The sequence below is a fragment of the Halorubrum luteum genome (assembly GCF_054652935.1).
This window is the reverse complement of sequence record NZ_BAAIGT010000002.1, coordinates 1756319-1871661: the sequence shown is the minus strand read 5'-3', so window position 1 is coordinate 1871661 and position 115343 is coordinate 1756319. Positions and strand designations below refer to the sequence as shown.

The following is a 115343-nucleotide window of genomic DNA, read 5'->3' as shown; positions in this document are numbered from 1 at the left end:
GGGCTCGAAAAACGTGAAGGCGGTCGTGGTGAAAGCCGGGACGCGGATGCCGAAGCCCGCCGACCCCGAAACGTTCCAGGAGGGGTATCAGCAGGCGATGGAGGTGATTCAGGAGTCCGACGTCACCGGACCGAACGAGGGAGGACTCTCGGTGTACGGGACGAACGTCCTGATGAACGCTGTCAACGAGATGGATGGCCTCCCGACGAAGAACGCGAAATACACCTCGACGACGGCGTACAGCGACACCGAGGGCGTCGACGTCGACGCCGAACGCGTCTCCGGCGAGAACGTCGAGGAGAACATCCTCGTCGACGACCCGACGTGTCACTCCTGTCCGGTCGCCTGCAAGAAGGAAGTGGAGGTGCAGGTGAACCACAAAGGCGAGGATATGAACGTCCGGATGGAGTCGTTCGAGTACGAGCCGGCGTTCGCGCTCGGGCCGAACTCGGCGAACGACGACCGCGACGAGCTCGCCGTCATGATGGATCGGTGCAACAAGATGGGGATCGACAGCATCGAGACGGGCAACATGATGGCGATGGCGATGGAGATGAGCGAGGACGGCAAGCTCGACGACGTCGAAACGGTCGACTGGGGCGACTCCGAGCGGATGATCGACCTCATCTTCGAGATCGGACGGCGGTCCAGCGATCTTGGCGACCTCCTCGCCGAGGGTGCCGACCACGTCGCCGAGGAGCTCGATGCCCACGATAACTCGCTGGCCGTCAAGGGGATGACGATCCCCGCGTACGACCCGCGATGCATGAAGGGAATGGGAATCGCGTACGCCACCTCGAACCGCGGCGCGTGCCACCTGCGCGGCTACACGCCGGCGGCGGAGATCCTCGGCATCCCCGAGAAGGTCGACCCGTACGAGTGGGAGGGGAAGGGTGAGCTTACCGCCACCTTCCAGGACCTCCACGCGATCTCCGACTCGTTCGACATCTGCAAGTTCAACGCGTTCGCGGAAGGGATCGAGGAGTACGTGCTCCAGTACAACGGGATGACCGGCCGCGACGTCACGGAAGACGAGCTGTTCGAGGCTGGCGAGCGGATCTACAACCTCGAGCGGTACTACAACAACCTCGCCGGGTTCGACGGGGAGGACGACACGCTCCCGAACCGGTTCCTCGACGGCCACCCGGACGCCATCCCGGGTCAGGGCGGCAGCGAGGGTGAGCTGTGTGAGCTCGATCCGATGAAAGCAGAGTACTACGACCACCGTGGCTGGGTCGACGGCGTCGTTCCGGACGAGAAGCTCGAAGCGCTCGGCATCGACATCGGTCCCGGCACGGGCGTCTCCACCGGCGACTCCGCGGCCCCCGCGGACGACTGACCGGCGACTCCGCGGCTCCCGCGGACGACTGACCGCCGGACGCGACACCGGATTTTTTACGTCATCCGCTCGCACACCTGCGGGTATGGCTCACGACCCGCTGTCGCCGTCCGAAGCCCTCCGAACCCGACTCGGTCTCGCGCTCGTCGGTCTGGCCGTGTTCGCGCTCGCCTACTCGATCGTCATCGCCGCCCAGATCCTCGTCGGACTTTCGTTTTTCGCGGTCCTCGCCGGGCTGTACGTGCTGTATCGGGTGATCGCGGTGCTTGATTCGTTCGCCGACGCGGCCCAGCGGCTGGCGGCACTCCGTGAGAAAGAGTCGGACGTCGGACGGAGAGCGAGACGCCGACGATGAACGGAACCACACCGACGAACGCGATCACGGTGGAGCCCACGAGGAACGACCACCTCGTTCGACCGGACCCCCCGTTACGGCACCGCCGGATATCATGAAGATTTATTCGATATGTAGTTCTAATCTCGACCATGGACATCGGCGTGTTAACCGTTCCGTTGGGAGACGAACCGATCGAGGACGCGTTCGCGTATCTCGACGAGATCGGCGTCGACGCGGTCGAGCTCGGCGTCGGCGGATGGCCCGGGGAGGACCATCTCGACCGCACCGACTACCTCGATGACGACCGCGCGCAAGGAGAGCTCGACGAGTTGCTCGCGGAACACGACCTCCGGGTGTCCGCGCTCGCGACGCACAACAACCCGTTACATCCGGACGACGACCGCGCAGATGAGGCCGACCGCGAACTCCGTGAAGCGATCGAGCTGGCCGACCAGCTCGGCGTCGGGACGGTGACGTGTTTCTCCGGGTTGCCCGCGGGGGCCCCGGGTGACGCGACCCCGAACTGGATCACGGCGCCGTGGCCCACCGAACACGCGGAGGCTCACGAGTACCAGTGGGAGGAGGTCGCGATCCCGTACTGGCGGGAGCTCGCGAGCCACGCCGACGCCCACGACGTCGACGTCGCCATCGAGATGCATCCGAACATGCTCGTGTACGAGCCGACCGGGATGCTCGCGCTTCGGGAGGCGACCAACGAGCGTATCGGTGCGAACTTCGACCCCTCCCATCTCTACTGGCAGGGGATCGACGTACCCGAAGCGATACGCTTTCTCGGCGACCACGACGCGATCCACCACGTCCACGCGAAGGATACGCGAGTGTACGAGTCGAACGCTCGTATAAAAGGAGTGCTCGACACGACGGGGTACACGGCGGAGCCCGACCGGTCGTGGCTGTTCCGGTCGATCGGCTACGGCCACGACGAGGCGCACTGGAAGGACATCGTCTCGACCCTGCGGATGGTCGGCTACGAGGGTGCGCTCTCGATCGAACACGAGGATTCGCTGACGTCCTCGCGCGAGGGACTTGAGAAGGCGGTCAACGTCCTGCAACACGCCGTCTTCGAGACCCGACCCGGCGACGCGTACTGGGCGGAGTGAACCAATGGCAGATGCGAGAGCCACGAGATCCACGATGACAGACGAACCACTGCGAATCGGCGTTCTGGGGTATCGATTCATGGGCAAGGCGCACGCGAACGCGCTGGCGCGATTACCGATGTTCTTCCCGGACGCGCCCGCGATCGAGCGACACACGCTCGTCGGGCGCGACGAGGAGGCGCTCGCCGAGGCGGCCGACCGATTCGGCTTCGCCCACACGGAGACCGACTGGGAGGCAGCGATCGACGCGGTGGACGTGTTCTACAATCTCGGACCGAACCACGTTCACGCGGAGCCGTCGATCGCGGCACTGGAGGCGGGAGTGCCCGTCTTCTGTGAGAAACCGCTCGCGCCGACGCTGGCGGAAGCGGGAGCAATGCGCGACGCCGCGGCCGCGGCTGACGTCCCGGCGGGCGTCGCGTTCAACTACCGGTTCATCCCAGCGATCCGCTACGCGCGGAACCTGATCGCGGACGGCGAGCTCGGCGAGATCCGGCAGGTTCGCGGGCGGTATCTACAGGACTGGCTCGTCGATCCCGACGCCCCGTGGGCGTGGCGGCTCGACGAGGAGCTGGCCGGTTCCGGCGTGCTCGGCGATCTCGGCGCGCACACGATCGACCTCGCGAGCTTCCTCGTCGGCGAGGCGGTCGGCGGCGTCGAGCGCGTCTCCGGCCACCTCCACACGTTCGTCGACGAGCGCCCCGTCTACGACGCGGACGGAGCCGTCGAGGAGTATCGCGACGTCACGGTCGACGATGCGTACACCGCACAGGTCGCCTACGAGTCCGGGGCCATGGGAAGCTTCGAGGCCTCCAGATTCGCGACGGGCCACAAGAACGACCACACGATCGAGGTACACGGCTCGAAGGGGAGCCTCCGGTTCTCGCTCGAACGGCTCAACGAACTGGAGCTGCTCGACGAGGACGCTCGCGGATACGAGACGATCCTCGTCACCGACGAGTCCGATCCGTACGTCGACCACTGGTGGCCGCCGGGCCACGTCATCGGCTGGGAGCACACGTTCGTCCACGAGAACTACGAGTTCTTACGGTCGTTGTCCACTGGAACCGTTCCGGACACCTTTCCGACCTTCGCGGACGGCTATTCCGTGCAACAAACGCTCGACGCGATCGAACGCGCCGACGAGCGCGGCGAATGGATCTCGGCAGGCGACGGTGAGTAGCCGGTCACTCGGCGGCGATGAACGCGAGACGGTCGGTACGGGGAGCGGCGGTCAGGCCGGCAGGCCTCCGCCGAGGTCGTCGGTTTCCCACCCTTCGACGGCGGCCTCGTCGGGGTCGTACTCGCCGAGCGTTTTCGACCGGTCGAAGCCCACCGGGTTCCAGACGACTTCGACCTCCTCGTTTCCGGTTGCGCCGTTGACCGCAACACGGTCTCCCGGCCGAACGAGTCCGTCACCCGGCCACGCTCCGAACTGCACGTTCTCGTTAGGATCGGTTCCGTGAACGTGCAGGTCCTCCGCGGGAATCGGCTCGCCACCCTGGTGAACGATGATGAGTTCGTCGTCGTCGACGTCGATGTCGAACTCGGCGTCCGGCGGTGCGACCGCGTCGATGAATCCGAACATCGCCGCGCCGACGACCGCCAACAGGAGAACGACGACGCCGGCCAGCAAGCCGGTCCCCGCCATCGGGGTGAACCCCCTGTCATCGTTTCGGAGCGAACGCATTCAGTTCACGGTCGGTGCGTGCACCTCTAAGACGTTGCGACCCAGATATCACACTCGATAACGGCCGTCCAAGCGGGAACGAATCGGAACCGCATTATCTCCCGACGACGAACGATACGCCGTGTCATCGAGCGTCGACGCGAGTCGGATGGGTCGAGAGCGAGGGCTCCGTGGCATCGCTCGCGCGTGGATCCACGTGCTCGTTCGCCCTCGGACGTTCTTCGCGAGCCGAGTGCGACGGGGTGATCAGGCGCCCGGGTTGACGTTCGCGGTCGCCGTCGCCGTCGTGTTCACGCTCGGGTGGCTCGCCACGGACCCCACGATCGTCCCGGGAATCGCCGAGTCAAAGGCGCTGTCCGCGGCGGTCGTCGTGGCGGTGGTGCTCGCGCTTGCGGCACCGGTCGGCCTCCATCTCACCGCCGCGGTCGCAACGCTCTCGCTGTTGGTCGCGAGCATCGAGGTAAGGGACGGAATACGGCTCCGCGAGCGGGGCGGCGTCAGCGAAACGGTGCAGATCGTCGCGTACGCGAGCGCACCGCTGGCGCTCGGCGGTCCCGCGATTCCGGAACTTCGATTCGTCTGTGGGGTGTACGCCGTGGTCCTCCTCCTCGTCGGCGTCCGGGTCGTCCATGGCACGTCGCCGGCCCGGACGGTGGTTGCCGGCGTCCCACCCGCGGTGGTCGGATACGGTGTCGGATATCGAGTGATCGAGGCGGGTCGCACGGCTTTCGGCGGGTGATATCGACCGACTCGGTCGGCAGCACCGGAAACGGCGCGAGCGGAGACTGCTCGGCCGCCTCCCCCCGACAACGGAGTGCGCCGGATCCGAGCCAGTCGCGGGCGGCTTTCGACAACAGTTTTAGGCGTGAACTACTCGGCATATACAAATGGATCAGCATATGAATCGTACCGTCTCCGTGACCGATCGCACCCGAGACGGCCGCGAAGCGGACGTCGCGTTCGAACACCGAACAACGCCACCAGTATCGACGACATGAACTGGGACAACCTCCACGAGGAAGACGTCGTATTCGACTTCCGCGGGAACTCCCCGCAGGAACTCGTTTCCGGTCGGTTCTACCACGGTACCGTCGACGGGTACGCCGAGTTCGGCGTGTTCGTCGACTTGGCGCCGGGCGTGACCGGACTGCTGCACCGTTCCGAACTCGACCGTCGCCTAGAAAGTCTGGAGTGGGAGCCGGGTGACGACGTGATCGTCCAGGTGAAAGGCGTTCGCGACAACGGAAACATCGATCTCGCGTGGTCGATCCGCAAAACGGAGCGGGAGTTCCGTGGCGTCTTCGCGCACGACGGCGAGAACGAATGGGCGCTGGACGAGGACGGGACGGACGAGGAGGCCAGCGCCGGCGACGGCGACGCCGACGCCGACGATGGGTCGGAGTCGGATGTCGATTCGGAACCCGGTGTCGACGCGGAGCCGGATGTCGATTCGGAACCCGATGTTGATGTGGGGTCCGAACTCGAAGCCGACGCGGTCGAAGCCGACGCGGTCGAAGCCGACGCGGTCGAAGCCGACGCGGTCGAAGCCGACGCCGGCGAGTCGGACGAGGAGGAGATCGACGAGCAGGATGCGGACGGGACGACGGGGGACGCGGAGCCGGTCAAGGACCGCGAGCGCGCCCCGATCGAGACGCTCACCGACCGCGTCGGCGACGCGGTCCGAGTCGAGGCAGAAGTCGTCAGCGTCCGGCAGACCGGCGGTCCGACGATCTTCGAGGTGCGAGACGAAACCGGCGTCGTCGACGCGGCAGCGTTCGTCGAGGCGGGGGTTCGGGCGTACCCGGATGTCGAGGTGGGCGACGTGGTTCGGCTCGACGGCGACGTCGAACGTCGCCGCGGGGAGATACAGCTCGAGACGGACGCCCTTGCCGTGCTCGCGGGCGACGAAGCCACTACGGTCCGCCATCGGCTCGCTGAGGCGCTCACGGCGAAGGCGCGGCCCGAGGGGCTCCAGCCGCTGGCGGGCGACGAGGCGGTCGCCGAACTCGGTGAGGGGCTGTTGGACGCCGCGGAAGCCGTTAGGCGCGCGGTGCTCGAGTCTCGCCCGATCGTCGTTCGCCATCCCGCCACCGCCGACGGGTACGTCGCTGGCGCGGCGGTCGAGCGCGCGACGCTCCCGCTGATCCGGGAGGAGCACGCGAAAAGCGACGCCGAGTATCACTACTTCACCCGGCGCCCCCTCGACGAGCCGATCTACGAGATGGACGCCGCAACGAACGACGTCACTCGCATGCTCCAAGACCGGGACCGTCACGACGAGAAGCTCCCACTGTTCCTGCTCGTCGGAACGGGCTCGACCGTCGAGTCGGAGGACGGCCTAGGGCTGTTGTCGGTGTACGGTGCGGAAGCGGTCGTCGTTGACGCTGCCGCCGCGGACCCGGAGATCCGCGATGCCGTCGACACGCTCGTCTCGCCGGAGCTCGCGGCCGTCGACGAGAACCTCTCGACGACCGCGCTCGTCGCCTCGTTGGCGTCGGCGATCAACGACGATGTCCGGTCGGAGCTCGAGCACCTCCCCGCCGTGAGCTACTGGGAGGACACACCGGATCGATACGTCGATCTCGCACACGACGCGGGCTACGACGTCGAGCGCGTCGCCGAACTCCGCGAAGCGATCGCACTCGAGGCGTACTACCAGTCGTACGAGGACAAACGCGAGCTCGTCGCGGACCTCCTGTTCGAGGACGGCGGCGACCTCGTCGCGCACGTCTCCGAGCAGTTCCGGGAGAAGCTCGAAACGGAGCTGGAGACCGCGATGGCGAACGTCGTCACCGAGGCGGCCGGTGGCGTCGAGTTCGCCGTCCTCGACACCGATAAGTACACCCACCGGTTCGACTTCCCGCCGACGTCGCTTTTGATCGACGACCTCCATCGTCGCCACGCGAACGGCGAGCCGTTCGCAACCGTCGGCATCGGTACCGACGAGCTGTACGTCCGTACGAGTGAGGCGGTGTCGATCCGAGACGTCGCGACACGCGCAGCCGAGACGGCACCCGCGGCCGACATCGACACCGCCGGCGTGCGCGAGGGGAAACTCGAGTTCCTCTCGGGCGAGCGGGAAGCGGTCGAGAACGCGGTGGTCGCCGCGGTCGCCGACGAGTTCCCGGTGTAGACCGGCCGTCAGGGAAACCGAAGCGTTTCGCACGCCCCCGAGACGGTCCACCTGAGTTTGTGTCGATCAGACACGTCGTCCAGCTACGATACTCGTTCGTCGATGCAGGTGGATGCGACGTGAACTGCGTTCTCGATGCTGATCTCGAACCCGTCCTCGAACGTCGAACCGAACAGGCTCTCCTCGGCTGAGCTATCGGAAACGAACGGAGTGGACTCCGCACCGACCCACCTAAGTGGCCGCCCTCTCTTCCCGTGATATGGACGACCGGACGCTGACTGACCTTCTACGGCGGTTCGGGCTGTCGGAAAAGGAGGTCGACACGTATCTCACGCTGCTCGAACACGGCGAGGCGAAGGCGAGCACCGTCGCCGACGCCGCCGGCGTCTCGAAGCGCTACGTCTACAGCGTGAGCGAGTCGCTAGCGAACCGCGGCTTCGTGGAGGTCAACGACCACGTCGTTCCGACGACGATCCGCGCGAACCCACCGGAGGAGGTGATAGGCCGCCTACGCGAAGACGTCGAATCGATCCGGCCCGGTCTCGAGGAGCGGTTCTCGCGAGTCGACGAGCGTGCCGAGCAGTTCGAGGTGATCAAGTCCCGCGTGACCGTGCTCAAGCGGGTCCGATCGCTTGTCGCCGACGCGGAGACGGGATTGATCCTCTCCGTGCCGGGGGAGCATCTCTCCGAGATTCGAGAAGCGCTGGCCGCCGCGGTCGACCGTGGCGTCTTCGTGCTGCTCATCGTCTCCGATACCGTCGAGGTCCCCGATGTCGATGGGGTCGCCAGCGTCACTCGCTCGTGGACAGAGGCGATGCCGACCCTCCTCACCGTCGACTCCGCGGCCGGCGTCGTCGCCCCGCCGGAGCTGCTCCAGCGCTCGAACACCGACCGACAGGCCATCGTCTTCGCGCAGGAACAGCTCGCGCCCGTCATCGTCGGCTCGTTTCTCGGTAACTACTGGCCTGCCGCCACCGAGGTGGCGACGGCCCCCCCGAACGACCTCCCGATAGAGACGGCCAATTTCCGTGATGCCGTCCTCCAGGCGACCCTCCACCTCCGCGACGAGGTTCCGCTCCGAGCGATCGTCGGCGGACGGTTCACCGACGACGATACCCCCATCGAGCTGGAAGGGACCGTCGTCGGCGTCAACCAGGGGATGGTCGAGCCCGCAAACAACGAGTTCCCCGTGCAACACTCGCTCGTCGTGGAGAGCGACGATCGAACCGTCACCGTCGGCGGTCCGGGCGCATTCGTCGAGGACGTCGAGGCCGACCTCGTCCGGCTGGAGCGCGCTTGACGTTGGGGCGACCGGCGATCGACCGCGACAAGGTCTCGGAAGTGAACGGTAACGTTCGATGTCGGTTGTAGATCGGCTTTATTCGATAATCCCGTCGTCGCCGTCGTCTGACCCCCCGCTACCGCCAGTCCCGGTGTCAGCCGCCGAAGCGGCGTCGACGTCGACACCCGCGATCATCGCGAGCGTGTGATCCTCCTCGGTAGTTCGCAGCTCCCGCGGATACACCCCGACGGTCACCACGAGGTCCTCGTCGGTCGCGGCCGCCTCAGTCACGTGCAGGTCGACGTCGACCTGAGCCCCGTCGAACGTCGCCTCCGCCTCGAACCGCGTGCGCGTGACGGTCTCGCCGAGCAGTTCGATCTCGGCTTCCGTGTCGCGTTCGATCCCGGACAGCCCTTCGTAGCCGTCCTGTACGAGATCGACGAGCTCCTCGGCGTCCATCTCCGCGACCGGATTGAACTCGCGGCCGAACGCGGACACCTGCGGGGTTGCGAACGCCACAAAGACGCCGGCCTGCTGCTCGCCGAGCGGCCCGATATCGAGCGTCTTCTCGTACTCGACGACGTGGTTCGTCGCGACGACGGTCTCCTCGATCGGACCGACGCCGACGGGTTCCTCGATGACGACCCGGTCGACATCGCTCAACTCGTATCCCGCATCCGACGCGACCGACTCACGCACCCCGTAGACCCGCGACTCGTACTCCGTGATGTCGCCGAGGCAGCCGGCGAGCCCGGCGACGCCGACCATCCCGGCTCCCGCGAGGATCTGCCGTCTCGTCGATTCGGGCCCGTCGTCGTCGGAACGTTCAGTCCGCACGTCGCGTCTCTCGGTCGCCAGTCGGTTCGTCGTGGGGCCGGTCATCGACGCCACGTTACCGAGCCTGCCTCAAGAGACCACCGATGAGCGCCGGTGCGTCACGAACCCGTCGAAGATCGGTCGCTCGGAGGCGATTTCGGAGCCAGCCGGGACAAGCTTCATGCTCACGTAGTCGTATGTACCGTGCATGCATCGGACTGACGGCCGCGGTCGGTCGGGGGCGCTCGAGACCGCGGCCCGCGATCGAGGACTGGGTAGTCCGGAGCCGGACTCCGGGGGTGCCGAGCCGGGCTCCGGCCACGGACCACAGGTGTCCCGCGTTCCGGAGTCACACGTACACGACACCTTCGACGTCGACGGGATCGACACGAAACGACGGGAGTCGCTGCTCGAGGCGCTTCTCGTCGACCGTGATGGAGTGAGCGCCGCCTCGGCAACCGCGCGGAACGGGATCGTCGGGATCCACCACGACCCGGACCGTTCCCGTGACGCGCTTCGCGACGAGCTCGAATCGTACGGGCTCGTGGTCGCGCAGGGCGACGAGGCGTTCGCGAGTCGGCGTGCCGCCCAGTTCGACGCGGCCCGCGTCGCGGTCGCCGTGCTGTTCGGGCTGATGGTCGTCGTGCCGTACGTCGGCGTGTTGTATCCGACTCGGATCGAGTGGCTCTTCTACGATCCGGTCACCGTGGCGTACCTCCAGTCGCTTCTCGACTCGCGGGTCGCGACCCACTTCTTCGTCAACCTCGCCGTGCTTTCGGGTGTCGCGTTCCTCGTCGCCTGCGGTCCGACGATCCGACGGGCCGTGGCGGCGGCGAAGACGGGACGGGCCACGAACGAAGCAGCGTTCGTCGCCGGCGTCGTCGGCGTGTACGCGTACAGCACGCTCGCCGCGTTCACCGGCTTCGGCGGGGCGGTCCACTACGACATCGTCGCGTACGCCGTCGTCGGAGCGACGCTGTGGACGCGGTACGACGTCGATGCGACGGTCACCGACGCAGATCCCGACGTCAGCACCGACTCAGACGTCGACCCGGTCGGCTCCGCAGTCGACGAGGGCGCACCCACGACGGACGATGACGGACCGGTCGCGATGACCGACGGCGGTCGATGACATCCTCCGCGCCGTGAACGGAGAGGGACTACGTCCCTCAAGCAGTCGGGCGAAGCCCGACGACGGCGCGGTTTCCTCCGTGGGAGTCCCAGTTGGTCCAAGATTCCCCGGAAGCAACATTCCCGTCACGGTGGACGGTACTCGGGTCTGTGCGCTGTTTTTTCGGACGGTGAGAGCGTGGTGACTCCGACCATTCATGGTCGTCCCACTCGAACCGCACGGGCCGTGCCATCGGCCTGACTGCTTGCTCTGTGTGCCGTTGACGAGACGCTCCGCGTCTCGTTCGGTCTGTCGAACCACACTGCGGGCACTCTTGACTGGTCCATGCTTCCGACCGAACTTCGACCGAGATACCGTATTCTTCGGCGGTACAGACCAGCCGTTCGGTGAATTGCTTGAACGCCCAGAAGTTGTGGGTCTTGGCGTTCGTCTCGACCGACCAGTGCGTGTCGAGTACGTCGGTCATGCCACCGATATACACCGTATCCACACCTTGGGCATACAGCCGTTCGAGCAGGTCACGACACAGTCATTGACTGGGCAATCCACGGACGCATCAAAGACTACGCAGAATCGAACGACCTGAACCTCTCGGAAGCCTATTAGAAACCGGTCTGGAAGCGTTGGAGACTCGAGGCCAGCAGTGACTTGACGGTTCCTTACCGGAGCTTACGCGATTTACTCTCGCCCTGTTCGCTCCTCGGTTCCGAGTAAGCGTCGGAACGCTCGTCACTCACGGGAAAGGCGGGATTCTCTCGCTGTATCAAGATAGCACGCGTCTACCGGCCTAGTGGCGGGAGCCTGCCGTCCCGCTGTTCCCGGTGGCGGGAGCCTGCCGCCCGCTGTTCCGACGCAGCCCTACGCGTCCAACACCTCGATCAGGTTCCCCTCCGGGTCGCGCACGAACAGGATCCGGGTGCCACTCGACGTCGTTCGGGGCGTGCTCAACGTTTCGACCTCGTCGTCGAGCCCGGCGTGGAAGGCGTCGACGTCGTCGACGGTAACTCCGAGATGCACCGCACCCGGCCGATTGAGCGCCGGATCGTCACGGGCGTCGGCTTCCGGCTCGTACTCGATCAGTTCGAGTCTGACGCCGTCGGCGTCGAGATGGGCGAACAAGCCGGATGCGTTCGGCACGTCGACGGCGTCAGCGAACGCCTCGCCCGAGACGGAGAACTCCGAGAGAACGCCGAAGCCGAACGCCTCAGTGTAAAAGTCGACGGCACGGTCCAGATCGGCGACGGTGATACCCACGTGATGGGCGCTGGGGTCGCTCATGCGTGGCGGTTCGGTCGCCTCCGCATAAGCTGTACCGACCTACACTCCCCAGCGACTTCCCCAACGCCGAAACTGCGGCCCGGGAGTGGAGCGACGACCGGGACCGAAACGTCCAACCGCCAGCCGGCCGACGCGTCAGTATGCACGTCGTGGTCAACGCCGCACAGAGCGTCGACGGGAAGCTCGCAACCTGTCGCCGCGAGCAGCTTCGGATCTCTGGCCCGGAAGATTTCGACCGGGTCGACCGCGTTCGCGCGGCCGCCGACGCGGTGCTGGTCGGCGTCGGAACAGTGATCGCCGACGACCCTCACCTCACGCTCGACGAGGAGGACCGTCGCGTGAATCGGCTGACTGCCGGTCGTTCCGGGAATCCGGCTCGGGTCGTGCTCGACTCGACGGGTCGAACGCCGACGGACGCGCGGATACTCGACGACGCGGCGACGACGTACCTGCTCGTCTCGGCGGCGACGACCGCGGATCGACGAGCGGAGCTCGAGGCTGCCGGGGCGGAGGTGATCGTCGCCGGCGACGACGCCGACATCGGCGCGGATCGCGTCGATCTCGAGGACGGATTCGCGACGCTTGCGGACCGTGGCATCGACCGACTGATGATTGAAGGCGGCGGCGAGGTGATCTTCTCATGTTTCGAGGCCCGACTCGTCGACGAGCTGCACGTGTACGTCGGCTCACTCGTGATCGGCGGCCGCGACGCCCCGACGCTCGCCGACGGGGACGGGTTCACCGATGAATTACCTCGGCTGAAGCTAACCGACACCGAACGGCTCGACGATGGGATCGTGCTCTCGTACGAGGCACTCGACGAGTAAAACTGAGGATCGGCGACGTGAGTTGTGTAACGGTTATCCGCCCGACGTATCCGTCATGTCGGTAGCCGCGGCGTGCGTCGGCGACCGCGGGGTGCGTCGCATCCCCTCTCCGAATCACGTGGACACGATCTCGATCGGGACGAGCAGGAAACAGAGCGCACCGACGGCGAACGTGGCGATCCCGACCGCGAGCCGCGGCCATCCCAACCGGTCCTCCTCGCCGGGATCGGCGGGCCCGTTGAATGCGATCACCATCGAGAACACGCCCCAAAACGCCCAAAGCCCGACGGACTCGTCCAGACCGAACCCCTGCCAGTAGTAGAGGTACGCGGCGATCCCGAAGAGGATCCCCGGCACGAGCGACGCGATCGTCTCCTGCCGGGGGCCGATCATGGCCCGAACCATGTGCCCGCCGTCGAGCTGTCCGACTGGGAGGAGGTTCAGGAGTGTGAAAAACATCCCCACCCACCCGCCGATAACGACCGGATGCGCGGAGAGTCCAGGGTCCGAGTACGTCGTTCGCTCGCCGAGAAGCTCGGCGATGATCGTTAACAGTGGTGGGTTGTTGAACCGAATCATCGTTCCCGATTGGTTTGCCACCTCCGCGGGAACCCGGATCGGATCGAGTGAGAGGCCGATGGCCGTAACGACGACCGTCGCGACGAGACCCGCGATCGGCCCGGCCGCACCGACGTCGAACAGCACCTTTCGCGAGGGCATCCGACCGCGCATTCGGATCACCGCACCGAGGGTACCGAACGGGAAGACGAACGGGATGACGTACGGAAGCGACACGTCGACGCCGTGGTACTTTGCCGCGGCGTAGTGACCGAGTTCGTGGATCATCAACACGCCGAGCACGGCGGCGGTGAACGGCCACGCCTGCAGCATCGTTAGGGGATTCGCCCGGATCTCGGCGAGCGGGACGTAGTACCATCCGTACGCGCCGACGAAAAGCGTCGTGAGCACGGTCGTGACGAACAGCGTGAGGTTCACCCATGGAATTCCCTCGCGGCCGTGATCGAACGGCGTTGCGACGACAACGTGGCGACCTTCGACCCGCTCGAGCTCGACATCGTAGCCGGCTTCCCGGAACGCGGGGACTATCTTTCGAAGGAGCGTCCGCTCCGGAACGTATGACTCGCCGACGTAGCGGACGCGACCGTCGTCGTCGCGAACGTCGTCGATCCGGAAGAACGTTTGAAGCGGCTTCGGACGGGGGACGTCCGGGCCGCCGACGGCCTCCCCGTCCTCGCGTTCTGACATCGTCAGCCGTTAGCTACGAGTAGCTATAAATCCCGCGTCGTGCGTCTCCCACGACCGTCGCGAGACGGAGGCTCACGTTGTTTTCAACGTTCCGGGACGGTCCACCGGCGACGGTCCACCGGTACCAGCTCACCGGCGACGGAAGCCCAGTCGCAGTGTGACGGGGATGACCGGGAGAAACGGGGACGCGCTCGTGAGCTTACGCGGGTTCGACGCGCCACGTGGTCGCACCCGTGTACGACCACTTCTCGACGGTGAGTTCGGAGGCGGAATCCCGGAGCTTCACCATCAGCGCACCGATCTCCTTCGGGGAGAGATCGACCTCTTCGGAGATGAACTTCCCTTTGAAGTACATCTCCCCGTCCTCGGCGCGGTCGAGCAAGTACCGTTTGAGCCGCTCTTCCTTGCTGAGGTCGTCGGTCGAAGTCGCGTCCGTGGAGGGAGTCGCAGTCGCGCTCATGATACACCCATTGGTTGTGACCGGAGGGTGTTATAAAGGGCACAACGTTCGGTAGCGTTCAGCGTTTTTTATCGTTAAACTCCCCCTAAAACGTGTCTGACGTACCTTTTAAAATAGTTTCAAAGCCGCTTAGAAATTTTATAGCGCTATTTGAGGGTGTAAGTCGGTCGCTCGCTTCGTCGTCACAACCGACAGGTAGTCGTCGGTTTTCGAGCACCTCTCGGTGATTGTCTCCGGATAGTGGTCGCCGATTTCGGTCAGCCGCGGCAGTGTGGTTGCCATGATCGGGACGCTGGAACCAGTCGGCATGCGGTCACGGATGGTCCACACCCGCGATCGCGACGCGGTTTTCGCCCGCGATCGCGACACCTCGAGACGGAAAGGGTGTCATAAAACTGTTTTCATCTGTCGGTGTAAACCGTTCTATGACACTCTCTGAGTCCGGGAAAACTTCCAGTTGCGTGGTCGCATTCGGGCATGGATTGTGATGGCGGCTGTGGAGCTGCCGGACAAACGAGAGTCAAGATCCGTGGAACACCGCTCGTCGGAGTGCTGCTCCAGTACGCCCGTTCGAGGGCGTTTTCACCCGTCTCGATACACGTCGATCTCGGTCGCCGACTCGTCGTGGAGGATCCGAAACCCGTCCGCCGTCTCGATCACGCCGCGGGTGCTCTCGGGTGTTTCGCGGTACGGACTATCGGTTGCCTCGCTTCTGGCGTACGAGCTCTGATACGGGGAGCGATACGGTGACGGCTCAACTGGCTCGTCGAAGCTCTCCGGAGGTAAAAACACCCGTTCGCCGGACTCGGATCGAACCACGACGGCGATGTCACGCGTGCCGCTCACGTCGATCACCGTTCGGTCGTCCGTGACGCGGGTGTCGATGTCGACTTCGGACATGCGTCCACCTGTGTGCGGCAGCCGCTTAGGTGTGCCGGCACGGGATGTCGAGCCGGCACGGGATGTCGAGCCGGCCGCCGGAGCCGCCTACATGGCTGAGGCGAGTCGGGTGAACCCTTTTGTGCGGTCGCGTCGAATCTCGGTCCGATGGACGTCAACGACCATGCCGAGGAGCTCGCCTCCGACCTCGGCGTCGACAAAGAGGAGGTCGCGGCAGACCTGCAGAACCTGTTGGAGTATAGCGTCCCGATCGACGAGGCGAAACAGAGCGTTCGACGGAAACACGGCGGCGGGAGCGGTGGCTCGTCACCGACGCCGGACAGCGTCGACGTCGACGAGATCACCACCGACCACGGCAACGTCACCGTGACTGTGCGCGTGCTCACGGCCGGCACGCGGACGATCCGGTATCAGGGTGACGACATCACGATCCGCGAGGGCGAGCTCGCGGACGAGACGGGGACGATATCGTACACCGCCTGGCAGGAGTTCGGGTTCGAGCCCGGCGACTCGCTCACGATCGGTAACGCCGGCGTCCGCGAGTGGGACGGCGAGCCGGAGCTCAACCTGAACGAGTCGACGACGGTCGCGATCGCCGACGAGACGGTCGCGGTCGACGAACGCATCGGCGGTGACCGACGGCTCGCTGACGTCAGGGCCGGCGACCGCGGCCGCAACGTCGAGGTTCGCGTGCTCGAGGCCGACGAGAAGACGATCTCCGGGCGCGACGGTGAGACGGAGATCCGCGAGGGCGTCGTCGCCGACGCGACCGCAAAACTCCCGTTCACCGACTGGCACCCCCGGCCGGAAGTCGAACCCGGTGTCGACCTCCGCATCGAGGACGTGTACGTCCGGGAGTTCCGCGGCGTCCCCTCGATCAACCTCACCGAGTTCACCGAGGTGACTCCGCTACCGGACCCCGTCTCGGTCGCGGAGGGCGCGCCGCGTCGCTCCGTCGCAGACGCGGTCGCGTCGGGCGGGATGTTCGACGTCGAGGTGGTCGGCAACGTCCTGGAAGTCCGGGACGGCTCCGGGCTCATCGAGCGCTGCCCGGAGTGTGGACGCGTCACACAGGGCGGCCAGTGTCGAAGCCACGGCGAGGTCGACACCGAAGACGACCTCCGGGTAAAAGCGATCCTCGACGACGGGACGGAGACGGTGACGGTTGTGCTCGACGACGAGTTGACCGCGGAGGTGTACGGTGGCGGGCTGGAGACGGCGCTCGCGGCCGCCAAGGAGGCGATGGACAAGGAGGTCGTCGCCGACACGATCGCGGAACGGATCGTCGGACACGCGTATCGCGTCCGGGGAAGCCTCTCCGTCGACGACTACGGCGCGAACCTCGACGCCGAAGCGTTCGAGCGCGCGAGCGACGACCCGGCTGCAGCCGCTCGCGAGGCACTCGCGGAGGTGGGCGAATGAGCGACGACGGACCCGGTGCTCGGGAGGTCGCCTACCGGCCGTTCGCCGCGGAGTTCGACGATGCGTCGCTGTCGTACTCGGAGAGCGACGAGGAGCGCGCCCCGAACTACGTCGTCACGCCGACCGGCGCGCGCGTCAACCGCCTGTTCGCCGTTGGCGTGCTCACGGAGGTCGAACGCATAAACGACGACACCCGCCGGGGCCGGATCGTCGACCCCTCCGGGGCGTTCGTCACGTACGCCGGACAGTACCAGCCGGAGGCACAGACGTTCCTCGAGCGCGCGACCACCCCGTCGTTCGTCGCGCTGACCGGGAAGGCCCGGACGTTCGAGCCGGAGGACTCCGACCGCGTGTTCACCTCCGTCCGTCCGGAGAGCATCAACGAGGTCGACGCCGACACCCGTGACCGGTGGATCGTCGCCGCCGCGGAGTCGACGCTCGATCGACTCGCGGTGTTCCGCCTGGCGCAGCGGTCGGAGCTGCGCGGCGAGGAGCTTCGACGGGCGCTGGACGCGGGCGGCGCGCCGGCGTCGCTTTCGGCCGGAGTTCCCCGTGCGATCGACCACTACGGCACCACGCCAGCGTACGTCGAGGCGGTCCGCCGGCTCGCCGTCGACGCGCTCGAACTGGTCGCCGGCGACCGGGACGAAGTTCGGCGACCCGAGATCGCGCCGGACGAGGGCGGCGACGCAACGGTCGGAGCGCTCCCCGAGACCGACGTGTCGATCGACGCGAGCACCGTCGGCAGCGAACCCGATGCGATCGAGGGTGACGGCGAGAGCGAGGAGAGCATCGAAAGCGGCGGCGACACGGACGTGGCGGCCGAACCCGACCCGGACGTGGCGGCCGAACCCGACCCGGACGTGGCGGCCGAACCCGACCCGGACGTGGCGGCCGAACCCGACCCGGACGTGGCGGCCGAACCCGACCCGGACGTGGCGGATGCGGTGGCGGGGTCCGGCGCGACACTCGGCGAGGATCCGTCCGTGTCGACCGACGACCACGACGGCGAACCCGGACGCATTGAGAGCGCGGATGAGGACGGGTTCGGTGCCATCGACGACGAGCTTGGCGAGTCAGAGGTGGGAGATTTCGACGATGGGGAGTCCGACGCGGAGCCTGCGGTCTCCGACGAGATGTACGAACTGGACGACGAGGAGCGCGAGGAGATCGAATCGGAGTACGGGACCGAGTTCGCGACCGGAACCGAGGTCGACGACGCAGGCGAGGCCGACATCGACGTTCCGGACCCGGACGAGCCGATCGCGGATGATGTCGACGAGCAAGCCGCCGAGGCCGACACGGACGCCACCGCCGACGTCGATCTCGAGGCCGTCGTCGTCGGGACGATGGACGACCTCGACGACGGTGACGGCGCGGATCGAGAGGCGGTGATCGACGACGTCGTCTCCACGTACGGCGTGACCGCGGACGACGTCGAGGACGCGATAGAGGACGCGCTGATGGGCGGGAAGTGCTACGAGCCGAGCGACGGCGTGTTGAAAGCGATCTGATGGCATGCGTCGAGCCGGTGGTCGGCGAGGCGGCGGCGGTCGCCGCAGTCGCTGGCGAGCGTGTGCTGCTCGTTGCGGACGTGCATGCCGGCATCGAGACCGGGCTTCGGTACGAGCGCGGCGTCGAGCTCGACTCTCGCGCGGCGGAGCGCCGGGATCGAGTCAGGTCGCTCCTCCGTCGTACCGACGCCGACCGACTCGTCGTGCTCGGCGACCTCGCACATCGGATCGCCGCGCCGACGGGCGACGAGCGAGCGGAGCTGTCGGCGTTCGTCGACACCGTCACCGAGCGCGTCCCGCTGACGCTCGTGGAGGGGAACCACGACGGCGGCGTTGCGGAGACGTTCACCGACGGGGTCCGCGAAATCGACGATATCGACGATATCAACGATATCGACGTGATCGGCCCGACGGGCGGGATGCTCGGCGAGGACACGGACGGCTCCCAGATCGGGGTGGTACACGGTCACACCTGGCCCGCACCGGAGCTTCTCACCGCCGACGTGGTGTGTATGGGCCACGAGCATCCGCAAGTGAGACTGGCGGACGCGGTCGGGGGAGCTCGAACCGAGCGCGCGTGGCTTCGTGGCGAGATCGATCCCGTGCGGTTTCTCGAGGAGAGCGACGATGAGGCTTCGGACGGAGCCGATGACCCGCCGGAGCTCGTCGTCTTTCCGGCGTTCAACGAGCGCTCCGGTGGAACGTGGATCAACGTCGACGGGCAGTCGTTTCTCGCGCCGTTCCTTCCCGAAGCGCTCCCCACAGGCGAGGCGTATCTGTTGGACGGCACGCGGCTCGGCGAGTACCGACAGGTCTGATACGCCGAACCGAACGCGAACCGTCGACCGAGTCGCCAGCGTGGCTCACTCGACCGGTTTGAATCGGAATCCGTCCCACTCCTGGCTGTCCGGCTCGCGGATCCCGGCGTCGGGATCGCGGAGTTCGTCGGCGTACACCGGCTCGACGCGGTCGCCGATCGCGACGTCGAACTGTTCACCGTTCCCCGAGTCGACCGTCGAGTCGCGTTCCGAGTCGCGCGTCGTCGTTTCGCTTCGCTCGGCCACCTGACCGAGCGCACGAACGGGTGGTCCGTCGTACTCGTCACCCATCTCGAACTCGACGACCGCGAGCGTGTTCGGCTGTCGGACGCCCGGAGGAGTCGCCGTCGATATCGTCCACGTGATCACCCGTGCCTCGTGCTCGCGGAGGTCGACGGTTCCGGTCCGTTCTGCCCCGTTCGGTCCGACCGGGTGAGGGGGATACGTGACGGTTCCGTCGGCGTACTCCGCGGCCTCGAACGTCGGCTCCTCGTCGGTGTGTGGCTCGCTCATTGTGGTCCCTCCAGAATCGTCGTGGTGACGCAGTTGCCGAATCCGCCGACGTTACACGCGAGACCGACCTCGGCGTCGACCTGTCGCGGCCCGGCGTCGCCGATCACCTGTTTGTAGATCTCGTACACCTGAGCGACCCCGCTCGCGCCGAGAGGGTGTCCCTTCGATTTGAGTCCGCCGGAGGTGTTTATCGGACGGTCACCGTCGCGGTCGGTGACTCCCTCCTCGACGGCTCGCCATCCTTCGCCCTTCTCGAAGAATCCGAGATCCTCGCTCTGGAGGAACTCGAGGATGGTGAACATGTCGTGAAGCTCCGCGACGTCGACATCGTCAGGGGCGACACCGGCCATCTCGTATGCGACGTCCGAGGAGTCGACGACGCCGCCCATCGTCGTGGGGTCCCCGCGCTCGTGGACGACGTGGGTGTCGGTCGCACCACCGATCCCGGAAACGACGGCGTACGACCCGTCGGGGGCGTACTCCTCGGCGACCGACGCCGGACAGAACACGAGTGCCGCGGAGCCGTCGGTGATCGGACAGAAGTCGTACAGTCGGAGCGGATCCGCCACGATCGGCGAGTCGAGCACGGTGTCCAACTCCACTTCCTTTCGGAACTGTGCGTGAGGGTTGTCGACGCCGTTTCGGTGGTTTTTCACCGCGACCTTACCGAGACTCTCCCGAGGAGCGTCGTACGTGTCGAGATACAGCCGCGCAGTCAGGCCCGCGAACGCGGGAAGCGTCACGCCGTGTTTGTACTCGACGGGATGTGTGAGCGACGCGATGACATCGGTCGCCTCGCCGGTCGTCCGGTGAGTCATCTTCTCGCCGCCGACGAGCATCGTGAGGTCGCTCGCGCCCGAGGCGACGGACTGCCACGCTGCGTACACGCCCGCACCGCCGGACGAGGACGTCTGGTCGATCCGAGCGGTGTACGCTGGCATCGCCGACAGGTCGTGTGCCAGGGCGTTCGGGACGCCGGTCTGACCCTCGAACTCGCCGCTGGCCATGTTCGAGACGTACAGGTGGTCGAGGTCGTCGCCGTCGATCCCGGCGTCCGAGAGCGCGGCCTCGCCGGCCTCCGCCAGCAGCTCTCGTACCCACGCGTCCCGCTCGCCGAACTGCGTCATCGACGCGCCGATGATCGCTACGCGTTCCATACGGCGTGGTCCGACCGGCGCACCTAAAACGTATCTTTCCGTGCGTGGCCGGGACGCGGCAGGCGACCCGTTCGCCGCCCGGCTAGATCCCCTGGCCCATCAGATGGCTCCGCAGGACATCGGGCGTTTTGAGCCCCGCGTCCGTGTTGATCAGGACGACCGTCTCGTCGCCGTCGAAGAAGCCGTCCTCGGCCAGCGCCCACGCACCGGCCGGCGCGGCTCCCCCCGCCGCACCCATCTCCAGCACCTCGTTCCGGGCGACGGTCACCGCACTCTCGAGAACGTCGTCGTCGGGGACGCTCACGGCGGCACCGTCGCTCTCGCGAACGGCCTCGACCGCCGGGCTCCCGCCGGCCGGGTCGGGGATCTCCAGTTCGCCGCAGATCGTGTCCGGCGTCGACCACGGCTCCGGCTCGTCGAGCCCGCGCTCGACCGCCGCGACGACCGGCGCACACCCCTCCGGTTGAGCGGCGACGAGACGTGGAACTCCGTCGATCACGCCGACCCGATCCAGTTCGAGGAACCCCTTGTGAACCCCGGCGAGTACCTCCCCGGATCCGGTCGGGACGACGACGACGTCCGGGGGCGCACCGAGATCCGAAACGAGCTCGAACGCGATCGTTTTGATCCCCTCATGTCGGTACGGCGTCGCGAACTCGTTCAGGTCGGTGTAGTCGGTCGCGAGCTGCTCGTCGACGGCGGCGGCCGCGTCCGGATACCGCCCGCCGACGACGCGCATCTCTCCGCCGTGGACGTTCGTCATCGCTTTGTTCGCGAACGCACACCGTGAGGGGACGAACGCGTACGATCGCAGATCGGCCCGTCCCGCGTATGCCGCCATCGACACGCCGGCGTTGCCGGGGCTGGCACAGACGAGCGGCTCGACATCCGTGTCGGTCGTCGCATCGGAGAGCTGCCCGGCGACCGCGGTGAGCGCGACCGAGAGCCCCCTGTCGAACACCGATCCCGTCGGGTTCCGTGCCTCGTCTTTGACGTACACCGCACCGACGTCGAGCTCCGCCGCGAGTCGTTCGGTTCGGACGAGCGGCGTCCCTCCCTCGCCTGCCGACAGCGCCGTGTCCGCCGGGAACGGAAGCAAGGCGTCGAATCGCCAGTGGCCGCGGCCCGGCGTTGGCGTCTCGGGCTGTGCGGGGCGGTCGAACAGATCCTCGGAGGTGACCGCGTCGTACTCGTACGTCGGATTCAGGTACCGTCCCTCGTCGGGGCAGTCGTCCGGGATCGCCGTCTCGTGAACGCGTCCCGACGAGCGGCTCTGCAGCCCGTGGAACGTCTCGGTCGTCTCCATACCGTCGCTTGCGGCGGCGGCGACTAATCGCTTCCCTCTCGGTGCCGACCCGCCGCCGCTTATAATGACCGCGCTCGAACGGGATGGCATGCACGGAGACGCGATCGTGGTCGGTGGTGGGTTGGCCGGACTCGTCGCGGCGACCCGTCTCGCCGAGTCGGACGTGGACGTGACGCTGTACGAACGCCGCCCCGACGTCGGCGGTCGCGTTCGGAGCCGTGAGACCGACGGATTCACGCTCGACCGCGGGTTTCAGGTGCTTTTCACCAGCTATCCGTCAGTCAGGGAGGAGCTCGACACCGCCGGACTGAACCTGCGCTCGTTCGCGCCCGGGGCGACGATCTGTCGACCGGGTTCACGGGCGGTGCTGTCGGACCCCCTTCGCGATCCGCGACGTGCGGTCGAGTCCGCGCTCAACCACGAGGTGCCGTTCTCCGACAAGCTCCGGACGCTCGCGCTCCGATACGACCTTTCGAAGCAGGCGGACGAGGAGTTCTTCGCCGGCCGGGACGCGTCGATCCGCGAGTATCTCGACGACTGGGGGTTCTCCGACGCGTACATCGGGAACTTCATCGAGCCGTTCTACGGCGGGATCACGCTCGACCGGACGCTGTCGGCGTCGAAACACGTCTTCGAGTACACGTTCCGTGCGATGAGTCGCGGCTCCATCGCCGTACCCGCCGACGGGATGGGCGCGATCCCGCGTCAGCTCGCCGACCGGGCACGAGCCGCCGGCGTCGCGATCCGGACGGGCGAGGACGTAGAAGCGATCGACATCGGAGCCCGCGACCCGGCCGACGGAGCCCGCGTCGAACTCGCCGACGGAGCGACCGCCGACGCCGATATTGTGGTCGTCGCCGCGACGCCGCCGGAGGCCCGTCGTCTCACCGGCGTCGAGTCGGTGCCCGACGAAGGGGTCCCGAACGTCACACAGTGGTACACCCTTCCGGAGGGGATCGCTTTCGAGACCGGCAAGCGGATCCTGCTCAACGCTGCCGGCGAATCACCGAACGCGGTCGTCCCGCTGTCCGAAGTTGCACCGGAGTACGCTCCCGACGACCGGGCGCTGCTCGCGGCGACGTTCCTCGGCGAGAGCGCACTCGAACGGGAGTCGGCGTCGCTCCGGGAGGACACCCGTACCGCGCTGTCCGCGTGGTTCCCGGAGCGCGGGTTCGAGGGATTGGAGATCGTCGACACCGACCGAATCCGGTTCGCGCAGTTCGCACAGCCGCCGGGCGTCCACGCCGGACTTCCGGAGCCCGACGACCCCGATGGACCGGTCGTCATTGCTGGGGAGTTCACCGAGTGGTCGTCGATACAGGGAGCGATGAAAAGCGGTCGACGAGCCGCGGAGGCCGGACTCGAACGGCTGTAGTTCGATGGAGCGCGCGTCCGTCGAACCGCCTTGCCGACGGATCCTGCTGACCGGTATCCGTCGGGCTGCACCGCAGCCGCGGAGCCGGCAGGCTTCGGATACGACCGGCCGACTACTCTTCCCGACGGAACGCCCCGTGACCGTGCTCGTCGACCGCCGCCAGCAGCTCGTCGCGCTGACGGCGGAGCTCCGGCGGTAGCTCAGCGTAGGCGTCCGCGAACAGGTCCGCGGGATCGGGTTCGACCGCCTCGGCGGCGTCGATCGCCTCCGCGACGACATCGTCGGCATGATCGTGGATCGACGCGACGTCTTCGTCGTCGATCCGTCCCGTCTCCCGCAGAAACGTCTCCATCCGATCGATCGGATCGAGCGCCCGCCACGGCTCTACCTCGTCCGGGTCCCGGTAGGCGCCCGGGTCGTCCGCGGTCGTGTGCGCCCCGTATCGGTACTCGACGAACTCGATGAGCGTGGGACGCCGCGAACCGTCCTCGTGAGTCGCCGAGCCTCGCTCCCCGTGAGTCGCCGAGCCTCGCTCCCCGTGAGTCGCCGGGCCTCGCTCCCCGTGAGTCGCCAGGCCTCGCTCCTCATGGGTGTCGCCGTGCCGCGCTCGCTCGACTGCCTCCGCCATCGCGGCGTACGTGGCGAGCGGATCCATGCCGTCGACGCGGACACCACGGAACCCGTAGGCGGCCGCCTTCGCCGCGAAGGTCTCGCTCGCGGTTTGTCGCTCCTCCGGGATCGATATGGCCCACCCGTTGTTGTGACAACAGAAGACGACGGGAGTGTCGAACACGCCAGCGAAGTTACACGCCTCGTGGAAATCCCCCTCGCTTGTCGCGCCGTCACCGAAATGACAGGCGACCACGCGGTTCTCGTCTCGGTAGTCGAACGCCCACGCCGCGCCGACGGCGTGTGGGAGATGGGCTGCGATGCCGATGTTCAACGGGAACACGTTGCCGTCGGCGATCGCCGCCGTTCCGGACTCGTGGCCCATCCAGTACGGGAGGTAGTCGGCGAGCAGATCGCGGACGACGGCCGCCCCGTGCTCGCGGTACTGGTAGCTTATCAGGTCCCGGTCGGCGAGCGCATACGTGGATCCGACCGCCGACGCTTCCTGACCCGCACAGGGCGCGTACGTCCCTATCCGTCCCTGGCGTTGTAAGCTGACGGCTCGCTCGTCGAACCGACGCGTGGTCACCATGTCGCGATAGATCGCGACGAGCGTCGAGTCGGGGAGGTCCGGTACCGTCGCCTCCGGAAGTGGCCGACCGTCGGGGCCGAGCACGCGACGGACGTCCTCGTCGGCAAGCGGATCGGTCCCGGCAGCACTGCCGACGCCGGATGCCGCTTCGTCGTCCTGGTCGGACATTACCGTCGACTGTGCACTACAGTACCAAGGAAGTAGCGGTCCCGGACGAGTCGTCGCGGGACGAACGCCGAGCAGGCACCGACCGATCAGGGGGTGATCACCGCGCGACCGTCGATCTCGCCGTGCTCCAGCTTCTCGGCGACGCGGTTCACCTCGTTGAGGTCGAACCGGCTCGTGTGTAAGTCGACATCGTCCTGTTCGACCAACGCGACGAGCTCCTGGAGCTCTGCGTAGCGTCCGACGATGTTTCCGACGAAGGAGAACTCGCCGTCCACGAGCGCCTGCGATGGCTCGTGGATGTGGCCGCCGTAGCCGATGATGTGGTGGTCGCCGCCCGCGGCGGTGATATCGGGCGCGTAGGCCGTCGTTTCGTCGGCACCGACGAAGTCCAGCACCTGCGTCGCGCCAGCTCCGTCGGTGATCCCGTCGAGTTCGGACCGGACATCCTCGTCGCTCGGGTTGATCACGTTGTCCGCTCCGTATCGTTCGGCAAGGTCAAGCGCCGACTCTTTTAGGTCGACCGCCGTTATCCGGGCCGCGCTCATCGCGTCCAGACACTGTAGTCCGATGTGGCCGAGACCTCCGACCCCGATGACGACTGCATGGTCGCCGGGGTTCAGGTCGGCGACCGCCTTCTTCGCCGCGTGATACGCGGTGATCCCGGCGTCGGCGTGCGGAGCGATGTCGATCGGCTCGACGCCGTCCGGTAGCGGGATCACCGAGCGCTCGCTCGTGTGCAGATACTCGGCGAAACCGCCATCGGTCGTAAGTCCGTTGAACGCGCTGTTCTCACAGTACATCGTCTCACCGAGCCGACACGGCCGACAGGTACCACACGTCTGGACCGGATGACAGATTACGGGATCCCCCTCGGAGACGAGATCCACTTCGGATCCGGTCTCGACGACCGTCCCGGCGTTCTCGTGACCGAGCGTCATCGGCAACGGCTGTGGAACGAACTCCTCCCACATCCCCTCGATGATGTGGTTATCAGTCTGACACCATCCCGCGCCCTCTACCTCGACGATGACGTCGTTCGATCCGTCGACCACAGGACGATCGACCTCGTCGATCGAGAGTCCGTCGGTCATGTCGTGGGTGTACTCGTGGAGTCTCGCGGCTTGCATACGATACCATAGCTCTCACAAAGTAATATAAATATTTGTTATGAATTTAATAAAATATGTTGCTAAGAAGTATTCCTTGGCATCGACAACCACGTTCACAGCATCTCACGAAACGCATCGAGCGGCGGAAATCGAAGCGTCTCCTGTGCGTCGGCATCGTACACGAGCGGCTCCAACCCGCCTGCATCCGTAATAAGCGGCGAGTCGAACGCCGCCGTTCCCATCTCATTGACGACGACGCCGGGCGCGAGCCTGTTGAACGCGGGTAGGAGAAGCACGTCTGCGTCCCGGTACGCTCCGGGCCCGACGAGAAAGCACGGATGGCGGTCACCTTCGATCTCGATCGTCGGGTGGACGTGACCGAACACGTACCGATCCGCGGTTCGTTCCGGCGGTTCGTGACCGTGACAGACGACGGTACGGACACCCTCGCTCCCGTGAGCGGCGTTCCCCTCCGAGACCATGTCATCGTCGAAAACTGCGTCATCGTCGAAAACTGCGTCATCCTCGCAGGACGTGTCACGCTGTCTGGATGGGTCACGATCGGTGGGATCGGAAACGACGTACTCGTCGTGAATCGGGCCGTCCCACGCGGTCGCCAACGCCGTGTCGTGGTTGCCGGCGACGAGCTCCAGGGACGCGCCGGCGTTGTGACACACGTTCGCGAGCTCGGTGAGCCCCGCACGGCTTCGCTCGGAAACCCGGTCGAACGTGTGGATCACGTCGCCAGCGAACACGACGGTCTCGGGCTGGAAGCGTGCGAGTAACCCGTGGAGGCGCTCGCGAATATCGTCGCGCTCGCCGAGCGGAAACGAAACGTTCGACGACTCCCCCCGTCCAAGATGGAGGTCGGCGACCACGAGGACGTCGTGGCGCTCGAGGAACACAGCACGATCACGTACGGTGAGATCGGACACGAACGGTAGTCCGGCCGCCGTCCGTATAACCTCGATGTCGGGGAGCGATCAGGACACGAGGGCCCGGTTCACGAACCGCACTCATCGACCGACGCCAGCGGCGGATTCGTGGCGCTCTCTCTCTCCGGTCGCACGGCTGCCCGTGGGCGCGTGGTTACTCCGGGCCGCGTGGTTGCTCGCAGTTGCGTACGCCTCGCGAACCCGACGGAACGCCGCCTCGTCGCCGCCCTGGTCCGGATGAACCTCCTTGACGCGCTCCCGGTACGCGCGCTTGACCGCGTCGGCATCGGCGTCCGTCGGAACCCCCAGCTCGTCGAAAGCGGCCTCGACGGGGTTCGACCGGCCGCTGGACCGACGCGAACCCGTCCGCCACTCCGGCTCGTCGACATCGAACGGAAGTCGACGACCCAGTCCGTGGCCGGGAAGCTCGTGTTCAAAGAGGACGGTAAACACACCCGACCCCTCCAGCCGAAAGTAGTCGTGAGCGTCGAACGTGATGGCGACATCCCGATCCGGAAGGTAGAAGGGGACGACGACGTCGCCGACGGCATGTTCCTCGTGGAATCGTTCGCCGATTACCGAGAGATACGCCCGGATCTCGCGGTGTCGGCGGGCATCGTTGCTACCGGTGGATCGATCCCGTTCCGTCTCGGTCGGCGGCGAGAGACGCGTCCCGACGTAGAACACGACCGCGACCGCGACGGACGCGACTCCGCCGATCGCGGAGCCGAGCAGCATCCACGGCGGAACGATGTCGATGAGATCGGCGACCACGAGCCAAGTACGGGACGAATCCGTATGAATCCCTCGTTGCCGGTCGATTCGCGGAGCAACCGGCCGCTCGATCGCGACTCAGAGTAGCTCTTTCGATTTGAGCCCGTCGATGATGTCGTCGGCGAGCTCCTCGGGCGTCTCGTACGGGAACTCCTGTTCGCTTCCGAGCTTGGACGCAAGCTCCATCGCGGTGAAGCTCACGTCGCCCGCTTCGAACTTCGTTCCCGGCCCGTCCGGCAGGGCGGGAACGAGGTCCATCTGGTTGTCGACCGGGTAGTCGGCACCGCCGAACGCGTCGAGGAACTGTTCTCGGAGCTCCGTTTCTATATCGCTCATGCACCCACGTGCCGGGACAGAGCGCAAAAGCGTTGCGGAACTGTGATAAACTATTTGTCCATTTTTTATTTATTATCAGAACCACGATCGGAGCATCGAAGCTTTGTTTCCGGCACCGTAACGTTAGCGCATGTCGTTCGAGTTCAACTTCGATCTACTTCGAGAACTGACGGAGGCTCGTGGCGTTCCCGGCTACGAGGACGAGGTCCGCGACGTCGTGTGTCGTGAGTTCGCTGACCGGGTCGACTGCGTTCGAACGGACGCGATGGGAAACGTCGTTGGCACGGTCGAGGGGAGCGGCGACTACTCGGTTGCGGTCGCCGCACACATGGACGAGATAGGGTTCATGGTGCGTCATATCTCCGAGGACGGGTTCGTGCAGGTGGACGCGTTGGGCGGCTTCGATCCGCGAGTGCTTCGTGCACAGCGCGTGACCGTCCACGGCGAGGAGGATATCACCGGCGTCATCGGTTCGGTTCCGCCACACACGCTGACCGACGAGCAGCGCGAGACGGACGAGACGGTGTCCGACGTGTACATCGACGTGGGTCGGAGCTCGGAGGCGGTCGAGGAGCTCGTGAGCGTCGGGGACCTCGTCACGCTGGACCAGACGACCACCCGGATGGGTGATCGAGTGACGGGCAAAGCGCTCGACGACCGCGTCTGTCTGTTCGCGATGCTCGCGGCGGCCGACCGCGTCTCCGATCCCGGCGTGACGATCCACTTCGCCGCGACGGTGCAAGAGGAAGTCGGGCTCCGAGGTGCACAGGCGCTCGGCGTCGACATCGACCCCGACCTCGCGATCGCTTTGGACGTCACCGTCGCCAACGACGTTCCGCAGATCGGCGAGGAGGCGGACGCCGTGACGAGACTCGGCGACGGAACGGCGATCAAGCTGAAGGACTCCTCGGTGATCACCAGCCCGAAGGTCCACGGTCGACTCACCGATGTCGCGGAGTCCGCAGGGATCGAACACCAACACGAGGTGTTGCCGGCGGGCGGCACCGACACGGCCGGCTTCCAGAACACACACGGCGCGAAGCCGGTCGGCGCGATCTCGATCCCGACCCGCTACCTCCACACGGTGACTGAGACCGCCGACGGCGACGACATCGCGGCGACGATCGAGCTGTTGACCGCGTTCTTGGAGTCGGAGACCGGCGACCACGACTACACGCTCTAGGCGATCGGGAGGCCACACGACCACACGATCGGAGCGGTCACGGAACAGCTAGCGAACAGGCGACGCGTGCCGGAAGGGGTCGGCTCCGGGAATCGGACTCAATCGATACGCTCGCTGGCCGCGTTATCCCTGTTAACGCATGGCTCATTCGTCCGTCGCCGGAACAGACCAAACCCGTTTTAAGCGTTGGTGTCGAACCGCGTAACAAGGTAGATATACATGGAGATGCCACGTCGTTTCAACACGTACTGTCCGCACTGTGACGGCCACTACGAGCACGAGGTCGAGAAAGTTCGATCCGGCCGACAGACCGGCCTGAAACGCGACGCTCGCCAGCGCCGTCGCGCGCTCGCGACGATCGGTAACGCCGGCGGGTACTCGAAGGTGCCCGGTGGGGACAAGCCGACGAAGAAGACCCACCTCAAGTACCGCTGTGGCGACTGCGGGAAAGCGCACATGCGCGAGGGATGGCGCGCCGGCCGTCTCACGTTCCAGGAGTAAGATGGCGGGAAGCTTCCACCTGCTGGCGTGTGACGAGTGCGGGAACGAACAGGTCGTCTTCGGCAAGGCCGCCTCCACGGTGTCGTGTGCGGTCTGTGGCGCGACGCTCGCGACCCCGACCGGCGGGGAGGCCGAGCTCCACGGCGAGATAGTCGAAACCGTTGAGGCACGGTAACCGCCTCACACCGCCGATGCAATACAGCGGTTGGCCCGAACCCGGCGAGCTCGTGGTCGGAGAGGTCGATGAGATCGCCGACTTCGGCGTGTTCGTCGACCTCGACCAGTACGAGGACAAACGCGGCCTCTGTCATATCAGCGAGGTCGCCTCCGGCTGGATCAAAAACGTCCGCGACCACGTTCGCGAGGGACAGACCGTCGTTGCGAAGGTGCTGGAGGTCGACAAATCCTCCGAACAAGTCGACCTGTCGATCAAGGACGTCAACGAACACCAGCGGAAGGAAACGATCCAGGCGTGGAAAAACGAGCGAAAGGCGGACAACTGGATGCTCATCGCCCTCGGCGAGGGCGTCGACGACGGACGGTACACCGAAGTCGCGAACGCGCTGTTGGTCGAGTTCGACTCGCTGTACGACGCGTTCGAGTCGGCCGCGATCCGCGGGACGGACGCGCTTGCGGACGTCGACGTCGACGACGACACGATCGAGGCGGTCGTGGACGCGGCACGTGAGAACGTCTCCGTCCCGTACGTCGACGTCACCGGCTACGTCGACCTCGAGTCGTACGCATCCGACGGCGTCGACGACGTGAAGGCAGCCCTGGAGGCCGCCGAAGGAAACGGCTCCGTGCCCGATGGCGTCGAGCTGGAGGTCGGCTACGTCGGATCACCCGAGTACCGGATCAAGGTCCGCGCACCCGACTACAAGACGGCCGAGGCACAGCTCGAAGCGGCCGCCTCTCGGGCCCGCGAGTCGATCGAGAGCGCAGGCGGCGTCGGCGAGTTCCATCGCGAACGTCGCGAGGACGACGAGTAGCGGACACTACCGGTTCGTTTCTACCATGAGATCCGACATCAGAGTGTGTGCCAACTGGCGGAAAGAACACGACCAGCCGGTGTACACCCTCGGGGACCGGTGTCCGGCGTGTAATGCGCCGACGGAAAACAGCGCACCGGCCCCGTTCGATCCCGAGGACCGGTACGGTGAGTACCGGCGGCGAGCGCGCTCGCGGGAGTACCGATCCGGCGAGACGACGCGGTGAACGAGACGCCGAAGAAAACGACGTAGCTGGGAGACCCATCTTCGCCGGCCGACACGGCGATACAGCGATATCCGACTGCGCTGGGGTGTCATAAAACTCTTCGTATGGTGGTTATCCGCGGCGACTCGCACCCATCACCGCAAGCATGTGTTCGGCGCTCGACGTCAGTACTCCTCGTACGCGAGATTCATCAGCCACTGGGAGAAGGCGTCCGACTGTGGGTCGATCTCCTCCTCGCCGATAAACGGCGACAACATGTCACCGGCCATCAGCAGCGCAAAATCGAGGTCTCGAGGTGCGGGCTCCAGATAGTAGGTGTTGTGTCCGTCGTACACCGCGTCCTCACGTTGGATGAGGCCGGCACTCTCGAGCGCTTCCGCAATGCGGCTCCCCTTCCGCGAGGAGACGTCGAGCTCCTTCCAGAAGTCGCTCTGGTGGATCCCCCCGGTCTCGCGGATCAGTTCGAGACCGGCGCGTTCGTCCTCCGACAGGTCGGCCTCGAGTTCGGACACGCTCATACCTCAACACCTGCCCGCGAGTCGCTTAAAACTGGCTTTCCGGGTCGTCGATCGACCCCGGAGGAGAGTCCGGCCCTCCCGCAAACTCGGCCGGCAGCCGAACCGACTCCACCGCCGTCTCACACGGCGGTCCGTCGGCGAAGCCGACCGACGGAGACGCACCCGACCGGATCCGGGTGAACGACCGCGTGCCGTAGCCGTCGCCGTGAAGACACGCTCCGTACTCGTGGTCGGCGAGGATGTCGCTCGCACGGTCGAGCCACCCGTTTGCCGTCTCTCCGGGACCGGGAACGAGTGTCGCAGCGATCCGCCGTGCGCTGTCGATCCGTTCGGACCCGCGATCCGTCCGCCCTGGAGGCACTGTGAACCGCTCACGGTCGTTGACCACGCCGCCGACGTTGCCGACCACGTGGACGCCGGATTCGAGCTGGGTGACGAGGAGTCCCCCGTCGTACGTCAGCAGGAACGCCGCGACGTCGTCCGCGATGAGGAGGTTGAACCCGTCGTAGCTTCGGTCGTCGAGATCCCGCTCGACGGCCCGCACCGCCGACTCCGCGGAGCCCGCGCGAAGACAGTCCCTGACGAGCAGGCCGCGGGATCGGTCGCCGTCCCTGTCGGCGTCGAGCCAGCGGTTGGTGAGTGCCACCGTTAGCCCGGTCTCGGCGAGCCCGATCCACGTGCCGCCGGCCTCGAGGTCACGCGGGGCGACCACCATCGGATCCTCGCCACGAACCGATGGGGGCTCGGACGGGCGGTCGACCGCCTCGTCACGATTGGCGGCGAGCGCCACCGGCGATCCCGTAAACACCTGCCACGCGAGCGTGAGCGTGCACACAGCTGATCGCTTGCAGGGAACGGGTAAAAAACGGCGGGAGCACGAAGACGAACGAATGACTGGATGGCGGCGAACCTCCGGGAAGCACCCGTGGAGAAATGCTTTACTCGGTATAGAATAAATCTTTTGTCCACTCGACCCCTCAGTACACGTATGAAGGCGATCGTGACCTACGAGGACGACGACGAGCCGGTCGTTATCGAGAAGCCACGTCCAGTCCCTGCGGACGGCGAGGCGCTGGTGCGGACGCTCCGCGTTGGCGTCGACGGAACGGACCACGAGGTGATAGCCGGCGGTCACGGCGAGACGCCCGACGGCGACGATCACATGGTGTTGGGTCACGAGGCCGTCGGCGTCGTCGCCGACGCCAACGATACGCCGTTCGAGGAGGGGGACGTCGTCGTGCCGACCGTTCGCCGCCCCCCGAACGGCGCGAACGAGTACTTCGCGCGCGGCGAGCCGGATATGGCGCCCGACGGCCGGTATCACGAGCGGGGGATAGTCGGCGCACACGGGTTTATGGCCGAATACTTCACGAGTCCGGCGGAGTTTCTGGTCGAGGTGCCACCGGAGATCGCCGAGTGGGGCTTTCTCGTCGAGCCGGCGTCGATCACCGAGAAGGCGATCGAGCACGCGTACGCGAGCCGGTCGGCGTTCCACTGGGGCCCCGAGTCCGCACTGGTTCTCGGAAACGGCTCGCTGGGACTGTTGACGCTCGCGATGCTGGACGACGGGTTCGACCGTAGATACTGTCTCGGCCGGCGCGAACGTCCCGACCCCACCATCGACCTCATCGAGTCGATCGGCGCGACGTACGTCGACTCCAACGAGACGGCCGTCGACGAGGTTCCGGACGCACACGAGCCGATGGATTTCGTGTACGAGGCGACCGGCTACGCGCCACACGCGTTCGAGACGATCGAGGCGCTCGCGCCGAACGGCGTCGGGGCGCTGCTCGGCGTGCCCGGCGACTGGTCGTTCGAGGTCGATGGGGGCCGACTCCACCGGGAGTTCGTTCTCCACAACAAGGCGCTGGTCGGCAGCGTCAACTCCGGATACGAGCATTTCGAGGCCGCCGTGGACTCGATCGCAGCGCTCGAGGAGTCGTTCCTTGAGGATCTCGTCACCGGAATCCACGGGCTCGACGAGTTCGAGGCCGCGTTCGCGGATGACGACACGACTATTAAAACGGCGGTCGAATTCGTCGCGTATGAAGAACGTTGACGACCTGATCGATAGCGCGGCGGAGCTGGCGGAGCGAGGGCTCTCGAAGGGCGAGATCGCGGACGAGCTGAACGTCTCGCGGGAGACGGCAAGCTGGCTCGTCGAGCGTGCGGGTACGGAGAACACGAGGGCGACGACCGCTGCGCCCGGGTCGACCGCCGACATCCACGTCGACTGGTCGGCGATCGGTCGGGATTCCGCACGGCTCACGTACACCGCGAAGGCGATGGCGGATCTGCTCGTCAAGCAGGGCGAGGAGGTGGATCTCACCGTCGGTATCGAGAAGGCGGGAGCACCGCTGGCAACCGCGGTCGCCAGCGAGCTCGACACCGACCTCGGCACGTACGCGCCGGCGAAACACCAGTGGGAGGAAGGCGACATCGCGGACCACGGGGGCGGGTTCTCACGGAACTTCGCGGCGATCCGCGACCGCGACTGCTACGTCGTCGACGACATCATCACGAGCGGTACGACGATGCGCGAGTCCATCGACGCGATCCGCGACCACGGTGGCACGCCCGTGGCATGCGTCGTGTTGGCCGACAAGAAGGGGTACGACGATATCGACGGCGTCCCCGTGCACTCGCTCGTCGACGTCGTCCGCGTCGACCGCGAGGAGTAGCTCGACCCGATGAGCAGACCGAGCCAGTGACCGCACGCGACGACTCCGGTCGGAGCGCGTCGACCGCCCCGCAACCCCTTTGAGTCACTATCCCCTACCGGGGTGCATGACGTTCAGTCCAGAAAGCGGAGCCGACTCCGAGGAGATCCAGGCGCGCGTCGACGAGACCATCGCCGACAACGACGTGGCGCTGTTCATGAAGGGGAACCGCCTCATGCCCCAGTGCGGCTACTCACAGCGGGCGGTCGAGCTCATCGGCAAACACGTCGAGGAGTTCGAGACGGTCGACGTGCTGCCAGCGCTACCGGAGTACCGCGAGGCGCTGGAAACCCACAGCGGCTGGGAGACGATCCCGCAGACGTACGCCGAAGGCGAGTTTATCGGCGGAAGCGACGTGCTGGCGGAGCTCGACGAACGAGACGAGCTGGCGGCCGAGCTCGGCGTCGAGTAAGCGACGGAAACTCGCCTCCGGAAGCCCGGCACTCTTATTCTTCGTGCGGTTCCTCGGCGGTGGGAAGCCGCTCGGTACACCAGTGACAGAAATCCAAATCGGGATCGATCTCCCGTCCACAGTGGGGACAGTCCGCGGGTTGGAGCGACTCCCCCGATGGTGACTCCCCCGATGCGGACTCGACCGAGTTCGGTCCCGTCGATGCCGGTCCGGCCGAGTCGTAGGCGGCCTGTTGCCGTTCGTACTTGCGGTTGTTCCGAACGGCGAGCACGTACGCGTCGATGACGCTGGCGACGACGACGATCAGTGCCGGCGCGATCTCGCCGAGCGGCGGCGTCGTTCCGGCGAACACCTGATCGATCGTCGAGTCGGGAACGAGAAACACCACGGTTGCCGTGATCGTGACGTACCACCCGAGCGCACGACCCCACCGGCGGAGATACGCGTGACCGAGCCCGGAGATCACGAGCGCGAGAAGCACGGCCAGCCACGGCCGGCGGCGACGAATCTCTCCCATACCCCGAAAAGCGGTGGCGCAATATTGAGCGTTGGGTCTTCGCGACCTCGGAGCGTTTATATTTATCACGGACTGATTCGACGTATGTTCGCGTTTCCTACCGGACAGCTCCTTTACGGCCTTCTCTTTGCGCTGATCGGGGTCGCGTTCTGGTCAGCCGGATTCGTCGTAGCCTACTTTCTTTTCAAGCGGTGGCGAGGCGAGGGGCCACGCTCTCGAGAGTGACGGAGACGACCGGCGCGTCCTGGAGCCCTCCAGTCCCTCCCGGAGCGTACCGCTCCGGCTGCTCGGGTCGGCGCCTCTCGCAGACGGATTCCGGATGGTTAATTCTTTAAGCACTCAACCCAACTGTCGATTGAATAATGGCGTCCGACTCGGTGAAACTGTACACGGCGATCTACGTTGCTCTAGTCGTTCTCGCATTCTCGAAGTTCATCTTCTTCGAGTTCGACCAGCTGTTCACCTATCAACAGGCGTTTGCCGGAACGATGGTGGCGGCGGCTATCAAATCCGTCCTCATCGTCGGCTACTATCAACATCTCCGGTGGGAGAACAGGTCGCTCACCTACCTCATGCTGCTCGCGTTGGGGCTCGCATTGCTGCTGATGGCGGCCGCGACCTACTCCATCACCTGAGGACCTCCCGACAGCTTCGGAGCATGAGCGCATTGGAGCTTGGCCGCGGTGTTTTTGTGACCGCGGGATGACGCGTTCGTATGGACGCCGCGCACTGGCCGCGACGCGGTGGGCGTCACGGACTAACAGAGCTACCACACTGGCCGGGAGCGGTCACAACGTGTCTTTGACGCCCAGCACCCGCTCCTCGCGTTCGCGTCCCGGATCCCACTCGCTGCCGTCTCGGTCGGAGTCTCGGTAGTCCGCAATCGACCGTTCCAGCGCCTCCCGCACCGGCGTCGACTCCCAGCCGAGCCCGGCGAGCTTGCAAGTGTCAAGGAGGTGCGGATACGCCCGATACAGCACGAACTCGTCCGGCGTCAGCTCTCCGGCCGCGAGCGCGTCCGCACATGCCGGGACGACCTCACAACTCGTTTCCGCGACCTCGGCGATCATCTCCACGGTCTCCGCGAGCGTAAGCGCCCGACGGTCGCCAACGTTGTACGCCTCCCCCGGCTCTCCACGCTCGGCGACGATCCGAAGCGCCCGCGCGACGTCCTCGACGTACGCGAGCTGCCACAGACTCCCGCCGTCACCCGGAACCACCACGCGGTCGTACGAGTGGACACGATCGATCCAGTAGTCGAGTCGCTCGGTGTAGTCGTGTGGACCGTACACCACCGTCGGCCTGACCGCCATCGCGTTCACACCGCGCCGTGCGGCGTCGAAGACGGCCCGATCCCCGGCAGCCTTCCGGTTCCCGTACGTCTCGTCGTCGTCGCTGTCGGCCTGTGTAGGCGTACACGATCGGAGCCGCGTCTCACCCTCCCGTTTCGGTATCTCCTCGTCGGCGTACGAGCTTCCGGAGGAGACGTACACGTACGCCTCGACGTCGGCGAACACCTCAGTCGCGGTCTCGACGTCTGACGGGTGATACGCGACGCAGTCGATCACGATATCCGGATCTATCGAGAGCTTCGCGGCCCGGAGGTCCGTTCGCTCCGTCCGGTCACCCTGCACGTGTGTGACGCGATCCGCGTCGAAGGGGTTCTCGTGATTGCCGCGGTTCATCATCGCGACGTCGCAGTCGTTCTCCAGCAGGTCCGAGACGAGGTGTCGACCGATGAAACGCGTGCCGCCGATCACGAGCGCGGTGTCGGGCATGGAGCCGCTTGACGCTCCGCGACCAAAGGACCCGCGAAAACGGCAGCCGAACCGTTAAAAGAGGTAGAACAGCGGGAACAGGAACACCCAGACGATGTCGACGAAGTGCCAGTAGAGACCGAAGTACTCGACCGGACGGCTATCCTCCATGTACGCCCCGCCGTAGGCGCGAACGAACAGGAAGATGGCGATAAGCAGTCCGATGATGACGTGGACCGCGTGCAGGCCGGTCGTCACGAAGTAGACGGACGCCTGCACGGCGGTGTACCCCTCGGGGACGACCGACAGGTAGACGCCGTCGACGTACAGCTTCTCCCACCACTCCCACGCCTTCACCGCAAGGAAGGTGAATCCGAGGAGGGTCGTCGCGCCGATCGATGCGAGCAGCCCCTTCCGGTTCTTCCGATGGGAGGCGACGAGCGCGAGGATCACCGTGAACGACGAGGTGAGCAGCACGAACGTGTTGATCAGTCCGGGCAGCGAGTCGGGGATCGGCGTCCACGTTCCCCAGCCGGCGTTCCAGCGGATGAACACGGCCGCGGAGATGAACGCGCCGAAGACGATCACGTCGGACGCGAGGAAGAACCACATCCCCAGTTTCACCTTCTCGACGCCGTTGAACGGCCATCGTTCGCCGAACTCGGCGGGAGGCGCGTAGAAGTCCTCCATTCCCCACTTCCAGCCCGACCAGATCAACGTGAGCGCGCCGATGACGGCGAGCATCGGGTACACCGGGTTGATGATCTCCATCGATGTCTGGGCGATCGAGTCGCCGAACTGGAACTCCGTGGAGTCGCTGAACCCTGAGAGCCCGAGCAGCATGATACCGGTTGCAGCCGACAGCAGGATCGGCCAGACGCTGGCGTGGCTCGCGTGTTTGTCCCAGTACGGGTAGTTGCGAATGTGGTCCGAGTGGCTGTCACCGCCGTCCGTGACGGCGTTGCCGTTCTCGTCGGCTTTGACGGCGGGACCTCCGTCCGGAACGTAATCCTTCACGAACTCCAGCTTACCGGAGGCGTACGACGGCCGATTCGGCCAGTTTTCCAGCGGCGGAGGCGAGGAGACCGCCCACTCCGCGGTGCGGGAGTAATCCCACGGGTTGTCGCCTGCCTCCGGTCCGGAAACGTACGACTTCGCGAGGTTATAGAACATGATGAAGAATGAGAGCCCCAAGACGAAGCCTCCGATCGTCCCTGCCTGATGTATCCCTTGGAACGCGGGGTTGTACTCGAACACCCTACGCGGGGTTTCCCACGCGAGGAACATCGAGAAGTACACCGCGTTGAAGCCGATGAAGAACACGACGAAATGCACCTTGCCGAGGAACTCGTCGTACATCTTCCCTGTCATTTTTGGGAACCAGTAGTATACGCCGCCGATCAATGCCGTTGCACCGCCGAACATCACGTAGTGGAAGTGAGCGACCACCCAGTAGGTGCCACGGAACTCGTAATCGAGGACGATGGCCCCGAGGAAGACGCCGGTGATACCGCCGAGGATGAACAACAACAGTGCACCAAACGCGAACAGGAACGGCGTCGTAAACTGGATCCGTCCCTTGATCAACGTGTAGATAAGCGCGAAGACGAGCAGGTCGAACGGTAACGAGATGCCGATGGTGGTCGCCATCATCAGCGTCTTGATCTCCAGGTTGATCGTCGTGAGGAACATATGGTGCATCCACACGAGGAACGACTGCACGGAGATCAGACAGATGGAGATGATCACCCACTTGCGGCCGACGAGTCGGCGACCGGAGAACGTCTGGAAAAGCTCAAGCATGACTCCGAGGGCTGGGAAGAAGACGATATACACCTCCGGATGACCGAAGAACCACCAGAGATGTCCCCACAGTAACGATCCACCCTCCGTTGCCGAGAAGTAAACGCTGCCGAGGACACGGTCTGACGCGAGGATCAGCATCGCGGCGAGCAGCGCCGCGAACGCGAACAACATCATCCAGACGGTCGCGAGGATCGACCAGGTGAACATCGGCATATCCATCAATCCCATCCCTTCGGCCCGCGAGTGATGTATTGACGTGAGGAAGTTCACCGTCGACGCGGTGACCCCGACGGTGAACATGGCTAATGCGAGAATAGCCCCGGTCGATCCGATACTCGGCGTGTACATCGGTACGTTCAACGGGGCGTACATCGTCCACCCTGCATCGAGTGTGCCACCTTGGAAGAAGCTGATTCCGAGGAGGACCCCGGAGAAGAGGTACATCCAGTACGACAGCGCGTTTAAACGCGGGAACGCGAGGTCATCGGCCCCGATCTGGAGCGGCACGAAGTAGTTTGCGAACGCAAAGGCGAACGGTGAGAGGAACCAGAACACCATGATCAGCCCGTGTGCGGTGACGGCCTCGTTGTACGCTAGCCCGGAGAGAATGTGGTTCGCCGGGTCCCACAGCTGTAGGCGGATCAGCAGCGCCATTACGCCGCCAAACAGGAGGAAGAACAACGACGTTATCAGGTACAGTATCCCGATATCCTTGTGGTTCGTCGTGATGAGCCACCGTTTCACGGAGGTGGTCGGTGGAAGCTCAGCCATCAGTCGTCACCCTCCTCGGTTCCGGTTTCGGATTCATCATTGTCAGGTTCAGCATCGTTCTGCGTGTTTTCGTACCACTCCTCCCACTCCTCTTGTGGGAGAACGGTGATCTGACCGTCCATCGCGGAGTGTCCCGAACCACACAGCTCGAAGCACTCGACGAGGAACGTCGCCTCCCCACCCTGGGCTTCAACCTCCTCCGAACTCACCGAGAACCACGTGTGAGCGGTCTCACCCGGGATGGAATCGGCTTTGAATCGCAACTCCGATGAGCCGAAGTTGTGCCAGACGTCGCGTGAGGTCACCGCCAGGTCGATCCGCTGATCGGCCGGGACGATCAGCTCGTTAGTCTCCGTATGCCCGTTCGGATACTCGTAATCCCACCCGAACTGATACCCCTCGACGACGATCTCGATGTCGCCTTCCCCTTCGGTTTCGGGCCCCTCCTCGACGTAGAGCAGAAGGCCATACGAGTACACGACGAGGCTAATGACGATGATCGCGCTCAGCCCGAAGGATAAAAAGAGCTTCTTCGATTTCGTGCCGCCCTGTCCCGTCGGAAGCTCTCCGACGACCGGCGCGTCGAAGTCGTCATCCGTGTTATCACCGTCGTCACGATACTTGTACACGTTCCACAGCGTGTACGCGACGACGACGACGCCGACGAGCGTCCCCAGCGCGAGAAAGACGAAGAAGATCTCGTCGAACACCTCGGCCTGCGCACGCCAGTCAGTCCCCTGTTGTAAAAGATGTGGATCTATCATGTCTGTCGCTCGGGTCTTGTATCTCACTTGGTCATAGTACACTTAGCTCTTTTGTAGCAGCGGCGGTTCTACAGCCGTGTCAATAAAAAAAGTCTGTATAGTAAAGACTAACAGCTATCCGACGCTGCGGCGTAGCCTAACGACGCTCGCGCAGGACGGATATACGAAGGGTATTTGTACGACCGAACAGACTCAACGATAAGAGCCGATCATGGTCTCGTTAACCCTTCTGAGTACGGCGCTGATGGGGGTGCTCGTCGTCGCCACGTTCGTTGCGGTCGCACGGATCGGCGGCCAACGGAGCCCGCCCGGCAGCGAGGAACCGACCGATAGATACGCCGAGCTCACCGAAACGCTGTCGGAGCTCGTCAGAACACCGGCCGTCTGGACGGTGGGGTTCGTCGTCATCGCCGTCGGCGTCGGCGCGGCGGCCGTACTCGCGGTTGGTGATTTCGGGCTTCCCGAAGGCACGTCCGGGCTGTTCTTGAACGTAGTGTACGCCGCCGTCGGACTGCTGTTGACCGGGTTCGTCTTCCTCGGCGTGTACTTCGCCACCCGGGGCCGTGGTCTGGGGAACGCTCACGGGATCGCGGCGGGATCGTTCGCTGCGGGACTCGTCTTCCTCGTGCTCGTCACTGCACAGCTTCTCATCGGTGTGATCGGATAACGGAAAACGAAAACGTCGTGATCGACGGCGGAAACCACGGAGATCGCGTTTGTACCCAACTGCTGCCGGACTCGGACTGGACGACATCGCACAGTCCGTACGGAGCCTCCCGGTGAAAGCGACCGCGGAGCCGAAAGAGACCGGCTGTCGAGGGCGGTGGAGTTATATCCTGCTGGGCTGTTACGTGTCTCCAGTGAGCGCCACAGTGGAGAAGCGGACGGATCCGCCGGGCGAGTCCGACCACGTCATGGCGGCGTGGGAGCTCAAAGAGCGGATCCGTCGATCGGACGGCGTGCTCCGACAGCGCCGCGGCTTCTTTACCGACGCCTATCGACGCTCCACGACTCACCTCCTCTTCGAGGACGACGATCTCGTCGGGTTCGCGTCGGTTCGACGCGACGGCTACATCCTCTTTCTCGCGGTCGATCCGGACTGCCGCGGCTGCGGCTACGCGGAACGACTGATCGCCGACGTTGCGGAAAACCACCGATCCGTCTCCTGTCACGCGCGGACGACCAACGAGCCAGCACTCGGCTTCTACGAGCACCTCGGATTCGAGGTGAAGCGCCGGATCGACGACTACTACGAGGACGGCGGGGATGCCTACTACCTCACGCTCGGCGAGGAGACGCTCCGCGAGCGACTCTCCGACTTCGTCCGACGGTAGTTCGGCTCACGCACGGCGTCGCGTGTCCCGCGTATCGAGTCGGTCGGTTCCGTCCGAGCTCGGGCCCGATGCGCTTCCCAGAGACGTGGGATCGACAGCCATTAGCGCCCGCCGCGAGGAGACGACGCCATGACCGATGCCACTCCGACTGCGGCGGAGCTCGCCGACCGCGTCCGCGCGGGCGACCTCCGTCTCCACGAGCTCGAGGAGCATGCCGACGCCGACACGGCCGCAACCGCGCGCCGTCGTCTCGTCGCGGCGGAGTCCGACGCCGACGTCGACGTGCTCGGCGAGTACGTGTTCGACGCGGCCGACGCGGAGCCGAACATCGAGAACATGGTCGGCGCAGTACAGATCCCGCTCGGCGTTGCCGGTCCGGTGACGATCGACGGCGGGGTGCTCTCGGGCTCGCGATATCTCCCGCTGGCGACGACGGAGGGAGCGCTCGTCGCGTCGATCAACCGGGGCTGTACCGTGCTCAACGACGCCGGAGGAGCGACCGCTCGCGTGACGAAGACGGGAATGACGCGCGCACCGGTGTTCCGCGTCGCCGACGTCGCCGAGGCCGAGGCACTCGTGGGGTGGGTCCGAGGGAACGAGGACGCGCTTCGGGAGGCCGCGGAGTCGACGACGAGTCACGGTGAACTGCTCGATGTGACGCCGTACGTCGTCGGGAACAACGTCTACCTCCGGTTCCGTTACGACACGAAGGACGCGATGGGGATGAACATGGCTACCATCGCGACCGGAGAGGCCTGCGACGTGATCGAGGCGGAGACGACCGCCTCGCTCGTCGCGCTGTCGGGGAATCTCTGTTCGGATAAGAAACCCGCCGCGATCAACGCAGTCGATGGCCGGGGGCGGTCCGTCGCGGCCGATGTCGAGATCCCCCGCGAGGTCGTCACGGATCGGCTCCACACGACGCCGGAGGCGATCGCCGAGATCAACACTCGAAAAAACCACGTCGGGGCCGCGAAGGCGGGGGCGCTCGGGTTCAACGCCCACGTCGCCAACGCGGTCGCGGCACTGTTCTTGGCGACCGGGCAGGACGAGGCGCAGGTGGTCGAGGGGGCAAACGCGATCACGACCGCCGAGACGACTCCCGACGGCGATCTGTACGTCTCGGTGTCGCTCGCCAGCCTGGAGGTCGGCACCGTCGGCGGCGGGACGAAACTACCGACGCAGACGGCCGGACTGGAGATATTGGAAGTCAGCGGCGGCGGCGATCCCGCCGGGTCCAACGCCGACGCGCTGGCGGAGGCGATCGCGGCCGCCGCGCTTGCGGGAGAGCTCTCACTGCTGGCGGCGCTCGGGTCGCGACACCTCTCGTCGGCGCACGCGGATCTCGGTCGGTAGCGATATCGATCGTCGTGGCCGGGAGCGACGGCAGATGTTGGTAGTCGTCGGATGTTCCGTGCGTCGCCACGGTCGTCGGAGAGGGGTCACACGAGCGGCCGTTGCCGGCGTCCTCGTTCGATAGCGTCACGGACGAGCACCACACCTCCAATCGCGGCCGCGAGGATCCCGGCCCAAGCGCCGATCCCCTCGCCCGAGGCGGCCGCAAGCGCGATGCCCCACCCGGCGAGCAGATGCCCGGTCGCCTGGGCTGTGTGTCCCGTGACCGCCGAAGCGGCTCCGACGACGATCAGCGCGACTGCACACACGACGAGGAGCGCTCGGAGCGCGCCGACGGCGTCCGGACTGATAGGGGTCCCCATCGGGTACCCGATGGTTGCCGCTCCCACGACTACTGCGCCAGCGGAGGCCAGACGCCGAAGCTGCATTGTGAAGCCGTACCACACGAACACGTAAAAACGTCAGTCAGACGGATGTCATCTCTCCGCCGCCGACAGTGGTTTCGTCGGCTGCTGAGGCGGTGTCTCAGGTGTGATCGCGAAGCCGCTGGTCGTGGCGGCGTCGGTGCCGCCCGGAGATGGTCAGTCGTCGGCGCGGATCTCGTCGGGATCGGAGTCACTCGAGCCGGTGCTCCCGGCCGCTCCGTCTGCGAGCATCGGGGTCCCGTCAGCACGCGGGCCGAGCAACGGGCCGTAGGGACCGCCGTCGACATCGATGCGGCGGCGGGTCCGGTAGTCGGTGGAGCGCTCCACGGGTGTCCGGCCGATGGCCGTGATCATCTCCACGTAGTCGTTGAACGAGCGGTACTCGCCGTACTCGCCGCCCGCACGCTTCGTGATCTCCTCCGAGAGGATCGTCCCCATGAAATCATCGGCACCGCAGTTGAGCAGTTTGAGTCCGTGGGCATCACCGGATTTCACCCACGACGCCTGTACGTGATCGACGTTATCCAAGAACAGTCGAGCGACCGCGATGACGAGTTCGTCCTCGTCGCGTGACGGACCGCCGTCGACGACGCCGTGGCGATAGAGTGGCGTATCCCGATGGATAAACGAGAGGGGGACGAACTCGGTGATCCCACCGGTTCGGTCCTGCAGGTCCCGCACGACGCCGAGATGCTGGGCCCGGTGGGCGACCGTCTCGACGTGACCGTACATCATCGTTGCCGTCGTGTCGAGTCCGGCAGCCATCGCGCCCTCCATCGCCGCCACCCAGTCGTCCGTGCCGATCTTACCGGGACAGATCACCTCGCGCACCTCGTCGACGAGGATCTCCGCAGCGGTCCCGGGGGCGGAGTCGAGTCCGGCAGCGGCGAGTTCGCGGTACACCGACTCGTAGCTCCAGTCGGTCCCCCGCCTCGCGTGGTACGCCTCCTCGGGCGTCATCGAATGGAGATGGACTCCGCCGATCGACATCGCCTCCATCTGCTCGACGTACGTTCCGGGATCGGTCGCGTACGCCGCGGGCGGCTTGTAGTTCACCGCGCTCTCGGCGTCGTCGTGTCCCGCGAGGATCTCGTGGTGCTCGTCGTTCAACGCGAACGCCGGGTGGAGTCCGGACACCGAACACACCTCGTAGATCCCCATCTCGAGGGTGGCATCGACGACCGCGCGCGACTCAGCAGGCGTTTTGGTGAACCCGGCGTGGTCGACGTCGTTGCCGGCCTCGAACGCGTGGGCGCTGTCCTTGAAGTTACAGAACAGACACCCCGTGTTGCAGGCGGTGGTGACGTTGTTGTTCAGATTGGCGACGAACGTCACGTCCTCGCCCACTTCCTCGGCGCGGCGGCGGTCCGCGAGCTCCAGCACCTGCTCTTTCCGGACCGGGTCGAACCCGGATGTCTCCGTTCCCGTCGCGAGGAGCTCCGTGGCGTCGTCGACCGTCAGCCGAACGCCGTCGCGAGCTTTCGCGAGCGCGTTCTCGAAGGACTGGTCGGTCGCCGGATCGGCGAAACCCAACGCCTCCGGGTCCAAATCACGCGCCGACGTCATCCTCTATGCCTCCCCGCCGCATGGTTAAAAGCGGGACGGTACCGACACCGGGTGAAACGACATTCACTTACCCGGTGCCGTGAGGCGGTCGCGACGGGGTTGCGGTGCGGTCGGGTGGGGTTGAAAGGGGCAGTCGTGATCCCCGCGAGCGGAGCGAGGAGCGCAGCAAGGCGCGCGAGCCGTCGCGGCTGGGGCTTTCAGATCGTTCGTACTCGTCTCACGCTGGAGTGCTCGCATACGCGATACCGCCTCATCTCTGTCGAGCAATCCGCGGCCGTAACCGAGCGCGATGACGCCGATGGAACCGTGAACTTCGATGCCAGCGTCTGATGCTGCCTCTCGGGCTGCGAGGTCGTCGGTCAAAAGAACGGCTCCCCGAACCTCCGCGACCGCAATCGCAGCGCGTTCTCCGGCATCCAGTTCTTCAGCACCGATTCGGCTTTCGTCGGCTTCGACGAATTCGTACGAGAGGTCGGCCAACCCGTCCGGAACACCACCGGAATCGATCTCCTCGTAAACAATCTCTGGAACGAGGAGCGTGTCAAACGTCGAGAGAAGTTCGAGCGAATCGATTTCGGCGAGGTGAATGAGCGGTCCTGCGTCCGAGACAGCCGCTAGCGTCACGCGTTCAGGCCCCAGTCAACGTCTTCCTCGACAACCTCACGCTCTCGGTCCGCACGCTCGACTTTCGTCCGACCGACGCGCTCGATGGCTTCCTCGCGGTCGAGTTCGCCCTCAAGGTACCGTGCGAGTACGAGGTCTTTCCACAGGTCTTCGAGCCCGCGTTCGAGTGCCCGCTCGAACACCTCGGACTCGGGGAGGCCGCGAGCCTCCGCGATTTCTCGAACCCGATCGGAAATTTCGGCGGCCATACAGAGTGATTACTCGGCAACGTTCATAAATCCGCGTCTACCCGCCCGACGAGAATCTGACCAGGGCCTATGTCTACTGTGGCCACAGCCAGATCCCGTCAGAGACGCCGTTTACCCTGAAAAATAACGGCCTCGGCACTCATAGGGCTCGTCATCGCTGGTGCCGAGTCAGCTCGGAGCGGTGATTCGTCATCGGCCGTCCGACGCTACGCCACGTTAGTTAAAAAGCGTCCGGGCGCGAGTCGTGACCGCACCTCACGCCTCCCCAGCCTCGGCGGCGGCTCGCGCGTTCCGCGCTCGCCGCCGCCCCCCTCGCGCGCGCTTGCTCGCGGCAACCGCGTGACTGACCATGTCGCGAACGACATCGCCACTCATCGCTCGTTCATCGCAGATTGAAACTATGCGTAGTTACATACTGCGCAAAAAAGCTAAATAGATCGTGTGAGAACGTTGTATCGTTGATGATGCAACGCCGTGAGCTGCTCGTCGCGACCGCGGCCGGAGCGACGACGCTCGCCGGATGCGCAGGCGGTGGTGACGGGACCGACGAGGCTGCGATCCGTGACGAAACACTCACGCTCACGACGACGACGAGCACCTACGATACGGGTCTGCTGGGCGAGGTGAACGCCGCGTTCGAGGACCGGTACGGCGTTACCGTCGACGCCGTCGCACAGGGGACCGGAGCGGCACTCGAAACCGGACGATCGGGTGACGCGGACGTCGTGATGGTTCACGCCCGGTCGCTCGAGGACGAGTTCATTCGGGAGGGCCACGGCGTCAATCGCCGGGATCTCATGTTCAATGACTTCGTCATCGTCGGTCCCGAGGACGATCCTGCCGGGATCGACGGCGTGAGTCAGGCGAGGGAGGCGTTTCGGACGATCGCCGAGACCGAGTCCACGTTCATTTCTCGCGGTGATACCTCCGGAACGCACACGAAGGAGCTCGCCATCTGGGACGAGGCTGGCGTCGAACCCGGTGGCGAATGGTACCGGGAGGCCGGAAGCGGGATGGGTGAGGTGCTGAACCAGGCAGCCCAGACGCCCGGCTACACGCTCACGGACCGGGGGACATACCTCTCACAACGGTCCGAGCTCGACGTGTCCATCCGCGTCGAAGGTCCGATCGAAGGCGGACCGGAACGCCTCGCGAACCCGTACGGCATCGTTGCCGTCAACCCCGGCGTTCACGAGAACGTCAACTACGATCTCGCCATGTCGTATATCGGGTTTGTAACGTCTCAGGAGGGCCAAGACGTCATCGAACAGTACACCGTCGAGGGCGAGCAGCTGTTCTTCCCCGAATCCGTTTCGGCCGAACCGAACTTCCAACAGTACGTCCCCGAGGACTGGACACCTGACGAGGAGTAATCGACTACATGATCGAGATGATGTCGTCAGTCGTTCCGGCCGCGGACATCCTTGCTCCGCTCGGCGTCGAGTTTCCGTTCGAGCGGACCTACGTCGAAAGCATCATCTACGTCTCGTTGTACGTGAGTCTCACGGCGGTGCTGATCAGCACGCTCGTAAGCGTGCCCATTGCGATGCTCGTCGGATTTGCGGAGTTTCCCGGCAAGGGGGTCGTCGTCGCCGTTATCAACACGGGAATGGGATTCCCGAGCGTCGTCGTCGGCCTCGTCGTGCTGTTCGCCGTCTCGAATCAGGGACCGCTCGGCACGTTCGATCTGGTGTTCACGAAGGAGGCGATGATCATGTCACAGTTCGTGCTCGCCACGCCAGTTATCACCGGTGTGAGCCTCGCTGCCGTCACCGGCATCGAGGACGGCGTCCGGGACGCCGCGTACGCGATGGGTGGAACGCGTCTCGACGTTGCGCTCGTCACGATCAAGGAGGCTCGTTACGGTATCGTGACCGGCATCCTGGCCGGACTGGGGCGAGCGATCAGCGAAGTCGGATCGGTGCTGATCGTCGGCGGGAACATCGCCAGCGCCGACGGTACGTCAGTGACTCGGACGTTGACCACCGCGATTCAGCTTGAGGCCAGGCAGGGCCGTTTCGAGCTGGCGCTGATCCTCGGTGCGATCTTGCTCACGCTCGTGTTGGCGATCAACGGCATCGTGCTTCGACTCGGGGGTGGACGCGTCTAATGTACAACCAACCCGGACAGCAACGACAGCAGTCCGGACGGGAGCAACAACAGCATGGACAGGGGCAACAACAGCACGGACAGGGGCGACGGCGGACGACGAACGACGGCCTCGCAGTCGCAGCCGTCAGCCACGGATTCGACGGCTCCGACGTGCTCGACGGGGTCACGCTCGGGATCGGACGGGGAGAGACGGTGGCGATCATCGGCCCCTCCGGCACCGGGAAGACGACGCTTCTCCGGCTGCTGTCGCTGTTCGATGATCCGGACGCGGGAACGGTCGAGATGGACGGGACGGACGTGTGGACCCTGTCCGAGCGGGAGCGACTCAACGTTCGGCGACGCATCGGGATGGTGTTTCAGGAACCACACCTCTTCGACGCGACCGTCCGTCGGAACGTGAGCTACGGCCGGCGCATTCGACGGTCCTGGCGCGACCGGCTCGGTCACTGGGTGTCGCGGCTCGGAGGAGATGCTTCGAGTGACGCGGTCGCCGAGGCGCTGGAGACCGTCGGCCTCTCGGCGCTTGCGACACAGTCGGCGAACTCGCTATCGGGCGGTGAGGCACAGCGGGTGGCGTTCGCTCGCGCACTCGCGTACGAGCCCGACTTTCTCCTTCTCGATGAACCCACATCCGACCTCGACCCCCGGAACACCGCCGCTCTCGAGGACGCGATCGCGACGGCACGGGACCGCGGGCTCGGCGTCGCGATCGCGACGCACGATATGCATCAGGCCGAACGCGTCGCAAACCGCGTCGCCGTGATGCTGGAGGGGCGGCTTATCGAGGTCGGTCCGACCGACCGCGTGTTCACGGACCCCGAGGACCCCCGAGCCCGGAAGTTCATCGACGGCGAACTCGTCTACTGAGACGGCAGCTCTCGATGCGAGGTGAGACCTCTCAACAGGGATCAACGTGGACGCTCGCGATCCGGGTCCAGTGGACAGCCGCCGAGGTGGACGGACAAGCTTCTAATGCGCTCCGACGAAGCGTGTCAGTAATGGAGGAACCGAGCGGGGAGGGGAACGCAGCGCTCGTACGGGGCGGAGTGGAGTTCGACGAGCGGGACGCGACGCTGCTTCGGGAGATAGACGAGACGGGATCGGTAGCGAAGGCGTCGACGATTCTCGGTCGTTCTCGCGCACGCGACCTCTCCCGGATCGACGAGCTCGAATCGGCGTTCGGCGACCTCGTCGACCGATCCCGTGGCGGACCGGACGGCGGCGGAAGCAGGGTAACCGACAACGCGACGCGGCTACTGAACCGGTACGAGCGGCTGCAGGTTGCGCTATCCGCGACCGCGCAGGTACCCGAAACGGTGCTCGAAGGGACCGTCTCGTCCGTCTCGGGTGAGCTGGCGGACGTTACCACGAGCGTCGGTTTCGTCCGCGGGTTACACGACGGGGTGACGCGCGACGACCACGTGCAGGTTCGGATCGGGGCCGACGCGCTCACCGTACTCGACCCGGCAGCAGATCCGGACCTCGATTCGACGAGCGCGCGAAACCGTCTGTCCGGAACGGTCACCGACATCCGGCGTGGCGAGACGGTGTTTACCGTCCGTGTCGACGTCGACGGGGTCGACGTGCGAGTCCTCGTGACGGAGGACAGCGCGCGCCGACTCGAGCTAGCTGCAGGACGCGAGGTGGTGCTCACGTGGAAAGCGACGGCGACGCGGATTGTTCACGAACTCTGAAATGTATTAACTCCAGAAAATAGCGCGTTTGCTTCAGTTCGTTCAGAAACAGCGCCGGCCGGGACCCCCGCGAGCAGCGCGAGCGGGGGGTCGACCGGTGGACGACCATCGGGAGTGCGCCGGCCGGGATTTGAACCCGGGCCATGAGCTTGGAAGGCTCAGGTCCTACCACTAGACCACCGGCGCGCGTTCCGATCGAAACGCCGCCGGAATAAGGACCTTACTCTTTCGTTTCACTGCTTTCGGTCGACTCGTACTGCGACGAATCGCCGTTCTTATCGGGTCCACCCTGCTGTTCGACATCGACACCCACGTCGATATCGTTGGTACTCGCCGACGCCCCGTTCGTTCCGTTCGTCGAACCCTCCACCGCCCCGTCAACCCACCCGAACTCAGTGCCGTTCTCATCGGAACGTGGTGTCGAACGGGTACCGTCTACGGTCGCGTCGGTTTCGAACTTATCGACCGTCGCACGGAGCTCCTCGGCCCGCGTGTTCAGATCGTCGACTCGGGAGGAGACGGCGTCGAGCGTCGTCGCCTGCTGTTCAGCGAACGACGCAACGGTGGTCGCTTCGGCAGTCGTCTGTTGGCTGATCCCGGCGAGCTCGTCGACCGCGCCCGTGACATCGTTGACCGATGCCGCCTGCGCGTCCATCGCACCGGAGATCTCCTGGACGCCGTCGTCCGCCTCCGCGACACGGTCGGAGATGTCCGCCAGCGCTGCTTCGGCGTCCTCGACGGTTTCGACGCCCGATTCGACGCCTCCGCGGATGGCACTCATCTCGGCCACGCTGTCGTCCGTGCGCTCGCGAAGCTCGTCGATGAGCGCTTCGACCTCCGCGGCGGACTCCTGTGTCTCCTCCGCGAGGGTTTTCACCTCCTCGGCGACGACGGCGAATCCGGAGCCCGCCTCGCCCGCGCGAGCCGCCTCGATCGACGCGTTGAGCGCGAGGAGATTCGTCTGGTCGGCGATGTCGGAGATCGTCTCGACGATCTCGTCGACCGCCTCCATCTCCGATTCCAGCCGCTGCACCGTCTCCGAGGCGGACACTGACCGCTCCTCGATCCGGTGTAGCTCCGTCACTGCCTCGCTCGCCGCCTCTCGCCCCGTTTCGGTGAGCTCGTCTGCCCGCTCGGAGGTCGTCGCGACCTGGTCCGCGGAGGCGGCAACCTCCTCGATCGTCGCCGACATGTCCTCCATCTCCCCGGCGACATCCGAGAGCTGCCGGCTCTGTCGCTGTGCGCCCGCGGAGATCTCGTCGACCGCCTCGCTCGTCTCTTGACCGGCCGACGCCACCTCCGTCGTCTCCTCCGTGACGGACGCGCTCTCCGTCGCGACCGACTCCGCGAACGACTCGACCTCCGCGACCGTCGCCTCCAGCTCCGCCATCGCCTCGTTGAACGCGTCCGCGACTTCGTGCAGCGCGTCCGGGTCCTCCGGTTCAGCGGAGAGCCGGGCCGTGAGGTCGCCGTCGGCGCATGCGCTCATGGTGTCGCCGAACGCCGTCGCTCTGGCTTCGAGCCGCTCGGCGACCGCGTCGCTTTCCGCCTGCGCGGTCTCCGCCCGCCGTTTCTGTTCCTCGGCAGTCTCTATCTGCTCGCGGAGCGAGTCACGCATAGCGCCGAACGACCCGTACAGCTGCCCGATCTCGTCTCGGCGCTCCGTTTCGAGGTCCACGTCGAGGTCGCCATTCTCGAGCTGCCGGGCTCGCTCGCCGAGACGGTCGAGCTCGACGACGGTGCCGCGACCCAGCGTGACGCCGAGCAGTCCGAGCCCGATGACGGCGACGCCGACGATGATGAGGAGATTGCGGGCGATGTCGCCGGAGAGTGCGTACGCCTCGGACAGCGGAATGTGAACGGCGACGAGCCAGTCCGTCGACGATACCGGCGCGTACGCGAGGACGTACTCCGCATCTCCCGTGAACGCGGTCCGCGTTTCGGGGGTGAATCCGACGGTCTCGAACCCGTCGCTCATCGCGTCCCAGGCGTCGTCGTACTGCTCGCCCTCGATCCCGTGGTGGTCGCTTGCGGCGACAGCGCCGTCGGCGGTGACCAGAGTCGTGAACGAGCCGTCGGTTGGCTGTCGGAGGTCCCCGATGACCATCGAGAGGTTCAGTTCCATGACGAGATAGTTGCCGTCAGGAGTCGACGTCACGTACGCCACACGTCGGTCCCCCGCCTCACCGTACGCCGGGCTGGCGTACACGTCGCTGCCGTACACGAGGTTTCGCGTGACCCACTGACGGTCCGCGATCGGCTCCGCCGTGCCGTCAGCGCTCATCGTGATCGTTTCCAGATCCTCGCGGTCGACGTAATAGAGTGCGACCAGCTCCTCGGGGAGGCTAATTCGTTCGGCATCTAGATACCCCTCGATCACGTCCGGTTGGTTCCGAAACATGTCGCTGTCAGCGATGTCCCTGAGTTCAGCCTGACGATCCCCGGCCCAGACGTCGATCTGGGTACCGCTCAGTTCGGCGACGGCGGTGTAATCCTCCTGCGCCTCGGCCTCGAGATGCGTCGTGGTCTCCACGTAGGTGACGGCGCCGACCGCACCGATCAACACGACGACGAGCCCCAGCGCGATGGCGAACTTCGCGAGGTAGCTTCGATCGACGAACCCCGGAACCAACCGGTCGCGTGCGCTCCGTAGGAGATGCCTCATTATTTCCACTGGATCGATCGGGAGGCATTATACTACGCATCTGAATATTGTACTTGATAATTGTGTTTTCCGGCCGTACAACCAGGCGTCATCGCGTCGGCCGGACGACCGCATAACAGTTCCCGCTCGACGTCTCCATATCGACGAGCTCACACGCACTGTCCCTGATGTCCGCCTCGAACTCGTCCGGCGCGTAGATGTGATAGTAGCGCGGCACCGTCTCGCCGTCGGGAAGCGTCCAGTCGACCGTCGTGTCGAACCCCTCGATTCGGTCGAATTTGTCGTGGGTCGTGCTCCAGGCGCTCACGAGCGCGACGCCGTCCGGACGGAGCACCCGGGCGAGTTCGTTCAGACTTCGCCGCCGCGCGCCGCTCGACGGGAGGTGGTGGATCGTCGCGACGTACACGGCCAGTCCGACGGCGTTGCTCGCGATCGGGAGTCGCTCGGCGTCGCCGTGGACGAACGTCGCCCGACCCTCGAAGCCGCGTTCGGCGGCCCGGATCCGGGCTTCCTCGAGCAGCTCGCGGCTCACGTCGACGCCGACGACGACGCTCGCGTGTTCCGCCAACAGCTCCGTGTGTCTTCCGTTGCCGCATCCCACGTCGAGCGCCCGGTCCACGGACCGATCCGTCAGGAACGCCTCGACCTCGGGCCACGCGTACTCCCGCGTTTTCGAGAAATGCGTGGCGATCCGGTCGTACGTCGACTGCGGGTCCATATCCGGACGACGACACGAGCGAGTAAATACGCGGTGACTGTCGTCCGCACCTCGCGACGAACGACTGCGGGATTCAATACCGCCGCGATCGGTCGCTCGCCGCTCACAAGCGCCGCGATCGGTCGCTCGCCGCTCACAGCAGCCCGATCGCCGACAGCGTCACGACGGCGACGGCGAGAAGCACCACGGCGTGTTTCGCCCCGTCACGGACCGATCCTTCCCCGAGTTGGCCGGCGACGAACCCCGAACAGACCGCCTGTATCGACGCCGCGTGGAAGAACAGCTGCTCGTACGCGAACACGTCAATCTCCCCGATCCCATCGGCGAAGCCGCCGACGTCGGAGACGCCGTCTCCCGCCGCTCCGAGCGCGGCATCCTCGATCGCGGGAATAAACGACACGGAGAGCGCGACGATGATCCCCAGAAACACCAGAAACGAGATGTAGATGACGATGAGGTACGTCAGCATCACCTGTCGTCGCTCGCGCCGGAGCCGCTGGGTCGACCGGGCTTCGTCGGCCGCGATCCGGAGCACCGGCCCCAGGTCGCCGCTGGCGGACATCGCGTTCGTAACGAGCGTGACCGTCCGCGATAGAAGTGGTGACCGGACACGCCGGTCCAGCCGCCGAAACGCGGAGGCGACGTCCGCGCCCAACCGCACGTCCCGCCACGTTCGCTCGAGTTCCGGGGTCAGCGCATCGAGATCGGAGTCCGTGATACGGCGAACGCTCTCGACGATCGACGTGCCCGCTTCGTTGGTGCTAGCGAGCCGGTCCAGAAAATCCGGAACGGCCCGCTCGATCCGTCGCGTTCGTCGCTTGCCGACCTCGTACAGGATCGCGTAGGAGGCGAACACGAACGCCGTCGCGACAACGATCGGAGTGTCAATCTGCGCGACCGTTCGGGTCGGAGATCCAACCGTTATCGGAGTCACCGCGACGCCAACGAAGACGGCCCCGATCGGGACGCTGACCCAGAGTACCGTTCCGGGCGTTCGAAGGAGGGTTTCGATCGGCGAGGTGACGGCGTCGATGCGGTCCCGAAACCGATCGTGGGCGGCCAGCCGCTCCCGGCTTTCGTGCCACCGATCCGACGCGACACCGCCGTCAGGAACGGTGAACGGCTCCGTGGACGACCCCTGATCGAATGCGACCGTCTCCCCGCCGCCGACGCCGTGCGTGACGCTATCGACGTAGACGATAAAGCCGAACGTCGCAAGCGGGATACCGAGGTACACGACGGCACGCAACAGTGGGAGGGTGTCCGCCAACACGAGACCGATGACGACGAGGATCGTGATGAAAAACAGCGGGCCGGCGACGAGCGCCGTCACGTATGCCTCGGCGAACGTCGACAGGAGTTCGAGGTACTGCTGTTGTTTCGCCTCGGCCTCCTCCTGATATTGACGATGCTGGTCGCTGAGAAACTCCGATAGCGACTGGCCGGAGCCGAGCACCGACGCGAGGTTCTCCGAGAACTCCGCGAGATTCTCGCTTGGAGTCCGTCTCGCCGTCCGTTGCAGCGCGGTCAACGAGTCGGTTGCGAACGTGTTCATATCCCGGACGGCGACTGCGAGTTCGGCCGCTGCCTCGCCGTACACTGACTCGTTCGCAGCGAGGGTGTCCATCATCTTCGGAAACGGGGTTCCCGACCGCGAGAGCGCGTACATGAACGCGACGGTTCTCGGCAGCGTCGCGTCGATTTCGGCCGCTCGGGCGGCGCCTCGCTGTCTGAGCAGTTCCCAGCGCCCGTAGTAGAATCCGGCTGCGAGCACTCCCCCACCGATCGGGATGACGACCGCGAGCAGACCGAACAGCTCCGGAGCGGTCAGCGTATTCACGCTTGCAACCGCGGCGAGACCCGAGAGGGGGTCCGGGAGCATAGTGGCGAGAGCGTCGCCGTCAACACCGGACGCCGTGAACGCCCCCGCAATCGCGTACACCGCCATAACACTGCCTGCGCCGCCGAGCAGTACCGCGTACAGCAATGTTCGTGACGCGTACACGCGATGGGTCTCATCGACGTGAGCGGCACGCAGCAGGCTCCGTTGTGTTTCACGATCCGAACTGCGATCGGCGACGTACTCCCCGAACAGCGCCAGCCCGACCCGCGTCAGTCGGAGCCTGACGCGCTCGTCGACCCATGAAAGGAGAACGAACAGCACGACGCTGATCGCGCATACAAGCGGGAGATACGCGATCATTGTTTTCCGCTTTCGACGCTGGATTCGGACCGATGATCGGTGTCGGCTACCGGGTCGTCGTTCTCGCCGTCGGTTCGCGCAGCAAGTCGGCTCATCACGCGCTCGCTGTCGGCGTAATACTCGTTAACCAGCGCGGTGAACTGTCGATATCCGGTGACGCCGAGTTCGCGCAGCCGTCGCAGAAACCGCTCCCGACGGTCGATCTCCTGGAGAAGCTCCCGCCGACTCCATCCTCGTTCCGTCTGGATCTCGCCAAGCAGCGCCGAATCGTTCCGTCGGAACTCGTCCGATTCGGCCCGCCACTCGAACGCCGACGAGTAGTTGAGCTCACCGGTTCGGCCGTCGATCTCGCCGATCTCGCCGATCACTTTCGCTCGCCTGAGCCGCTCGCCGCCCGAGCGAGTGAGCGTCTGTACCGACAGCATATCCAGTGACTGGACCATCGATCGAGGGACGTTGATCGGAGCGTTCTCCAGTCGGTTGATGACCGTCTCGATCGAGTCGGCGTGCATCGTCGAGAACGTGGTGTGACCCGTGTTCATCGCCTGAAACAGCGTGATCGCCTCCTCACCACGAACCTCTCCGACGATGATGTACTCGGGACGGTGACGCAGTGCGGACCGAAGTAGGTCGTACATGTCGACGTCGGACCCGTCGTGGAGTCGCTCCCTGGTGACTGAGGAGAGCCAGTTGTCGTGATACAGGGACAGCTCGCGAGTGTCCTCTATCGTTATCACTTTCGCTCGCGGCGGGATGAACATCGAGACGGCGTTCATCGACGTCGTCTTTCCCGATGCGGTGCCGCCCGCGAAGATGAGACTCTTGTTGTGCTCGATGCACAGCCAGAAGTACGCCATCTGCTCGACCGAAAACGTGCCGTACTCGATCAGGTCGATCGGGGTGAACGGGCTCTCTGCGTACTGTCTGATCGTGAATGCGGAGCCGCGAGGCGTCACCTCCTCGCCCAGCGCGAGTTCGACGCGCGAGCCGTCCGGAAGCGTCGTCCCGACGATCGGGTCGCCGACCGAGATATGTCGTCCCGACCGCTGTGCGAGTCGGATGACGTAGTTGTCGAGCTCCCGTTCGGCGAAGGAGACGTTCGTTTCGACGTCGGTGTACTCATCATGGTACACGAAAAGCGGCAGGTCGTACCCGTCACACGAGATATCCTCGATGTGACGGTCGTGGAAAAGCGGATCGACTTTCCCGTAGCCTCGGAAGTCACGATACAGGTAGTACAACAGGCGATAAAACGTCGACATCCCCGCATCGACCCCATACTGCTCCAGCAGCGTTTCGAGCTCCGCGGCGAGCGTCGTCTCGTCGACGGGATCGGCGTCGCGGTACAACAGCGGGCCCCGTATCTCGTCGCTCACTCGGCCTAACAGCGTTCGCTCGAACTCGTCGAGCTCCGGCTCGACGGCGTAGTATCGGTGTTCACTCTCCTCCTCGTCGAGCGTGATCACCACGTAGGCGTACGGGGCGTTCACCCAGTACCGCGTTACCTCACGCTCGGCGCTCGGCGGCGAAAAGGATGCGAGCGGTCCATCCTCGTCCGGTTTGAACGGCCGAACGTCGATGTCGGAGCCTCGTAGCATCTCCCACGTTCGCGTGAGGCGTCGCCGGAGCCCACTGATCCGACGCGCGGTCTCGCCCAGTAGTGCGTCGCTCGACATCGCTAGCTACGGAGCGATACGCCCCCCTAACTTAAAATCGCTTCCGCGCTCGAAACGACGCGATCGGCGACCCCGTCCGTGGTTACTAACAGATACGCCGTTACGTTCATACGCGGTGAGACCGAAGAGTAGCATAGCAAATGCGGCGTGACTACTTCGATCTCAGCGTCGAGGGCGTCTCCGGGGATGACGAGGAGTCGTCAATGCCGTTGGTTACGATCGACTTCCACGGACCGGACGGTCTCTTACGGGATCGGCTCTCGAACACTGATGGAGCACTCCTCGATGCCGAAGCGATCGACGTTGCGTTCCGGCTCCGGGAGCCGCTCTCGACGGGAGCAGAGGGCGTCGTCGGCGTCACGAACCGGTTTACGGGTGATTTCGTTCTCGAACTCAACGAGACCTCGGACGACGTGCTTCCGTTCATTCACGCCGCCCGGGAGTACGGCGATGCGACGGATGACGAGGCCCGCTACCGGATCGAGATCGACATCGACGGCAAGCGACTCGTGAGCTACGACAAGGAAACGTTCCTCGTGTACGACCACGAGGGGAATCTCCTACGTAGTGAGAGTCTGATCCCATCCGGCGTCGAACTGTAGCTTGACTCTCTTTCCGGCGACCGCGTCACCACCATAGGCCGGGAAGACCGTAACGGCTGCGACGAGAACGTTCGTGTCGAGGAGTACCCTCATAACCGTTCGCGGACATCACGAACGGCTTCGACGGGGTCTACCTCGACATCAAGCCCCAGCTCAGAGAGTGCTTGTCCGAGTGGGACCGTCTCGTCATCATCGGGGTCCGAGGAAACGAACTCCTCGAAGTCGTCCGAAGTGAGGCTCATATTCTATGTTATCCATCAACTCTCAAAACACTACTGGTGGCCCCGTTGTCCGTGAAGAGGCGACAAATTTCCGGACCGTCGGTTCGACTATGCGACTCGTTATAAACGTATCCGAGGCGGAGATCGGGTCCGCACCCATCAGAAGTTCATCCGTTTCTGTGTGCTTGACTGACCACCGGATCGAGTGAACGTGGTCATCGATGACTGAGCCGCCATCGTCACGTTGTCCGAGCTGGGCACGTTGACCACTCCTAGATGGGGACGGCAGAGTACGAAGCAGTCGCTCAGGATGGAAAAAGAATGTGAGTACGTGTTTACCCCCAGAACGATTTCGCCACTCTCTCGTAAGTTGCCCCTGACCTCGTAGTAGAGCAATGCAGACGACAGGGTATTCCCCGAGGGACGGTCTCCGGCAGGGAGACCGTCCCGTGTCTTCTGCACTAGCCGAGGGGGGTTCTGATGGTTACTGATGAGAAAGTGAAGCAACTGCTTGAGCGGATCACTGCCCTCGAAAACCGCGTTGATGAACTTGAGCAGGAGAACGAAGAACTGAGGCAAGAAAATCAGCAACTCCGTAAAGAGAACAAGCGCCTCAGAGCCAAGATCCGATGGTACGAAGGACCACATACACCGCCGAGCAAGGACCAGTCGGAGCAAGAGGAGTCGTCCTCGTCCGACGGGGACGAGGACGACGAACAGCGTACTGACGGTGGCACGCCCGGCCGAAAGTCCGGACATGACCCGGAATGGCGCGACGCTCCCGATCCAGATCAAGAAATCGAGGTCACCTGTGACTGCTGTCCAGACTGTGGTGAGGCGTTCGACGAGTCGGCGGGCGTCAGCCCCCGACTCGTCGAGGAACTCCCTGACCCACAGCCACCGGAAGTCACTCAGTACAACCGGCACCACTACGAGTGTCACTCCTGTGGAGCTGAAACCGTCGCCTCACACCCCGACTGCCCCGATGAGGGGCAGTTCGGGGTGAACGTCATCGCACAGGCAGCGCTCTCTCGGTACGACCACCGTCTTCCATACCGGAAGATCGGCGACCGCTTCGAACAGCTCCACGGACTGGAGTTGTCTGGCGCGTCTGCATGGCACGCGACCGAGCGCGCTGCGCGCGCCGGTCGCTGTGAGTACGAGCAGATCCGCCACCAGATCCAGCAAGCCGACGTTGTCCACGTTGACGAGACTGGAATCAAACGTGACGGCGAACAGGCGTGGATCTGGACGTTCACTACCGAGGAACATACGCTGTACGCGGTCAGGGAGAGTCGAGGAAGCGATGTTCCCGCAGAAGTCCTCGGCGAGGACTTCGCGGGAACGGTCGTCTGTGATGGCTGGACGGCGTATCCGGCCTTCAGCAGCAACCTCCAGCGGTGCTGGGCGCATATTCTACGGGAGGCTGAAGACGCCGCTGAGAAGCAACCGGAAGGCGAACCGATCCACCGTGCTCTCAAACAGCTGTACGTCGCTCTCCAGATTCGACTGGAGAGCGACTTGACAGTTCGTGAGCGAGCAGAACTCCAGCACGTGGCCCGGAGAGAGCTTGAGTCGCTGATAGAGCGGTCAGTGCCCGACGGACCAGTGGCAACACTACTCGGGAAGATCGAAGGAGGCCTCGACCACTGGCTCACCTTCATCGGTGAGCCAGCGGTCTCTCCGACGAACAACGCGGCTGAAAACGCGCTTCGTGAGCCGGTGGTTCTCCGGAAGATCATTGGAACGCTCCGGAACGACCGCGGTATGTTCGTGCATGAGACGCTGCTGTCCCTGCTGGCGACCTGCCGCCAGCAGGGACGTAATCCCTACGAAGAATTCAAGCGAATCGCTCGAAACAATGAGATGATTTCACGAACTCAGGCAGTGCCCGCTGTTGCGTCCTCGGGGTAAATACATACGAATGTGAGAAGTGTAGCTGTTCGCTACTCGTTCCCGAACATCTGGCGCATCACGACATCTCGTTATGATACTGTTGGGACGATCAGAGCGCCGATCCCGCCGCCTTCTTGCGATCTTCTTTCGAGCCGTCTCACTTAATACCCCTGTGTCGAGATGTCGATAAGACTGTCTGAGGTGCTCATTTGCGTCGAATTGAGAAAAGTGAGATTCGAGAAACACAGAAGAACACCACTGAGCATCAAGCGGGAATGGTATTTATATTGGTATTTTATAGAATGGGCTTTTAGCCCCTATCAGGCCCTAAACAACCCATATAATACTTGAGTTTTCAAATTGCCGATAGCTCTAAGTGTGCGGAGCCCAGCTTCCTGCTGAGGAGATGCCCGAAAGCAGCTACATCCAGATCCGCGTATCCAAAGAGCGGAAGCAGCGGTGGAAACGAGCCGCCGACAATTCCCCCGAATGGCGAAGCCTGACCCAATTGATGGTCACCAGCGTCGAACACGAGCTGATGGACAACGAGTCCGAAGAGGCCGTTGGCGAAGTTGAACTCGATCGTGTCCACGAGCGGTTCGAGACGCTCGCCGACAAGCTCGACACCGTCGAAGACAGGCTGGACGAGACCTACTTCCTCGTTCGGGATGACGAGTCGAACTACACGGAGATCACGGCCCGGATCCACGACCTCATTCCGGAAGTCGACGATCGCGAAGCGATCCTCTCGACAGAACCGAACGAGGATGACGAGCTTGAGGAGATCATCCGCAAGACCGGCAGCGCCTCTCACCTTGTGAGGCTGCTTCAAGGGGAGGACTACAAGCCGCTCAACATCAAGGAAGCCATCGAGCGACTCGACCGTGACTCGGCGACAGTCGAAGCAACGTACGCGCGCCCGCAAGAAGAGAAGGACAAGCGGGTGTATCGGATGGTGGAGTGACCGATGAAGTTCGATCTTTCTATCCCGGGGCCGTCAGTTGACGAGGTACTCGAGTACGAGATCGTTACTGAAGCCGAAGCTGAAAAAAGCGAAAACGAACTCGACCCGCACCCGGCAGCCGATACGCTCCGGGAGTTCGCTGTCGATGTCGCCGCAAAGAAGTCCGAGGACTCAGCCGAACGGTACTACCGAGGCGTGAAGCCGTTGGTGGCGTGGCTGGATGCAGAGCGCGACATCGCAAACCCGGTTGAGGCCGACGGATCGGACGTCGGCGACTATTTGAAATGGCTCGTCAACACCCCGTGGGCTCGAAACTCCCGTTCGAATCGGTTCGCCGCCTGCCAACGGTTCTATCGTTGGGCGAAAGACGAGGGGCCACTCGAAGAGAATCTCACCGAAGATCGGAGTATCAATAACTACGATCTCGACCCCGGAGAACTGGAAAAGAGCCGTCGGGAGACTGACGAGTCGGACGACTACAAGTGGATCGAGCGGTCGAAAGCGGTCAAGCTCTGGCAGCCCGAAAACATCCCCTCCCCGCGCGTGCGCAACGAGCTGCTTCTCAAGTTGCTTTGGTACACCACGTGCCGGACGAGAGCGATATCCGAAGCGGTCATCGCCGCTGACGATCCCGACAACGGCCTCAATCGTGAGGAGGGTAAGCTCAAAGTTCCGAATCTAAAAAAGGGAGACGATCAGGCCGATTATCGTTGGGTGTACTACCCAAACGAGATCATCGAACCCCTTCTCCAACAGTGGCTCGATCAGGGACATCGAACCGCGAGTCCGTACGCCTACGAGAGCGATCGGCTGTTCGTGACGAACCAGAAGCCGTTCATGCGTCCGAGCTACATTTCGCGACAGGTCAAGGAAGCCGGGTTCAACGCCGATATTCAGGAAGTAACGGGATACGACGTCCACGGGAACCCGCGGTGGAAAGTGACTGGACACTGCCTCCGTCACTCGGCAGCCACGTGGTACGCCAACGAGACATCCCTCGACGTCCACTTCCTGAAGAAGCAAATGGGTCATAGCAAGCTCGAAACGACGATGAAGTACGTCCACGACCATCGTCAGTCTCGGAAACGGGCGTTCCAGCGCGCGTGGAACGTCTAGTAGAACTCGTTGAAGTTATCGACCGGTTAGATGGATGCAGCCGAACGAATTGTAAGCTCCAGATAAGTCGGAAGGTGGAGGCATCCTTTTAACAACTGCGCGTAAATTCTGATATCAAATGACCAGTACGGCCGGTGACTATTCTGTACAAGACGCAAAGGAGAGCCTCGATGTTCTTCGAGCTGTCCCGGATCGAGTCGTCGAAGCCATCGAAGATGCGGAGAGTGAGCAGGTGCTCGAGTTCCTCATTCGGGAGCAGACTCTTGACATTCATCACGAGGGGGATCAGGGCGTCGGAGAGATCAGGCGAGCCGTGCTCAAATCACCACTCGCATCTCAGGAGTTGAAGCGGACAGTCATCACTCGCGGTGACGATACACCCGATACCGTACTCGTTCCCGACGACGTAAGACGGAACGCCCTGACCGCTCTTCGCACCGGAAAACCGGTCGTTCTCTACGGCCCGACAGGTACCGGGAAGACCACATTCGCGAAACAACTGGCCCTACGCCACTGCGTCGGCTACTCGCTACACACGGCGACGCCGTCATGGACTGCCAAGGACATAATCGGGGGTATCGGCCCGAAACTCACCGGTGCAACCGGCGTGCGGTCTCTCGGATACGAGACCGAACTCGGAGCCGTCTCCGAGGGCGTCAAGCGCGCACGCGACTTCGAGATCCCGTACGCCGTCATCCTCGACGAGATCACCCGAGCGGACATCTCGCAGATCTTCGGCCCGCTGTACACCGCCATCGAGAACCGGAATCAGACCCTCATCGAAACGGATGACGGAGAAACAATCGAACTCGACGAGGACGTGAGCATCATCTGTACGATGAATATGTCCGATCGGACGGTCAACGAGTTGGACAACGCGATCACCCGGCGCTTCGCGATGATCGAACTCGACGAGTACGAGGATGAGGACAGACGAGAGCTGTTCCAGATCTGGGTCGAAGACAACCTCGGAGACATTCCACTGATCGAAAACGACGAACTGCTCGAGCTGTTCGAGGCTGACTACGACGGCATCAATCACGGCTCCGAGCGCGCTTCCCGAGGGCCAATTATGCGGTTCGGCCCGATGCATTACCGCGACGTGACGGTATTCCTGCGGGAAGCACTCCGTGAAGACGAGTTGTACATGGACGACCCCGAAGCCGCAGTCGGGCAGGCGTTCCGTACTTTCATCGTTCCGAGGTTGCTGAACTCCGCGGCCTTCCCTCAGATCGAGCAAATCGAGGAGCACTACCGGGCCCTCAACGACAGATTCGACGCGTTCGACCTCGCACCGGCCGCGGAGTTGGCGAGCCGCGAACTCGAAGCGGAACGACGCCAGATGGGCTCCTACGAGACATAAGATGAGTACCACCGAACCGGACGCGTCGTACGCTTACGAGCCGAGAACGTTCAGCGTTCCCGAGCGTGGCGAGATCCGTATCGAGGGGTGTCCACCGTCCATCGATAAACAGCTTCGACGAGCCTCATTCGAACAGGAGGCCGAGAACGTTTTCGTTAAAACGCAGGAGTCACTCGACGACCGCGATAAGGAGTATCGCGTCGTCAAAGTCCGTCTCGACGGCCCCGTGATGCGAGTGATGGCGCGAGATAACGTGGGGATCATCAGCCTCACACCGACGTCGAAGCTCCGCATCGAGCCGAAGATCGAGTGGGAATCGATCTTCGACATGCTGCTCGCCGTACACGGTCGCAAACGAGCGATCGAATATCACGGTATCCCGATAGACGAATTCCGAACGGAGGACATCGACCTCGAGGACGTGTTCCTGATCCTCGCCGTCAACTACCTCAACGGACTCGAAGACGTTCACCGAAACGGGTTCATTCGCCAGCTGGAGACGCGCCGTGCCGACCTCGATCGTCCCCGGGGGGTCATCGACATCGAGCGATCACTGCTCAACCAAGCGGAGGGACGCGTCCAACAACACTGCCTCCTCAAAGAGGTCAACTACGACAATCCGGCCAATTCGCTACTACACTACGCGGGAAAACATCTGCTTCGACTGTTCCGCGATTACGAGGACGAGTACGACCATCAGGCGTACTACCACATCTTCTCGCAGGTTCATCAGGAGGTACGCCATCTTGAGGATTTGGACGTCACCAGCGGTCGCCGGCGTATCCCGGAGTACCGCCACTTCTCGCTGGACGATCTCCCCAAGCAGCGGCACTACTACGAGCAGGCGATCGAAGTGTCCAAGGCTATTGTCGCGTCCTCGCTCGGAACGCCCGCCTTCGAAGGTGAACGAGAGCTGGTGGTCGACTACGTGTTGAACATGGAGTCGCTGTTCGAGCAGTACTCACAGGTCGCTATCGAAGACGAGCTGGAAGCGATCAGATCCTACGACCACCTCGACTCGGCGGAAAACGTGTCGGCAGTACGGTCGCCGACGCTCAAGCCGTTCGAGAAGGAAGAACAGGTGTACCATCAGCCGGATCATGCGGTCGAGGAGGGTGACGAGACGCTGGCCGTCCTCGACTCGAAGTACTACTCCGAGGACAAGGATCCCGTGAAGAGTGGTGGTTCCCGCTCCCGGCTGTTCAGTTACGCCTACCTCCTCGACACGGAGCACATGGGATTCCTCTGTCCTCTCAATGAACCTCGCACGCGAACCATCGCGCAGACGGGAGCACAGCTGCAGGTCGTCTCGCCTCGATTAGCTGGCTTCGATCTGGACGATTACCACGGTGCAGTTCAGGAGTATCTCCACGACGTACTCACTCGACGGTACCCTGCTCTCGAGGCGTTTCGCGCAGTCAAGAAGAACGCGCTCTGTCTGGATCAACACGACGTTGACGACCTCGAGCGGTTGGCAGAATCCGAAGGGCCGTTTGACTTCAGCAACGTCGAAGAATTCTCGCTTCGAGTGGTCAACGCCGCTGCCGATACCCTCTCCCGCAGATATCGGTCGCGTTCGGAACTTGAACAGAAGGGACAGTGGACGCGTCGACAGATAGAGACGCGTTGTCGTGACAGAGACGCCGATGAAACGGTTTGCATCCCGGTGTTTCGTCGAGATGCTGGGGACGAGGCGATCGACCTCTACTTCGTAGCGTTAGATTCGGACGGGATTCCGAGATCTGTTTCCGTCGAAGGTGGGTTCAGACTGCTGTAGTCCGAATTTGATGGCCCTGTTGAAATCCTATTCTTCAGATACATTCTAATCTGAAACAGTTGTTCCGTTGAACCTGCATAATGACTGCAGAGTGTTCTACCAATTCAGCAGGGCGTTTCGATAGCCGTGCAAGATACACAGCGCAGATCTTGCATGGTGGATTTGGTTCAGTACCCAGATTCAAGAGGTCAGCAGTCCTGCGCCGAAGTATGTCAGACGGTAATAGAACCTGCGAGTATGTACTGGACGCAGATGATCCCGAGACATGGGGCGGACAAGAGGGAGATGAGTGCTACGTTGATGAAGAAGCCCTGAATGAATACGGTCTGTGGAGTTGTCCTCATGAGGTTGCTGAAGAAGTAGATGGTGAAAATCTATGTCTCTTTCATCAGCGAGTAGATAAAAAAGACGATGAGAAGGTTGTTGAAGCGTTTTTAGAGGTTATTGAAAGTATAGACCCCACAGGCTCGAGGGAACATGGACAATTTCTTGGAGCAAAGTTTGGAACATTTAAATTGAGCGAGGGCATTACTGTATCGCAAGACTGTCCGATTAATCTATCTCACGCAGTATTTGATGAAGTTGAAGCTGAACGGACAGAGTTTGAGTGTGATATTATCTGCCGGGGTACGAAATTCAAAGAATATGTCAATTTTGAGCAAGCTGTGTTTAGGGGAAATATTGTCTTCTGGGATGTAGAGTTTGACGGCGTTACGAACTTTGAGTTGGCGAAATTCTCCGATAGTATATCTGTAGTTGGATAGCAAGACAAAGATACACCGCTCAGTGATGCCTCTCGTCCTTACCGAAGTTCTCTCCCACCCAGAATTGACTGGAGCTGTTCAGGTGGATCAAGTCCTCGTCGTTTCCACGTCGCCAACATCGTTGTTATTGTCTCGTGAATCTGGACCCCTTCTGCCGAACGCAGGGTCCGAAACATCTTCCGAAGGACTACTTGCTCGCGCAGAGCCCGCTCTGCGCGATTATTCGTTGAATCAACACCCCGTTCGGTCACGAACGTCAGCCAGTGACCCAAGCCATTGCTGATCTTCTTGATCAGCTGCTGAACCTCTTGGGCCTCGTAACCTTCCCTCACCAGGCCCTCCAAGTGTAAGGATGCTTCCGCCCGCTTCTGCTCGCGGGCGGAAGCGGACGGATCTCCTTCGACGAACGTCGTTAGATCGTCGTGGAGTGCGTGCAACTCTTCAGACAGCCGCTCTGCTTCCTCGTACCGTTCAGCGACGTACTCAGCCTCCCGCAACAGGTGCGCCCAGCACCGCTGCAGTTTCGTGTGATAACTCGAATACGCCGACCAGCCGTCACAACTGAGCGTCGAGTCCTCGGCGAATTCCTCGCCGAGGACGTCTTCTAAGACTCCACTTCCTCGGCTTTCATCAACCCAAAACAGCACTTCGTCATCAGTGACGAACGTCCACGCCCAGTGTTGTTCTCCATCGACCGGAAAGCCTGTTTCATCGCAGTAGACGACCTCACTCTCCCGAATCTTCTCTTTGACATCCTCGTAAGCGGGTCGCAGACCGGCTGCGACCCGCTTAGTCAAGTTGTAGATCGTCCGGTGAGAGATCGGAAGGTCGAAGTCCCAGTCAAACAGCTCGGCCTGTTTCCGGTTCGGCAGTCGTTGATGGAACCGACCGAGAGCGGTTTGGGCCATGATATTTGGCCCAAACCGCCCCTTTTCGGGACAGTCAGGATGCTCAGCAACAACCTCGTTACCACAAGAACAGTGGTGTTTACCGAGCTTGTACTCGGTAACAGTGGTTGGAACAGGAAGCGGTACGTCAATAATAGTCCGTGAAACGTAGCTATCAGGGCTAGAGAGGATTTGCTCACAGTCTGGACAGAATCCCTGATCAACGAGGATCGTCTCTTCTGGTTCAGGTGCTGTTCGAGTTGTTCCCTCGTGACCTTCGCTGCGTCCAGGCGATGAGTCGCTGGCGGCGTCAGAGTCGCCGCCAGCGTCGTCTTCATCAGGTTCTTGGTCTTCGTCCTCGGTTTGGTCGTCATCGCCTGATGAATTAGCCGCACCACCCTGTCTACTGGGTGGTGTGTTTGGATTTTCGTACTGCTTGAGGCGAGCCTCAAGCTGTTCGATCTTCTGTTGTTGTGCAGTAATCTGGCGTCGCAGCAGCTGGTTCTCAAGCTTCTTGACTACGAGCTGCTGGCGGAGTAGCGAACTGTCGTCGGTGCGGATCACGGAATCTGTCGATTCCGTTGATCCGCGACTCCCCAGCGACACAGTAATTCAGCAGTAGTGAACGATCTATGAGACTGCTACGAAATCGTCTCGACATGGAACTGCTATCCAACTACGTATATCTTTTGAGAATGCAGGTTTTGGAATACTTACTGATTTTTCGTATGCCGATTTTGAGGGCGCTTCTGCTTTTTCAGGGGCCGAATTCGTAGGGAATGTCAATTTCACACATGGAAATTTCAATGATATTGTGTTATTTGATTCCGTAGAGTTTAACGAAGATGCCATATTTGACTCTGTCAATTTTGAAAAGGGAGCCAGTTTTGAGGGCGCTATTTTTGAACAAAAGGTTGACTTTTGGCGGGCAAAGTTTAGGGGAAGGGGTGATTTTGAAGATGCAGATTTCAAGGGGGAAATTAATTTCGGGCAATCCGAGTTTTATGAATATGCCAATTTCTGTGATTTAGAACTCGATAAAAGTCAGTTTGACGGCGCAAATCTCACTGATGTAGAATTCACCGATACTAGCCTTTGCGAAGCCAATCTTGAATCGGCACTATTGAGTCGAGCAACCCTACTTGGAACAGACCTCCGAGGTGCAAAATTCAACGGTGTAGTACTCGGAGACGCCCGGATTGATGAAAACACCCGATTTCTCGGTTATCCTAATGAGGACACCGATTCCTCTCCTCATACCTTCTCGGCAATCTACTCGAAACCGCGCTGTATCTACGATCCGAACTATAAGGGAGACAGCGACGAGACCGACGTGGGCAAGGCCAAGAGCGTCTACCGAACACTAGAAGAACTGGCTGACAAGGCGGCACGATCGAGACTACAATCCCAGTGTTTCGTTCGACGCCAAGATCTCCAGAAAGAGGGATACAAGCAGGATGCGAAGAAGACAGAATCGTGGCAAGAGCGACTGATTGCAAGTGCTCGGTACATCCGAGCAAAGGTAGCACGAGGAACACTCCTGTATGGGGAGAGTCCGTGGCGGATTATCGGCGGCAGTATTGGATTCATACTCCTTGCCGCACTACTCTACCCACTCGATGAGTGGCTCCGGCCAGTTGGAGAAGACCCGATAACCTATAGTCGGATTCTCAATGGAGAGTGGAGTCTGTTACTCGAATCACTCTACTTCAGTACACTCACGTTCACAACTCTAGGAATGGGTGACTACGAACCGATAGGTGTTGGCCAGATGCTTGCCACACTCAACACAGCACTCGGAGCAATTCTAATTGCCCTACTCGTGTTCGTGCTTGGTCGTCGAGCTGCAAGATAGATCCTCTGTATCTTGCACGGTATTCTTAACAGGTGTCGGTAAGAGCGTCGCGTCGCCGGTAGGTGAGTTCTCTGTATTGACCGACATAGGATCAAAGTTTATCACTTCCTAAGGATTTCAACGGAGCCAATTCGACGCACAATCATACCATCTCTTTATCGAACGCCCAAAGAGCCATATCGACCTCCCTTGCGGAGAGGTCTTCGTCATCGGCGATCTGCCGTACGTGATCCATGTAATAATCGTATGACTCAGAGCTTTTCAGGTACGTGCGGAAGTGCTCCAAGAACTCGGCGTATTCTCCGTACTCATGAGGATTTGCTATCTCCGGTTTTGCACCGACAAGCCCTCGAAAAGCCCGATAGTCGATAATCGCGTAGTGTGAGGGTTTGGCTACGGTAAGGACGGTCGACGCCATTGGCACACCGATTCCACTGAGTTCAGTTAACGCTTCGATTGCGTCTGCATCGGTCGGGGAATCTATGGCAGTTTGAAGCTGCTGGGTAACCGCTTCGGAGGAGTTCGCTTTGATATTGGAATCGTTTCGGCCACTCTGGAGCTTCCATTGGCTGATTCGCAGTAATTCCGCTACTGAAAGTCGATAACCTCTCGACTGAATCGCATTAGAGATCGAGCCAAATAGCGGGTCACCGTCCTCCTTCCAGTCTCCGGATTCAGTTAGATATTCGATCGGCTTGTCCTCCCAATTCTCCCGAAATTTCGTCACCCAATTTTGAATGCAACCATCCATGATACAGACACACTCGAAGACCTGCAAAAGTCTGAATGTTCGGTCGAATGATGATAAATAAGTCATCGACAGTGGCTTCTCTGATGAACTAAAGTGACCGTCATCGTCTGAAAGGGGTCGCATCACCACCTCTCGAATCGGAGGACGACTGTTTCATGCTCTCGTTATACTCCTCCAATGATGAACCGTCGATCCGAATGCCGTCATCTTTTTTGCAGGTTGCTGTGTCACCTCGCTATGTATCTCTACACACCTGACGAAATCGACAAAGAGCGAGCGCATCATCAGGCAGTGATTCAGGGGGCTGACAACCTCGACGTCAAACGGATCGGAAACCTCGGCGAACTCGCGTTCGAGCAGTTCTGTCGTGAGTATCTCCCCGTCGAACTCTGGGACTGGGAGAACGAGGAAGCGATTCGGCGGTGTAATCCAGAGAGTTTCTCGGGGCATGACTTCGAGATATTCGGCTACAAGGTCGATGTGAAAACCTCTCGCGACGTTTCGGCGTTCCGTCCGACCACGCTTCTCGACAACGACTCCGACGACGACATTATCGTGATGGTCTGGCACCGTGATGATGAGGATGGATTGATTCTACTCGGCTGGGAGCGGACGGAAACACTCCGATCGAAGGTTGCGTCGCAAGACATCTACTCGGGCGAGGAACCAGAAAAGCTGGCTCATCTTGCGGCTCGACCGATGAACGAGTTGCACGAACTCGGGCCGAACACGGCGCACATGAACCAGAAGCCACAGAACCCGTTCCGACCCGGGGATCGCGTCGTAAAAACTGGCGACGACGACTCCTCCGTAGCCGTCGTCGTCGAAGTGCTCCCGCCGGAGAGGGAGGTGAATCTGTACGGGCAGGCACTCGACGGTGAAGCGGTATCAGTTGCATTCCCGAGTACGCTCAATGAGGGGCCGGGCGACTGGCGTGACATCCACCCTGCGAAGCTCGCATCCTACTGTGACGATCAGGACATCAAGCTCTACACTTACAAACACACGAATCTCGAATATGCGGACAACCCCTTCGTCATCGGAGATTACGTGATCAAAACGGATTATGACGACCCCGACACGGCACTCGTCGTCGACGTTGGTGACGGGGCGGATGACGAGCGCGATGTCTCGGTGGTGTTCCGCCACCAACTTGAGGCCGACTCGGAATCGCATATCCCACCAAGCGAGCTACAGAACCGCTGTGAGGGCTTGAAAACGTACTCGTACAGCCACAGCGAACTCAGCTTCACTAACATCTCGTAATTAGATGTATGACGGCAGGCGACCGTATGGAGGAGTACGACTTGCTAAAATCCACAACAGGAGACAGACTTCAGAAGCTAACTAGACACATAGCACGTTCTTCTCGGGTTTCTGACCTTCTATCTGAGGGTGGAATTGCTAGATGCTTTTTATTCTCTTATCAGATGGCTCGTATGCACGTCCAGACATGAGTATATCCATCTGTGCTTCACGAACATCATATTGATTTAGCCCGAACTTTTCAGCAGCCTCGTAAAGGTCGTCCTTGTGTGTGCCTTCTCCGTCGTCAAGCCTATCTATTAATTCGTAGACAAGATCTTCATCTGACAATCCTTCTTTTGGTAGAGTAATTTCTATCCCATTCTGAACAATATGAATGTCTTCAACTAATTCATGATAGATTTCCGTGATTGTACTGACTACAAGCATTAGAGATTGCATGGCCTCCGACGCTGTTGGTGATTTATCTGGATGATTTACCTCGTTCCTTTTCTCTTTCAAATAGTATAGATTAGACAGAACAGTAGGGAAATCGCTAAGTTGCTGCTGTAGTGATCTATTATCCTCCTCGTCATCGAGGTACTCTTGAATCAGCTTTTCCAAAACACGCCCCCATGCAGCGTCCAATGATTCTCCTGTTTTTTCTTCGTGCCAAACTCTGAGACAGTGCTCAGCAGCTCGAAGCGATAACATCACAGAAGCTGTTGTTGATCCAACTACAATCGATCGACATGCTTCGGCAATATCTGATCTAGGACGTTCATGCAGCCAATTCCATACAGGTTGACTAAATAGTGATTCTGGCGAATTGAGTAGCTTTTCGACTTCCATTACACCAGTATCGGTTGCTGGAATGCGTTGCTCTTCTTTAAGATCCTCTTCCAACAAACTTGACCACGTCATTGATTTACGCTCTAATTCGTCAGCATCCTCAGTAGATAGAGTCTCATCAGGCTCGTAATCTGACTCAAGTCGGAGTCTAAGTTGGTTGGCTTTTCCAGCCACAGGTGAATCGATCTCCCTTGATTTGAGGATCTCACTAATATTCTCAAGAGCGGAAATTAGATAGTTAGAATCGCCATCACCTATCGGGTAATCGTGCTGGCTAGCAGAATGAATGTACATAATGCTTTTTCCAATCCTGAACGAATCAACAAGTGTAATGTGACGCTGCGAGTCTTCCGCACCTGCAATAGTCCTAGGGGCACCAAGGTCTGGTGCAAACGAATCACTCATACCGCATCCGTTGGAAGCGCTCTGTCATAAGACTGATTCAAGAGCTACTTTTCAAAAGAACCAGTCCCGGTGCTGAATTCGGTCTCTGTTGTTACCAGACGTATTCACTCAGGATGGTGGACTCAGGGATAAGGTTTCTTCACACACCATCTATTGAGAGGTTCAGATGATAGTGTTCAATAAGTCGGCTAGTCAAAACGGCGCGAGCAACCACCCCCGTCGCTGCCGTTCGATCTGCGCCCCGAACACGCGGCTCAATCGATACAGTTCGTCTTCCGCCTTCAGTTCGAAGTCCCGCTTTCGGCGCTGGAACGAACCGTCGACGGCGAACTGGATCGTCGGAAGTGGGTTCCGGCTTTCCAGACTGTTGGCTCGCTGATCCATCGCTCGCGACAGCGCACGCACCGTTTCATCGTCCTCAAAGGCGTCGTCAAGACCCACGACACAGAGTTCATCAGGGACGTCGTCTCCATCAGCGAGGAGCTCGATGTACTCAGCTACGGGAAGCCGATGGTCGAACAGCTCATACTCGTCAGCGACGACGATGTTGTATCGACCGGGGAGTTTGCCGGGTTCAGGCATTATTCGAAGTTGATCTCCACGTAGATGCTGCTCGCCTCGTCGGGCATCCGCTCAAGGAGGTCACGTACGTCGGTGAAATCCTCGCCCGGCTCCAACGTGAGCTTCGTCATCGTCTCCGATACGTTCGCCGTCCCCTGCAGCGGCCCGGGAATCCCGACGCGCCCAGTTAGTGTGAATCGAACCTCCCCGTAGGACACCTCGCCGGACTCCTCCTCTTCTCGCCATTTCCGTCGAAGGTCTGCGACGTCGTCTCCATCGAACTGGAAGCGCCACCCCTCTTCGCCGGGGATCCGGAACGGATAGCCACGCGACCACCGATCCGGATCCTCCGATCCGTCGGAGCTGATGACGTACACCGGCTCAGTCTCCCGCCCGAGGTTTCCGAGGGTGAACGTCTCCACGGCATCCTCGGTCACGCTCGCGTCGAACCGATCCGCGATGTTGCCAACGGTGAACTCGTCACCGATGCCCAAACCACTGATGAACTCGAGAATCTCCTCCCCGACATCGTCCGAGACGGTCGGACGGATGACCACGTTCAGCGGATCACGGTCACCAAGCGACGGCGTGAACTCGCCACCTACGTCGATAACGTAGTCTTCGACGAGGAAGTCGGTCACCGCCTCGCTAAACGCCGGCTCGGTCTCACCTTCCGGAAGGAAGATGTCGTCATCTCTGCGAACCTCGTCGAGGATACGGCTCGTGTGCGCCTTCCCGCTCGTTTCGATGACCGTCCGGATGCGCTCGCGGATCTCCGGTGCGCCGATCCGTTCCGCACCGGAGACGTCGCGAATCGTTGCGTCGGATTGTGCCTTGGAGACGATCTTCGATCCGCTGTAGAGGACGTATCGATCCTGCTGAGCGAGCTGGCCGGCAGCGGTCATCACCGCGTCGTGGGCGTCTCCCTCGATCCAGATACTCCGATCCTCGAGCAGGTCGAGTTCGAAGTCACCAATGTCGATGGCGGTTTCGCCGGTTCCGAAGCGTCGCTGTAGTTCCTCTTTTACGTCCTCGGTCGTCCACCGGTCAACCTTTTCCTCGCGGAGAAGGATCGTGTCGAGGGAACTACCAGCCAAGGAATCAGAAAAACCGTTCGACCCGTGGGTGATGACGGGCTTGTCCTCCAGCACCGCGACGACCGCATCGACGACGTCACCGGCGCTGCCGGGAATCGGGTACGTGGGCTGGCGGAGGAACTGCTCGTAGACGTCCTCGATGCTCGCCTCACCACGCCGGTCGAGGAGGTCGTCGACGATTTCCCAGACATGGCGTTGAAGATCGATCCCTTCCGCGGCCACGCTGGCCGCGATGTCACCGCCGTTGAGCGGGTCGCCGGCTGAGACGAACACGTCGAGATCCATCTCGGCCGCCAGATCGAACTCGTTGAGGAGGTCGTCTCCGTCGATGACCTCGCCGTAGGCGAGTTCGACCCGGTCGCGGAGTTCCCGCCGTTCGTCCTCTCGCTGGCGCTCGACCGAATCACGGATCTCCGCGTCCAGCGACTCGTCCTTGAGGACACGCGTCGCGCCTTCGATGTAGCGAGCCTTCTCGATGAATCCGGTTCCCGACTCGATCACCTTGTCCCCGCTCGGCTGGACGAAGACGAGCGTGTTCCGCCATTCGCGACCGGGACTTCCGTCGGCGTTTTTGATCACTGTCTCGATATCCGCCTGCGTCCAGTCGTCGGCCTTGACGACGACCTTGATGTCGCGGCTGTCCGGGACGTTTTTGAGGTCGCCGTCGGTGAACCCGACCGGATACGCGTTGTTCCCGAACACCGATTGCACGATGTCGGCAATCTCCTCGAGGGCGAGTTCCTCGTCGACGTCGCTGGCCTTGTTCTGGATGAGCGCGTTCGGGTTCTGACGGTCGCGAATCGCGTACTTGCCGTTGAGCTTGTGGAGGTACCACGCGACGCCGTAGAGCTGTTCGAGGTTGAGGACGACGTCGGAAACGAGGTCTCCGGTCTCGTACGTGCCCATCACGATCTCGGCTTTCCCGGCCCCTTCGCCTTCGTCCGGCTTCAGACTGTAGAGGAGGATCGTGTTCAGGATGCGACGTCCGTAGGGGATCGAGTCCGGGTCGACGCGGTTCCGGATGTCCTCGATACAGACGTTGGGGCGGTCGAAGTTGATCCGGGAAAGTTCATCGGAAAAGAGAACGGCGTCGATGTCGCCGTGCGTGACGAGGTCGGTCTGTTCGATCAGTTTGGGCGTCTCGTCGTCGGGATCGGCTTCCGGATCAGCTGCGGTCGTGAGGATCTTCGAGAAGAGGTAGATCATCCCCCGGGTGTTCTGGTTCCCCTCGTCGGCGTAGTACCGGGTTTCGAGCGCATCCGTGAGCACGGGATGGAACGGGTACGACTCGCGCATCTCTCGTGAGAGGTCACTCGGGACGTCGGAGTCGGGGACATGGTCGTTGTCCGCGTACGCTTCCACGTATCCCTCGACGATCTCGTCGACCGCGCTCTCGTCGATGTCGTCGATCAGGCGGTGGCGGATGACGTCCGTTTTGCTCACCTTGCTGCTCATGTTGACTTCGGAGGCGTTCTCCCGGTCGAGGATGTCGTGAACCTCCGAGCCTTTCCGAAGGACGGAGACGATGGCGAACACATCGCTGTCGTCGAGGTCGGCGGTTTCGAGGAACGCCTGCAGGAAGCCGCGGTTGCGCTTCTTGCGATCGCCGCTGAGCGGCTCGAACCAGTCCTCGAGTTCGTCCATCAGGTAGGCGACCGTGCGCCCGTCGACCGCTTCCTGAATCGTCTCCATGTCCGGGTACGGGTCGATGTCGCTCTCGGACGGTTCGTAATCGAGGACGTCGAAGAACGGCTCCCAAAGGTAGTCGGGCTGGCGTTGTTGGAGCGAGACGGTCACGGCTTCGGAGTCGTCGTCTTCGGGGAGCGCGTCGCTGAAACCGTCGACGTGGCGGTCGCCGAAGTCGCCGGCGGCGTCGGGCGAAGAGAAGCAGTGGTACATCGCTACCATCTGGTGGGACTTCCCGCTGCCGTACGGCCCGTAGAGGATGTGGGTACCGTAGTTGGCGTCGCCGCGAAGCGTGTCGCGAAGGTCGACGAAGCCTTCACGAAGCCCCTGCGTCATCAGAGTGCGATCGAAGAAGGTGGACGCGTCGGCCTCGAATTCGTCGTCGTCCTCGACGTTGTAGAGTTTGACTTGGCCGTCTATCTCGCCTTCCTCGCGGAGTTCACGGCTTATCGTGACCGTGTCCGCGATCGTTCGTGAGAGGGAATCCGCGCTGGCCATCTGTTACCTTGATGAGCGTTTGTAAATCGCTTAAGTACTGTGGTCAACGGCTGTCCGACTCGCGCCGTTTCATGAGCCGGCAAGCGGATCTCACTGAAGCAGTTCTCGCTGTTCGGAGAGGAACGTCACGAGATCGGCGATCGCATCGGCAGGCAACTCCTGTTGTTGGAACACGCCCTTGAACGAGTCCTCGAATCCGTCCTGTTGGAGGCGATCAAGTACCATCTCGATCTGTCTCTCGAGCTTCTCTGCATCACCGCGATGGATGTGTCGCTCGATGCGGTCGAAGTCCGCACGCGAACCGATGACGACGAGATCACGGGTGTCGGCTCTCCGTCCGCTGTGGAGTTTCATCGCGAACAGGAGTGCCGGCTCGGGGATTCGCCCGTCGAGATCCTCGGCAACGTCAAGCGACGCGACGCTGCTGTGTTCGTGGATGTAGCGATACGACCACTCCGCTTCTGTCTGCCGACAGCCGAGGGCGTCGACGAGTGCTTCGAACTTCACCGCGTGTTCTCCGATCGGTTTCTCGTATTGGATCATCCGCCCCTCGTACTCGTTCGGAACATCCCTCTCGAACTGCTTCTCGTATCCGAGTTCGCCGAGAAGCGAGTCGTATTCGTCCAACGAAGTGGACGGAATCACCGCATCGATGTCCGTCGTGAATCGGGTCTGGAACGCGGAGACGGCCCATCCTCCGACGAGGACGTAGGGAAGTCCCGCATCCAGTATCGCTCGGTGCGTCTCGACGAGTTCCGATTGTCGCTCCGGGAGGCTCATTCGTGTACCGATCCCTCTTCGGTCGCTGGCGAGTGGTGTGATGCGTCGACATCGACATCGTACTCGTTAGCGATGATCTCCAACGCGGGTTCGTATGCCGAACGCGTTTCCATCATCCGTGTGACGGCGTCGTCCAACGGAATTACTGGATGGCCATCCACCCATTCCGCATCGATGCCGCCGGTCACGGGGTACAAGACGTAGTGGACGTCTCCATCGATCTCGCTGGCGTCGGGCCGGTCGTTGATCGTCGTCTCGACGCCGAACCGCTGGAAGAACGCGATCCACCGCTCAATGTCCCGATCGTGGACGTGGATGAAGATGGGGTAGTCGTCGTGAGTGCGCGCGATCTGGAATCCGCCGTGCGTCCAGACGTATGCGGCGTCGATCTCGGTGTAGGCGAACTCCATCCCGGCAAAGTGCGGGATGACGTATCCGTCCTCCTGTGTGATGGTGTCACGCCGATACAACGCGGCCATCATCTCGGCGTACTGCTGTCGCATCTCGTGATCGACGATCTGTATTCCGTTATCTGTATTCGAGATGATATTCTGCTTCTCTAATCGCTCGATCCAGTCGTACACCCACGAGTACGAGACGCCGATCTTCTCCGCGATCCTGTTGATTGAGTCGCCTCTCTGCGCTGCCAAGACGATCTTTGCCGCGGTCGGATCCATGAGTTCGGTCATCGACATCTCGTTTCTTGGTTATCTCTATCGAGATAGCAATATAAAACGGTTCTCCCGGAGAGGTGCTCGATGGAAAACTGAGGTTTCCAGATGACGCGTTAGTTCTCTGCTAAACACTTTTGCGGTTCACGGCCGTGATCCAAACAAATGACCGTATCCGTGGAGGAAGCGGATGAACTGGCAGGAGTGGTCGGCATTTTTCTGGCAGCCGGGCCGCTCCTATGGATGATCAGCCGGATAGGCGAGGAGTCAACGATACAGATGGTAGCCACGTTCGAGGCCATCGTCCGATCTATCGTAACTCCGTCCCCACGTCTCATCGTCGCCGTGATCGTGTTGTCGTTCGTGTACTCACGTTACAGCGACATATCCGGGTGGTAATGGACAAGTGTCTCGCTCACACAGATACCACGTATGAAGCGAGCTTTCGCTCTCCTCACACTCGGCACGGCGGTCACGATATTCGTGCTTGGATTGACATTCGTCGATGCGATTCAGGTGGGTCTCGAAGAAGCTGCATCGGGGAACACTGGAATCATCGCACCGATCCTCGTCCTTGGCGTATTGCTGGTCTTCGCTGTTCTCCTCCTTCCATCGATGGGGAGTTGATCAGTTCGTAGCTCTCCGTCTAACCGCATCTCTAAACACGTCAACATTTAACGGATGTCGGAGTGTCTCTTCATCCGAATATGGCCACGCCGGACGAGATCTTCGAGGAGTTCGCCGACAGCGAGGAAGCACAGGCGTACTACACCGACCACAATCGGAAGCGAGACGAAGTTGCCGAGGAGAAGCTACGGCCACTCGTCGAGGATTTCCAAACCGGTGAGGTAGACGTCGTCGAGTTCAAGAGCCGGATCGACGGTCTCAACAAGCGAAACCAGCTCTGGGGGTTCGACGGCTTCATCGGCCAGATGCACTTCAACAAGCTGTTCAACGCCGCTCCGGACGAGGGGGACTTCGGCGACGAACTGCGTGAGGCCATTCACCCGCCCAACGACCTCGACGAGGCGCGGGAGCAGATCGATTTGTTCGCCGAGTACACGCAGCGGTTGAAGGACAACGATATCGACTCCGATCCGTTCCCGAAATCGACGATCTTCTTTCTCAGCTACTTCTGGCACATCCAACGGCCCACCGAGTGGCCGATCTTCTACCCGACGTCGGAGCAGTACCTCGGCGACGAAGGGCTTCTCAATACGGACGCCCCGTACGGCGCGCGGTACGAGAGCTTCGTCGAGACGCTGGACGAGCTGCGCGAGGACGCGTCGGCGTGGCTGGAGTCGCCAGTCGAGTATCGCGACGTGGCGAACGCGATCTACTGGCACGAGGAGTGGGACGAAACCGAGGTCGAAGTGGAGGAAGACAGCGGCGGGAGTGATGGCAGGGAGGCGTTCGTCAACGTCGACAAGCCGTATCTTCCGCCGGTCGTCGCCGATCTGGACGCGGTCGCGGCCGGCACGGACGAGGCCGTGAATCGGTACGCGCCGGTCGACACGGATCTGGCGAACGTCTTCGAGCGGAAGTGTGCCGTCCTGTTCGGGATGCTCGGGTTCGACACGGAGGTGTTGGGACAGGGATCGGGACGCAATCCGGACGGGATCGCGGTCGCGGCGCGGAACGACTACGCGGTCATCTACGACGCCAAGAAGCGACAGGATGGCTACCGGATCGGGCGTGACGACCGGACGATACGGGAGTACATCGAGACGCACACGCGCCGGCTCCGCGATCAGGGGAAACAGCACATCTACTTCGCCATCGTGTCGAGTTCGTTCCGGGACACGGAGGAGTCGACGCTGCGGGATCTGCGAACGAACACCGACATCGACAACATCGTCCTGTTGAAGGCCGACGTACTGCAGGAGCTGCTTCGGATGCGGCTGGAGGAGCCGTACCTCAACCTCGACGACGTCGAGTGGGTGTTCGGCAACCGACCCGGGGAGATCCAGTCCGAAGAGCTGGAGAACATCGTTCCTGAATGGCGGCAGGACGATAGCGGGTTCTCCGTGTCGTAAATCGGCGACTCCCAGACCAGAAACATATACAACCCTCCCGAAGAAGGTAAGGGACAATCAATGTCTCAAGAGACGGGGGAATCCGAGAAGGGTGGACGAAAAACGCTACCTATTGAACAGGGATTTCCTATTGAACGTGTTAATGAGATTGCCCAAAAGGAAGGCCGCGCCAAGCAATGGTACCGGCCAATTTATACCATGCATAAATGGTGGGCCAGAAGACTGGGATGTGTTTTCCGAACAATCACGCTATATTCGTTATTAGATGACCCTGAGAAGGTGTCAGTTCATGATCCCGGAAAAAATGGAAGTCTAATGGACTATGGTGGGGGTCTTGATAAAATAGAAAAATTACTCGATGATGTCGACCTATCAGACCCAGAAAGTCTGTGGGAACTTTACCCCAAAGATGTGAAAATTGAAAACAAGCGGGTTTTGGATCCGTTTATGGGTGGTGGAACCTCTTTGGTGGAATCATCCAGATTTGGTGCTGAAACGGTGGGCTACGATCTTAATCCAGTGGCATGGTTTGTAACCAAAAAGCAGATGGAGGCTGGTGAGGCCTCTTTAGAAGAATTGGAGGAGGGATTTCAGATAGGTAGTTGGATAGCAAGACAAAGATACACCGCTCAGTGATGCCTCTCGTCCTTACCGAAGTTCTCTCCCACCCAGAATTGACTGGAGCTGTTCAGGTGGATCAAGTCCTCGTCGTTTCCACGTCGCCAACATCGTTGTTATTGTCTCGTGAATCTGGACCCCTTCTGCCGAACGCAGGGTCCGAAACATCTTCCGAAGGACTACTTGCTCGCGCAGAGCCCGCTCTGCGCGATTATTCGTTGAATCAACACCCCGTTCGGTCACGAACGTCAGCCAGTGACCCAAGCCATTGCTGATCTTCTTGATCAGCTGCTGAACCTCTTGGGCCTCGTAACCTTCCCTCACCAGGCCCTCCAGGTGTAAGGATGCTTCCGCCCGCTTCTGCTCGCGGGCGGAAGCGGACGGATCTCCTTCGACGAACGTCGTTAGATCGTCGTGGAGTGCGTGCAACTCTTCAGACAGCCGCTCTGCTTCCTCGTACCGTTCAGCGACGTACTCAGCCTCCCGCAACAGGTGCGCCCAGCACCGCTGCAGTTTCGTGTGATAACTCGAATACGCCGACCAGCCGTCACAACTGAGCGTCGAGTCCTCGGCGAATTCCTCGCCGAGGACGTCTTCTAAGACTCCACTTCCTCGGCTTTCATCAACCCAAAACAGCACTTCGTCATCAGTGACGAACGTCCACGCCCAGTGTTGTTCTCCATCGACCGGAAAGCCTGTTTCATCGCAGTAGACGACCTCACTCTCCCGAATCTTCTCTTTGACATCCTCGTAAGCGGGTCGCAGACCGGCTGCGACCCGCTTAGTCAAGTTGTAGATCGTCCGGTGAGAGATCGGAAGGTCGAAGTCCCAGTCAAACAGCTCGGCCTGTTTCCGGTTCGGCAGTCGTTGATGGAACCGACCGAGAGCGGTTTGGGCCATGATATTTGGCCCAAACCGCCCCTTTTCGGGACAGTCAGGATGCTCAGCAACAACCTCGTTACCACAAGAACAGTGGTGTTTGCCGAGCTTGTACTCGGTAACAGTGGTTGGAACAGGAAGCGGTACGTCAATAATAGTCCGTGAAACGTAGCTATCAGGGCTAGAGAGGATTTGCTCACAGTCTGGACAGAATCCCTGATCAACGAGGATCGTCTCTTCTGGTTCAGGTGCTGTTCGAGTTGTTCCCTCGTGACCTTCGCTGCGTCCAGGCGATGAGTCGCTGGCGGCGTCAGAGTCGCCGCCAGCGTCGTCTTCATCAGGTTCTTGGTCTTCGTCCTCGGTTTGGTCGTCATCGCCTGGTGAATTAGCCGCACCACCCTGTCTACTGGGTGGTGTGTTTGGATTTTCGTACTGCTTGAGGCGAGCCTCAAGCTGTTCGATCTTCTGTTGTTGTGCAGTAATCTGGCGTCGCAGCAGCCGGTTCTCAAGCTTCTTGACTACGAGCTGCTGGCGGAGTAGCGAACTGTCGTCGGTGCGGATCACGGAATCTGTCGATTCCGTTGATCCGCGACTCCCCAGCGACACAGTAATTCAGCAGTAGTGAACGATCTATGAGACTGCTACGAAATCGTCTCGACATGGAACTGCTATCCAACTACTCCAAGGTTAGCATGAGTATATCAGTATGAATTATTCAAACAGCATATACCAATCACCGTCGTCTTGAACGGCCTCGATAACTGCTACGTCACGTCCGTCATCATCTTCCATTGTCAAGAAAACCCAAGCGTAATCCTCTGCACCCATTTCCTCTATTTGCCCCTCACGCCTTTGTTCAAGTCTCTCAACTTCTGCCTCGATTTCTCTCTCATCCACATCGTCTACTGATTCACCGCCTTGTTCAATTCTCAATTCAGCGACTTCCCTCGTTGACCCCTGATTTATCTCAATAACGAATTCTTCTGGAACCCTAAATTCATTTTCTTCAAGTGGGTATGCGCCTGCTTCCGGATGTAAAATCTCATTTTGAGTATCTGCATCGCCATCCACTGCGGCTGTAAAAAATGTCTCAACCGCGTCTTCCGGGCCACTAGGCCCACCTGATGATATAGCACTACATCCTGCAATTACGACCGTACCTGCGGTGGCAACTCCTAGTGAGAACTGGCGTCTGCTTGCCATGTCGCTACATATAAATTGATCTACAAAAAGGTGCCGCCTGAGTGCAAAATATGCGCCCTGTATTCAGCAGAACGCTGAGAACATATCACCGGTTGAGGATTTCAACAGAGTCATTAATCTACAAACCTGCTACCCACCAGTTTCCAGCGGAAACCAGATTGTAATCTCAGTGCCGCGTGGCTCACGCTCATCGACGTTGATCTTCCCTCCAGAATGGTTTACTGTCCAGTAGACCAGCCACAATCCCAGTCCACTACCGTGTGAGAGTGTCTCGATAGCCCCTCCCGATTCGAGGACATCTCTGTCAAATTCTGGGATACCCGGACCGTTGTCCCGCACGCTAAGAGTGCCCCATGATCCCTCGACAGCGAGGTTGACACGCACACGGGGGTTTTTGCTGTCGTTGTGGATCACAGCATTGGTCAACAGCTCTTCAATTGCGGCAGTAATCGATTCGGCGGCAGAGACGACGAGCTGTGTCGGGCCTGTAACGTCGACATCTGCGTTGGGCCAGTCGTCTGCCGTCTCTTTGGCAAGAACCCGAACCACCTGCCCGATATCTACAGAGGTTGGCCCGTATGAATCACTGAGAACAGTCGTAATCTCCCGCGACTTCTCACTCGTCGTCAACAGAGTTTCGGCCCGGTCAACAATGGTGCCGGCAGCGGCTTTGTGTTCGCCCTCAAGATTCCTTTGAAGCTGCTCGCCTCGACCATGGATCACGTTCAGCTCGTTGCGGATATTGTGCCGCAGGATGTTATCAAGTACGTGGAGCTGTCGGGTCCGTTCTTCGAGATCAGTCACGTTCCGGCAGATCGCCAGCGTCCCCGCGAGCTCTCCGTCCTCGTAGTAGGGGTACCGACTCGTATAGAAGATCGCCTCTCTGTCGCTGTGCTTGAACGTCGGCTCAACGCTGTATTCGACCGGCTGTTCCGTCTCGATCACGCGCTGTTTCTGTCGGGCGATCGTCGTGGCAGTTTCTTCATCCATAAACGCGTATTCGCCGTCGCCGAGCAGTTCATCTCTCGACAGCCCGGCGAACGAACACAGCGCGTCATTAACCAGCCGAAACTCCCCCTCACAGGTCTGGATCATGATCGGATCCTCAAGCCGTTCGATGATATCGCGGTACAACGAGAGCCGACCTTCGAGTTCTTTGCGTTCGGTAATATCGGTCTGGACGGCGACGAACGCTCTCGGCTCCCCGTCTTCGACGATGGGTGCGATCGTCTGATCGGCGACGTATTGCGAGCCGTCGCTGCGTTGGTTGGTAATCTCCTCGTGCCACGTGTCACCAGCGGTAATCGTCTCCCAGAGGTCGCTGTAGAAGTCGTCGTCCATCTCTCCGGAGTTGAGAAGATTCGGTGATTCGCCGACAGCCTCGTCTCGGCTGTAGCCCGTGACCGATTCGAACGCCGAATTGACGTAGTTGATCGTTCCGTCCGTGTCGGATATCCAGATCGCGTGACCGGAGGCTTCGACGGCCTGCTTGAACAGTTCCAGCGTCTCCGTCCGTTCTTTGAGGCGCTGCGACTGGGTTCGCAGCCTGACGAGCGCCTGTGTCCGCCACTCTAATTCAGCCTTTTTAATCGGCATCGAGACCACCTCGTCGGCGGTTTCGAACACGACGCTGTCAGCAATCTCTCCGCTGTCAGTTTCAATGAGTGAAAGGTCTGCCTCCGGTATGAGCAGAAGACACGGCAGCAGAGCCGGCTTCGCCTTGCGTTTTCGGGCTCGAAGCGTCTCAGCGTGTGTCTGTAGCATCTCCCCGTCGAGGATACAGCAGTCGAACGTCGCCGTTTCGACCGGCTGGTCCGGATCGACCAGCGTATAGCGGTCATGAGCTTGGATCCACTCAACCACCAACCGTTGATTCCCCTCTCCAGAGAGTAATGGGAACAAGGCTGCCTGCCCAGCGCCATCATCGGGTGAATCGTCCGTAGGGTACGCGTCGTTCATTCACGTCCTCCATCGATTTTGTCCTGTTTCGCCGTCGTCCGTAACTCGACAATAAAAACTGCGCCGGCTGGATCCGCTTCGTCAGGATTATCGAACAATTCGCTCTCCACTCTGTCCTCGATCCAGACATTCCCGCCGTAACTCTCAACAAGACTGTCGACGAGAAATAGACCCATTCCGGTTCCCCCGCTTTCAAGCCCTTTCTCACCCTCCCGGAACAGACTCTCTTTCACATCGTCTGAAATTCCCGGTCCGTTATCAGCCACTCTGATGCGGACTGACTCGTCAGCTTCCTCAACAGTAATCATCACCTTCGGTTGAGCTGTATGGTTGTGCTGGACGGCGTTGTTGACGAGGTTCCGAAACACCGACGAGAGCAACTCGTTCGCCAGCACGTGTGTACCTCGATCGGGTGGATCTGCCATCGTAATCTCGGCATTTGCGAACGTCTCTCGACGCTTTTCAAGTTCCTCACTGAGGATCTGTCGAAGCGGGATTGGCTTGAGGTCCGGTGTCCCGTCACCGTGAATGATTTCTGAGAGGTCTCGGGCGACATTCGTGAGTTCGACGACGTGTCGCCCCGCCCGGAGAATCCTGTCGAGTTTCTCCTGTCCAGTTGGCGTTACCTCATCTTCAAGCATTTCGCCCCACGCGACAACAACGTTCATATCGTTCCGGATGTCGTGTCGGAGAACTCGGTTCAACACCTCGAGTTGCTCGCGTTGCTGGCGGAGACTCTCTTCTAGCTCTCTCAGCTCAGTAATTTCGTGGTTGACGGCGATGAACTGCGTAATCTCTCCATCAGGGCCTTCTACCGGAGCGATCGTCTGTTCGATAACATACCGATCCCCATCTTTTCGACTGTTGATGACTGTACCGTCCCAGACGTCACCCGCTGTGATGGTGTTCCACAACTCCTCATAGAACGCCTCATCGTGTTCACCTGATTTGAGAATGCGCGGGGTGTTACCGACAACTTCCTCGCTCGTATAGCCTGACTGAGATTCAAATCCTTCATTAACGTACTCAATTGTGCCGTCTGTATCGGCAATTAACACCCCGTGACCGGCGTGTTGATCCCGGATCTGTCGGAGTTGTGCGCGCTGATTGTATGCGACAATCGACTGATCTCGAAGGCGGAGAAATGTCTCTAGCTGTTCACTAAGTCGATGTTCTGTGAGTGGCATGTCGATCAATCCGTCAATCGCATCCCACAGTACCGGATGTTCGTTCTGGAGACGAGTGTAAATCTCTTGGTGTTTCGACTCCGGAACTAACAAGAGATACGGGAGAATGATCTGTTCGTCTTCTTTACGCTTCAGAAGTTCCGACCGGTGTTCGTCCAACTGCTTTCTGTCGAGTAGACAGCAATCGAATGTAGCCTCAGCAATATTCGTAGTTTCGACAAGTGTGTACTGATCGTGTGCGGTGAGCCACTCTTCAAGGACACGCTGATTTCCCGGGTCAGTGACCAAAGTGAGCACGCGCGTGGATTCGTCGACTGCTTCTCGATTCGTATGCTGTTCGTTCGTGGGCATGATGTTCGGATCGGCGACTCCTATGACTGTTCTCTCATTTCGTGCGACAGTTACGTCTGTTCGTCGTTGTCAACGTCGTGTTTGCTGGCAGTATCCGTATCGTTCCACTCCGGCGTCCCGGTGAGAATACCCCGAAGCTGCGGAAGAGGCTCTCCGACACGGATCCCGTCCGCCGTAATTTCGAGTTCCCGGAGGCTACGTTCGAAGTCGCTCGTCCGCATCTTCAGCGTCCCGATAACCTTCCGCACCTTCCCGCGATACTCAACGTGACGCAAGAACATGATGTTGTCCGCGAGATTGCTCGTCCGCTCTTCGGTCGCATGGAAGTCTCCAGTGATATTGTGAACCTCATTGACGAGGATCGTGGAGACGCCAGCGGCCCGCAAGAATCGGCCGATCCGCAACAACGCACCCGTCGTGTTGTCAAGCCCACGGAGATTCTCCTGAAACCCTTGTGAGCCATCGATCATCACCACTTCGGTACCGTCGGTGACCGCCTCGCGGACGAGATCCTCAAATTCGCCGACCGTATACTCTTCCGGATCGATTTCGACGATGGAGAGCTGTCCGCTGTCCAGCGCATCCTGTAGCGGGAGGCCGATCGCGTCGGCTCGTTTGCGGATGGTCCGCTCTGCCTCTTCAAATTGGAATAGAATGCTCTGTTTGCCCTCAAGAGCCGCTTGGATGAGAAACTGGAGACCGGTCGTGGTCTTGCCGACGCCAGTCGGACCGCTGAGTATCGTTACGGTTCCCTGATCTAAGCCACCGTGGAGCAGATCGTCAAGTTCCGCCACACCCGAAGAGAGTGTGCCCGATTCGACCTCTCGCTCCTGTTCGCCGGGAACGAGTGTCGGCCAGACCGTCAATCCCTCGTCAGTAATATCATAGGAATGATTTCCACGTCGGAACGACGACCCTCGGAACTTGGAGACGTTGACTGCCCTGCTTTCGGGAGTCACGTCAAGTGAGATGACAGCGTCGACGAGGAACTGAATATCGTCGTCCGTGATTGAACCGCCAGCCTGCGAAGTGAGCATCACCGTCGCGCCAACCTCTTTGAGATAGTCGAGGAGGCCAAGAACACCGGAGCGGAATTGCCGTTCATCGCTGGTAAGATATCGAAACTCTGTGATCGGGTCAAGCAACACACGATCTGGTTGGATTTTGTCGACTTCGTCGCGTAGATCTTCAATAAACGCCGGCTGTTCGACTTCAGCTGATTCGAAGACGCTGTAGGAGTTGCGCTCTGAGAACTGCTCTTGGGTCGGCGAGAGGTTATGAAATTGTATCTGCTCAGTATTGAGACCGAACGCGTCGGCTGTTTCTTCGACGTACGCCTGCGGCTCACCCATATTAATGTACAAAGCGGTCTCTTCGGCATCTATCCCTGCCGAAAGGAAGTGTAATCCGAAGATTGTCTTCCCCGAACCCGGCGACCCACGGACGAGAACATTTCGGCCCCGAATGAGACCACCGTCCAGAACCTCATCCAAACCACTAACGCCCGTTGATATCCGTTCAACTGACATAATCTGGTTTTATTCTTAGTCTACAAGTATCTTCTTTGTGGAGAACGTATCCGTTTGTTCTAGCGCGAGTACGCGTTCACAATCACTGAGTGTCGATGTGAGATACGCGCGCTCCATCTTGCACGCCAGTCAGTAACAATATCGCTTATTTGATCGTTGTTTCGCTCAGTTAGGCAAGAGCCACTGATTATTTACTAGGCTCTCGATCGAGAGAGACATGTTACGACCCAATCGTGGCAGTTGACGCGAGTAGATCAGTAGCGAATGACCGGAGTACTTCGACATCTTCGGTGCGTAGGTCGCCACCGTTCAGGTGAGTGATGTCGTCAGCGATACCTGCTGTCGAATAACCGTTGGTTATGAGTAGACTGGTGATCGGAACGTCTGGGTCGTCAACAATATAGCCGTCGTAATGTGCAAATCGTCGGTAGGTAGCCAGCTCTTCTAATCCTTGCCGGAAGGTTTGAGCTGCGGATGAGAATTTGACCTCGCCGATAAGGACGGAGACGAGTTCGGCGTCCGAGGTGCTCGTGTCGTAGATTTCGATGACGATGTCGGGACGCCCTCGGTACAGAACGGGATCTTGATCGCTCCCAGTCAGCCCACGGAGTGCATCAGTATAGTCGACGAGCGCGTCCTGGTAACGTTTGAACGTCGGGTGTGTGGGTACAACGTCCGGGTCAAGGGTTTCGTGGAAGTCGATCGCGCCGTTCTGATCGTGGTAGACTTCGATGCGTCGATTGTCGGTTTCGAGTTGGGCCAGAGCAGCGCTTTCACCAGCGATTGGGTGCAGTTGGACGCCGGAATTTTCGTCGTTGAGATACCGGAGAGTGCGAAAGATGCAGAAGAGTTCGAATAACGTTGGCGTGGATGCTGGGATGATGAGCGTCTCGGTCAGGAGCTTGGTGATGTCCGGATCGAATCGATCCGATAGTAATCGCTGGTACCGATCGAGGAGTTCGTAGGCTTCCGTGTATAGGTCAAGGCGGGAGCGGCGGGCAGCCGTGAGATCTTGGTCGGTCACGGGGATTTGTTGCCCGGCAGCGATCCGGTTCAGGTGGACGTTCTGCTTGTAGAGTCGGTCAAAGCGGTCGATCTGGTCATCAGTCCAGTACTGGCGACGCCAGTCATACTCGACACCACGGAGATCAGTCGTAACGGTACGGTGGATGTGCCAGAGTAGGCGTTTCAGCACTCGGTTTTCCGCAATATCGTACTCAGTATATGGTGTATCGCAGACGAAGCGACTTCGATCAGCGTAGCCACTCTCTGACCACGTCCGCAGTGTCCCACTCCAATTGATGGAGCCTCGGACCTCACCTTGGGTAGTGACGTGCTCGCGTTGATTTTCGGTTTTGATCCGGCGGACACGTTCAGGGAGTTTGTTGATGAACTCGTGAACGTCTGCGTTCAGACAGAAATGAATGCGTTTGATCCGATCCCAGTCGTCGATGTCGAGGCCTTCGTAATCGAGTGATTCCGTTAGTGCACGTGTGTTGATCGCACCGCTTCGAAGATACGTAGCGAGTTCTTCGGTGGTGGCGTCGACGAGTTCGTCGGCAGTCAGGCTACGCGTCATCGTCGAAACTGATCCCGAAGAAGTCCGCAGCTTTCGTTTTCAACCGTTCCCCGTCCAAATCGAGGTCAATTTCCCCGTCTTCAGTATCTATCCCCGTACCAGTGAGCGACCGGATCAGTCGTTTTTGATCCTCGGGGCGCATCCCTTCGAGTTGGGGGTACACAAGTGAGACGACCGCAGATGAGAGCGCATCTCGCTGTGTTCCGCCGGCGTGCTCGTACGAGTCGAGGTATCGAATGATGTCGTAGACGATTGATGGACCGATCACGCGGTGTTCGTTGATACGCTGCCACAGAACCGCGATAGCCGGATATGACCTCTCAAGCACAGGACGAAGTCCGGGGTTATCGGCGAGCCATGCGGCCGAATAATTGTCGTCACCATCCGGGTCCAGAAGCGAGGTGCGGACTGCGCCGTCGTCGGTTGTCAGTGGTGGGACGCCGACGTGGATGAAATTGAACCGACGCATAAACGCATAGGACATCTCGTACAGCGAAGTTTTGTCGTACGTGTTCATCGTGGCGATGAGACGCCACGACGGCGTCACGGGGAACGCGTCCGGGTTCGCAATGATCTCTGAGAGTTTGCCCTCGCTTTCTTGTCCGGTCACGGAGAGCAGTTCGACGGTGCGTTCGCGTTCGTATGGAAGTTCCGTCGAGTCACCGGATAGCACCGAGAACAACTGACCGAACGCTTTGTCGATGTCCGACCGGTTGATTTCGTCGATGATGAGCCACTCGTTGACGATCCGATCCTGACGGAAGCACTTCAGGAACAATCGTGGTTCAAACAGGAGCTCCTGGCCGCCATCGCTCGTGGACGGGACGTACCCACCGATCGTGTCGAAGGCAGTCCATTCTGAGGTAGCCGTCGTGAATCGGTATCCATCGACTTGATCATGTATTGTCGCTCCGTCACAGACCGCTTTGGCGAGTTTGGTTTTCCCAGTTCCTGGCGGCCCGGTGAAAATAATGTGTTTGCCGGAGCGGAGCGAGGCTTCGATTTCGCGTCGCAACCGGGCGTCGTCTTCGAAGTAGAGCGTCTCTGGGATTTGCGCCTCGATCTGCGGTGGGGTGAGTTTCTGTTCAAATCGGTTGAGTGCCTCTTGACTGACGCCGTCTACTGCCGGCTCTTCTAACGCGAGGATGGTTTCGTACTCGTCTTTAGAGAGTGGGAACAGGCTGCCCCGTGCGCGGTTTGCAATCGGTGCTGCGTCTTCGAGTTCTGGAATCGCCTTCAGGTCTTCCCACTTGATGCCGTCAACGTGCCGATCGAATCGGATCCGAACACCAGCATCGGACGTGCTGTCTTGGGCAGTCGTGACTGTGTCCGTCTGCTCGGCTGTCGTTGCGCTATTTTCGTGATTGCGTTCCGGCGGGATTACTTCAGTTATGGTTCCTTCCGCGACGATCTTTTTGACCGGGGTTGATTCGTAGAAGAGAGCCCGGTCACCAGGTGCGGCTGATCTGAAGGCTTCGAAAAGGCGTTTCTTGTTCCCTTCATCGTTATACGCAGAATAGAACACATCGCCACCATCGACAATGTCGTCAACGGACCAGATAGACGGATTCGCAGTCAGCCAGAAGTAGTTCGTCGCCTCGGCTGGCGATACTAACAACTCAGACGTGTTGATACCGGCTGTCTCAAGCAGGTACCGGCCTGCTTCGGGCGTGAGGTGGCAAAGATACGCTTGAATAACGTTCCCGTTCTTGTCAAGTGGATACCGCTCTTGTTCTTTTCGCACCTCGGGCTTCTGTAGTTCCTCTCGAATTTCCGGTAGTGGGAGCGGTTCGTCAAGACTGGTTGTATCGACATCAACCCGATAATACTCGCCGCCTTCCATTTCGGTGAGTCGTGCTTCGGTCGTGACGACAGAGTACGCACGGATTGCTTGGTTAGTGTAGTGGAATACAATATCGCCTGTTTCGAGGACCGTCAGGTCGCGCTGCCACTTCGTATCCTGTGAACGGAGAAATTCATCGTTGAATTCGACCTCGCGGTTCTGGTTCACCCAGTAAAACGCGGCGTCGTCAACATCGACACCTGGTGTACTCTCAGTTTCAGCCGGTTCGCCCGAGTCAGGTTCTACCGGCTGTGCTGTCTCGATACCAAGCCGATCAGCAAGGTCAATCTCACCGTCTTTGTGCTTGTGGAAGGCGTAGTTTGCTACTTGGAAATCTGTTGCCCACTGCGGTACAGCGCTGAGATGGGATCGAACGTCGTGTGCTTCGAACAACTCCTCAACGATATTAATGAAGTCGTTGTAACGGCTTATAGAGGTCGTATTGGAATTCGGTGGGTCGTAATTCAGCGCAGTGAGCGTTTCTACTGCTCGATCGTTCAGAACAGCAAATGTTTCTGGGTCGATAGCTGCGAGTGCTTCAGTCGCGGCTGCCATCCCGAATCCAGGCAGCTCTAATACAGGTTCCAGTGTCCCGGACGTGACCGCCTCTTCGAACGTGTCTGCAACTTCGTCTGCCGTCAGATCCTCGAATATTCGGTCTGCCTTCCGATCTGCATACCGGCTTACGAACCAAGGTAACGTATCAAGCCATTCGGCAAAACGTCCACGAGATGGGTCGTCGAGGAACGTCTGTGCAAATTCCTGTCGGTATTTGATTTCACTCCAGTACTCATCCAGCTCATCAGTTGGTCGTGGAGAGTCCGATTCGGTGCCGTCTTGATTTACGAGATCCTGCCGTTCAATCCAATTGAAGAAGCTATCTAGGTGGCGGAAATCCTCTTCGAACGGGTAGGAATCTCGCACCGTCCGGAATTTCTCGGTATCTTCGACGTACTGGTCCAACTGTCCGGACATCGCATAGTCGAAGTATGTCTCCATTCCAGTTCGTGATCGGTCGTTACTGATAGGGTATTTTGTGGGATGGAGAAAATACAGGATCGCAGAGACGATACCGGCCTGAACTCGATCAATATCTAACGCAGCAAATTCCTCGATCGCATCGTCAATGGTTTCTTTATCATCGGCATCGATGACAGCGGCCAGAAACTCATAGGTCTCCTCTTCATAGCCTTCGATTGGCACCGAGTACGTCCCTTTCCCAACGATACCTGTCCCCTCATCGATGCGATTCTTGATTTCGGTCTTCGCAGCCGGATCGATCTCAAGATCGTCGATCCGCTCTTTCTTCATTCCCGGACTCAGCGCGTTGTCATTCTGACACAGATTGTACACTGTCCGCATCGCATACTCATCTATCTTGCCGGTGTCAACGATCGCACGTACAAGTGTCTGTACGGTCTCAGATGTGTTCCTGACGTGTGCTTTGTCCTGTTCCCAATCCTCTCGGGCGACGTACTCCTGTACGAGAGCGTCAAGATCAAGCGACGAGTCAGGTTCGCTCATTATTCACACACCGACACGTGGAGCTCATAAATGCGTGCCGGTGAACACACGTCAAGAGCAGTCGCTGCAACACGATGTCCCGATCCAGTTTACAGAATGCGAGGAGAATGCCCCGGGGCTTGACCCCGGGGTTGAATCCGACAACTCGTGATACAAACCATTAAATGAACACGTTTCTGATCAACAGACAGCGATGGAGTACAGTCACCGCTACCCTGCTTATCCGACACAAGAGGTAGCCGGTGAACTGGAACATCACATCGACATTCATCGCCAAGGGTACAACTACACCCGGTACGAGTACGTGGACGCCGACAACATCGGTTCCGCGTACAAACACCACTCTCGACTCCCCGACTGGAAAGACGAGTTCCCCGTCTTCTCAGAAGTCAACTCAAAAGCTCTGCAACGAACCGTCACACGGTTCTACCAAAACCTCGACGGCCTCTCCGAGCAGAAACAGAACGGTCGCAAGGTCGGGAAACTCAAGTGGAAGTCGCCGAGGGAGTTTCAGAGTATGACGTTTTCGCAGTCTGGCTTCGAACTCAAAAACACGAGTGGCCGACGTGCAACGCTCTGCCTCTCCAAAATCGGTGACATCAAAATCCGCTACCACCGCGACATCCCAGACGAAGCCGACATCAAAGAAGTCACAGTCAAAAAAGAGACGACTGACGAGTAATTCGTCTCCTTCGGCCTCGAAACCGACGACGCCGACCTTCCTGAGAAGCCTGACGTGTACGTGTTGGACGCGAGCAATAGCGTCGGGATTGACCTCGGTATCCTGAACTACATCCACACTTCGGATGGCAAGACCGTGGACTGGCTTGACCTTGAAGCCGAGTACGAACGACTCCAGCGCGAGCAACGCAAACTCTCACGGAAGGAGAAAAACTCGAATAACTACGAGAAGCAACGTCGGGAAGTTGCGAAGGTGAAGCGTCACATCAAGCGGAAGGTGCTGGACTACCAGCACAAGATCACGACGTGGCTCGTCCGTGAGTACGACGCCGTGTTCGTTGAGGAGTTGAACGTGAAGGGGATGCTCGAACAGTCGCACAACGCCCGCAACAAGCAGGATGCGGCGTGGCGACAGTTCATCACGCTCCTCGAATACAAGGCCGACCTGTACGGTTGTCACGTCGTGCAAGTCGAAGCAGAAGGAACGACGAAAGAATGTGCGTCGTGCGGTGTGGAGACGGCGAAGCCAATCTGGGTCAGGGAACATTCCTGTCCAAGTTGTGGGTTCGAGTGTGACCGGGATGCGAATGCGGCGATGAATGTTCTGAAACGCGGTTTTTCTGAACTAGGGCTGGGATGGCCCGAATCCACGCCTGTGGAGACTGCGCTCCCTACGGACACTACTACGGTGTCTGCAAAGCGCGTCGTTGAAACAGGAAGCCTCGGGGCTTGACCCCGAGGCGATTCACGAGAGGCTCTTGCCTAATCGAGTGAAGCGATTATTTGGTATGTGATAGGGACTGATACTGGCCGCTGAATCTAGAGGTTGTATGCAGCACAGAGGGGTTATTTAATTCACCTCTCATAGCCGAAATCTGTCGCTGACAGCAGGTTTGCGCGAATTCGGATAATTTTTCCGTTGTAAGCCACTCTAACACGGTGGAGACTGATTTTAAGCCACTTAGACTCGTATCACCAGCTATGCAACCATCAGTCCTCACCCGAGTATTGTGCCGGGCCGATTTAATGCGCGGCCAGATCACGTTACTGAAAGTGCTTTACGAACGGGATGAGCCAATCGGTCGTGGCGAACTCGCGGAGAAACTCCGAGGTGAACTACACCAAGACCCTGAGCGAAGCCTAACAGGTGTTCTGGGAGCCTTCGGCAAGCGGATCAACGCGACCAACGACATTCCGGGGAGCCCCGGCACTAAGACGTTCATCAAGCGAGAACGGATCAACGGTGAGACACATTATTCGTTGCGACCGGAAGCACGAGAAGCGATCAAGAATGTGCCCAGACTGATTGAAAAATTCGACGAACCCTGGAGCGATCTACTGGAACCAGACACCAAGATCAAGGTGAGTGATCTCTACCCCACGTCTGAGTAACGCTCTTCTGAAGTCGAAAAGAGAGCAGAGCTTTGGGGGAATATCAATACAGAGATGCTGTTAGCTAATGTTGGGGAAGCAGTTTTTGCACGGCCTTGATGCTGATTCTCTTGCCTCGTTTTCGTCAATAGCCGTGGCCTTGTCTCCAGCGCAAGCCTCGCTCTTGTGATAGATGTCACCGGGGTAGTCTGTCACTCTGTAGTATGACATAAGTACACAATTGGAAAGGTTCTTATTAAATCTGGTTTCACAACAACGACAAAGTCTAGATTGGGAAATCTGTCTGTCTTTTGTCTCTGTAGCATCGGTGTTCGGTTAAGCCCTATCCGACGGTTCTGAGTGTTTTGAACGTCGATCAATTTCATCGTGCACGCCCGACTCAGTCGATCTCAAAGCGCGGAAAATATTACTGAGAGTGTTAACCGAACACGAATGGTCTCTGTAGTCAAAATCAGGCGAAGGACTATGATCATGCTGAGTATGCGCTGTGTATTCAGCATTCGCCGTCCTAATGAGTCCTAGACAAGTTGGTTTCCAACAATGAATAGAGAACGTAAGTTGTGTTATCGCGGCGGTCAGGTCCGGATCTCACCGATGAAGAACGCGGTCGTGTAGGTGATCCGCAGAGCCTGTCCGACGGCGACACTGCCGAGTAGGACGGCGAGGATGGCGAGGAACCCGACGATGTCCACCGCCTCAATGAGGAAGCCGGGGTCGGCACCACCCCCAAGTACGTCGGTGATAACGGGTCCGAGAACTCCCACTCCGGCTATCACAGCGAGCCCGACCACGATGAGCCCGTACTCCAGCGCGACTCGGATCACGGTGAACCCGGCAACGGACGCCGGTGCGTCCCGAACGACACGGATGGCAACCTTCAGAGCGTCAACCGCGGGGTCTCCCTCGACGGCCACAGCGGGAAACAGGAACTGGGCGACCATCGCACAGCAGAAGTAGACGCCGCCGAACACGACCAAAAGAAGGCCGAATGCGGCGGCAGTGGCGATCTCGGGGAGAGCAACGGCGCTCGTCACGAGCGTACCCGCGATGACGAGCACGATCATGAGTGCGAACAGCACAAAGAACGCGGCGAGCCACAAGACGACGAGCAGCGCGTACGCGCCGAGCAGCGAGAGCCAGCGCTCTCGGACAAGGTTGACCCCGACTTCGGTCGATAGCGACCTGGTTGAGAGGCCGTGGTCGGCGACCGCGTACGCGGCTCCGAGACCGAAGGCTAACACGGGAATCCCCAGTATCCAACCGAGAATGGGAACCACGCTGATGACGACCGACGCGGTGAGTGCGATCATCCCGAGGGCCCCTACCACCGCGAGCGTGGCGGGCGTTCGATCGGCAAGTCGGCGAATGCTGCGGAGAGAGCTGAGTGCGGGTCCCATACGTCATCGTGCGTGACCGACACTGTAGAAGTTCGGATTGGAGCCGGAAACGGCCCCGATTACCGAGGTTGTGGTTGTCGGTTCGGTACGCCTCAGGTGGCCATGGTTGAATAGATCTTAGTGGACACGTACGTCTCGCCAGCCAAGCAAATGCGGCTAGGATAATGAGCAAAGAGCAGGTACCGACCGATCACTTCTCTGGGAATCAGCTGTTAGTCATACGATATTTTGTCATATAATTCAGCACAAGCCTCATGTCTGGATTGACGTGCTTCAACAGGGTCAATCCGTGTTTCTGCGGACGTTCTATCACTACACTAATCGGCACCCCCATATCATAGCTAGTTTCAAGATAGAAATATGATCTTGTGGCTGAGTTCAATAGAGCATAAATCAACAGTTCGTGAACCATCCGTGCCAAATCCGGAGCAGTTTCAACTCTTAGCGGATTCAAGTCGCTGTAATGCCCTGTGGTATTTGATTTGACGCTCAGCAGTTTCTTCAGTAACTTCTGAAAGGCGTGTGAGATCCATGTTGTCTTTGATGTCTGCCTCTTTGACGTGGCGAGCGATCTCGTTCTGTGCGCAGCGCGGAATAAATTCCTCAACGTACGCCTCACCCTTACGTTTCGTCAGCGCATCGACAGCGTCACGCACATCTGACCCGAATTCATCCTCAATACATTCGAGTTCGTACTCAGAATCCTCAACAACATCGTGAAGAACCGCAACGATCCGTTCCGTCTCGGAGTCCATCTGTTCCATTAGGCGAAGTGGATGTCGGATATAGGTCGCGCCCGCTTTGTCGGTATCACCAGTATGCGCAGTCAACGCGATTTCAATCGCACGCTCTAAATCGTTCATAATGGAAACTACACACGCATCAACAGTAGTTGGATAGCAGTTCCATGTCGAGACGATTTCGTAGCAGTCTCATAGATCGTTCACTACTGCTGAATTACTGTGTCGCTGGGGAGTCGCGGATCAACGGAATCGACAGATTCCGTGATCCGCACCGACGACAGTTCGCTACTCCGCCAGCAGCTCGTAGTCAAGAAGCTTGAGAACCGGCTGCTGCGACGCCAGATTACTGCACAACAACAGAAGATCGAACAGCTTGAGGCTCGCCTCAAGCAGTACGAAAATCCAAACACACCACCCAGTAGACAGGGTGGTGCGGCTAATTCACCAGGCGATGACGACCAAACCGAGGACGAAGACCAAGAACCTGATGAAGACGACGCTGGCGGCGACTCTGACGCCGCCAGCGACTCATCGCCTGGACGCAGCGAAGGTCACGAGGGAACAACTCGAACAGCACCTGAACCAGAAGAGACGATCCTCGTTGATCAGGGATTCTGTCCAGACTGTGAGCAAATCCTCTCTAGCCCTGATAGCTACGTTTCACGGACTATTATTGACGTACCGCTTCCTGTTCCAACCACTGTTACCGAGTACAAGCTCGGCAAACACCACTGTTCTTGTGGTAACGAGGTTGTTGCTGAGCATCCTGACTGTCCCGAAAAGGGGCGGTTTGGGCCAAATATCATGGCCCAAACCGCTCTCGGTCGGTTCCATCAACGACTGCCGAACCGGAAACAGGCCGAGCTGTTTGACTGGGACTTCGACCTTCCGATCTCTCACCGGACGATCTACAACTTGACTAAGCGGGTCGCAGCCGGTCTGCGACCCGCTTACGAGGATGTCAAAGAGAAGATTCGGGAGAGTGAGGTCGTCTACTGCGATGAAACAGGCTTTCCGGTCGATGGAGAACAACACTGGGCGTGGACGTTCGTCACTGATGACGAAGTGCTGTTTTGGGTTGATGAAAGCCGAGGAAGTGGAGTCTTAGAAGACGTCCTCGGCGAGGAATTCGCCGAGGACTCGACGCTCAGTTGTGACGGCTGGTCGGCGTATTCGAGTTATCACACGAAACTGCAGCGGTGCTGGGCGCACCTGTTGCGGGAGGCTGAGTACGTCGCTGAACGGTACGAGGAAGCAGAGCGGCTGTCTGAAGAGTTGCACGCACTCCACGACGATCTAACGACGTTCGTCGAAGGAGATCCGTCCGCTTCCGCCCGCGAGCAGAAGCGGGCGGAAGCATCCTTACACCTGGAGGGCCTGGTGAGGGAAGGTTACGAGGCCCAAGAGGTTCAGCAGCTGATCAAGAAGATCAGCAATGGCTTGGGTCACTGGCTGACGTTCGTGACCGAACGGGGTGTTGATTCAACGAATAATCGCGCAGAGCGGGCTCTGCGCGAGCAAGTAGTCCTTCGGAAGATGTTTCGGACCCTGCGTTCGGCAGAAGGGGTCCAGATTCACGAGACAATAACAACGATGTTGGCGACGTGGAAACGACGAGGACTTGATCCACCTGAACAGCTCCAGTCAATTCTGGGTGGGAGAGAACTTCGGTAAGGACGAGAGGCATCACTGAGCGGTGTATCTTTGTCTTGCTATCCAACTACCACTCCTGTACTTAAAAATAGATTTGGAAAAATACGGTCGCCGACCCTGGAGCGATTAGCGTGATATGTGGTTAATCTAAACTCTGAACCCCAGTAGAATCACCTTCCCCGAAGTCAGCGCTTTCCGATCGTGTCGGTTCACGTTGCCGCTGTTCATACGCTTCGGTCCATTCTTCGATGACATCACGACTCTCAGCACCGTGCTTGGTAATCCGTTTCCGAACCTGAATCAGCGCAGGCGTGTTCATTGCGTCACCAGACACGACCGCTTGCCCTGGAGTTAATCCAGGTAATTCACGGAGTACGTCTTCACCGGCCGCCTCGACGGAGTTTTTGATGGCATCCTGATCGTTCGGGTTCTGAATCTGCATCGAGATCTGCGTCCCACACTGTGACAGCACGTCTTGATCAATTTTCGATGGACGTTGGCTGATGATTCCGAGCCCGAACCCGAACTTGCGGCCTTCAGAGGTGATCGTCCGCATAATTCCGAGCGATGGTGCGTCACCCGAAGCTGGTGCGAATCGGTGTCCTTCCTCGAACAACGCGAAAATGGGGTGTTCGATGTCCGAGTCTCGACCCCGCACATCGTCCAGTCGTTCACGGTATAGTCGGCGGAGTAGAACCGTCGTGATGAGCTGTTGATCCCGCCGATTCAACGTATCCATCTGAAGAACGGTGCACTGTCCTGGGTCGACAATTTCGTCTAATGGGACGTTATCCGCAGGATCGAAGAGGTCGTTGCGCTGAATTGACCGGCGGAGTCGCCATTCTAACGCACCCACACTCGCGTCATCAGCACCGAATTCTGCTTCCATCTCTGTGATAAGCTCATCGACACCCCACGTGCGGCTTTCCCGATTCTGCATCGACCGCCATGCGGTCGACAGGCGATCCTGCATTCGATTGCTCGGATTATCCAGAATCGCCATCACGTCACCGATTTCCAGTTCGGAAATCCGGATACGGAGTCGTTCCGGGTTGAAAAATACGACATCTGGTTCATATCCGTCCTCGCTTTGGAATTGCTCCTCGCCTTGGATCTCTGACAGCGTGTCGTACTCGCCGTGCGGATCGAACACGAGCAGCGATGCTCGTGTGCTTGGCCGCATCATCTCCTCAATCAGGACAGACGCAGTGTAGGATTTCCCGCTTCCCGTCGAGGCGAGAATCGCCAAGTGCGTCGAGGCAAACTCCTTAATCGGGACATGGATGTTTGTCGCCTCTTGCTGTCGATTCAATAACCACCCGATGTGCGCGACACCGGGGAGTGCTGTGGCATCTGTTTCGACGGTTTCACACCCGAGGTTCGGAAGGACGGTTTCGAGCTGCTGATCGGGCGCGATTGACAACGGCGTCCCAGGGTCGGGAAGCTGCCGCGGGTTAGCGAACGTCGTCATCGTGGTATCGTAGTATCCAATCACCGTTGCTGTCAACCGGTACAGCTCCGTATCGTCGGTTGGGACACCGAGTGTCGCAGCGACTGTTTCCGGACCAACGTCAGGATCCGCGAGGAAACCCTCTGGAAGCCCTCGAATGAGTTCCCGGTTCGTGACGCGGGCGAACACTGACCGATCCTCGCCATCGACCGGGACGGTGTACGTAATGAATTCCCCCGTCTTGATTGAGCGGTCTGCTGGGGTTACAAAGACGAATTCGTTCGGATCGTCACCGGGACCAGCGACGGTGCCGACCACGTCGGTTCGCCCTGACATTATACCACCCCTCGGCGTTCTCGCGCCTGCCACTGGATATTCTGCTCAACCACGTCCAACACGCGCTGGTTCGGATCATCGTCCGGCAGCATGCCGCGCAACCGCTCAATCAGCGCAACGATGACCTCGGCACCGAGATCACCTGCGATGTCCACGAGGCGATCGATGTAGGCTAACTGGATCTGATCCTTGATGGTGTGAAAGTTAATAGTGACCTCATCTGGGCAGTGAAAGACGGTGTCTTCGACTTCCAGCGTCCACCGCGGCATCTGGTGAGTCGGTTCCGCAATCGTACGGTCCTCGGTAATGACAGCAGTGCCGAGCAGCGCTACGCCAGCGAGTGTTGTTCGTTCCTCGATGTAGCCGGGCGTGAACTGCGCCTGATCGTCTTGGGCTAATCGCGGCCCGGTGCGTCCTTGATCCGGGTCGACGAGTTGTGTGTCGTAGATGACGCCCATCACTGCGTGCTCAGTCCCGTCAATCGTCTTCTTGATGAACACTGGTTGTCCAAACTCGCGCTCGTGGAGTTCTGGTGGGCGGTCACAGTCGCGTTCTTTGAACACCTCGACGACGTAATCCAGATGGCTATTCGAGGAGACGATGCTGCCGATTCGGACGCACGAATCGACATCTGCGGACGCTGTCTCATGCGAGTTGTTTGTCATTGGTGTCGACCTCTTGTGTGGTGTGATAGTCGGACGGGCTGTGCTGCTGTTGGTCGTGTGATAGTGGGGCGTGTCATCGTCGGCGAAGTTCCTTGCTCAGGGCTTTGGCGTTCCATTCGAGCGGGATGTCGTTCGACTCGGCCCATCGCTGGACGATGCGGTGGAACTGTTGTCGATCCTGATGGTCGAGTACGGCGTCGCTATCGGCCTGCTGTAATATTTCCGGGTAGCCGCGGCCGATCCCGGCTTCCGCGCGCACGATTTCAACGGTGTATTCATACATTGACTCGTATCCGTCAGGACCGTCGCGGCGACACAACCATCCCGGGAATTCGATCCGGTCAAGTCCAGCGCCTGGCGGCACGTTCAGGTACGAAAATAGGATGTCGTCTCGGAACTCGTAGGGCTCGCCTTGGTATATCGTCTGAAGCGCGTCAACACTCCCGTCGCGCTTCGAGATGAACGGGATTGTCGTATCGCCCCACGGGCTCATCATCTCGGTCAGGACGTGTGCGTCTGGGATGACACGGTCGGTACCGAACTCCTCGCGTAGCAGGAGCCGCGTCATTTTCACCAACTCGGTCGCACTTGACCCCGCTACGTACCCGACCAGCGGAATCTCGTGGTGGTGGCTCGCTGCGATGATACGACTCAGCGTTGAGATGTACCGTTCACGTATTTCCGGCTTGAGCGGATTTGCGAACGACGCAATCAGCGGACCATCGTAGAATACGACCGGGGTATACTCAATCTCGCCGGCGTCACGAGCGGCTGCTAGGTCAACGAGTTGATCGATCAGGAGCGATCCCTCGTGCTCGAACCGATGATGACCGACGAATTGTGAGTCTACAAACCGGTAATCGCCATCGTCGGATTCCTGTGTCACCTCATCAGGCGTTAAAAGTCGTCCTTCGACACCGCGTTCGAGACGACCGTCGGGATGGTGGTAATTGGTCGCCCACGCTGCTTGTACGTACGCCAGCGGGACGTTGAAGCTGGTTGTGGGCGGGAGTTGTGATCCATCTACAGCCATCGCTGGCACATCTCGGAGAATTTCGCGGGCCCATTCGTTGACTTCCTCGTGGTTTTCCCATCCATCGCTCTCTGGATGCGGAACGATGAGACTCTCTACGTCGTCGAGCTCGTCGGTCGGATACGCTCCTGGGTACGACGTGTCCTGGAGTTCCGCCCGGATTTCCTCACTCGTCCATTCATCCGGCAGCCGTTGGAACGCGTCCTGATACCGCTCGACTATTCCCGTATCGTCTTCGAGATACGCTTTGATTGTGCCGACGTTCGATTCCAATTCGGCAGCAATGCCGTGTTTATCGATCGGCATTAATTAACGCGCACCTCTGAGGTCTGACGGTCTTTCTCGACGGTGATTGTGTAATCAGTCATCGAGTCGAAGGTTTCGTCATGGCTGATGACGGTGAGTTGTTCGAAGCTATCCAGTTGCTTGAGTTGCGTGACGAGATTCCGTTTCTTCTGCCGGTCGAGATTCGCTGTCGGCTCGTCAAGGAACGCGATCCCGACCGATGCCAGTTGTTCGAGAATGGCTAACCGAACTGCGAGTGCTGCCGCCATTTTCTCCCCGCCACTCAGTGTTGAGAACGACTTACGAACATCTGCATCATGGACGATGATTTCGTAATCGCTCGTCCATTCCAGCGTCTCCGCAGATGCCCCGCGAATCGACCGGAACAACTCGTTGGCCCGTTCACCGATCCGGTCGGTGATGATTTCCCGCATTTTCGGCCCGGCTTCTCGGACGTTCTCCCGCACCCACTCGGCGAACTGCTGATCGGCTTTCAGCCCCTTTAGTTGCTGGAGTTTCTCTTGGCGCTCGTCCAGCTTCGCCTCTAACCGGTCGATCTCGGCACGCGTCTCTTTCAGGTTCTGCTGTTTCTCACCAAGGGTTCCTTTGGCTTGGTCGATTTCGCTTCTAAGGTCGTTGATCGCCGAGTCGAGTGTCTCCAGTCGCTCTTCATCGAACGACGATTCCAGCTTCTCTAATTCTTCTTTCGTCTCGTCGAGTTCCGCTTCGAGTTCCTCAAGTTCACCTTCTAGGCGTTCGACCGTTTCCTGCCGTTCTTCGACTTGTGACGCCTGCTGCTCGTACTGCAGATACGTGTTATACCCTGACTCCGTCTCCGCAAGCGTTTCCTCGACCTCTGCCAGCTCATCATCCAATCCCTCGAAGGCTTCCAACTCATCCTCGATTTCTTCAAGGGCCGCCTGTTCGTCTTCCAACTCAGCCTGCTTTTCCTCTAACTGTTCAGGAACGTCAGAATGATCTTCAACTCGGAATTCAGCGGTCCGATACTCATCATATGCGTCCTCTAAGCCATCTCGCTCGGTTTTCAGCTCCGGTACCTCTTCTAACTCGTCTTCCAACTCAGATAGCTCCGCTTCCGTGGTTACTTTCTCCGTCCGCAGTTCATCGAGGTCAGCTTCTAGCGATTCGATTTTCTCCCGGTGAACAGGCAGTTTATCAAAACGCTGTTTCACGTCCTTCGCTGCGTCGCGCCGCTCACGCAACTCATCGAGCTCTTCTCCAAGCTCAGTGCGTTCTGCCTTGATTTCCTCGATGCGTTGATCACGCTGCTCAATCGTCTCCGACCGGTGCTCTTCGTCTAATGGCCGGTCACACGTCGGGCATGGTGCATCGACTTCGGTGTCACGCAACCGTTCTAACTGCTCTTCCAACCGCTCACGCTCGCTCGCAAGTTGCTTCCGTCGCGCTTCTCGCTCGTTGATCTCCTCATAGATGTCATCCGGATCCGTCGTCGCTTCCCACTCATCCTCAATCTCCGCAATTGTCTCTTCCACCGACTCAATCTCACCCTCTGTCTCTTCAATCTCCCCGGCTAACCGCTCGATCTCTTCTTCTAATTCCTCAACCTCATCTTCACGATCCTGCAGTGAGGTAATCTGCTCCTCAAGTTCCTCATACCGCTCTTTCTCCTCTTTATGCGACTCCAGCGTCTCCTGTGCGTCTTCCAACTCCTCTAGGTCCTCTTCGAGCTGTTCCACTTTGAGCTTGATTTCCGTGATCTCCTGTTCTTGCTCAGTTTTCTGCTCTTTCAGCTCGTCACGCTCTGCTTCTCGTTCTTCTAACTCTTCTTGATGTTCACGGGCTTGCTTGTACTGCTCGTACTCTTCACGATGTTCCTCGCATTTCTGCTGAGCCTCTTCGGCGTCTGCGAGCTCTCGTTCTGCCGTTTCTAACTCTCGCTCAGTTGCCTCGATCTCTTGACGGAGAGAATCCGTCTCCTGCTGGAGCTGTTCGATTTCTTCTTGGGTTTCTGCCAACCCATCGTACTCGTCTTCCTTTACAGACAGCTCACTGGTTTTCCGATCGATTTCCGACTGAAGGTCGTCCACTTGGTCAGCTAGTGACTCGGCTTCCGAGCGCTCGTCTGGCAGATCCTGTACCGCTCCAGTCAGCGTATTAATGTCTCCCCGGAGATCCTGCTGTTGCTTCTCGATCGCATCCGGTACGTCCTTCAAGACGTTCCACGAGTCTTCGTAGGCATCTAGGTCCAGCAATGCGTCGAATGTCTGCGTTCGATTTGCCGCGGTCTGGGCGAAATCCGAGAGGAACCGTGTCTGCGGGACACCGATACACGATTCCCACAGGCTCCGTAACTCATCACCATCCGCAACATCGAACCGTGCACACAGCCAGCGAATCAATTCTGATTTAGAATCGATGTCCTGGTCGATCCACTCGTCGGCCTCGAACTCATACCGATGCACCGCGTAGCCCGACCGGCCAGCTGACCGTGTGACTCGGAACCGCTGTGTTCCGTCGGCCGTATCCTGCTCGAACGTCACCTCGACAGTCCCCACACTCTCGCCTTCTCGGACGAAGTCCTTGTTGTTGAACGGCAGTGAGTCGAACAACGCGAACCCGATCGCTTCCTGAATCGTCGATTTCCCCGCACCATTCTCACCAAGAATCGCCGTGACCCCGCCCTCAATCGGAACGACTGTGCGGCCCTCGTAGGACTTGATGTCCGTCAAAGCGACCTCTATGATACGCATTATTCACTCACCCCCATTGCCTCATCGGCCTCTGCAGGCGACTCACCATCTATTGGCTCACCAGGTGACTCAGAACCCTTGGTATCGTCGAATGGATCCTCGTCTATGTCCAGCACGACATTGTCGGTTAGCTCCGGGAACAAGTCTCGCCGTGCTGAACTAATCGATTCTTGGATGTCCTCGACTGCTTCTTCGGCCTGCGCCATCTGATGCGCGTTGCCGAGTACATCAGCGACATCCGACGCGTGCTCAGCATATATCGATTCCTTGGCGATCGTCTCGAACACCCGGTCTTCTAACACCGCCGTGTTCAGCTTCCCGTCCTTGAACACGTCTTCCTCATCGATTTCCGAGATGAGTTGCTGAATGTTCGCCGTTCGAATCCCCATATTCACCTGCACGTACAACGCGTCCCACGTATCTTCCAGCCACGCGGACAACTCGTCTGTCCGGAAATCCCCGCGACTGAACTGCAGTGTCCCGGTAAAGCGGAGATCGACGATCGGCGCTCGTGGCTCACCGTTCGCCGTAAACCGCTCCTGTGAACAGTACTCCGTCATCGCAGACTGCTCGTCCTGCGCGTGTTCCTTGAACGCCGTTTCAAGCTCTCCCGGGGACTCGTGTGGGGTCACATCAAACTCAACCCGGTAGTACGGCCGGCGCTTCGTCGGGTGATGCGCTACGTCAAACCCGATCCCGCCACCACCCGATGCCGACCCATCGGTGTCGAGCGTGACCGAGTAATACCCGTGCTCCCAGTCGTCCCGGCCTTCTCGCGTGTTGTGTGCTTCTGGCGATCCGGGATTGTAGATCCAACCAGCCGCCTCGTACCGCTTGTGGATATGCCCGAGCGCTAAGTAATCGACCTGCTCTTTCACGTCGCGGAGCTCCGCGTGTGTCACCGTCCCGCCGAGTGTCGGCACCTCGTCTTCCATTCCGAAATGCGCCAACAGCACGGTGACTGCCGGCTCACCGTGCATCTCATTTGTCTCCCGGATTCCGTCCGCTACTTGCTGGAGTGCTTGGCCGGTCTTCGCACCGCGCCACTGCAGCCCGAACACGCGTACCGGCCCGTCAAACGCGTCAACATCGATGTCGTAGAACCCAGCTGACTGCCCCGGTTCGTTCGGCTCATACGGGTTGAACCACGCTGTCTCCGGATCCGCAGTCAACTCAGCCTGTAGGAACACGATGTGGCCCCGCTGGTGCAGGTAATTCAACCACGTCACATCCCGGGGAGTCAGGTTCTCGTCGTGATTCCCACGCGATACCAACACCGGAACGTCGTCCGGCACGCGCGCCAGCTCCTGCTCCGTCTGATGCAGTACCTTGGGGCGAAGATCCCGTGAATGGAACAGGTCTCCGGGCAATAGGATTGCATCAGTGTCGTGTTTGGTAATCATCTCGTCGAGCGCTGTCCGCAGTGTGGACACCATGTCATCTTCGCGCTGCTTTACGCCGTACTGTCGGTGGCCGAGGTGTGTATCCGCGATGTGTGTTAAGGTGAGCATGTAGTTGGATAGCAAGACAAAGATACACCGCACAGTGATGCCTCTCGTCCTTACCGAAGTTCTCTCCCACCCAGAATTGACTGGAGCTGTTCAGGTGGATCAAGTCCTCGTCGTTTCCACGTCGCCAACATCGTTGTTATTGTCTCGTGAATCTGGACCCCTTCTGCCGAACGCAGGGTCCGAAACATCTTCCGAAGGACTACTTGCTCGCGCAGAGCCCGCTCTGCGCGATTATTCGTTGAATCAACACCCCGTTCGGTCACGAACGTCAGCCAGTGACCCAAGCCATTGCTGATCTTCTTGATCAGCTGCTGAACCTCTTGGGCCTCGTAACCTTCCCTCACCAGGCCCTCCAGGTGTAAGGATGCTTCCGCCCGCTTCTGCTCGCGGGCGGAAGCGGACGGATCTCCTTCGACGAACGTCGTTAGATCGTCGTGGAGTGCGTGCAACTCTTCAGACAGCCGCTCTGCTTCCTCGTACCGTTCAGCGACGTACTCAGCCTCCCGCAACAGGTGCGCCCAGCACCGCTGCAGTTTCGTGTGATAACTCGAATACGCCGACCAGCCGTCACAACTGAGCGTCGAGTCCTCGGCGAATTCCTCGCCGAGGACGTCTTCTAAGACTCCACTTCCTCGGCTTTCATCAACCCAAAACAGCACTTCGTCATCAGTGACGAACGTCCACGCCCAGTGTTGTTCTCCATCGACCGGAAAGCCTGTTTCATCGCAGTAGACGACCTCACTCTCCCGAATCTTCTCTTTGACATCCTCGTAAGCGGGTCGCAGACCGGCTGCGACCCGCTTAGTCAAGTTGTAGATCGTCCGGTGAGAGATCGGAAGGTCGAAGTCCCAGTCAAACAGCTCGGCCTGTTTCCGGTTCGGCAGTCGTTGATGGAACCGACCGAGAGCGGTTTGGGCCATGATATTTGGCCCAAACCGCCCCTTTTCGGGACAGTCAGGATGCTCAGCAACAACCTCGTTACCACAAGAACAGTGGTGTTTGCCGAGCTTGTACTCGGTAACAGTGGTTGGAACAGGAAGCGGTACGTCAATAATAGTCCGTGAAACGTAGCTATCAGGGCTAGAGAGGATTTGCTCACAGTCTGGACAGAATCCCTGATCAACGAGGATCGTCTCTTCTGGTTCAGGTGCTGTTCGAGTTGTTCCCTCGTGACCTTCGCTGCGTCCAGGCGATGAGTCGCTGGCGGCGTCAGAGTCGCCGCCAGCGTCGTCTTCATCAGGTTCTTGGTCTTCGTCCTCGGTTTGGTCGTCATCGCCTGGTGAATTAGCCGCACCACCCTGTCTACTGGGTGGTGTGTTTGGATTTTCGTACTGCTTGAGGCGAGCCTCAAGCTGTTCGATCTTCTGTTGTTGTGCAGTAATCTGGCGTCGCAGCAGCCGGTTCTCAAGCTTCTTGACTACGAGCTGCTGGCGGAGTAGCGAACTGTCGTCGGTGCGGATCACGGAATCTGTCGATTCCGTTGATCCGCGACTCCCCAGCGACACAGTAATTCAGCAGTAGTGAACGATCTATGAGACTGCTACGAAATCGTCTCGACATGGAACTGCTATCCAACTACCAGGAGTGGTCCCATGTGTGAAGTCAGTCACCAAACAGGACTATGATACGATGACCGCTCAACGAAACCCCGTTGAACAAGCCGTACAGCGAATTAAAAGGCCAGCAGCGTGAATTCCTCTACGCCCCCGATTCCCGTGTATGAAGCGCCAGGTGTTGGAGTTTAGAAACCTGTGCTAACCCTCTGTGGCTTTATGAAATGCTGCCTGGGCCTCATCCCAGTCTGGGTCCACATAACTTAGTGTCGTATCCATTGAGGCGTGGCCCGCCATCATGCGGATGAAATTCAGATCCATGTCGGTTTTATTGGCCAATTGTGTGATGCGGCTATGTCGGAGTCTGTGTGCCGTGTATAGCCATTGTTTCACGCTACCATCAGCCTCTCTAGTCAGCGGCTCCTGAATTTCTGCGTTGTGCGCTGCTTCCTTCACGATTCGGCTAATATAGGACGGCTCAAGCTGGTCACCCCTTTCGCCAATAAACAGGTACGGGGATTCCCCCTCTCGTATTGATCTCCATCTGTGCATCAGATAATCGATGTTCGGTTCCCACCAGACGTGTCTATAGTATAGATCCGGGTGATCTCTTCGATTGAGCTTCGCAGATCGCAATTCAATATCCCTGTCGTCCCACGAGATATTATCGATTCGAATCCGACTCAATTCGTCGCTCCGAACGGCTGTCTGCCAAAGAAGACGGCAGATGAGTTCATTTCTGGTTTTCGTGAAATCCTTCTTACCGGGCACGTTTTCGAAGATCGGTTTGAGCTGTTCAAAAGACGGAGCAATGATGTCTTTTCGACCATCGAGATCAAGAACTCGGTGGTACTCACTCACATTCTTTATGTTGTGATCCTTTGGGAGACTGATGTCGGCTGTCGGATTATCAAGCTCAAATTCTCTCGACGGGTCATTGATGAGAAAATGGTAATACTTGGAAACAGAATAGAACCGACGAGTGATCGTTGTATCAGCGTATTCGTCTCTGATCATTCCTCGAATATATGCGTTGACGGTTCTCTTGTCAGCTGCAGCCGGATCAACATCTTCTTCAAGACACCAGTAAAGCCAAGCCTTTACTCCATCTTTCAACCGATCCGTCGTTGTCTGTTTCTTACTCGTGGCTGTTATCCACCCGCTGTAATCGTCATATAGTTCCTTGTACTTCCCAGAAAGTTCACGCTCTGATGTGAACTGTGCTTTGTCGTTCCTTTTCATATAGACCACCTAGTGATCAATTTGCTCATCGGACTGTTGATCTGACTGGTGCTGTTCCAAAAAATCAAAGTCCGGAACTGTATCGGGATCACGGACAAACCATCGCCTTTCACCGTCGTCAATGGTGCTCTCAACGAGAGAACCTGTCTCGGCCTGTTCCAAAAAGATGAGTGCTTGCCGCACCTGATGGGTCGGTTTGTCGAGTGCGTCTGCAAGATCTTCTGCGCGCCCGGTAATCTTGGCCCTGATCCGAGCTAAGGTATTTTCACCACTCTCCGAATGGCCAGGTTCAAGAAAATCATCCGGAACTTCCCGAAGCTGGACTGAGAACCCCTCTTGTAGCGATGGAAACTGGATTTCACTCTGAAGATGAGGTAGCAGATCGTGGCAGCGATGGGCTAGTTTCATAACCTCATCACGATTGAGTTCCGATTCTGGTTCTTCGCTAGAGTGCAACGCCAGTTCATCAAGCTTCTGCTCAATTACGGACAACCTGTCGGTGACTTCAGTCACGCCCTCTTCCAACTCCGAGGTATCAGTCTCCGCTCCAGAATGATGTTTGTCTTTTAACACCCACGTATCATCGATCGTGTTGTCGACGGCGTGTTTAATCAGGCCAGTCAGATTACCATGGTGATGCTTCTCTGCATATTTGAGCCACTCCTTCTTTTTTTGAGGTTCAATCCTGATTCGGATGTGCGGAGAAATGTCTTCTAAGTCTTCTTCGTCGGGGGGCATGGGAAGCCGTTAGAGGGCTTCCCAATTAAGTGTTCACACTGTGTTCACTCGTTGCCGAACATCTGGCGCATCATCGATAAAATGGTTACCCCGTTGGGAACCCAACGGGCTCAGATCCTCTTTTCAGAAATATACGATTTCGGTCAACGCTGCGCCCCAGTATCCTCGCGTTGTGTGGGTGTGAGGGTACAGATATACGGGCAGTTTCGATAAATCATCTCCATATTAATTTTCGAGTTAATTTGTGAGTTAACCTATAGGTCAATATATCACTCACGTCGTGAGTGACCGGTGTGCTCAAGACCTATTCATCAGCGGAATTAGTGCACACCGCGGCTTACGGTGTGTGGGCGGTATCAGCACCGGGCTTCTGAGAACTGAAGAGAGTCCAATTTCTAATTACGTATTCCGGCGTATTTCATCAAATATTGGAAGAAAATTCTCAATATCGGACTCATCCACATCTCCTTCATTCAGGCGATCTCGAATCACGTTCGCTACCATTACCTTGTCGAAATCACCCATTCCTTGATCACTCAACACCTGATCTAGCTTCGAGGTAATCTTCCTGTTCTTGTACGGTACACCGTTCAACTCACAATGTCCATTGCCAACCCACTCAATAGAGATATCAGAGAACTCGTCGGGGAATTCTGACGAATATGCTCTGTTCACTGATTCTATATAAAATGAGGTTGAGAATAGATCTTCAATTTCGATATGGAATTGGTTGCGACCATCATCTAATTTCAATAGGATAATTCGGTCTTGATCTATTTCTTGGTGATCTTGTCGAATGGTGTCTTTGGCTTCTTTCCCTTCCTGGTCATTATCTAATAGAATGGCATATGAGAACTCTTCTGAGGCGACCCACTTGGCTGCATTCGGCATATTTGGTGCCCCGTTAGTGGGCATGATCGAAACCTCATCAGAATTAATGAAGTCTCTATCAATTGATTTAAGATAGTTGTTAACACCAGTTAGTATATAATAATCTGTTACGCCTTCAACCAATAGTTGTCTTTTAGAAGCGAACGGTGAGTCTCCTAGTCCGATTCCTAGAGCGTTTCTAAGTGGCTTAAGAGCCATCGAATCACCCTCTGCCCATTGATTTGTAATTTTAGTTCCCTTCTTGGGTTTATCCTCAACCAGTCTTATCCTCTCAGGATGCTCTTTTTTAATCAGAAATGGTGAGTGGGAAGAGTACACAAATTGAGCGCCGTCTGCCATTTCCTCTATTGAATCCAGCCAATTTTTCTTTCCTTCCGGGTGAAGAGAGACGGCAGGATCGTCTAATAGCAGCAACTTATTCTCATCATCCTCACTTGCTTCGGCGGTTAGGTTCGTATAAAATGAAAAGAACCACCGAAAACCCTCACTCCTACTTGAGGGTCGTATGAATTCTCGACGAATATCGCTCTCTGACTCCCCAGTATTGAGTGATTCGTCTGCAATCTGAATGATGAATTTCTTACCTGATATATCAATAGCTACATTCACCGACTTTTGATCCCAGATCGCATTCACATCTCCGGAGATATCCGCCTCAGCCCTACGAAGCTCTCGACTTTGCTCAAATTCATCCTTATCATGAAAGTCATCATAATCAACGCCCGCAAGTTCCAAGACATTTCGAAAGGTACGGTTCTCAGGTTCAGTTATGCTACCGATGTTGGCGGAGTCCTTTATTCGGTCAAATTCACTATGATAAACGATAGATGGTAACAACGAAGAGATACCAAATTCCGTGATTGATTGACCCTCCTGATACAGCTCGTTAAGAGTTGATTTCGAACTTTCAACGTCCAGTAACCTACCATCTACTGCTGAGTTATTGCTGGCCTTTTCCAAAGTATCTACCACCGATTCTAATCTGTTTAGGTGCCATTGAAGCTCTTTACTGGTTTTGTTATTTTGAATTTTTTCTATACTATCACTGATGTTTGATTTGTATTGCTTTTTAAAATCTTCTGAGGCGTCTTCAAGAACTTCGTTCACAGATCTATCAAAGTTGGAAGTTGCCTCGACGATCTCGTCTTTCTTTTTGTCTGCTGAAATCGGATTTTCTCCTGAATCTGATTCAATATGACGTGTTCCGTCGGAGAGCTTTATAATGTACGCTCTTCCGAAGCAGATTGTTGGTCGGGTAGAGCTGTCGCTGTGAAAGCGTAGCGGGCAAGGGTGACGCGAACGCGTCACCCGAACGCAATGTTCCCATTTGAATTGCTGAGCTCAGAGGCGAGCGCCGCGAACCTGCTGGAGCAGGTTCGCTGGCGCGAGGGCCTCTGTTGCCCGCGCTGCCGGTCTGAGTCGGTGATCAAACACGGCAGCTATCGAGAGTACCAGCGGTATCTCTGTAAGGATTGCGACCGCACGTTCAACGACAAGACCGGCACGATCTTCGCGCACGCGAAGATCGGCCTCGACAAGCTCTTATTCGCGTTCTACTCGTTGCTCCGGTTCAACACGAGTATCCACCAGTTGGACGCTGAAATTGACGTGTCGTATCGCTCACTTCGCCGGCGCGTCGAGCAGTTCGCCAGAACGCTCGACGCGCCAGCCATCAACCTCGTTGGCCCGGTCGAGATCGACGAGTTCTACGTCTCTGCCGGGAAGAAAGGCCGCGAGCGCGACCGAGAGTCGCGCTCGCGTGCCCTCTCGAAACGTGGACGAGGAACGTATGAAGAGGACAAACCGCCGGTGTTCACGCTCGTTGATCGCGGCAGCGGTCAGCGATACGTCGTCCCGGCGAAATCCGCCGACGAAGCGACCGTGCGACTCCTTCTCGTGGTTGTCGAGAAGGAGTCGCTAACCGTCTACACTGACGGATTTCGGGCCTACGATCCGCTTGACGATGATGAGAGATTCCACCGAGAATCAGTAATTCACGGTGACGGTGAGTACGTTGATGGAGACGCGCACGTGAACACGTGCGAGAGCCACGCGTCGCTGGCGCGACGGTGGCTCTCGCCGCATCGAGGCGTCTCAAAGGACAAACTCACAGCGTATCTCAGACCGTTCCAACTTCGGCGACGAATCCTTCGCAAACCCGGTCGAGAGGCATTGAAAGACATTGTCCGAGCAGTTCTCTGATTCACCAACAATGTACTTCACAAGAGCGATAATGTAAAGGGGTACCTCTAAATCCAAAGCCCCAAACTCAATAACATCAGATCCATCTTCCGGCATTAGCTCTAACCGCACCATTTCGAACGGTTCTTTGTCGGGGCTTTGATTGTAATTTATATCACGTTCATCAATCGGATCTTCATCTGAGACGGACTCTAGTGCACGGAGGAATGAACTCTTACCACTCTCGTTTTTTCCTAGGAGAGTCGTTATATCGGAATCGAGCTCCACCCACCCCGTGTTGACAATGGAGCGGAAGTACTTGACCTTGGCCCGCGCGACAATCATACAATTACAGTGATATTGAGATATAATAAATCACTGGTACGTTAGTGATGCAAAATCCTTGAGCAGTAGAGGTTTTCCTGACCGTTGAACGCAAATATAGTGCAGGTTAAGGGATTATGATTGATACACAGAGTTCTTGATTATAGCCCGTGTTTTGTTTCTCCAATTGGGAAATCTGTCAAAAAGATATCAGTTTCGATCTAAGTCAGCCTAGATCATGATCCGGGGATGAAAAATACGCAACTGCCTCCCCCCCAAGATCGGACATCCAAAATTGCGTCTCACGTGGTAATCGGAGATTGAAAATGATATCAGAGATATCTTTTGCAATAAATCCCGCATTCAATATGAAAGTGATTTCGGCAATATCCCCTATCGTGCCAGAAGAGAAAATGAATATTACGAGCGTCGGCACCTGAATTACAAATATCGGTGCAGCAGTCATGAGATTAAGCTCTCGTCGAGAGATCCATGTTTCCTGTATCACCACATATCCCTTTAGCCGCCGATATACGGGCTCTAGATCTAGGACTTTTGCTGCCAGTCTATGTAATTGTTCGTGTACCTCAAAAGTAGTCAAAAGAACGGTCAGTAATAAGCCAACAAGATAGATACTCTGTCTGGTGGTGAAATCAAATATCATTAATGGGTCCATCACCACCCGTGAAACTAGTCCCGCAGAGATGAGGGCGACGACTACTGTAGCTCCAACAAAGAACACGAGACTGATTAGCCGTAATAACCAATTTGGTTGACTAATCTTCACAGGCCGGCTGTATCCATTGGGTACAGAGTTAGGCCTACGCATGATACCAACCGTTTTAACATGCGCGTTGATAGATATTGCTCAATTGATTAGATAGACTGATTCGCAGTGATGGTAACAGATATCCGAACCGATGTATTGCACCCTCATATTCAATGATGTCCTCGCTCCCGTTACAGTCTAGATCGACTGTTCCGCCGCACACTTCGCACGTAACAATGATGTTTGGTAAACTACTCATTTATTTAGTCCTGACCATGGCCACCGCCAGGGGAGGTGGTGTGAACGCGGACACTTCCCTATCGATTTGTTTTGCCGCTTCTTCGAGTTGGTCACATACACACTTGTAAAACGGGTGTGAGCGTCTACACTGACGTAATCGCATCGTAGAGAAAATGTTGATTTGTGAGTTAATTTCTGAGGTGACATCGGAGTTAACATGTTACCCACGTCGTGACTGACTGAGTAACGATCGTCACTGACTGGTGTGGACACGTCTTGCCTGCCGAGTTCGTTCACACCACTTCGAGCAGCCGGGCGGTGGTGTTACTCGTTAGGAACAATAGTCAGAGCGTCTTCGACCCGCTCGTCGTCTGCGCTCGCATCGAGATACACGCGCGTCGTTCCTCGTCTTGGTGGACTCGGGACAGTGTCTACCTGGTCGTGTTGAGTCTTGCGCCTCTTGTCGGTAGCTGCTCCCGCTCTCGATCGCTTCGAGCGAGTTCCTGATTTCGAGATACCCGTCCTCGCCCGAGCCATCTGGATCGATGACGGGGCGTAGGTAACCTTCGTCGTTCCGCTCGAAGCCGACAGGCACCTCACCAAGCCACTCCCCCTCCTTTCGAGGTCGTTCCACCCCGGAGTTTACACGGCTGAAATAGGAAAGTCGCTTACAGGCTGTACACGATCACCTGACCGCTTACAGGGTTGCTAAAACGAGCCCCCATCAGCAACCGACGAGATGAATCCAAGCACTGCAAGCACATCAGAAACAACGATGAGCGCGCCAATAGTCACCCATGTCGTAACCACCGTAGACAACACATCACCGAATGGGTCGGCGACTGAATCGACAACAGCGACATCAAGAACCATTGCGAATACAACGGTCATGAAGAGGTACGCTATATTGCCCGCGAGTAATACTATGAACACACCCGCGACACCATCAGCAGAACTCATTACGTAACTGATCTGGTGATAGTCATAAAAATATTAGAGGGTTGACAATCTCGCCCGTGTCGTCTGACTACGTAGTGTTGAACGTAACTGCATCCGTAATGTTACGGTGCTGTGGACAGGCTACACCCCAGCGTTACCACTCGCCTCCGAGCGCTAGGGACTGGGATTCGATCGCCTCTCCCGAACCCTGAATTAGGAACTTTCTTTCAGATACCGGTCCTTCCTGTCCCACACGCGGCGGGCGGTATCTTTGGCGACGCCCGTTTCTTCGGTGATGTTCCTCCAGGAGACACCATCCTCCCGGAGAGAGATGACTTTTAGTACGTTTTCAAAATCGTCGTTGGGGACCCAGTACTCGCCGGCATCGTCGAACTGGAAGCCGATCGGCGGGCGGCCGTGGTCGTAGCCGCTTTCGATCCGCTCCTTCGTCGCTCGCTTTGAGCGCTCGATCTCCTTTCGCTTCTCAACATCGTCGGTGGTCGCACGGATCGACTGCTGTACGAGCTCCCAATCGTCGTCAAGGTCCACCGCGCGTCCGAGCTCGCGCGAGTGTAGCTCCACGCCGGCGGCGTCGAGGTCTAGGATGAGACGGAGGCGTTCCTTCCTGTTCCGCGACAGTCGGGAGAGGTTCGGCACGACGACTGCGCCGACGTCGCCGCCGGCGACGTGTTCCAGCAGCGCCTGGTACTCGGGGCGATCGGCGTCGAACCCGGACGAACGCTTCCCCTCGTTGTACACCTCCACGAGGTCGAAGTCTTCTGCCTCAGCGTACTCCTCGACGTCGCGGTGCTGGCGCTCCAGCGACTTCCCGTCTTGTGAGAGACGGATGTAGCCGACAGCCGTGTCACTCATCCTCATTGTCCACGATCGT

General features: G+C 59.9%; 103 protein-coding genes, 1 tRNA gene and 4 pseudogenes (2 of these 108 running past the window's edge). 47 read left to right on the top strand and 61 right to left on the bottom strand.

Annotated elements, in window-relative coordinates:
* The 4 genes from ACYQ0R_RS09235 to ACYQ0R_RS09220 form a co-directional block, all read left to right on the top strand.
* Positions 1-1339, top strand: partial view of an aldehyde ferredoxin oxidoreductase family protein gene (locus ACYQ0R_RS09235; RefSeq protein ID WP_459822731.1) — the 3' portion only. Its footprint begins 593 nt before the window's first position; only the last 1339 of its 1932 coding nucleotides appear in the window; its start codon lies off the left edge, out of view; it ends in the stop codon at positions 1337-1339.
* 85 nt (positions 1340-1424) lie between these two features.
* The gene (locus ACYQ0R_RS09230; protein WP_459822729.1) at positions 1425-1694 is read left to right on the top strand and encodes a DUF8066 domain-containing protein; all 270 of its coding nucleotides are present in this window, start codon (positions 1425-1427) and stop codon (positions 1692-1694) included.
* Positions 1695-1825: 131 nt separating this feature from the next.
* A complete protein-coding gene (locus ACYQ0R_RS09225) occupies positions 1826-2797 on the top strand; it encodes a sugar phosphate isomerase/epimerase family protein (RefSeq protein WP_459822727.1) in 972 nt (323 codons plus the stop codon).
* Between the two features lie 34 nt (positions 2798-2831).
* A complete protein-coding gene (locus tag ACYQ0R_RS09220) occupies positions 2832-3980 on the top strand; it encodes a Gfo/Idh/MocA family protein (RefSeq protein ID WP_459822726.1) in 1149 nt (382 codons plus the stop codon).
* 51 nt (positions 3981-4031) lie between these two features.
* On the opposite strand, the gene ACYQ0R_RS09215 is transcribed toward ACYQ0R_RS09220, so the two are convergent.
* Complete coding sequence (locus ACYQ0R_RS09215) at positions 4032-4487, bottom strand: type IV pilin domain-containing protein (RefSeq protein ID WP_459822723.1); 456 nt, start codon at positions 4485-4487, stop codon at positions 4032-4034.
* A 148-nt stretch (positions 4488-4635) separates the two neighbouring features.
* Here ACYQ0R_RS09215 and ACYQ0R_RS09210 point away from each other — a divergent pair, with 148 nt between their 5' ends.
* The 3 genes from ACYQ0R_RS09210 (at position 4636) to ACYQ0R_RS09200 (ending at position 8920) form a co-directional block, all read left to right on the top strand.
* Entirely contained in the window at positions 4636-5226 is a 591-nt protein-coding gene (locus ACYQ0R_RS09210; protein ID WP_459825730.1) for a YIP1 family protein, read from the top strand.
* A gap of 255 nt (positions 5227-5481) precedes the next feature.
* The gene (locus ACYQ0R_RS09205; protein WP_459822720.1) at positions 5482-7620 is read left to right on the top strand and encodes a DHH family phosphoesterase; all 2139 of its coding nucleotides are present in this window, start codon (positions 5482-5484) and stop codon (positions 7618-7620) included.
* 259 nt (positions 7621-7879) lie between these two features.
* Positions 7880-8920 (top strand): TrmB family transcriptional regulator, encoded by a 1041-nt coding sequence (locus ACYQ0R_RS09200; protein WP_459822718.1) that lies wholly within the window; start codon positions 7880-7882, stop codon positions 8918-8920.
* A gap of 78 nt (positions 8921-8998) precedes the next feature.
* Here the strand turns inward: ACYQ0R_RS09200 and ACYQ0R_RS09195 are convergent, their stop codons facing one another.
* Positions 8999-9784, bottom strand: coding sequence for a DUF6517 family protein (locus ACYQ0R_RS09195; protein ID WP_459822716.1), 786 nt, complete (start codon positions 9782-9784; stop codon positions 8999-9001).
* A 142-nt stretch (positions 9785-9926) separates the two neighbouring features.
* Here ACYQ0R_RS09195 and ACYQ0R_RS09190 point away from each other — a divergent pair, with 142 nt between their 5' ends.
* Positions 9927-10850: a hypothetical protein gene (locus tag ACYQ0R_RS09190; protein ID WP_459822714.1), complete on the top strand. Its 924-nt coding sequence runs from the start codon at positions 9927-9929 to the stop codon at positions 10848-10850.
* A gap of 37 nt (positions 10851-10887) precedes the next feature.
* Here ACYQ0R_RS09190 and ACYQ0R_RS09185 read toward each other — a convergent pair.
* Both ACYQ0R_RS09185 and ACYQ0R_RS09180 read right to left on the bottom strand, forming a co-directional pair.
* Positions 10888-11379 (bottom strand): annotated as a pseudogene (locus tag ACYQ0R_RS09185) (zinc ribbon domain-containing protein); the annotation flags it as partial.
* Positions 11380-11708: 329 nt separating this feature from the next.
* On the bottom strand, positions 11709-12128 hold the full coding sequence (locus tag ACYQ0R_RS09180; protein ID WP_459822712.1) for a VOC family protein: 420 nt from the start codon (positions 12126-12128) through the stop codon (positions 11709-11711).
* A gap of 140 nt (positions 12129-12268) precedes the next feature.
* Here ACYQ0R_RS09180 and ACYQ0R_RS09175 point away from each other — a divergent pair, with 140 nt between their 5' ends.
* Positions 12269-12955, top strand: coding sequence for a 2,5-diamino-6-(ribosylamino)-4(3H)-pyrimidinone 5'-phosphate reductase (locus ACYQ0R_RS09175; protein ID WP_459822711.1), 687 nt, complete (start codon positions 12269-12271; stop codon positions 12953-12955).
* A gap of 114 nt (positions 12956-13069) precedes the next feature.
* Here ACYQ0R_RS09175 and ACYQ0R_RS09170 read toward each other — a convergent pair whose 3' ends face one another.
* The 3 genes from ACYQ0R_RS09170 to ACYQ0R_RS09160 all read right to left on the bottom strand — a co-directional run bounded on the left by ACYQ0R_RS09170 (position 13070) and on the right by ACYQ0R_RS09160 (position 15581).
* Positions 13070-14221, bottom strand: coding sequence for a site-2 protease family protein (locus tag ACYQ0R_RS09170; protein ID WP_459822708.1), 1152 nt, complete (start codon positions 14219-14221; stop codon positions 13070-13072).
* A 199-nt stretch (positions 14222-14420) separates the two neighbouring features.
* Positions 14421-14681: a DUF7123 family protein gene (locus ACYQ0R_RS09165; RefSeq protein ID WP_459822706.1), complete on the bottom strand. Its 261-nt coding sequence runs from the start codon at positions 14679-14681 to the stop codon at positions 14421-14423.
* A gap of 582 nt (positions 14682-15263) precedes the next feature.
* Entirely contained in the window at positions 15264-15581 is a 318-nt protein-coding gene (locus tag ACYQ0R_RS09160; protein ID WP_459822704.1) for a DUF7510 family protein, read from the bottom strand.
* A 147-nt stretch (positions 15582-15728) separates the two neighbouring features.
* Between ACYQ0R_RS09160 and ACYQ0R_RS09155 the strand changes: the two genes are divergently transcribed.
* The 3 genes from ACYQ0R_RS09155 to ACYQ0R_RS09145 are packed head-to-tail and all read left to right on the top strand — an operon-like array spanning position 15729 to position 19335.
* Complete coding sequence (locus ACYQ0R_RS09155; protein WP_459822701.1) at positions 15729-17003, top strand: Single-stranded DNA binding protein; 1275 nt, start codon at positions 15729-15731, stop codon at positions 17001-17003.
* Positions 17000-18517 carry an RPA family protein gene (locus ACYQ0R_RS09150; RefSeq protein ID WP_459822699.1) on the top strand — a complete coding sequence of 506 codons (1518 nt, stop codon included), beginning with the start codon at positions 17000-17002 and terminating at the stop codon, positions 18515-18517. The genes ACYQ0R_RS09155 and ACYQ0R_RS09150 overlap by 4 nt, the downstream gene beginning before the upstream one ends.
* Positions 18517-19335 (top strand): metallophosphoesterase, encoded by an 819-nt coding sequence (locus ACYQ0R_RS09145; RefSeq protein WP_459822697.1) that lies wholly within the window; start codon positions 18517-18519, stop codon positions 19333-19335. Before ACYQ0R_RS09150 ends, ACYQ0R_RS09145 begins: the two co-directional genes overlap by 1 nt.
* 45 nt (positions 19336-19380) lie before the next feature.
* Here ACYQ0R_RS09145 and ACYQ0R_RS09140 read toward each other — a convergent pair whose 3' ends face one another.
* The 3 genes from ACYQ0R_RS09140 to ACYQ0R_RS09130 all read right to left on the bottom strand — a co-directional run bounded on the left by ACYQ0R_RS09140 (position 19381) and on the right by ACYQ0R_RS09130 (position 22311).
* Positions 19381-19848 (bottom strand): PhlB family protein, encoded by a 468-nt coding sequence (locus tag ACYQ0R_RS09140; protein WP_459822694.1) that lies wholly within the window; start codon positions 19846-19848, stop codon positions 19381-19383.
* Positions 19845-21005, bottom strand: a complete 1161-nt coding sequence (locus tag ACYQ0R_RS09135; RefSeq protein ID WP_459822692.1) for a thiolase family protein — start codon at positions 21003-21005, stop codon at positions 19845-19847. Before ACYQ0R_RS09135 ends, ACYQ0R_RS09140 begins: the two co-directional genes overlap by 4 nt.
* Positions 21006-21087: 82 nt before the next feature.
* Complete coding sequence (locus ACYQ0R_RS09130; RefSeq protein WP_459822690.1) at positions 21088-22311, bottom strand: threonine synthase; 1224 nt, start codon at positions 22309-22311, stop codon at positions 21088-21090.
* 88 nt (positions 22312-22399) lie between these two features.
* Here ACYQ0R_RS09130 and ACYQ0R_RS09125 point away from each other — a divergent pair, with 88 nt between their 5' ends.
* Entirely contained in the window at positions 22400-23686 is a 1287-nt protein-coding gene (locus tag ACYQ0R_RS09125; protein ID WP_459822687.1) for an NAD(P)/FAD-dependent oxidoreductase, read from the top strand.
* A 112-nt stretch (positions 23687-23798) separates the two neighbouring features.
* On the opposite strand, the gene ACYQ0R_RS09120 is transcribed toward ACYQ0R_RS09125, so the two are convergent.
* From ACYQ0R_RS09120 to ACYQ0R_RS09100, 5 genes are all read right to left on the bottom strand, one after another.
* Positions 23799-25055 (bottom strand): thiamine pyrophosphate-dependent dehydrogenase E1 component subunit alpha, encoded by a 1257-nt coding sequence (locus tag ACYQ0R_RS09120; RefSeq protein ID WP_459822686.1) that lies wholly within the window; start codon positions 25053-25055, stop codon positions 23799-23801.
* Positions 25056-25141: 86 nt separating this feature from the next.
* Positions 25142-26182, bottom strand: a complete 1041-nt coding sequence (locus tag ACYQ0R_RS09115; protein WP_459822684.1) for an NAD(P)-dependent alcohol dehydrogenase — start codon at positions 26180-26182, stop codon at positions 25142-25144.
* 95 nt (positions 26183-26277) lie between these two features.
* Entirely contained in the window at positions 26278-27099 is an 822-nt protein-coding gene (locus tag ACYQ0R_RS09110; protein ID WP_459822682.1) for a metallophosphoesterase, read from the bottom strand.
* Positions 27100-27180: 81 nt separating this feature from the next.
* A complete protein-coding gene (locus ACYQ0R_RS09105) occupies positions 27181-27873 on the bottom strand; it encodes a J domain-containing protein (protein ID WP_459822680.1) in 693 nt (230 codons plus the stop codon).
* Positions 27874-27951: 78 nt separating this feature from the next.
* Positions 27952-28209: an MTH865 family protein gene (locus tag ACYQ0R_RS09100; protein ID WP_459822678.1), complete on the bottom strand. Its 258-nt coding sequence runs from the start codon at positions 28207-28209 to the stop codon at positions 27952-27954.
* A 130-nt stretch (positions 28210-28339) separates the two neighbouring features.
* Here ACYQ0R_RS09100 and ACYQ0R_RS09095 point away from each other — a divergent pair, with 130 nt between their 5' ends.
* The 5 genes from ACYQ0R_RS09095 to ACYQ0R_RS09075 all read left to right on the top strand — a co-directional run bounded on the left by ACYQ0R_RS09095 (position 28340) and on the right by ACYQ0R_RS09075 (position 31111).
* The gene (locus tag ACYQ0R_RS09095) at positions 28340-29392 is read left to right on the top strand and encodes a M42 family metallopeptidase (RefSeq protein ID WP_459822676.1); all 1053 of its coding nucleotides are present in this window, start codon (positions 28340-28342) and stop codon (positions 29390-29392) included.
* Positions 29393-29611: 219 nt separating this feature from the next.
* The gene (locus tag ACYQ0R_RS09090) at positions 29612-29893 is read left to right on the top strand and encodes a 50S ribosomal protein L44e (protein ID WP_459822675.1); all 282 of its coding nucleotides are present in this window, start codon (positions 29612-29614) and stop codon (positions 29891-29893) included.
* 1 nt (position 29894) lies between these two features.
* A complete protein-coding gene (locus ACYQ0R_RS09085) occupies positions 29895-30068 on the top strand; it encodes a 30S ribosomal protein S27e (RefSeq protein ID WP_459822672.1) in 174 nt (57 codons plus the stop codon).
* Between the two features lie 16 nt (positions 30069-30084).
* On the top strand, positions 30085-30885 hold the full coding sequence (locus ACYQ0R_RS09080; RefSeq protein WP_459822670.1) for a translation initiation factor IF-2 subunit alpha: 801 nt from the start codon (positions 30085-30087) through the stop codon (positions 30883-30885).
* Positions 30886-30910: 25 nt separating this feature from the next.
* Positions 30911-31111, top strand: coding sequence for an RNA-protein complex protein Nop10 (locus ACYQ0R_RS09075; RefSeq protein ID WP_459822667.1), 201 nt, complete (start codon positions 30911-30913; stop codon positions 31109-31111).
* Between the two features lie 164 nt (positions 31112-31275).
* Here ACYQ0R_RS09075 and ACYQ0R_RS09070 read toward each other — a convergent pair whose 3' ends face one another.
* The gene (locus ACYQ0R_RS09070; protein WP_459822665.1) at positions 31276-31629 is read right to left on the bottom strand and encodes a helix-turn-helix transcriptional regulator; all 354 of its coding nucleotides are present in this window, start codon (positions 31627-31629) and stop codon (positions 31276-31278) included.
* Between the two features lie 25 nt (positions 31630-31654).
* A complete protein-coding gene (locus ACYQ0R_RS09065; RefSeq protein WP_459822662.1) occupies positions 31655-32464 on the bottom strand; it encodes an NRDE family protein in 810 nt (269 codons plus the stop codon).
* A gap of 153 nt (positions 32465-32617) precedes the next feature.
* Here ACYQ0R_RS09065 and ACYQ0R_RS09060 point away from each other — a divergent pair, with 153 nt between their 5' ends.
* The 3 genes from ACYQ0R_RS09060 (at position 32618) to ACYQ0R_RS09050 (ending at position 34761) form a co-directional block, all read left to right on the top strand.
* Positions 32618-33688, top strand: a complete 1071-nt coding sequence (locus tag ACYQ0R_RS09060) for a glucose 1-dehydrogenase (RefSeq protein ID WP_459822661.1) — start codon at positions 32618-32620, stop codon at positions 33686-33688.
* Positions 33675-34310 carry a transcriptional regulator GfcR gene (gene gfcR, locus ACYQ0R_RS09055; RefSeq protein WP_459822659.1) on the top strand — a complete coding sequence of 212 codons (636 nt, stop codon included), beginning with the start codon at positions 33675-33677 and terminating at the stop codon, positions 34308-34310. Before ACYQ0R_RS09060 ends, gfcR begins: the two co-directional genes overlap by 14 nt.
* A 106-nt stretch (positions 34311-34416) precedes the next feature.
* Positions 34417-34761 (top strand): glutaredoxin family protein, encoded by a 345-nt coding sequence (locus ACYQ0R_RS09050; protein ID WP_459822656.1) that lies wholly within the window; start codon positions 34417-34419, stop codon positions 34759-34761.
* A gap of 34 nt (positions 34762-34795) precedes the next feature.
* On the opposite strand, the gene ACYQ0R_RS09045 is transcribed toward ACYQ0R_RS09050, so the two are convergent.
* Complete coding sequence (locus ACYQ0R_RS09045; protein WP_459822654.1) at positions 34796-35278, bottom strand: DUF7575 domain-containing protein; 483 nt, start codon at positions 35276-35278, stop codon at positions 34796-34798.
* Positions 35279-35362: 84 nt separating this feature from the next.
* Between ACYQ0R_RS09045 and ACYQ0R_RS09040 the strand changes: the two genes are divergently transcribed.
* Together ACYQ0R_RS09040 and ACYQ0R_RS09035 are read left to right on the top strand one after the other, a co-directional pair.
* A complete protein-coding gene (locus ACYQ0R_RS09040) occupies positions 35363-35503 on the top strand; it encodes a hypothetical protein (protein WP_459822651.1) in 141 nt (46 codons plus the stop codon).
* A 137-nt stretch (positions 35504-35640) separates the two neighbouring features.
* Complete coding sequence (locus ACYQ0R_RS09035) at positions 35641-35913, top strand: cytochrome C oxidase subunit IV family protein (RefSeq protein WP_459822648.1); 273 nt, start codon at positions 35641-35643, stop codon at positions 35911-35913.
* Between the two features lie 153 nt (positions 35914-36066).
* On the opposite strand, the gene ACYQ0R_RS09030 is transcribed toward ACYQ0R_RS09035, so the two are convergent.
* From ACYQ0R_RS09030 to coxB, 3 genes are read right to left on the bottom strand one after another with little or no spacing between them, the layout of a single operon-like run.
* The gene (locus ACYQ0R_RS09030) at positions 36067-37056 is read right to left on the bottom strand and encodes an NAD-dependent epimerase/dehydratase family protein (protein WP_459822645.1); all 990 of its coding nucleotides are present in this window, start codon (positions 37054-37056) and stop codon (positions 36067-36069) included.
* Positions 37057-37110: 54 nt separating this feature from the next.
* Positions 37111-39612 carry a cbb3-type cytochrome c oxidase subunit I gene (locus ACYQ0R_RS09025; RefSeq protein WP_459822643.1) on the bottom strand — a complete coding sequence of 834 codons (2502 nt, stop codon included), beginning with the start codon at positions 39610-39612 and terminating at the stop codon, positions 37111-37113.
* Positions 39612-40376, bottom strand: coding sequence for a cytochrome c oxidase subunit II (gene coxB / locus ACYQ0R_RS09020; RefSeq protein WP_459822640.1), 765 nt, complete (start codon positions 40374-40376; stop codon positions 39612-39614). Before coxB ends, ACYQ0R_RS09025 begins: the two co-directional genes overlap by 1 nt.
* 211 nt (positions 40377-40587) lie before the next feature.
* Between coxB and ACYQ0R_RS09015 the strand changes: the two genes are divergently transcribed.
* From ACYQ0R_RS09015 to hmgA, 3 genes are all read left to right on the top strand, one after another.
* A complete protein-coding gene (locus ACYQ0R_RS09015) occupies positions 40588-41043 on the top strand; it encodes a hypothetical protein (protein WP_459822637.1) in 456 nt (151 codons plus the stop codon).
* Positions 41044-41236: 193 nt separating this feature from the next.
* On the top strand, positions 41237-41710 hold the full coding sequence (locus ACYQ0R_RS09010; protein WP_459822634.1) for a GNAT family N-acetyltransferase: 474 nt from the start codon (positions 41237-41239) through the stop codon (positions 41708-41710).
* A 129-nt stretch (positions 41711-41839) separates the two neighbouring features.
* Positions 41840-43066 carry a hydroxymethylglutaryl-CoA reductase (NADPH) gene (hmgA, locus tag ACYQ0R_RS09005; RefSeq protein WP_459822631.1) on the top strand — a complete coding sequence of 409 codons (1227 nt, stop codon included), beginning with the start codon at positions 41840-41842 and terminating at the stop codon, positions 43064-43066.
* An 86-nt stretch (positions 43067-43152) separates the two neighbouring features.
* Here the strand turns inward: hmgA and ACYQ0R_RS09000 are convergent, their stop codons facing one another.
* From ACYQ0R_RS09000 to ACYQ0R_RS08985, 4 genes and pseudogenes are all read right to left on the bottom strand, one after another.
* Positions 43153-43494 carry a hypothetical protein gene (locus ACYQ0R_RS09000; RefSeq protein ID WP_459822629.1) on the bottom strand — a complete coding sequence of 114 codons (342 nt, stop codon included), beginning with the start codon at positions 43492-43494 and terminating at the stop codon, positions 43153-43155.
* Positions 43495-43647: 153 nt separating this feature from the next.
* The gene (cofH, locus tag ACYQ0R_RS08995) at positions 43648-45057 is read right to left on the bottom strand and encodes a 7,8-didemethyl-8-hydroxy-5-deazariboflavin synthase subunit CofH (RefSeq protein ID WP_459822627.1); all 1410 of its coding nucleotides are present in this window, start codon (positions 45055-45057) and stop codon (positions 43648-43650) included.
* A 210-nt stretch (positions 45058-45267) separates the two neighbouring features.
* Positions 45268-45681 (bottom strand): annotated as a pseudogene (locus ACYQ0R_RS08990) (PIN domain-containing protein); the annotation flags it as partial.
* Positions 45678-45929, bottom strand: a complete 252-nt coding sequence (locus ACYQ0R_RS08985) for a hypothetical protein (protein ID WP_459822624.1) — start codon at positions 45927-45929, stop codon at positions 45678-45680. The gene ACYQ0R_RS08985 and the pseudogene ACYQ0R_RS08990, both read right to left, overlap by 4 nt.
* Positions 45930-46387: 458 nt before the next feature.
* On the opposite strand from ACYQ0R_RS08985, the gene ACYQ0R_RS08980 reads away from it, so the two are divergent.
* From ACYQ0R_RS08980 to ACYQ0R_RS08965, 4 genes are all read left to right on the top strand, one after another.
* The gene (locus ACYQ0R_RS08980) at positions 46388-47302 is read left to right on the top strand and encodes an ABC transporter substrate-binding protein (protein ID WP_459822621.1); all 915 of its coding nucleotides are present in this window, start codon (positions 46388-46390) and stop codon (positions 47300-47302) included.
* A 17-nt stretch (positions 47303-47319) separates the two neighbouring features.
* Complete coding sequence (locus ACYQ0R_RS08975; protein WP_459825728.1) at positions 47320-48039, top strand: ABC transporter permease; 720 nt, start codon at positions 47320-47322, stop codon at positions 48037-48039.
* Complete coding sequence (locus ACYQ0R_RS08970) at positions 48039-48908, top strand: amino acid ABC transporter ATP-binding protein (protein WP_459822618.1); 870 nt, start codon at positions 48039-48041, stop codon at positions 48906-48908. The genes ACYQ0R_RS08975 and ACYQ0R_RS08970 overlap by 1 nt, the downstream gene beginning before the upstream one ends.
* 131 nt (positions 48909-49039) lie before the next feature.
* Positions 49040-49735: a TOBE domain-containing protein gene (locus tag ACYQ0R_RS08965; protein WP_459822615.1), complete on the top strand. Its 696-nt coding sequence runs from the start codon at positions 49040-49042 to the stop codon at positions 49733-49735.
* Positions 49736-49850: 115 nt separating this feature from the next.
* On the opposite strand, the gene ACYQ0R_RS08960 is transcribed toward ACYQ0R_RS08965, so the two are convergent.
* From ACYQ0R_RS08960 to ACYQ0R_RS08940, 5 genes are all read right to left on the bottom strand, one after another.
* Positions 49851-49921: transfer RNA gene (locus ACYQ0R_RS08960), tRNA-Gly, on the bottom strand.
* A 34-nt stretch (positions 49922-49955) separates the two neighbouring features.
* Complete coding sequence (locus ACYQ0R_RS08955) at positions 49956-52400, bottom strand: methyl-accepting chemotaxis protein (RefSeq protein WP_459822613.1); 2445 nt, start codon at positions 52398-52400, stop codon at positions 49956-49958.
* An 88-nt stretch (positions 52401-52488) separates the two neighbouring features.
* The gene (locus tag ACYQ0R_RS08950) at positions 52489-53118 is read right to left on the bottom strand and encodes a class I SAM-dependent methyltransferase (RefSeq protein ID WP_459822610.1); all 630 of its coding nucleotides are present in this window, start codon (positions 53116-53118) and stop codon (positions 52489-52491) included.
* Between the two features lie 133 nt (positions 53119-53251).
* Positions 53252-55321: a type II secretion system F family protein gene (locus tag ACYQ0R_RS08945; protein ID WP_459822607.1), complete on the bottom strand. Its 2070-nt coding sequence runs from the start codon at positions 55319-55321 to the stop codon at positions 53252-53254.
* Positions 55318-56997, bottom strand: a complete 1680-nt coding sequence (locus ACYQ0R_RS08940) for a type II/IV secretion system ATPase subunit (RefSeq protein ID WP_459822604.1) — start codon at positions 56995-56997, stop codon at positions 55318-55320. Before ACYQ0R_RS08940 ends, ACYQ0R_RS08945 begins: the two co-directional genes overlap by 4 nt.
* A gap of 140 nt (positions 56998-57137) precedes the next feature.
* Here ACYQ0R_RS08940 and ACYQ0R_RS08935 point away from each other — a divergent pair, with 140 nt between their 5' ends.
* The gene (locus tag ACYQ0R_RS08935) at positions 57138-57599 is read left to right on the top strand and encodes a DUF5793 family protein (RefSeq protein WP_459822602.1); all 462 of its coding nucleotides are present in this window, start codon (positions 57138-57140) and stop codon (positions 57597-57599) included.
* An 89-nt stretch (positions 57600-57688) separates the two neighbouring features.
* Here ACYQ0R_RS08935 and ACYQ0R_RS08930 read toward each other — a convergent pair whose 3' ends face one another.
* On the bottom strand, positions 57689-57841 hold the full coding sequence (locus ACYQ0R_RS08930) for a hypothetical protein (protein ID WP_459822599.1): 153 nt from the start codon (positions 57839-57841) through the stop codon (positions 57689-57691).
* Between the two features lie 459 nt (positions 57842-58300).
* Here ACYQ0R_RS08930 and tnpC (ACYQ0R_RS08925) point away from each other — a divergent pair, with 459 nt between their 5' ends.
* From tnpC (ACYQ0R_RS08925) to ACYQ0R_RS08900, 6 genes are all read left to right on the top strand, one after another.
* A complete protein-coding gene (gene tnpC, locus ACYQ0R_RS08925; RefSeq protein ID WP_459821240.1) occupies positions 58301-59734 on the top strand; it encodes an IS66 family transposase in 1434 nt (477 codons plus the stop codon).
* 388 nt (positions 59735-60122) lie between these two features.
* Positions 60123-60680: a hypothetical protein gene (locus ACYQ0R_RS08920; protein ID WP_459822597.1), complete on the top strand. Its 558-nt coding sequence runs from the start codon at positions 60123-60125 to the stop codon at positions 60678-60680.
* 3 nt (positions 60681-60683) lie between these two features.
* Positions 60684-61796 carry a tyrosine-type recombinase/integrase gene (locus ACYQ0R_RS08915; protein WP_459822594.1) on the top strand — a complete coding sequence of 371 codons (1113 nt, stop codon included), beginning with the start codon at positions 60684-60686 and terminating at the stop codon, positions 61794-61796.
* 118 nt (positions 61797-61914) lie between these two features.
* On the top strand, positions 61915-63159 hold the full coding sequence (locus ACYQ0R_RS08910) for an AAA family ATPase (RefSeq protein WP_459822592.1): 1245 nt from the start codon (positions 61915-61917) through the stop codon (positions 63157-63159).
* 1 nt (position 63160) lies between these two features.
* Positions 63161-64936 (top strand): McrC family protein, encoded by a 1776-nt coding sequence (locus ACYQ0R_RS08905; RefSeq protein WP_459822590.1) that lies wholly within the window; start codon positions 63161-63163, stop codon positions 64934-64936.
* Between the two features lie 209 nt (positions 64937-65145).
* Complete coding sequence (locus ACYQ0R_RS08900; RefSeq protein ID WP_459822587.1) at positions 65146-65700, top strand: hypothetical protein; 555 nt, start codon at positions 65146-65148, stop codon at positions 65698-65700.
* A gap of 38 nt (positions 65701-65738) precedes the next feature.
* Here ACYQ0R_RS08900 and tnpC (ACYQ0R_RS08895) read toward each other — a convergent pair whose 3' ends face one another.
* On the bottom strand, positions 65739-67193 hold the full coding sequence (gene tnpC / locus ACYQ0R_RS08895; RefSeq protein WP_459820405.1) for an IS66 family transposase: 1455 nt from the start codon (positions 67191-67193) through the stop codon (positions 65739-65741).
* Positions 67194-67215: 22 nt separating this feature from the next.
* On the opposite strand from tnpC (ACYQ0R_RS08895), the gene ACYQ0R_RS08890 reads away from it, so the two are divergent.
* Positions 67216-68442 (top strand): pentapeptide repeat-containing protein, encoded by a 1227-nt coding sequence (locus tag ACYQ0R_RS08890; RefSeq protein WP_459825726.1) that lies wholly within the window; start codon positions 67216-67218, stop codon positions 68440-68442.
* Positions 68443-68584: 142 nt separating this feature from the next.
* Here ACYQ0R_RS08890 and ACYQ0R_RS08885 read toward each other — a convergent pair whose 3' ends face one another.
* A complete protein-coding gene (locus tag ACYQ0R_RS08885; RefSeq protein ID WP_459822585.1) occupies positions 68585-69193 on the bottom strand; it encodes a hypothetical protein in 609 nt (202 codons plus the stop codon).
* 237 nt (positions 69194-69430) lie between these two features.
* Between ACYQ0R_RS08885 and ACYQ0R_RS08880 the strand changes: the two genes are divergently transcribed.
* A complete protein-coding gene (locus ACYQ0R_RS08880; protein WP_459822582.1) occupies positions 69431-70459 on the top strand; it encodes a DUF7961 domain-containing protein in 1029 nt (342 codons plus the stop codon).
* A gap of 138 nt (positions 70460-70597) precedes the next feature.
* On the opposite strand, the gene ACYQ0R_RS08875 is transcribed toward ACYQ0R_RS08880, so the two are convergent.
* The 5 genes from ACYQ0R_RS08875 to ACYQ0R_RS08855 all read right to left on the bottom strand — a co-directional run bounded on the left by ACYQ0R_RS08875 (position 70598) and on the right by ACYQ0R_RS08855 (position 76994).
* Positions 70598-71695, bottom strand: a complete 1098-nt coding sequence (locus ACYQ0R_RS08875; RefSeq protein WP_459822580.1) for a hypothetical protein — start codon at positions 71693-71695, stop codon at positions 70598-70600.
* A gap of 192 nt (positions 71696-71887) precedes the next feature.
* Positions 71888-72277, bottom strand: a complete 390-nt coding sequence (locus tag ACYQ0R_RS08870; protein ID WP_459822577.1) for a DUF8076 family protein — start codon at positions 72275-72277, stop codon at positions 71888-71890.
* Positions 72277-75537, bottom strand: coding sequence for a DUF499 family protein (locus tag ACYQ0R_RS08865; RefSeq protein WP_459822575.1), 3261 nt, complete (start codon positions 75535-75537; stop codon positions 72277-72279). Before ACYQ0R_RS08865 ends, ACYQ0R_RS08870 begins: the two co-directional genes overlap by 1 nt.
* 90 nt (positions 75538-75627) lie before the next feature.
* A complete protein-coding gene (locus ACYQ0R_RS08860) occupies positions 75628-76317 on the bottom strand; it encodes a hypothetical protein (protein ID WP_459822573.1) in 690 nt (229 codons plus the stop codon).
* Positions 76314-76994, bottom strand: coding sequence for a helix-turn-helix domain-containing protein (locus ACYQ0R_RS08855; protein WP_459825724.1), 681 nt, complete (start codon positions 76992-76994; stop codon positions 76314-76316). Before ACYQ0R_RS08855 ends, ACYQ0R_RS08860 begins: the two co-directional genes overlap by 4 nt.
* A gap of 159 nt (positions 76995-77153) precedes the next feature.
* On the opposite strand from ACYQ0R_RS08855, the gene ACYQ0R_RS08850 reads away from it, so the two are divergent.
* The 4 genes and pseudogenes from ACYQ0R_RS08850 to ACYQ0R_RS08835 form a co-directional block, all read left to right on the top strand.
* Positions 77154-77387, top strand: coding sequence for a hypothetical protein (locus tag ACYQ0R_RS08850; protein WP_459822570.1), 234 nt, complete (start codon positions 77154-77156; stop codon positions 77385-77387).
* A gap of 33 nt (positions 77388-77420) precedes the next feature.
* Positions 77421-77615: a hypothetical protein gene (locus ACYQ0R_RS08845; protein WP_459822567.1), complete on the top strand. Its 195-nt coding sequence runs from the start codon at positions 77421-77423 to the stop codon at positions 77613-77615.
* An 80-nt stretch (positions 77616-77695) separates the two neighbouring features.
* Positions 77696-79024, top strand: coding sequence for a restriction endonuclease FokI C-terminal domain-containing protein (locus tag ACYQ0R_RS08840; RefSeq protein ID WP_459822564.1), 1329 nt, complete (start codon positions 77696-77698; stop codon positions 79022-79024).
* Positions 79025-79084: 60 nt separating this feature from the next.
* Positions 79085-79618, top strand: a pseudogene (locus ACYQ0R_RS08835) (DUF1156 domain-containing protein); the annotation flags it as partial.
* Between the two features lie 54 nt (positions 79619-79672).
* On the opposite strand, the gene tnpC (ACYQ0R_RS08830) reads toward ACYQ0R_RS08835, so the two are convergent.
* From tnpC (ACYQ0R_RS08830) to ACYQ0R_RS08800, 7 genes are all read right to left on the bottom strand, one after another.
* Positions 79673-81127 (bottom strand): IS66 family transposase, encoded by a 1455-nt coding sequence (gene tnpC, locus ACYQ0R_RS08830; protein ID WP_459820641.1) that lies wholly within the window; start codon positions 81125-81127, stop codon positions 79673-79675.
* 105 nt (positions 81128-81232) lie between these two features.
* Entirely contained in the window at positions 81233-81724 is a 492-nt protein-coding gene (locus tag ACYQ0R_RS08825) for a hypothetical protein (RefSeq protein WP_459822561.1), read from the bottom strand.
* Between the two features lie 129 nt (positions 81725-81853).
* Entirely contained in the window at positions 81854-83683 is a 1830-nt protein-coding gene (locus ACYQ0R_RS08820; RefSeq protein ID WP_459822559.1) for a PAS domain-containing protein, read from the bottom strand.
* Positions 83680-85221: an ATP-binding protein gene (locus tag ACYQ0R_RS08815; RefSeq protein WP_459822557.1), complete on the bottom strand. Its 1542-nt coding sequence runs from the start codon at positions 85219-85221 to the stop codon at positions 83680-83682. Before ACYQ0R_RS08815 ends, ACYQ0R_RS08820 begins: the two co-directional genes overlap by 4 nt.
* A gap of 50 nt (positions 85222-85271) precedes the next feature.
* Entirely contained in the window at positions 85272-86750 is a 1479-nt protein-coding gene (locus tag ACYQ0R_RS08810; RefSeq protein WP_459822554.1) for an ATPase domain-containing protein, read from the bottom strand.
* A gap of 220 nt (positions 86751-86970) precedes the next feature.
* A complete protein-coding gene (locus ACYQ0R_RS08805; RefSeq protein ID WP_459822552.1) occupies positions 86971-88329 on the bottom strand; it encodes a hypothetical protein in 1359 nt (452 codons plus the stop codon).
* The gene (locus ACYQ0R_RS08800) at positions 88319-91696 is read right to left on the bottom strand and encodes an EVE domain-containing protein (RefSeq protein WP_459822549.1); all 3378 of its coding nucleotides are present in this window, start codon (positions 91694-91696) and stop codon (positions 88319-88321) included. The genes ACYQ0R_RS08805 and ACYQ0R_RS08800 overlap by 11 nt, the downstream gene beginning before the upstream one ends.
* Before the next feature lie 193 nt (positions 91697-91889).
* On the opposite strand from ACYQ0R_RS08800, the pseudogene ACYQ0R_RS08795 reads away from it, so the two are divergent.
* Both ACYQ0R_RS08795 and ACYQ0R_RS08790 read left to right on the top strand, forming a co-directional pair.
* Positions 91890-93110, top strand: a pseudogene (locus tag ACYQ0R_RS08795) (RNA-guided endonuclease InsQ/TnpB family protein).
* A 248-nt stretch (positions 93111-93358) separates the two neighbouring features.
* Complete coding sequence (locus ACYQ0R_RS08790; protein ID WP_459822546.1) at positions 93359-93769, top strand: hypothetical protein; 411 nt, start codon at positions 93359-93361, stop codon at positions 93767-93769.
* 575 nt (positions 93770-94344) lie between these two features.
* On the opposite strand, the gene ACYQ0R_RS08785 is transcribed toward ACYQ0R_RS08790, so the two are convergent.
* On the bottom strand, positions 94345-95166 hold the full coding sequence (locus tag ACYQ0R_RS08785; RefSeq protein WP_459822543.1) for a DUF7847 domain-containing protein: 822 nt from the start codon (positions 95164-95166) through the stop codon (positions 94345-94347).
* Positions 95167-95600: 434 nt separating this feature from the next.
* Entirely contained in the window at positions 95601-96029 is a 429-nt protein-coding gene (locus ACYQ0R_RS08780; RefSeq protein ID WP_459822541.1) for an HD domain-containing protein, read from the bottom strand.
* A 99-nt stretch (positions 96030-96128) separates the two neighbouring features.
* Between ACYQ0R_RS08780 and tnpC (ACYQ0R_RS08775) the strand changes: the two genes are divergently transcribed.
* On the top strand, positions 96129-97583 hold the full coding sequence (tnpC, locus tag ACYQ0R_RS08775) for an IS66 family transposase (RefSeq protein WP_459820641.1): 1455 nt from the start codon (positions 96129-96131) through the stop codon (positions 97581-97583).
* 121 nt (positions 97584-97704) lie between these two features.
* On the opposite strand, the gene ACYQ0R_RS08770 is transcribed toward tnpC (ACYQ0R_RS08775), so the two are convergent.
* From ACYQ0R_RS08770 to ACYQ0R_RS08730, 9 genes are all read right to left on the bottom strand, one after another.
* Positions 97705-99348 carry an ATP-binding protein gene (locus tag ACYQ0R_RS08770; RefSeq protein WP_459822539.1) on the bottom strand — a complete coding sequence of 548 codons (1644 nt, stop codon included), beginning with the start codon at positions 99346-99348 and terminating at the stop codon, positions 97705-97707.
* Positions 99348-100013: a DUF8166 family protein gene (locus ACYQ0R_RS08765; protein WP_459822537.1), complete on the bottom strand. Its 666-nt coding sequence runs from the start codon at positions 100011-100013 to the stop codon at positions 99348-99350. Before ACYQ0R_RS08765 ends, ACYQ0R_RS08770 begins: the two co-directional genes overlap by 1 nt.
* A gap of 73 nt (positions 100014-100086) precedes the next feature.
* Positions 100087-101352: a DNA double-strand break repair nuclease NurA gene (locus ACYQ0R_RS08760; RefSeq protein ID WP_459822534.1), complete on the bottom strand. Its 1266-nt coding sequence runs from the start codon at positions 101350-101352 to the stop codon at positions 100087-100089.
* Positions 101352-104063 carry an AAA family ATPase gene (locus ACYQ0R_RS08755; protein ID WP_459822531.1) on the bottom strand — a complete coding sequence of 904 codons (2712 nt, stop codon included), beginning with the start codon at positions 104061-104063 and terminating at the stop codon, positions 101352-101354. Before ACYQ0R_RS08755 ends, ACYQ0R_RS08760 begins: the two co-directional genes overlap by 1 nt.
* On the bottom strand, positions 104063-105589 hold the full coding sequence (locus ACYQ0R_RS08750; RefSeq protein ID WP_459822528.1) for a metallophosphoesterase family protein: 1527 nt from the start codon (positions 105587-105589) through the stop codon (positions 104063-104065). Before ACYQ0R_RS08750 ends, ACYQ0R_RS08755 begins: the two co-directional genes overlap by 1 nt.
* A gap of 35 nt (positions 105590-105624) precedes the next feature.
* On the bottom strand, positions 105625-107079 hold the full coding sequence (tnpC, locus tag ACYQ0R_RS08745; protein WP_459820641.1) for an IS66 family transposase: 1455 nt from the start codon (positions 107077-107079) through the stop codon (positions 105625-105627).
* 249 nt (positions 107080-107328) lie between these two features.
* Entirely contained in the window at positions 107329-108369 is a 1041-nt protein-coding gene (locus ACYQ0R_RS08740) for a tyrosine-type recombinase/integrase (RefSeq protein WP_459822526.1), read from the bottom strand.
* Between the two features lie 9 nt (positions 108370-108378).
* Entirely contained in the window at positions 108379-109107 is a 729-nt protein-coding gene (locus ACYQ0R_RS08735; RefSeq protein ID WP_459822523.1) for a hypothetical protein, read from the bottom strand.
* Between the two features lie 399 nt (positions 109108-109506).
* On the bottom strand, positions 109507-111306 hold the full coding sequence (locus tag ACYQ0R_RS08730) for an ATP-dependent nuclease (protein ID WP_459822521.1): 1800 nt from the start codon (positions 111304-111306) through the stop codon (positions 109507-109509).
* Between the two features lie 9 nt (positions 111307-111315).
* Here ACYQ0R_RS08730 and ACYQ0R_RS08725 point away from each other — a divergent pair, with 9 nt between their 5' ends.
* Positions 111316-112200 (top strand): IS1595 family transposase, encoded by an 885-nt coding sequence (locus ACYQ0R_RS08725; protein ID WP_459822518.1) that lies wholly within the window; start codon positions 111316-111318, stop codon positions 112198-112200.
* Here the strand turns inward: ACYQ0R_RS08725 and ACYQ0R_RS08720 are convergent.
* The 5 genes from ACYQ0R_RS08720 to ACYQ0R_RS08700 all read right to left on the bottom strand — a co-directional run.
* The gene (locus tag ACYQ0R_RS08720) at positions 112093-112524 is read right to left on the bottom strand and encodes an AAA family ATPase (RefSeq protein WP_459822516.1); all 432 of its coding nucleotides are present in this window, start codon (positions 112522-112524) and stop codon (positions 112093-112095) included. The two genes, ACYQ0R_RS08725 and ACYQ0R_RS08720, sit on opposite strands and share 108 nt — an antisense overlap.
* A gap of 205 nt (positions 112525-112729) precedes the next feature.
* Complete coding sequence (locus ACYQ0R_RS08715) at positions 112730-113167, bottom strand: metalloprotease family protein (RefSeq protein ID WP_459825722.1); 438 nt, start codon at positions 113165-113167, stop codon at positions 112730-112732.
* A gap of 1053 nt (positions 113168-114220) precedes the next feature.
* Positions 114221-114472 carry a hypothetical protein gene (locus ACYQ0R_RS08710; protein WP_459822513.1) on the bottom strand — a complete coding sequence of 84 codons (252 nt, stop codon included), beginning with the start codon at positions 114470-114472 and terminating at the stop codon, positions 114221-114223.
* A 192-nt stretch (positions 114473-114664) separates the two neighbouring features.
* The gene (locus ACYQ0R_RS08705; RefSeq protein WP_459822511.1) at positions 114665-115324 is read right to left on the bottom strand and encodes a recombinase family protein; all 660 of its coding nucleotides are present in this window, start codon (positions 115322-115324) and stop codon (positions 114665-114667) included.
* A protein-coding gene (locus ACYQ0R_RS08700) for a hypothetical protein (protein WP_459822509.1) crosses the window boundary here: on the bottom strand, positions 115317-115343 show its 3' end. 156 nt of this gene lie beyond the right edge of the window; the window shows 27 of its 183 coding nt (coding positions 157-183); its start codon lies beyond the right edge, outside the window — the gene reads right to left on this strand; it ends in the stop codon at positions 115317-115319. Before ACYQ0R_RS08700 ends, ACYQ0R_RS08705 begins: the two co-directional genes overlap by 8 nt.

Bases quoted from the DNA above. Each gene is read 5' to 3' on its own strand.
- ACYQ0R_RS09230 (WP_459822729.1), top strand. From the start codon at position 1,425: ATGGCTCACGACCCGCTGTCGCCGTCCGAAGCCCTCCGAACCCGACTC.
- ACYQ0R_RS09225 (WP_459822727.1), top strand. From the start codon at position 1,826: ATGGACATCGGCGTGTTAACCGTTCCGTTGGGAGACGAACCGATCGAG.
- ACYQ0R_RS09220 (WP_459822726.1), top strand. From the start codon at position 2,832: ATGACAGACGAACCACTGCGAATCGGCGTTCTGGGGTATCGATTCATG.
- ACYQ0R_RS09215 (WP_459822723.1), bottom strand. From the start codon at position 4,487: ATGCGTTCGCTCCGAAACGATGACAGGGGGTTCACCCCGATGGCGGGG.
- ACYQ0R_RS09210 (WP_459825730.1), top strand. From the start codon at position 4,636: ATGGGTCGAGAGCGAGGGCTCCGTGGCATCGCTCGCGCGTGGATCCAC.
- ACYQ0R_RS09205 (WP_459822720.1), top strand. From the start codon at position 5,482: ATGAACTGGGACAACCTCCACGAGGAAGACGTCGTATTCGACTTCCGC.
- ACYQ0R_RS09200 (WP_459822718.1), top strand. From the start codon at position 7,880: ATGGACGACCGGACGCTGACTGACCTTCTACGGCGGTTCGGGCTGTCG.
- ACYQ0R_RS09195 (WP_459822716.1), bottom strand. From the start codon at position 9,784: ATGACCGGCCCCACGACGAACCGACTGGCGACCGAGAGACGCGACGTG.
- ACYQ0R_RS09190 (WP_459822714.1), top strand. From the start codon at position 9,927: ATGCATCGGACTGACGGCCGCGGTCGGTCGGGGGCGCTCGAGACCGCG.
- ACYQ0R_RS09180 (WP_459822712.1), bottom strand. From the start codon at position 12,128: ATGAGCGACCCCAGCGCCCATCACGTGGGTATCACCGTCGCCGATCTG.
- ACYQ0R_RS09175 (WP_459822711.1), top strand. From the start codon at position 12,269: ATGCACGTCGTGGTCAACGCCGCACAGAGCGTCGACGGGAAGCTCGCA.
- ACYQ0R_RS09170 (WP_459822708.1), bottom strand. From the start codon at position 14,221: ATGTCAGAACGCGAGGACGGGGAGGCCGTCGGCGGCCCGGACGTCCCC.
- ACYQ0R_RS09165 (WP_459822706.1), bottom strand. From the start codon at position 14,681: ATGAGCGCGACTGCGACTCCCTCCACGGACGCGACTTCGACCGACGAC.
- ACYQ0R_RS09160 (WP_459822704.1), bottom strand. From the start codon at position 15,581: ATGTCCGAAGTCGACATCGACACCCGCGTCACGGACGACCGAACGGTG.
- ACYQ0R_RS09155 (WP_459822701.1), top strand. From the start codon at position 15,729: ATGGACGTCAACGACCATGCCGAGGAGCTCGCCTCCGACCTCGGCGTC.
- ACYQ0R_RS09150 (WP_459822699.1), top strand. From the start codon at position 17,000: ATGAGCGACGACGGACCCGGTGCTCGGGAGGTCGCCTACCGGCCGTTC.
- ACYQ0R_RS09145 (WP_459822697.1), top strand. From the start codon at position 18,517: ATGGCATGCGTCGAGCCGGTGGTCGGCGAGGCGGCGGCGGTCGCCGCA.
- ACYQ0R_RS09140 (WP_459822694.1), bottom strand. From the start codon at position 19,848: ATGAGCGAGCCACACACCGACGAGGAGCCGACGTTCGAGGCCGCGGAG.
- ACYQ0R_RS09135 (WP_459822692.1), bottom strand. From the start codon at position 21,005: ATGGAACGCGTAGCGATCATCGGCGCGTCGATGACGCAGTTCGGCGAG.
- ACYQ0R_RS09130 (WP_459822690.1), bottom strand. From the start codon at position 22,311: ATGGAGACGACCGAGACGTTCCACGGGCTGCAGAGCCGCTCGTCGGGA.
- ACYQ0R_RS09125 (WP_459822687.1), top strand. From the start codon at position 22,400: ATGCACGGAGACGCGATCGTGGTCGGTGGTGGGTTGGCCGGACTCGTC.
- ACYQ0R_RS09120 (WP_459822686.1), bottom strand. From the start codon at position 25,055: ATGTCCGACCAGGACGACGAAGCGGCATCCGGCGTCGGCAGTGCTGCC.
- ACYQ0R_RS09115 (WP_459822684.1), bottom strand. From the start codon at position 26,182: ATGCAAGCCGCGAGACTCCACGAGTACACCCACGACATGACCGACGGA.
- ACYQ0R_RS09100 (WP_459822678.1), bottom strand. From the start codon at position 28,209: ATGAGCGATATAGAAACGGAGCTCCGAGAACAGTTCCTCGACGCGTTC.
- ACYQ0R_RS09095 (WP_459822676.1), top strand. From the start codon at position 28,340: ATGTCGTTCGAGTTCAACTTCGATCTACTTCGAGAACTGACGGAGGCT.
- ACYQ0R_RS09090 (WP_459822675.1), top strand. From the start codon at position 29,612: ATGGAGATGCCACGTCGTTTCAACACGTACTGTCCGCACTGTGACGGC.
- ACYQ0R_RS09085 (WP_459822672.1), top strand. From the start codon at position 29,895: ATGGCGGGAAGCTTCCACCTGCTGGCGTGTGACGAGTGCGGGAACGAA.
- ACYQ0R_RS09080 (WP_459822670.1), top strand. From the start codon at position 30,085: ATGCAATACAGCGGTTGGCCCGAACCCGGCGAGCTCGTGGTCGGAGAG.
- ACYQ0R_RS09075 (WP_459822667.1), top strand. From the start codon at position 30,911: ATGAGATCCGACATCAGAGTGTGTGCCAACTGGCGGAAAGAACACGAC.
- ACYQ0R_RS09070 (WP_459822665.1), bottom strand. From the start codon at position 31,629: ATGAGCGTGTCCGAACTCGAGGCCGACCTGTCGGAGGACGAACGCGCC.
- ACYQ0R_RS09060 (WP_459822661.1), top strand. From the start codon at position 32,618: ATGAAGGCGATCGTGACCTACGAGGACGACGACGAGCCGGTCGTTATC.
- gfcR (WP_459822659.1), top strand. From the start codon at position 33,675: ATGAAGAACGTTGACGACCTGATCGATAGCGCGGCGGAGCTGGCGGAG.
- ACYQ0R_RS09050 (WP_459822656.1), top strand. From the start codon at position 34,417: ATGACGTTCAGTCCAGAAAGCGGAGCCGACTCCGAGGAGATCCAGGCG.
- ACYQ0R_RS09045 (WP_459822654.1), bottom strand. From the start codon at position 35,278: ATGGGAGAGATTCGTCGCCGCCGGCCGTGGCTGGCCGTGCTTCTCGCG.
- ACYQ0R_RS09040 (WP_459822651.1), top strand. From the start codon at position 35,363: ATGTTCGCGTTTCCTACCGGACAGCTCCTTTACGGCCTTCTCTTTGCG.
- ACYQ0R_RS09035 (WP_459822648.1), top strand. From the start codon at position 35,641: ATGGCGTCCGACTCGGTGAAACTGTACACGGCGATCTACGTTGCTCTA.
- ACYQ0R_RS09030 (WP_459822645.1), bottom strand. From the start codon at position 37,056: ATGCCCGACACCGCGCTCGTGATCGGCGGCACGCGTTTCATCGGTCGA.
- ACYQ0R_RS09025 (WP_459822643.1), bottom strand. From the start codon at position 39,612: ATGGCTGAGCTTCCACCGACCACCTCCGTGAAACGGTGGCTCATCACG.
- coxB (WP_459822640.1), bottom strand. From the start codon at position 40,376: ATGATAGATCCACATCTTTTACAACAGGGGACTGACTGGCGTGCGCAG.
- ACYQ0R_RS09015 (WP_459822637.1), top strand. From the start codon at position 40,588: ATGGTCTCGTTAACCCTTCTGAGTACGGCGCTGATGGGGGTGCTCGTC.
- hmgA (WP_459822631.1), top strand. From the start codon at position 41,840: ATGACCGATGCCACTCCGACTGCGGCGGAGCTCGCCGACCGCGTCCGC.
- ACYQ0R_RS09000 (WP_459822629.1), bottom strand. From the start codon at position 43,494: ATGCAGCTTCGGCGTCTGGCCTCCGCTGGCGCAGTAGTCGTGGGAGCG.
- cofH (WP_459822627.1), bottom strand. From the start codon at position 45,057: ATGACGTCGGCGCGTGATTTGGACCCGGAGGCGTTGGGTTTCGCCGAT.
- ACYQ0R_RS08985 (WP_459822624.1), bottom strand. From the start codon at position 45,929: ATGGCCGCCGAAATTTCCGATCGGGTTCGAGAAATCGCGGAGGCTCGC.
- ACYQ0R_RS08975 (WP_459825728.1), top strand. From the start codon at position 47,320: ATGATGTCGTCAGTCGTTCCGGCCGCGGACATCCTTGCTCCGCTCGGC.
- ACYQ0R_RS08970 (WP_459822618.1), top strand. From the start codon at position 48,039: ATGTACAACCAACCCGGACAGCAACGACAGCAGTCCGGACGGGAGCAA.
- ACYQ0R_RS08965 (WP_459822615.1), top strand. From the start codon at position 49,040: ATGGAGGAACCGAGCGGGGAGGGGAACGCAGCGCTCGTACGGGGCGGA.
- ACYQ0R_RS08955 (WP_459822613.1), bottom strand. From the start codon at position 52,400: ATGAGGCATCTCCTACGGAGCGCACGCGACCGGTTGGTTCCGGGGTTC.
- ACYQ0R_RS08950 (WP_459822610.1), bottom strand. From the start codon at position 53,118: ATGGACCCGCAGTCGACGTACGACCGGATCGCCACGCATTTCTCGAAA.
- ACYQ0R_RS08945 (WP_459822607.1), bottom strand. From the start codon at position 55,321: ATGATCGCGTATCTCCCGCTTGTATGCGCGATCAGCGTCGTGCTGTTC.
- ACYQ0R_RS08940 (WP_459822604.1), bottom strand. From the start codon at position 56,997: ATGTCGAGCGACGCACTACTGGGCGAGACCGCGCGTCGGATCAGTGGG.
- ACYQ0R_RS08935 (WP_459822602.1), top strand. From the start codon at position 57,138: ATGCGGCGTGACTACTTCGATCTCAGCGTCGAGGGCGTCTCCGGGGAT.
- ACYQ0R_RS08930 (WP_459822599.1), bottom strand. From the start codon at position 57,841: ATGAGCCTCACTTCGGACGACTTCGAGGAGTTCGTTTCCTCGGACCCC.
- tnpC (WP_459821240.1), top strand. From the start codon at position 58,301: ATGGTTACTGATGAGAAAGTGAAGCAACTGCTTGAGCGGATCACTGCC.
- ACYQ0R_RS08920 (WP_459822597.1), top strand. From the start codon at position 60,123: ATGCCCGAAAGCAGCTACATCCAGATCCGCGTATCCAAAGAGCGGAAG.
- ACYQ0R_RS08915 (WP_459822594.1), top strand. From the start codon at position 60,684: ATGAAGTTCGATCTTTCTATCCCGGGGCCGTCAGTTGACGAGGTACTC.
- ACYQ0R_RS08910 (WP_459822592.1), top strand. From the start codon at position 61,915: ATGACCAGTACGGCCGGTGACTATTCTGTACAAGACGCAAAGGAGAGC.
- ACYQ0R_RS08905 (WP_459822590.1), top strand. From the start codon at position 63,161: ATGAGTACCACCGAACCGGACGCGTCGTACGCTTACGAGCCGAGAACG.
- ACYQ0R_RS08900 (WP_459822587.1), top strand. From the start codon at position 65,146: ATGTCAGACGGTAATAGAACCTGCGAGTATGTACTGGACGCAGATGAT.
- ACYQ0R_RS08885 (WP_459822585.1), bottom strand. From the start codon at position 69,193: ATGGATGGTTGCATTCAAAATTGGGTGACGAAATTTCGGGAGAATTGG.
- ACYQ0R_RS08880 (WP_459822582.1), top strand. From the start codon at position 69,431: ATGTATCTCTACACACCTGACGAAATCGACAAAGAGCGAGCGCATCAT.
- ACYQ0R_RS08875 (WP_459822580.1), bottom strand. From the start codon at position 71,695: ATGAGTGATTCGTTTGCACCAGACCTTGGTGCCCCTAGGACTATTGCA.
- ACYQ0R_RS08870 (WP_459822577.1), bottom strand. From the start codon at position 72,277: ATGCCTGAACCCGGCAAACTCCCCGGTCGATACAACATCGTCGTCGCT.
- ACYQ0R_RS08865 (WP_459822575.1), bottom strand. From the start codon at position 75,537: ATGGCCAGCGCGGATTCCCTCTCACGAACGATCGCGGACACGGTCACG.
- ACYQ0R_RS08860 (WP_459822573.1), bottom strand. From the start codon at position 76,317: ATGAGCCTCCCGGAGCGACAATCGGAACTCGTCGAGACGCACCGAGCG.
- ACYQ0R_RS08855 (WP_459825724.1), bottom strand. From the start codon at position 76,994: ATGGATCCGACCGCGGCAAAGATCGTCTTGGCAGCGCAGAGAGGCGAC.
- ACYQ0R_RS08850 (WP_459822570.1), top strand. From the start codon at position 77,154: ATGACCGTATCCGTGGAGGAAGCGGATGAACTGGCAGGAGTGGTCGGC.
- ACYQ0R_RS08845 (WP_459822567.1), top strand. From the start codon at position 77,421: ATGAAGCGAGCTTTCGCTCTCCTCACACTCGGCACGGCGGTCACGATA.
- ACYQ0R_RS08840 (WP_459822564.1), top strand. From the start codon at position 77,696: ATGGCCACGCCGGACGAGATCTTCGAGGAGTTCGCCGACAGCGAGGAA.
- ACYQ0R_RS08825 (WP_459822561.1), bottom strand. From the start codon at position 81,724: ATGGCAAGCAGACGCCAGTTCTCACTAGGAGTTGCCACCGCAGGTACG.
- ACYQ0R_RS08820 (WP_459822559.1), bottom strand. From the start codon at position 83,683: ATGAACGACGCGTACCCTACGGACGATTCACCCGATGATGGCGCTGGG.
- ACYQ0R_RS08815 (WP_459822557.1), bottom strand. From the start codon at position 85,221: ATGCCCACGAACGAACAGCATACGAATCGAGAAGCAGTCGACGAATCC.
- ACYQ0R_RS08810 (WP_459822554.1), bottom strand. From the start codon at position 86,750: ATGTCAGTTGAACGGATATCAACGGGCGTTAGTGGTTTGGATGAGGTT.
- ACYQ0R_RS08805 (WP_459822552.1), bottom strand. From the start codon at position 88,329: ATGACGCGTAGCCTGACTGCCGACGAACTCGTCGACGCCACCACCGAA.
- ACYQ0R_RS08800 (WP_459822549.1), bottom strand. From the start codon at position 91,696: ATGAGCGAACCTGACTCGTCGCTTGATCTTGACGCTCTCGTACAGGAG.
- ACYQ0R_RS08790 (WP_459822546.1), top strand. From the start codon at position 93,359: ATGCAACCATCAGTCCTCACCCGAGTATTGTGCCGGGCCGATTTAATG.
- ACYQ0R_RS08785 (WP_459822543.1), bottom strand. From the start codon at position 95,166: ATGGGACCCGCACTCAGCTCTCTCCGCAGCATTCGCCGACTTGCCGAT.
- ACYQ0R_RS08780 (WP_459822541.1), bottom strand. From the start codon at position 96,029: ATGAACGATTTAGAGCGTGCGATTGAAATCGCGTTGACTGCGCATACT.
- ACYQ0R_RS08770 (WP_459822539.1), bottom strand. From the start codon at position 99,348: ATGTCAGGGCGAACCGACGTGGTCGGCACCGTCGCTGGTCCCGGTGAC.
- ACYQ0R_RS08765 (WP_459822537.1), bottom strand. From the start codon at position 100,013: ATGACAAACAACTCGCATGAGACAGCGTCCGCAGATGTCGATTCGTGC.
- ACYQ0R_RS08760 (WP_459822534.1), bottom strand. From the start codon at position 101,352: ATGCCGATCGATAAACACGGCATTGCTGCCGAATTGGAATCGAACGTC.
- ACYQ0R_RS08755 (WP_459822531.1), bottom strand. From the start codon at position 104,063: ATGCGTATCATAGAGGTCGCTTTGACGGACATCAAGTCCTACGAGGGC.
- ACYQ0R_RS08740 (WP_459822526.1), bottom strand. From the start codon at position 108,369: ATGAAAAGGAACGACAAAGCACAGTTCACATCAGAGCGTGAACTTTCT.
- ACYQ0R_RS08735 (WP_459822523.1), bottom strand. From the start codon at position 109,107: ATGCCCCCCGACGAAGAAGACTTAGAAGACATTTCTCCGCACATCCGA.
- ACYQ0R_RS08725 (WP_459822518.1), top strand. From the start codon at position 111,316: ATGTTCCCATTTGAATTGCTGAGCTCAGAGGCGAGCGCCGCGAACCTG.
- ACYQ0R_RS08720 (WP_459822516.1), bottom strand. From the start codon at position 112,524: ATGATTGTCGCGCGGGCCAAGGTCAAGTACTTCCGCTCCATTGTCAAC.
- ACYQ0R_RS08715 (WP_459825722.1), bottom strand. From the start codon at position 113,167: ATGATATTTGATTTCACCACCAGACAGAGTATCTATCTTGTTGGCTTA.
- ACYQ0R_RS08710 (WP_459822513.1), bottom strand. From the start codon at position 114,472: ATGAGTTCTGCTGATGGTGTCGCGGGTGTGTTCATAGTATTACTCGCG.
- ACYQ0R_RS08705 (WP_459822511.1), bottom strand. From the start codon at position 115,324: ATGAGTGACACGGCTGTCGGCTACATCCGTCTCTCACAAGACGGGAAG.